A 115,343-nucleotide genomic window follows, 5' to 3' on the forward strand; every position below is an offset into this window, starting at 1 on the left:
AGGTCACCTACGGTCAGCGCACTGTCGATAATCGCCTGGTGTTCGGCGCGCGGGGCGGCTATCAGTTTGCTGGCAAATTACGCCATGACTTCGACCTGAGCTCCAGCGAAGTCGAGCTGCGGCGTTATCTGTTCGGCGAGCTGTTCCCACAACTCAAGAACGTGCGCATCACTCACGCCTGGGGCGGCAACCTGGGCATGTCCCGCCACTTCAAGCCGCACATGTTCTGCGATCGGGCCAATGGAATCGCCTTGTCCGGCGGTTACGGCGGAGAGGGTGTCGGGGCGAGCAATTTGGGCGGCCGAACCTTGGCGGATCTGATTCTGGAGCGCGATACCGACTTGGTGAGTCAGCCTTGGGTTATCCCCCAAGGCGGCCTCCATGCGCTAAGAGCCTGGGAGCCGGAACCGTGCCGCTGGCTCGGTTACAACGCGATCATCCGCAGCTTCGTCCACGAAGACCAGACCCTCGCCAACCCGGCCACTGCCCCCTGGCGCCGCAAGTTGGCCAGCGGCGTGGCGGGGTTTATGGAAGGTTTCATGCACTAAATATTGATGGGTATTCCAATGAGCATTACGCAGTTCAAAAACACCGCAACCCTGAAACTGGATGAATCCAACCCTGTCGCCGTACCCTTGGGAACCCCGGTGGCCGTGGCCTCGACCACCAGCGTCGAGCTTGACGACGGGGTCGAAACCGGCGTCTGGGAATGCACCCCCGGCCGCTGGCGGCGGCAGATCGTCGCCCAGGAGTTCTGTCACTTCATCAAGGGCCGCTGCACCTTCACCCCTGACGGCGGTGAAACCCTGCACATAGAAGCCGGCGATGCACTGATGTTGCCAGCCAACAGCCTCGGTATCTGGGATATCCAGGAAACCGTGCGCAAGACCTACGTTTTGATTTTTTGATTTTTTGATTTTTTGATTTTGATCTTTTGATTGCCTGCCAGCCCAACAAAAAAGAAAACAAACCCCTACAGGAATCGACTCATGATCCGAAAGACACTGACCCTGGCGCCCCTTGCACTGGTCGCGACCCTCAGCCACGCGGCCGAGACCGTCAAGATCTACAACTGGTCGGACTACATCGCCCCGGACACCACCAAGAACTTTCAGAAAGAAACCGGTATCGGTTTCAGCTACGACGTCTACGACAGCAACGAAACCCTCGACGGCAAGTTGATGACCGGTAAATCCGGTTACGACGTAGTGTTCCCGTCCAACCACTTCATGGCCCGACAGATTCAGGGTGGGGCCCTGAAGAAACTCGACAAGAGTCAGTTGCCGAACTGGAAAAACCTTAACCCGGTGCTGATGAAAGCTTTGCAGACCAACGATCCGGGCAACGAACACGGCTTCCCGTACCTGTGGGGCAGCACCGGCATCGGCTACAACATCGCCAAGGTCAAAGCCGTATTGGGTGACAACGCGCCGGTGGATTCCTGGGACCTGATCTTCAAACCGGAAAACATGCAGAAGTTGCAAAAGTGCGGCGTGGCCATCCTCGACAACGGCCCAGAACTGCTGCCGGCAGCCCTGAACTACCTGGGCCTGCCGCACCACAGTAAAAACCCGGAAGACTATAAAAAAGCCGAAGCGCTGCTGCTGAAAGTCCGGCCGTATGTGAGCTATTTCCACTCGTCCAAATACACCAGTGACCTGGCCAACGGTGATATCTGCGTGGCGGTCGGTTTCTCCGGCGACATCCTGCAAGCGGAAAACCGCGCGAAAGAAGCCAAGAATGGTGTCGACATCGGCTACTCGATTCCCAAGGAAGGCGCCGCCATCTGGTTCGACATGGTCGCCATGCCCGCCGATGCCCCGGACGACAAGGCCGGCTACGCCTTCATGAACTACCTGCTGCGCCCGGACGTCATGGCCGGCATCAGCAACTACGTGCATTACGCCAACGGCAACGAACAGGCCGATAGCCTGATCGACCCGGCGATCAAGAATGACACCAAGGTCTACCCGAGCCCGGAGATGATGGGGAAATTGTTCGCGCTGGAGGCGATGCCGCTGAACATCGACCGGATTCGCACGCGGGTGTGGAACAAGATTCGGACGGGGAGTTGAGGGTTCATATTTAGTAGCTATTGGTGTTTATCGAGTTTGGTGGCGACGTTGTAGATTCCAGGCTTCCTTTTCAGTAGGTAAGGAGGCAATGGAATGCCTTTCTGTACGAATGCTGGTCGTCTGCGCATTGGCCGCTTTTCCGAGCCGGGACGTATTTATCTGATAACGGCTGTCGTTGACCAACGACAGCCGTTTTTTGCTGATTGGCGTCTGGGTCGATTGGTCGTGAAGCAACTGCGCGAGGTGGAGGAAGAGGGTTGGGTGGATTTTTTGACCTGGGTTGTAATGCCGGATCATATGCACTGCCTGCTACAGCTAAGGGATAAAACATTGGCCGAGGTCATGTGCCGGATCAAGTCCCGTAGCAGTTTGGCTGTCAATCAGGCGTTGGGGAGAAGAGGGCGATTGTGGCAGAAGGGTTACCACGACCGAGCGGTGCGAAGGGAGGAAGATGTGAAGGAACTCGCTCGATACGTCGTTTGCAATCCGGTGCGTGCCGGGCTCGTTGCACGAGTTCATGACTACCCGCTGTGGGACGCGTGTTGGCTCTGATATTTCGCATCTGTTTGACGACTGCTTCGCAGCCGAACGCAGCCTTCGGCAGCGGCTACAGGTTTGCGCACGCCGCACTTTTTGTAGCAGCTGGCGAAGCCTGCGTTCGGGTGCGCAGCGGCCGCTAACCATTCACCTCGGTCCTAATTGACCGACGACTGCTTCGCAGCCGAACGCAGCCTTCGGCAGCGGCTACAGGTTTGCGTACACCGCGCTTTTTGTAGCAGCTGGCGAAGGCTGCGTTCGGGCGCGCAGCGGCCGCTAACCATTCACCTCGGTCCTAACTGACCGACGACTGCTTCGCAGCCGAACGCAGCCTTCGGCAGCTGCTACAGGTTTGCGTACACCGCACTTTTTGTAGCAGCTGGCGAAGCCTGCGTTCGGGCGCGCAGCGGCCGCTAACCATTCACCTCGGTCCTAACTGACCGACGACTGCTTCGCAGCCGAACGCAGCCTTCGGCAGCTGCTACAGGTTTGCGCACGCCGCGCTTTTTGTAGCAGCTGGCGAAGCCTGCGTTCGGGTGCGCAGCGGCCGCAAAACCATTCACCTCGGTTGTTCTCTGCGTGTTTAATTAGTTGATGGCAATGCACTGGCACTTATATTAATAAGTCCAACAAAGTGAGACGCCTTCGACAAAAAACAACTTACTTATATTTAATATTTAAATTTGAAATCGTCAGACAATCCGCTCAAACCTCCGCACTAAAAACTATATTTCGATCCCTCATCCATTGTTTCCGGGCATTTGCTGGAACGCACCAGTTTGGCCTAAAAAAAATAGTAGACGTTTGATTTCCAATTGTGTCAGGTTCCTTACGCCTTCATTGGGCGAGTGATAGGACGATCTCGCCAGAGATTGTCGCTATCGGACAAAAACTGTTCCATTGCTTAACAAGGAAGTGTGTTTATGTCGAAAGTAAAAGACAACGCTGTTGATTCACTGAACGCATTGGCGGCTACCAGCTCTGCGTGGAACCAGATCAACAGTTTCAGCCATCAGTATGATCGTGGCGGCAACCTCACGGTCAATGGCAAACCCTCCTTCTCCGTCGACCAGGCAGCCACCCAGCTGCTGCGTGACGGCGCTGCCTACCAAGACAAGGACGGCAGCGGCAAAATCGAACTGACCTACACGTTCCTGACCTCCGCATCCTCGAGCACGATGAACAAGCACGGGATTTCCGGATTCAGCCAGTTCAGCACCCTGCAAAAAGCCCAAGCCGTGCTCGCCATGCAATCCTGGGCGGATGTGGCCAATGTCACCTTCGCCGACAAGGCTACGGGCGGCGATGGTCACATGACCTTCGGCAACTACAGCAGTGGCCAGGACGGCGCGGCAGCCTTTGCCTACCTGCCGGGTACCGGCGCAGGTTATGACGGTACATCGTGGTATTTGACGGGCAGTGGCTATGACGTCAACAAGACGCCAGGCCTGAGCAACTACGGTCGTCAAACCCTGACCCACGAAATCGGCCACACCCTGGGCCTGGCCCATCCCGGCGACTACAACGCCGGCGAAGGCAACCCGACCTACAATGACGCGTCTTACGGCCAGGACACCCGCGGTTACAGCGTCATGAGCTACTGGAGTGAAAGCAACACCAGCCAGAACTTCAGCAAGGGTGGCGTCGAAGCGTATTCGTCCGGCCCGCTGATGGACGATATCGCGGCGATCCAGAAACTCTACGGCGCCAACACGGAGACCCGTACCGGTGACACCACCTACGGTTTCAACTCCAACGCCGGTCGTGACTTCCTGAGTGCTTCGTCGTCCGCCGACAAACTCGTATTCTCGGTCTGGGATGCGGGCGGCAAGGACACCCTGGATTTCTCCGGTTTTACTCAAAACCAGAAGATCAACCTCAATGACGCCTCGTTCTCCGACGTTGGCGGCCTGGTAGGTAACGTGTCCATTGCCAAGGGTGCGATCATCGAGAACGCCATCGGCGGTTCGGGCAACGATCTGTTGATCGGTAACAGCGTGGCCAACGAACTGAAGGGTGGCGGCGGCAACGACCTGATCTACGGCGCGGGTGGTGCGGACAAACTGTGGGGTGGTTCGGGTTCGGACACCTTCGTGTTTGCCGCCAGCACTGATTCCAAACCGGGTGCAGCCGATCAGATCCTCGATTTCGTCAGCGGCCTGGACAAGATCGATCTGACCGGCATCACCAAAGGCGCAGGCCTGCATTTCGTGAGTTCGTTCACCGGTGCGGCAGGCGATGCAGTGTTGACGTCTTCGGGCGCTAACAGCCTGTTATCGGTGGATTTCTCCGGGCACGGCGTGGCTGATTTCCTCGTCAGCACCGTTGGCCAGGCAGCAACCACGGACATCGTGGCCTGATTCAAGGCAAAAGGAGCCCGGCGCCTGGTGCGCCGAGCTCTGTCCTTGCATCGATGCCCGTAGTGGGTAAGGCTACATGCCGGAGTAAAACGTCCTATGACCCATAACGCCTTTACCTACAGAGCAACCGCGTGGCTATTGGCAACGCTGATGATTTTTTTTGGAGAAGTAGCCATGGCAAGCAGCCTCAAACTGGCGGACCCCTCGGAATTGGCAGGCTTTTGGCAAGCCACCTTGAGCGCCCCGCAAGACACCCCTCAATCCCAGGCATTGCAGGACAAACCCTCAAACGTTTGCCGCATCGACCTTGAACAAAAGCAGACCCTGGGCGAGGGTGCCGAATGCCTCGGTGAATGGTTGCAAGAACAGCCGATTGGCTGGTTCCCAGACCCCGACGGTATCTCGATGACCGGCAAGGAAGGTTCAAGAATTGCCTTCTTCAGTCGACAGAAAGAAGGCCTCTACAAAGCCACTTTGAAGTCCGGGATGAGTATTACGCTAGTGCGCGCGGCGCATTGAGTAATTAGGTAAGACCAACGCGGAATATAAAGCTTGGCCATGGCCGTTATAAGTCGTGGCTCAATAGCTCATCAGTCTCGCTCGATCAAAAAAAGTTGTTATTCATTTGTAAACGCTAACTGGCAAAGAATGTCTCGACCCGTGTGCGGACAGTTAATTGAAAACTCGCCAAAGAATGGCGAGGTCTATCATTTCAGGGAAAATCAATGAAGATGGCGAACGCCCCAGCCACCGCACCGTTATTCAAGGCACTGGGCGACTATAAGAGCATCTTGATCAGCGTCGGCTGTTTTACCGCACTGATCAACGTGCTGATGCTGGTCCCGTCGATCTACATGCTCCAGGTATATGACCGGGTGCTGTCTTCGCAGAACGAAACCACCCTGGCGATGCTGTCATTGATGGTGGTCGGGTTCTTTGCCTTTATCGGCTTGCTGGAAATCGTGCGCAGTTTCATCGTCATCCGCATCGGCAGCCAACTGGAGCGCCGTTTCAACCTGCGGGTCTATCAAGCCGCGTTCGAGCGCAACCTGTTTAAAGGCGAGGGCAACGCCGGGCAATCGCTCGGGGACCTGACCCATATTCGCCAGTTCGTCACCGGCCCGGCGTTGTTCGCCTTCTTCGATGCGCCGTGGTTCCCGGTGTACCTGTTTGTGATTTTCCTGTTCAACGTCTGGTTGGGCGTACTGGCCACGGCGGGTGCGCTGCTGCTGATCGGGCTGGCGTGCCTGAACGAGATGATGACCAAAAAACCGTTGGGCGAAGCTGCCGGTTTTTCCCAGAAGTCCAGCCAACTGGCTACCAGTCATTTGCACAACGCCGAAACGATCCAGGCCATGGGCATGCTCGGCGTCTTGCGCAAGCGCTGGTTCCAGGTGCATTCGCGGTTTCTCGGCTTGCAAAATCAGGCCAGCGATACCGGCGCAGTCATCAGTTCCCTGAGCAAAACTTTGCGCCTGTGCCTGCAATCACTGGTGCTGGGGCTGGGCGCGTTGCTGGTGATCAAGGGTGACATGACCGCCGGGATGATGATCGCCGGTTCGATCCTGATGGGCCGCGTGCTGAGCCCCATCGATCAACTGATCGCCGTGTGGAAACAGTGGAGCGGCGCGAAGCTCGCGTACCGTCGCCTCGATGCGTTGCTGCAAGCCTTTCCGCCCAGCGATGAAGCGATGGCGCTGCCCGCGCCCAAAGGCCAGATCAGTTTCGAGCAAGTCAGCGCCGGTCCCCCGGGCAAGCGCGCGGCGACCTTGCACATGGTCAATTTCAGCCTCGGTGCCGGCGAAGTGTTGGGGGTGCTCGGCGCTTCCGGTTCCGGCAAATCGACCCTGGCCCGAGTGCTGGTCGGCGTCTGGCCGACCCTCGGCGGCACCGTGCGGCTCGACGGTGCGGACATCCATCGCTGGAACCGCGATGACCTCGGCCCCTACATCGGTTATCTGCCGCAAGACATCGAACTGTTCAGCGGCACGATTGCGGAAAATATCGCGCGGTTCCGTGAAGCCGATCCGCAGAAAGTCGTCGAGGCCGCACAACACGCCGGCGTCCACGAACTGATCCTGCGCATGCCCCAAGGCTACGACACCGTGCTCGGTGAAGACGGCAGCGGTTTGTCCGGCGGTCAGAAGCAGCGTGTGGCCCTGGCCCGTGCCCTGTACGGCAACCCGAGCCTGGTGGTGCTGGACGAACCCAATTCCAACCTCGATACCGTCGGCGAAGCGGCCCTGGCCGGTGCCATCGCGCACATGAAAGCCAACGGCACCAGTGTGATTCTGGTGACCCATCGTTCATCCGCGCTGGCTCAGGCCGATAAGTTGCTGGTGCTCAACGAAGGTCGCTTGCAAGCGTTCGGTCCCAGTCAGGAAGTGCTCAAGGCGCTCTCTGGCAATCAGACCGGCAACCCGTCGGCGAATCAGGAACAAAAAGCGGCGCAGGCACCCGGCGGGCTCAGCATGAGCCGGCAGTATCAGCCCACGACAAGGAATTCGGGTGTATGAGCAGCGCACGCATGAACACTGAAAACGAAGCGATCATGGAACACGATTACATTGCCGAACGCCCTGAGCGCGATGCCAGGTTCTTTGCCCGCATGGGCTGGATCCTGGCGATCGTCGGCGCCGGCAGTTTCTTCACCTGGGCCAGCCTCGCGCCGCTGGATCAAGGGATTCCGGTGCAAGGCACCGTGGTCGTGTCTGGCAAGCGAAAAGCGGTGCAATCGATGAGTCCCGGTGTCGTCAGCCGGATTCTGGTGCGCGAAGGCCAGGTGGTAAAACTGGGCCAGCCGCTGTTCCAGCTCGACCAGACCCAGGTGGCGGCCGACGTCGATTCGCTGCAGGCGCAGTACCGCATGGCCTGGGCCAGCGTCGCGCGTTGGGAGAGTGAACGGGACAACCTCAAACAGGTGAATTTCCCCGCCGAACTAAGCAAGGATGCCGATCCACGACTGGCTCTGGTCCTCGAAGGCCAGCGCCAATTGTTCAGCAGCCGCCGCGAAGCCTACGCCCGTGAGCAGGGCGGATTGCGCGCCAATATCGAAGGCGCCAGCGCGCAATTGGCCGGTATGCGCCGTGCGCGCACCGACCTGACGGCCCAGGCTAGCTCGTTGCAACAGCAATTGAGCAACCTCCAGCCCTTGGCCGATAACGGCTACATTCCGCGTAACCGGCTGATGGAATACCAGCGCCAGCTGTCACAAGTGCAACAGCAACTGGCCGAGAACACCGGCGAAAGCGGGCGCGTGGAGCAGGGCATCCTCGAAGCGAAACTCAAGCTGCAACAGCACATCGAGGAATACCAGAAAGAAGTCCGCACCCAACTGGCCGACGTGCAACTCAAGAGCGTGACCCTGAAGGAGCAACTGACTTCCGCCGGGTTCGACTTGCAACATCGCGAGATCATCGCCACCGCTGACGGCATCGCGGTCAACCTCGGGGTTCACACCGAAGGCGCAGTGGTGCGCCAGGGCGAAACCCTGCTGGAAATCGTCCCCCAAGGCACGACCCTGGAAGTGGAAGGGCACCTGCCGGTCAACCTGATCGACAAGGTCGGCACCCACTTGCCGGTGGACATTCTGTTCACCGCGTTCAACCAGAGCCGTACCCCGCGTGTGCCAGGAGAAGTCAGCCTGATTTCCGCCGACCAGATGATCGACGAAAAAACCGGCGCGCCGTACTACGTGCTGCGCAGCAGCGTCAGTGACCAGGCCATGGAAAAACTTCACGGGCTGGTGATCAAGCCTGGCATGCCCGCAGAAATGTTCGTGCGCACCGGTGAACGTTCACTCCTCAACTATCTGTTCAAACCGCTGCTCGACCGGGCAGGCTCCGCGTTGACCGAGGAATAAGGATGTTCGGTTGTATGAATAAGCTTTCCATGCTCGGGGCAGCCCTGGCGTTGCTGACCTGCAACAGTGCAATGGCCCTGGGGCCGTTTGAAATCTACGAACAGGCGTTGCGTAATGACCCGGTGTTCCTCGGCGCTATCAAGGAACGGGATGCCGGCCTTGAAAACCGCATCATTGGCCGCGCCGGGCTGTTGCCCAAGATCGGTTACAACTACAACAAGGGCCGCAACACCTCCAAGGTCACCCAAATCAACGAGGGCAAGCCTGACTACACGGAGGACCGCAACTACAGCAGTTACGGCTCGACCCTGACCCTGCAACAACCGTTGCTCGACTACGAGGCTTACGCGTCGTACCGCAAAGGCGTGGCGCAATCGTTGTTCGCCGACGAAGCCTTCCGTGGCAAGAGCCAGGAATTGTTGGTGCGGGTGCTGGAGAACTACACCAAGGCGTTATTCGCCCAGGATCAGATCGACATTGCCCAGGCTAAGAAGAAGGCGTTTGAGCAACAGTTCCAGCAGAACGAACACATGTTCCGCCAGGGCGAGGGCACGCGCACCGACATCCTTGAGGCCGAGTCTCGCTATGAGCTGGCCACCGCCGAGGAGATCGAGGCCCGTGACGAGCAGGACGCGTCGTTGCGTGAACTGGGCGCGCTGATCGGCGTGCCGGCGGTCAACATCGGCGACCTGGCACCGCTGGACCAGAACTTCCAGACCTTCGCCTTGCAACCGGCCAATTACGACACCTGGCACGAGATGGCCGTGGCCAACAACCCGAACCTGGCCTCCCAGCGCCAGGCTGTGGAAGTGGCGCGCTACGAAGTGGAGCGCAACCGCGCCGGGCACCTGCCGAAAGTCAGCGCCTACGCCTCGGTACGCCAGAACGAATCGGAGAGTGGCAACACCTACAACCAGCGCTACGACACCAACACCATAGGCATCGAAGTCAACGTGCCGTTGTATGCCGGTGGCGGTGTGTCGGCGATGACCCGTCAGGCCAGCCGAACCATGGAGCAGGCCGAGTACGAACTGGACGGCAAGACTCGGGAAACCCTGATCGAACTGCGTCGCCAGTTCAGCGCCTGCCTGTCGGGGGTGAACAAGCTGCGCGCTTATCAAAAAGCCCTGATTTCCGCTGAAGCGCTGGTGGTGTCGACCAAGCAAAGCATTCTCGGTGGTGAGCGGGTCAACCTTGATGCACTGAATGCCGAACAACAACTCTTCACCACTCGCCGGGATTTGGCCCAGGCACGCTATGACTACCTGATGGCGTGGACCAAGTTGCATTACTACGCCGGGACGTTGAACGAGCAGGATCTGGCGAAGGTGGATGAGGCATTCGGCCAGGGCCCAAAAAACCGATAAACATTTCAAGAAAAGATCGCCTATCCCCGTAGGAGCTGCCGAAGGCTGCGATCTTTTGATTTTCCAGCGATCTCGCAAACGCCAAAAGATCGCAGCCTGCGGCAGCTCCTACAAAACAAAAAAAGCGAGAAAGACATGGACGTACAAATCAAGCCGATATCGGTCGGCACGCTATTGCTCCTGGTTTCTGCCATCCCCACCGCAGCCCGGGCCCAATACCTCGAAACCGGCAAGCCCGGCGATGCCGCCAGTTGGCGCTCGGCCGAGTTCCAGCGCGACTGGGGCCTGGCTCGCATGCAGGCCGATCAAGCGTACGCCGCCGGTATCACCGGCAAAGGCGTGAAGATCGGTGAACTGGATTCCGGCTTCGATTCGAACCATCCCGAGTTCGCCACTGACCGTTATCACGCGGTCATGACCCGCGGCAGTTATGTCGATGGCACGTCGTTCAACGTCGACGGCACGCTCAACCCCAACAACGATTCCCATGGCACTCACGTCACCGGCACCATGGGCGCGTCCCGTGACGGCACCGGCATGCACGGTGTGGCGTACAACGCGCAGATCTATGTGGCCAACACCAACAAGAACGACAGTTTCCTGTTCGGTCCCAATCCCGATCCACAGTATTTCAAAGCGGCGTATAACGCCCTGGCAGACGCCGGTGTGCGGGCGATCAACAACAGCTGGGGCAGCCAGCCGCCGGATGTCAGCTATCGAACCCTCGACGACCTGCACGCGGCCTACGCCCAGCACTTCAACAAAGGCACCTGGCTCGATGCCGCCGCCGATGTTTCTTCCCGTCGCGGCGTGATCAACGTGTTCAGCGCCGGCAACAGCGGCTACCCCAATGCCAGCGTGCGTTCGGCGCTGCCGTACTTCCAGCCGGGCCTCGAAGGCCACTGGCTGGCGGTTTCCGGGCTCGATCAAAGTAATCAGCAAAAGTACAACCAGTGCGGGATCGCCAAGTACTGGTGCATCACCACCCCCGGCGCGAAGATCGACAGCACCATTCCTGACGGTGGTTACGCGATCAAGTCCGGCACCTCCATGTCCGCCCCCCACGCCACGGCCGCCCTGGCGCTGGTGATGGAACGCTATCCGTACATGAACAACCAGCAGGCGCTGCAAGTGCTGCTGACCACCGCGACCCAGCTCGACGGTTCGATCACCGATGCGCCGACCACCCGGGTCGGCTGGGGCGTGGCCAACCTGGACCGGGCGATGCGCGGGCCGGGGCAATTGCTCGGCGCGTTCGATGCCAATCTGGGGGCAGGGCAGAGCGATGTATGGAGCAACGGCATCAGCGACAAGGCGTTGATCCAGCGCCAAACCGAAGACGCCGCCGAACACAGTGCCTGGCAGCAAACCCTGAAGGACAAAGGCTGGGAGAACGGCCTGGCAGTCGGCGCGAGCCAGCAGGACCAGACCGACTACGCGGTGGGCATGGCGCGGGATGCTGCGGCGGCCACGCGAGTCTATGAAGGCAGCCTGATCAAGTCCGGCGCCGGGCGGTTGATGCTCACCGGTGACAGCACCTATCGCGGACCCACCACAGTCAACGGCGGCCTGCTGGCGGTCAACGGTTCACTGGCTTCCGCGGTGACGGTGAATGACAGCGGCACCCTGGGCGGCTCCGGACGCATCGGCGCATTGACCGCCAATACCGGCGCCACGGTAGCCCCCGGCAATTCTATCGGCACCTTGCAAGTCAGCGGCGACGTGACCTTTGCACCCGGTTCGACCTATGCCGTGGAACTGTCGCCGACCAGCAGCGACCGAATTGTCGCCGGCGGCACGGCCACGGTCAGCGGCGCCACCGTCAGCCTGTCCCTGGAAAACAGCCCGACTTTGCTCAGTGCCACACAGGTGCAAAGCCTGCTCGGTCATCAGTACGACATTCTGCAAGCGGCCGGCGGCATCCAGGGGCAGTTCGGTGCGGTGTTGCCCAACTACCTGTTTATTGGCGGCACGCTCGATTATTCCGCCAACGGCATTGGGCTGAACGTGGAACGCAACGCCACGAGCTTCGCCAGTGTCGGCCAAACCCCGAACCAACGTGCCGTGGCCGGCGCCGTGGAAGGGCTCGGCGCAGGGAATGCGGTGTACGAAAGCCTGCTGCTGTCGCCGACTGCGAGTTCGGCGCAACAGGCATTCCAGCAATTGTCGGGGGAAATCTACCCGGCGCTGGGCTCGGTGTTGATCAACGACAGCCGCTATCTGCGCGATGCTGTGGGTGAACGCCTGAATGACGCCAAAGGTGCGCAAAACAACGGCTGGATCAAAGCCCTCGGTGCCTGGGGCAAGACCGATGACCGCCACGACACGGCCGGCTACACCACCTCGATTGGCGGTTTGCTGGCGGGTGTCGATGGTGCCGTGGATGAGCAAACCCGCATCGGCCTGGTCGCCGGTTACAGCGACAGCTCAGTCAACATGGGTTCAGGCACGCATTCCTCGGCGCAGGTCGATAGCTATCACCTCGGCGCTTATGCCGGCCATGAATTGGGCGCCTGGCGCCTGAGCGCGGGCGGTGCCTACAGCTGGCATCGCGCCGATGTGAAACGTGATCTGCAATACGGCGACGTCAGTGCCAAGCAGAAAGCCAAAGTCGATGCAGCCACCACTCAGGTGTTCGGCGAAGCGGCGTATCGCCTGAACCTGCAACCCCTGGCGCTGGAGCCATTCGCCAACCTGGCCTACGTGCACCTCGATACCGAGGGTTTCACCGAGAAAGGCGATGCCGCCGCGCTGAAAAGCCATGGCGACACTCGCGATGCGGTGCTCAGCACCCTCGGCCTGCGGGCGCTGAAAACCGTGAACCTGTCCGGCCAGCAGCAACTGGACCTGAGCGGCAGCCTGGGCTGGCAGCACAACTTGAGCAGTGTCGATGCCGAGCAACGCCTGGCGTTTGCCAGCGGCGGCACCGCGTTCGCGGTGGAAAGTTCGCCGCTGGTGCGCGATGCCGCATTGGTCGGTGCCCATGCCAGCCTGGCGCTGAGCCGGGACATTCGCTTGAACCTCGATTACACCGGCCAACTGGCCAGCCGCGAAAAGAGTCATGGCGTGGGGCTGAGCCTCAATTGGCAGTTTTAACGCGGTCTCTGTAGCAGCTGTTCGCCTGTAGCAGCTGCCGAGGCACGAGGCTGCGTTCGGCTGCGAAGCCGTCGTGAAATCAGGCGACGCGGCGTTTCAGGAAGACCGCGTGCTCAGGTTTGACGACTGCTTCGCAGCCGAACGCAGCCTCGTGCCTCGGCAGCTGCTACATGGCAGAACGCAGCCTCGTGCCTCGGCAGCTGCTACATGGCTGGACGCGGTTTTGGCAGCGGCTACACGTCGCGGGAATAAAAAGTGCGCCTTGAAGGTGCGCGGATTTTTGGCAACACAACTAAGGAAGGTAACTGGATGACGATTGAAAACAACAACAAATTCGCCCTCAAAACCCTCAACCTCGCGGTGCTTTGCGCACTGGCCACGCTGGGCACCGCCCACGCCGCGCCTTACGTGGAAAACGGCAAGGTCGGCGATCCCAACAGTTGGCGCAGTGCCGAGTTCAATGCCGATTGGGGCGTCGGGGCGATCAACGCCCAGGATGCCTACGCCGCCGGCTACACCGGCAAAGGCGTGAAACTGGGGATCTTCGATCAACCGGTCTACGCTCAACACCCGGAGTTTTCCGGGGCCAACAAGGTGATCAACCTGGTCACCAGCGGCATCCGCGAATACACCGACCCGTACATCCCGGTCAAAGCCGGGGACGCGTTTCGTTATGACGGCGCACCCTCGGTCGGCTCCGACGGCAAGCTCGGCGCCCATGGCACCCACGTCGGCGGGATTGCCGCCGGCAGCCGCGACGGTGGCCCGATGCACGGCGTGGCCTTCGGCGCGCAGATCATCAGCGCCGACAACGGCGACCCAGGCCCTGAAGACGGGATCATTCGCGGCAACGACGGCGCGGTGTACAAGGCCGGTTGGGATGCCCTGATCGCCAGCGGCGCGCGGATCATCAACAACAGCTGGGGCATCGGCATCACCGATCGCTTCGACCTCGGCGGGCGCAACCCGGCGTATCCGCACTTCACCGTGCAAGACGCGCAGTTGCAGTTCAACGAGATCCAACCCTTGCTCGGCACCAAGCCGGGCGGCGCCTATGACGGCGCCATCGCCGCAGCCCGCAGCGGCATCGTCACGATCTTCGCCGCCGGCAACGATTACAACCTGAACAACCCGGACGCCATCGCCGGCCTCGCGTATTTCGTGCCGGACATCGCCCCGAACTGGATCACCGTGGCGGCCCTGCAAAAGAACCCGGACCTGACCAGCGCCGATCTCTACAACATCAGCGTGTTTTCATCGCGCTGCGGCTACACCGCGAGTTACTGCGTGTCGGCGCCGGGCAGCAAAATCTTCAGCTCGATCATCACCGGCACCAACGCCGACAACCTCGGCACCGGTTACGCCAACTACAACGGCACCTCGATGGCGGCGCCGCATGTGGCCGGCTCCATGGCCGTGTTGATGGAACGCTTCCCGTACATGACCGGCGCGCAGGTCGCCAGTGTGTTGCGCACCACCGCCACCGACCTCGGCGCTCCTGGCGTCGACGCGCTGTACGGCTGGGGCATGATCAACCTGGGCAAGGGCATCAATGGCCCGGCGATGTTGGTGACTGAGCAAGACATTCCTGAGGAATTCCGCATCCAGGGTGCCTACGGCGACAGCCAGTTTGTTGCGGACCTGCCAGGCATCGGCGGGATCGTCGACGCCGGCAAACCCACCGAGCGCGTGTGCAACGACGTGCACTGCGGGCTGGACACCTGGCGCAACGACATTTCCGGGCACGGCGGCCTGACCAAGCAAGGTATCGGCACGTTGGTGCTGACCGGGGCCAACACCTACACCGGCCCGACATTGGTCAATCAGGGACGCCTGGCGATCAATGGTTCGCTGCAGTCGGCGGTCACCGTCAATGACAGTGGCATCCTCGGCGGTAACGGCAGTATCGGCGCGTTGACGGCGAAAAGCGGCGGCACCGTGGCGCCGGGCAACTCCATCGGCACCTTACAGGTGGCGGGCGACGTAGTCTTCGAACCGGGTTCGACCTACGCCGTGGAACTGTCGCCGATCAGCAGCGACCAGATCGTCGCGGGCGGCAAGGCTGTGATCGACGGCGCGACCGTCAGCCTGTCCCTGGAAAACAGCCCGACTTTGCTGACCACCGCCGAGACGCAAACCTTGCTCGGCCATCAGTACAACATCCTGCAAGCGGCGGGCGGTATCCAAGGGCAATTCGGCGCGGTACTGCCGAACTACCTGTTTATCGGCGGCGCCCTGGATTACACGGCCAACGGCATTCAACTGGCGGTGGAGCGTAACGCGACGTCCTTCAGCAGTGTCGGCCAGACCCCGAACCAACGCGCCGTGGCCGCTGCCGCCGAGCAATTGGGCGCGGGCAACGCGCTGTACGAAACCCTGCTGTTGGCGCCGACTGCGGCAGTCGCCCAACAAGCGTTCCAGCAACTGTCCGGCGAGATTCATCCGGCCATCGGCACCATGCTGATCAATGACAGCCGTTACCTGCGTGACGCGGTCAGTGATCGTTTGCGTGAACGGGATCTGTTCGACGCTGGCGCGCCGACGGATGACAAAAGCAACCTGTGGGTCAAAGTCCTGGGCGCTTGGGGCAAGAGCGATGGCGGCAACGACAACGCCAGTTCCAACAGCTCCATCGGTGGTTTGCTGGTGGGTGGCGATGGTTTGATCGCTAAAGATACCCGTCTCGGTTTCGTCACCGGTTATAGCAACAGTTCGTTGAGCATGGGCGATGGCACGCATTCGTCGGCCGACGTCGACAGCTACCACTTGGGTGCATACCTGGGGCATGAAATCGATGCCCTGCGCCTGAGCGTCGGCGGTGCCTACAGCTGGCATCGCATTGATGCGAAACGTGACCTGCAATTCGCGGATGTCAGCGGCAAGCAGAAAACCAAACACGATGCGAGCACCGTGCAAGTGTTCACCGAAGCCGCTTATCGTCTGGACCTGCAACCGCTGGCACTGGAACCGTTCGCCAAACTGGCCTACGTGCACTTGAACAGCGACAGCTTCACCGAGAAGGGTGATGCCGCTGCGCTCAAGGCTGGTGAAGACAATCGCGACGCGGTGCTGTCGACCCTCGGCCTGCGGGCGAGCAAAGCCATTGCGCTGTCCGACCAGAAAAGCCTCGAACTGTCCGGCAGCCTCGGCTGGCAGCACAACCTGAGCAGTGTCGATACCGACCAACACCTGGCTTTTGCCAACGGCAATACCGGATTCAACGTGCAGAGCGTTTCCATGGATCGCAATGCCGCCGTGGTCGGTCTGCGCGCCGGATTGGCCTTGAACAAAGCAACCCGCGTAAACCTGGATTACAACGGGCTGCTCGGCTCCAACGAGAAGGACCACGGCGTGGGCCTGACGTTGAACTGGCAGTTCTGATTTGACGCTAAGGAAGCAAAAACATGGGACTGTTTGATTACAAAAATGCCGGCAGTGCGGCCGGCAAGGCGTTGTACAGCGACGCCATCGCCCTGACGTTGTACGCCTACACACCGACCGGCCAGCCGTTGCCGGCGACCGGTTGGGCGCCGATTGGTGCTACGGCGCTGGGCTATCAAGGCAAAGTCGGTGCGCAAGGCTCGTTCTTTGGCGAGAAGGACGGCTTCACCAGCGCCGAAGCCGAAGTGCTCGGCAAGTACGACGCGGCCGGCAAATTGATCGGCATCGGCGTGGCCTTTCGCGGTACCGGCGGCCTGGGTTATAGCGATACCTTCGGCGACATCAAAAACAACCTGCTGGCCGCCGTCGGCCCGGTGGATTACGCGAAGAATTACGCCAAAAGCGCCTTCGACACCTTGCTCAAGGACGTCGCCGCGTTCGCCATCGCCCATGGCCTGAGCGCCAAGGACGTGCTGATCAGCGGCCACAGCCTCGGTGGCTTGGGCGTCAACAGCGTGGCCGAACTGAGCGCCGACAACTGGGGCGGTTTCTTCAAGGACGCGAATTACGTGGCCTTCGCTTCGCCGACCCAAAGCGCCAGCGTGCTCAACATCGGTTACGAAAACGATCCGGTGTTCCGTGCGTTGGATGGCACCACATTCAGCAGCGGTTCCGTCGGCAAGCACGATGGTTATCAGGTGTCGGCGACCAACAACATCGTCAACTTCAATGACCATTACGCCTCCACCGCGCAGAACCTGACGCCGTTCAGCATCCTCAACCCGTTGAGCTGGTCGGCCCATGGTTCGCTGGGTTATGCCGACGGCTTGAACCGGGTAATCGGCTCGAGTTTCTACGACCTCACCAGCAAGGACTCGACGCTGATCGTCTCCAACCTGGCGCTCGATTCCCGGGGTAAAACCTGGGTCGAGGACCTCGGCCGTAGCGGCGAGCCGCACACCGGCAGCACCTTCATCATCGGCACCGACAGCAATGACTTGCTCAAGGGCGGCGCCGGCAATGATTTCATCGAGGGCCGGGACGGCAACGACCGCTTCCGCGATGACGGTGGCTACAACATCTTGCTGGGCGGCAAGGGCAGCAACACGTTCGAGCTGCAAAAGCCGTTGCAGAACTTCAGCTTTGCCAACGACGGCGACGGCACGCTGTATGTGCGCGACGCCTACGGCGGCATCAGCCTGACCCGTGACATCGGCGCGCTGGTGAGCAAGGAGTCGAGCGGCTGGTGGGGCATGAGCAGCAAGGAGATCACCTACAGCGTCAGCGCCAACGGCTTGCTCAATGGCAGCGAACTGACCCACTACAACCATTCGCTCAACGGTGACGCCTACGGCAACACGCTGGCGGCGACGCTGGATGGCGACTGGTTGTTCGGCAATGCCGGTGACGACCTGCTGCGCAGCGACAAGAGCCACGTCACCTTTATCGGTGGCGCGGGCAATGACGTGATGCACGCCTCGGGCGCAGGCAGCAACACGTTCCTGTTCAGCGGTGCCTTTGGTTTCGACACGATCAATGGCTACCAGGGCAGCGACAAACTGGTGTTCATGGGCGTCCAGGGCGCGGGGCAGGGCTACGACTACAAGCAGCACGCTTCACAGTCCGGCCATGACACGGTGCTGAAGATTGGCGATTTTGCCGTGACCCTGGTCGGTGTCGGCCTGGATAACCTGTCGGCTTCCGGCTTCACGTTCGCGTAAACAAAGCGGCATGCACTGAAATGCTCCGGGGCGCCTCGTCAGTGAGGCGTCCTGGTTGTGAGCTATCTCTGACAATTCCAACAAAGAGAGGCAAAACCAAATGGGTGTGTACGACTACAAGAACTTCAGCACAGCAGATTCCAAGGCGTTGTTCAGCGACGCCATGGCCATCACGCTGTACTCCTATCACAACCTCGATAACGGCTTTGCCGCCGGTTATCAGCACAACGGTTTTGGCCTCGGGCTGCCGGCGACGCTGGTCACGGCGCTGATTGGCGGCACCGATTCCCAAGGCGTTATTCCGGGCGTTCCGTGGAACCCCGATTCCGAAAAACTGGCGCTGGAAGCTGTGCAGAAAGCCGGATGGACACCGATCACCGCCTCGCAATTGGGCTATGACGGCAAGACCGATGCACGGGGAACCTTCTACGGCGAGAAACCCGGGTTCACCAGTGCCCAGGTCGAGATCCTCGGCAAGTACGACGCCCAGGGCCATCTCACTGAAGTCGGCATCGCTTTTCGCGGCACCAGTGGCCCGCGGGAAATCCTGATCGGTGACTCCATTGGCGACGCGATCAACGATCTGCTGGCGGCGCTCGGTCCCAAGGATTACGCGAAGAATTACGTCGGTGAAGCCTTTGGCAAACTGCTCGGCAATGTCGCGGCGTTTGCCAGTGCCAATGGCTTGTCGGGCAAGGACGTGCTGTTCAGCGGCCACAGCCTGGGCGGGCTGGCGGTCAACAGCGCGGCGGACCTGAGCACGGACAAGTGGGGCGGTTTCTTCAAGGACTCGAACTACATTGCCTACGCTTCGCCGACCCAGAGCAGCAACGACAAAGTGCTCAACGTCGGTTATGAAAACGACCCGGTGTTCCGCGCGCTCGACGGCTCGACGTTCAACCTGGCGTCCGTGGGCGTGCACGACGCGGCCAAGGCCTCGGCGACTGACAATATCGTCAGCTTCAACGATCACTACGCCTCGACAGCATGGAACGTGCTGCCGTTTTCCATCCTCAACATTCCGACCTGGATTTCTCATTTGCCGACCGCTTACGGCGATGGCATGAACCGGGTGATTGAGTCGAAGTTCTACGACCTCACCAGCAAAGACTCGACCATCATCGTCGCCAACCTCTCGGACCCGGCGCGGGCCAATACCTGGGTCCAGGACCTGAACCGCAACGCCGAAACCCACAAGGGCAGCACCTTCATCATCGGCAGCGACGGCAATGACCTGATCCAGGGCGGGAAGGGCAACGACTACCTGGAAGGCCGGGATGGCAATGACACCTTCCGCGACGGTGGCGGCTACAACATCGTGCTGGGCGGCAAGGGCAGCAACGTGCTGGACTTGCAACAGTCGGTGAAGAACTTCGTGTTTGCCAATGACGGCGTCGGCAACCTGTACGTGAAGGACGCCAACGGCGGGATCAGCATCACCCGCGACATCGGCAGCATTGTCACCAAGGAGCCGGCGTTCCTGTGGGGAATATTCAAGGACGACGTGACCCACAGCGTCACATCCGACGGCCTGAAAGTCGGCAGCAACCTGACCCAGTACGCCTCGACAGTAAAGGGCGGCGCGGGCGCCGATACGTTGACCGCGCATGCCACTGGCGACTGGTTGTTTGGCCTGGACGGCAACGACCATTTGATCGGCGGCAAGGGCAATGACGTGTTCGTCGGCGGCGCGGGCAATGACCTGATCGAATCCGGCGGCGGAATCAATACGTTCCTGTTCACCGGGGCGTTTGGCCAGGACAAGGTGGTGGGTTATCAGGCCAGCGACAAACTGGTGTTCCTCGGGGTTCAGGGCGTGGCGCCGAACGATGACTTCCGGGCTCATGCCTCGGCGGTCGGGCATGACACGGTGCTGACGTTTGGCGCGGATTCGGTGACGTTGGTGGGGGTTGGGCTGGAGAGTTTGTCTGGCTCCGGGATTGTGATTGCCTGATAGGGCCTCTTCGCGGGTAAGCCTCGCGCCTACAAGGTTTACGCGATCCCTGTAGAAGTGAGGCTTGCCCGCGAAGAACGATAACGCGGTAAGCCTGCCTGTCACCGTGACTCGATGGTCACTCCTGGACTCCAATACCTGCACCAACAGGAACCGGCACTAAAGCATCCGCCCACTTCTGCGTTATTTCTACAACGCACAAGCGCCATGCCGCCATTGAGTACAGGAGATTCAGCAACGTGAGTAACAGCAAGAGGTTTGCTTTGGGGTTGGCTTTGGCCGTGTTATCGGCGAACGTCGCTGCAGAACTGCCTCACAGCTCGATTTTGAGCCGTTATGGCATGACGCCAGATGAGTTGCCGAAACCGGCCGCCATCGAAACCCAAACACCCGTCGAAGAGAAAAGCCACTTTCAGATTCAACCGGAGCAGCCCTGGGCGACGATCCGTATTGGGGATGGCCAGAAGCCGCAAGTGACCGGCAACATCAGCATCGATAATTCCGTGCAGCAGGAATATGACCGTTGCCAGAAGCTGCGGGCGGAGATGATCAAGCGTGGGGAGCGCTATATCGTTTGTGATACCAGCATTCCCGGAATGCCTTGATAGTTGTAGTGATTTGACTGACCTCTTCGCGGGCAAGCCTCGCTCCTACACATCGCACAACCTGTAGGAGCAAGGCTTGCCCGCGATAACGATCACGCGGTCTCAATCCTCTTTACGAACCGTCGCCACATCATTGGCATTGACCTTCACTTTCGCACCGGAAATGTCTTCGAATTCGTAGAAACCATCCTTGGTCTTGGTTTTCGGCATGTCCTTGGTCAAATACTGGGTGCCGTTCTGCAGGGTCACCACTGTTGGTGTCGAGCAACCGGCCAGGGTCAGAAAGGCTGCTACTGCCAGGGGCAGGCCCAGGGTCTTGATATTCATACATACCTCTCATGATGCTGAAAAAATCAGTGTGACTGCTGCAGTCCCACTGTTGCTCTATGGCGTTTGGTGCCATGGATCAGTGGAAAGTTCGATGGTCAGCGCAAAAAGACTCGATTAGCCGCGCCGCCAGATGCCAATCCGTTAAGCCTTACCGCAATCTTGTAGCAGCCTACGTTCGGCCTGTAGCAGCTGCCGAGGCACGAGGCTGCGTTCGGCTTGTAGCAGCTGCCGAGGCACGAGGCTGCGTTCGGCTTGTAGCAACTGCCGAGGCACGAGGCTGAGTTCGGCCTGTAGCAGCTGCCGAGGCACGAGGCTGAGTTCGGCTTGTAGCAGCTGCCGAGGTACGAGGCTGCGTTCGGCTGCGAAGCAGTCGTCAAACCTGAGCACACGGTCTTCCTGAAACACCGCGCCGCCTGATTTCACGACTGCTTCGCAGCCGAACGCAGCCTCGTGCCTCGGCAGCTGCTACAAGACAAACGCAGCGAGAACGTCTTTAGGCGCGCCGCCCATCCTTTTCCGTTTGCAACGGACAGGGCGTAGCTGGTATCTGTACGCATAACCAGTACTCGCTCGCCATGGCCCTTTTTCCTGTGACTGCAAACCCGCTCGACGATCCGTTCTATTACTTGAACAACTTCATGCAAGTGCTTGATTGGCTTGAGCATCGCTATGCCGATGTGTTGAGTGTAGAGGAGCAACGCTTCATTGCCGAATTCAATCGGCTGCCCCGTGAGTCCCGGGCGCTGCTGGTGCGGATGGTCATGCGCAAGGGCTTGCATTTCCGGGCTGGCAAGCTGCATTACGTCGAGATCGGTGATATCGCCATTGCGGCTGGCCCGTTGCTGGAATTGGGCTGGATCGATGAGCAGTCGCCGTTATTAATAGAAGAACTGTTCGACGTATTGCTCAAGGCCGAAATCCTGCAATGCCTGGGGCACGCCATCGACCAGCCCAAAGGCAAGAAGACCGATTGGTTGCCGCTGCTCAGTGAGCAGTTTCCCGAATCCCGCTGCTTCCGTGACTGGTGCCCGACCCTGGATGAGCGTTTGTTCAGCCTGACCATCATGGGCCTGTGTGACCGGTTGCGCCTGATGTTCTTCGGCAATCTTTACCAGGACTGGTCGGAGTTCGTGCTGGCGGATCTCGGCATTTTCACCTATGAAAAAGTCGAGTTCTGCGCCGAATCCCGTGGCCTGCGTTGCCGTGAAGACGTGGATGCCTGTGTGTTTCTGCACGAGTGTCAGCAACGCTTCGAGGCCGGCGAAGAAGTCGCGGTCATCGTCGAGCAGATTAACGCCTTGATACTGAGCAATCCCTGGCTGCAACGCCGTCGTGGCAAGCTGCTGTTCCAGATCGGCCAGCACTGCGAGCGCGTCGCAGATTTCTCCAATGCCCTGAGCATCTACCGTGAATGTGCCTATCCCGGCGCGCGCCTGCGGTTGATTCGGGTGCTGGAGCGTTGTGGTGAGTATTCGCTGGCAATGGATCTGGCAGCCTTCGCCGAGCAAGCGCCGCAAAGCGCTACCGAACAGCAGCAATTGCTCCGCGTGCTGCCAAGGTTGCGACGCAAACTGGGTGGGCCGCCGATAAAACGCGCAGGCCCTCGGGCCATGGAGCGCCTGGACCTGCAATTGCCCCGCACCGATCTGGCGTTGTCGGTGGAATATTACGTGCAGGCGCACCTGGCCGAAGCGTCGGCGCCGGTGCATTACGTCGAGAACAGCCTGATCAACTCGCTGTTCGGCTTGCTCTGCTGGCCGGCGATTTTCGCGCCGTTGCCGGGGGCGTTTTTCCACCCGTTCCAGCGCGGGCCGGTGGACCTGCTCAATGAAGACTTTCATCACCGCCGGGCCGAACTGTTCCAGACCTGCCTCGCGGAACTGGATGACGGGCGTTACCGCCAGACGATCCGCGAGCGTTACGTGACCAAGTGGGGCGTGCAGTCGCCGTTTGTGTTCTGGGGCGCGCTGACCGAGGACTTGCTCGATCAGGCGCTGGACTGCCTGCCGGCCGAGCACCTCAAGCACTGGTTCAATCGCCTGTTGCTGGACATCAAGGCCAATCGCGCCGGCATGCCGGACCTGATCCAGTTTTGGCCGCAGGACAAGACCTATCGCATGATCGAAGTCAAAGGCCCCGGCGATCGGCTGCAAGATAACCAGTTGCGCTGGCTGGAGTTTTGCCACGAACACCAGATGCCGATTGCCGTCTGTTACGTGCAATGGGCGGAGCAGAGCGCTTGAGCTACAGCATTGCGGTACGGGCGCTGTGTGAATTCACCGCCAAGGTCGGGGACCTCGACTTGCGCTTCACCCCATCACCGACTGCGCTGGAAGGCATCGTTGGCCATCGCACCGTCGCGTCACGCCGCAGCGACAGTTATCAAAGCGAAGTCGCGCTGGAAGGCCTGTACCAAACCTTGAGGGTAAAGGGCAGGGCGGACGGCTACGATCCGGGGCAAAACTGCCTGGAAGAAGTCAAAACCTATCGCGGCGACCTGAGCAAGCAACCGGCCAACCATCGTCAGTTGCACTGGGCCCAGGCGAAGATCTACGGCTGGCTGATGTGCCAGAAACTGGAACTGGCGCAGATCAACCTGGCGCTGGTGTACTTCGACATCGTCAGCGAAAAGGAAACCTGCCTGGTCGAAGGCTTCAGCGCCGCTGAGCTGGGGGCGTTCTTCGAGCAGCATTGCCGGTTGTTCCTGCATTGGGCCGAGCAGGAAATGACGCATCGCGAAGCGCGTAATCAGGCGGCTCTGGGGCTGGCGTTTCCCCATGCCGGGTTTCGTCCGGGGCAACGGCATCTGGCCGAGTCGGTGTTCAAAGCCGTCAGCACGGGCCGCTGCCTGATGGCGCAAGCGCCCACCGGGATCGGCAAGACCGTCGGCACGCTGTTCCCGATGCTCAAGGCCCTGGCGCCGCAGCAGTTGGACAAAGTGTTCTTTCTCACGGCGAAGACCCCGGGGCGAAAACTGGCGCTGGACGCGGCGCAGGTGATCCTCGATAGCGCCGATGCGCCACCGTTGCGTGTTTTGGAGATGATCGCCCGGGACAAGGCCTGCGAACACCCGGACAAGGCCTGCCACGGCGAATCCTGCCCGTTGGCCCAGGGTTTCTACGATCGCTTGCCTGCCGCGCGTCAGGCCGCCAGCCGGGTGAGCCTGTTGAACCAGAGCGCCTTGCGTGAAGTGGCGCTGGAACACAATGTGTGCCCGTATTACCTGAGCCAGGAGATGGCCCGTTGGGCGGACGTGGTGGTCGCCGACTACAACTATTACTTCGACTTCAGCGCCTTGTTGTTCGGCCTGGCCCAGGCCAACAACTGGCGGGTCGCGGTGCTGGTGGACGAGGCGCATAACCTGGTGGAGCGCGGCCGGCAGATGTACAGCGCCAGCCTTGATCAGGCGACCCTCAACGGCGTGCGCAAAACCGCGCCTGAACCGCTGAAGAAATCCCTGCAGCGGGTCAACCGCGAATGGAACGCCCTGCATGACCTGCAACTCAGTCCGTATCAGGCCTACGACAAGGCGCCGGAAAAACTCCTGCAAGCCTTGTCATCGTGCAGCGCGAGCATCGGCGATTACCTGAATGATCATCCCCAAGGCCTGGACAGCGCCTTGCAGAATTTCTACTTCGATATGTTGCAGTTCGGTCGAGTGGCAGAGCTGTTCGATGAGCAGTTCCTGTTCGACATCAGCAAGCGTGACCTCGAGCGCAAACGCAATCTGTCGCAGCTGTGCCTGCGCAACGTGGTGCCCGCCGGGTTCATTCGTCCGCGCCTGACCGCTGCGCGCAGCACCGTGCTGTTTTCCGCGACCCTGAGCCCACGGCATTACTACGCCGATCTGCTCGGGACACCGACGAATACCGTGTGCATCGACGTCGAGTCGCCGTTTCATGCTGATCAGTTGCAGGTCAGCATCGTCAGCCAGATTTCAACCCGTTTCGTCCACCGTCAGGCATCGCTTGAGCCGATTGTCGAACTGATCGCCCGGCAGTTCACCCTGCGGCCCGGCAACTACCTGGCGTTTTTCAGCAGCTTCGATTATTTACAACAAGTGGCACAGTTGCTGGCCGAACGGCATCCGCACATCACACTGTGGTCACAATCCCGAGGCATGGCCGAAGGTCAGCGCCAGGCGTTCCTCGACCAGTTCACCGCGCACAGCCAAGGCATCGGTTTCGCGGTGCTGGGCGGAGCATTCGGTGAGGGAATCGACCTGCCCGGCGCTCGTTTGATTGGCGCCTTCATTGCCACCCTGGGGCTGGCGCAATTGAATCCGGTCAACGAACAAATGAAACACCGAATGGCGGCGATTTTTGGCGCGGGCTACGACTACACCTACCTGTATCCCGGCGTGCAGAAAGTGGTGCAGGCCGCCGGGCGGGTGATCCGCACTCAGCAGGATCAGGGGGTGGTGATGCTGATCGATGACCGGTTTGGCGATAGCAAGGTCAAGCAGTTGTTGCCGCGCTGGTGGTCGGTTGGTGTAGGCCAAGGCATACCGGGGTAGGGGAATAAATATCGCCGGAGTGGCGGTTTTTCGGATTGTTGTGTAGGAATATTTCCTTTAAAAAACATCGACATATATTGATAAGAAGACCTTTTGAACAATCGGCAAACCCTGCTTTATTGAAGGTGCGGCAATCACTTTCAAGCGATTCTTTGATAAGGAAATCAAGGTATGTCAGAAACACTGAACTACACCTACACCGACGAGCAAGTCACCGCGGCATTCACCGAAATCGAGGCCACGTTATTCAAAGGCATCACCGCCGAGACCGTTCCCAAGATGTTGGTCGTCGCTGGGCTGCAAGGCTCGGGTAAAACCTGGCTGCTAGAGAAAAAGCTGCTGCCCTCCAACAACTACACCAACTATGTGCGCCTATACCTGCCCGACTACCGGAAAAAACACCCGCAATACGCGGACATGATCAGACTTGGCGTCCTGCATGCCTATGAGCACACGGAAAAGTTCGTCCGGGAGCTTTGCACCAAGATCTACACAGAGGCATTTACAAAGAAATACAACATCATCATGGAATGCGCATTCGACAGTATCGACTTCGCCAGCGCCCCTCCATTGGCAACAGCGGCTGGCTATCAGTTCGAAACCCACATCGTCGGCTGCAATCAAGAGTTCGCGCATCTGTCGAGTATCAAAAGGGCGCTCAGCAGCCTGGAAAAACAGGAGATGGAGCGATTCGTCGACCTCGAAGCATTACAAACCAGCATGAGCAACGCCCAGGCGATCATCCTTGCCTTCGAAGCGGCTTCGAAAGTGGTCAGCGGAGCACAAATCTATTTGTATGAGCGTGGGTTTGGCGCATTGAAGGAGCGGACCTTACGGTCCCATAGCACCTACACCAAAGGCGTCGACGGCTTAGTGACTGTCGCGGCAGTGATTGAACCTTATGCCTACAGTGGCTACAGCAAGATAATCAATGACCATGTTTTTTCGATGAGTAATCGCGACGAGATGGTCAAGGAGTGCCACCAAGCGCTGCTCAAGACCGGGACTTATGCTGAGCGCGTCCCTGATTTCGTCTACAACGATCTGTATGCGTACATCGTCAAGTACGTGTACCGATAATCTGCAGCCATTCGGCGGAGAAGCGATGACAGTCGCCGGGCCAGCGAGCCGTGAGCAATTGGCCGTCGCGGACCACAAATCCGCGTTCCGGCTTGTCCGCCGAATCACGCTTGGACAACCACGGGCCGCGCTGGAAATCCGCCGGTTGGCGAAGGGCGGCGCGCACTTCGGCTTCGACGGTCTGCCGATAGGTCCGGTAGTAGCGCCCCAGCCATAGTCCAGTGAGGAACCAGGCCGGCAGTTCCATGGTGCCGGCCACCAGCGCCGTGACCTTGTACCCATCGATCACCGGGCGCCCGGTGTCAGGGTCAAGGGTGCGGGCCAGCAACAACACACCATGACAAATCGCGGCCACCGGTTTGTCGGTGTGGAAAAAGTGCCGGGCGATACGCCGGGCCTGTCCGGACTCCAGCAGACTGCGCATGCCTTTGGCATGGCCGCCAGGAATCAGTAGACCGGCAAATAGCGCCGGGTCGACATCGGCGTAGGCCATTGGCTGAAGAAACGCGTCGTCCTCGATCATTCGGGCGTAGCTGGCAAGGTCGGCTTTACGCGTCATTAGCGCCGGGTTCAACAGGCCGAAACCTGTGTCTACCAAGCGTGCGTCGGCGTAGGCGGGCAACCCTTCGGGCGTTGCGAAACGCACCTCAATCCCGGCCTGGCGCATGGCTTGCCAGGGCACACTGCTTTCAGTCGGATCGTAATCATGAGTCGGCAACAGAATCAAAATCATCAAGGGTAGCTTCCTTGGCCAGCAGTGGCAGGTGGCATCGAGAATAGGTGTTCTGTAACCGTCGCTCCACTACAACATTCCACGGCTTGGTTATTGCGGCTGTCCTAACCTGTGGTTTGTCGCATACTCCACAAAACAATATGCCGGGGAGGGATCAATGAGCGTCGATCGGACCAAAACCAAAGCTATCGAGGACAGCCGTTTTCGGCAGTTGATCGATGCTGTGGTGGATTATGCGATCTACATGATTGACCCCGATGGCATCATTATTAGTTGGAATGCCGGTGCCAGGCGTTTCAAGGGCTATGAGGAAGCGGAGATTCTCGGCCAGCATTTTTCGCGCTTTTATACCGAAGCGGATCGTCTGGCCGGGTTGCCACAGCGGGCGCTGGATACAGCAAGAACGGAAGGTCGCTTCGAGGGCGAAGGCTGGCGGGTGCGCAAGGACGGTACGCTTTTTTGGTCCCATGTGGTCATCGACCCGATTATCGACCCGTCGGGCACGTTACTGGGTTTTGCCAAGATCACCCGGGACCTGACCGACCGCAAAATGGCCGAAGAAACCCTCAAGCAAAGCGAGCAGCAGTTTCGCCTGCTGGTTCAGAGTGTCACGGACTATGCCATCTACATGCTCGCCCCGGACGGCCACCTGACTAACTGGAACCTCGGCGCCCAGCGCATCAAGGGTTACCGGCCTGAAGAAGTCATCGGTCAGCATTTTTCGATGTTCTACACCCCCGAAGACCGTGAGGCCGGCGAACCGCAACGGGCGCTGGAGACAGCGACGCGGGAAGGTCGATTCGAAAACAAGGCCTGGCGCCTGCGCAAGGACGGTACGCGGTTCTTCGCTCATGTGGTGGTGGACCCCATCTGGGGCGAGACGGGGACGCTACTCGGTTTCGCCAAGATCACCCGTGACATTACCGAGGTGACGCAAGCCCAGCAGGCCCTTGAGCAAACCCGTGAAGCACTGTTCCAGGCGCAGAAGATGCAGGCCATCGGCCAACTCAGCGGCGGGATTGCCCACGACTTCAACAACCTGTTGACGGTGATCCTCGGCAATCTGGAAATCGTCCGCAAGCGGATGACGGATGATCCGAAGATCGTCCGTTTGCTGGACAACGCCACCCAGGGAGCGCTGCGGGGTGTCTCCCTGACCCAGCGCATGCTGGCATTCGCCAGGCGTCAGGAACTCAAGACCGTGTCTGTCGAGATCCCGGCACTGATTCAAGGGATTACCGGCCTGTTGCGCAGCTCCCTGGGGCCTTCAGTTAATCTCGAAACCCGCTTCGCGCCCGACCTTGAGCCTGCAGCGGCTGACATTAATCAGCTGGAACTGGCGGTGCTGAATCTGGCGACCAACGCTCGTGATGCGATGCCCAACGGCGGCAAGATTGTCATCAGCGCCAGGAATGAGGAGATCAGCGATCCCGCCAAGTCATCCTTACCGGCAGGCCGGTATGTTTCCCTCAGTGTCACTGATACCGGGGAAGGCATGGACCAGGCCACGCTGGCGTCGGCGATGGATCCATTTTTCACCACCAAAGGCGTCGGCAAAGGCACAGGCCTGGGGTTGTCGATGGTGCATGGTTTTATCGAACAGCTCGGTGGGCGGTTCACGCTAAAGAGCCTGAAGGACATCGGCACGACGGCCGAACTCTGGTTGCCCGTCGCCACTCCCGGTTCGCTGGCCAAACCGACGATCGAGATGCCGGCCATGTCACCGGTACCGGGTCTGTGCGTGCTGGTGGTGGATGACGACAGCCTGGTGCTGACCAGTACCAGCCTGCTGCTTGAGGACCTTGGCCATCGGGTAATCAGTGCGGCGTCCGGTGCGCAGGCGCTGGGTGCATTCTCTAGCGGTCAGGCCATTGATCTGGTCATCACCGACATGGCCATGCCGCAAATGAATGGCGCGCAACTGGCGCACGCGATCAGGACTTTGAAGCCAGACCTGCCGATCATCCTGGCCACCGGTTATGCCGAGCGCCTGGAAGGCTTCGTGACCGAGCTTCCGCGCTTGTCGAAACCGTTTACCCAACTCAATCTGGTGGAGATCATTTCCCAGGCGATGAAATTACCGCTACCGCGTTCACTGTGAATTTTTCCTCCGCGAGCCAGCTCAGAGTTTTAAAGGCCCTGGAGAATCCGGACATGAGCGCGTGCGCTGAAAACACTGCGCAGCAATTGTTTTTCAACGACGACGGGCAAACGCCCAACAGCCCGTTGGCAGTATTGCTTTATCGCCACGTGCCATTGCACCGCACTGACAAAGCGGCGGCGTTCGAGGCTCTTTTCAGCGGCAATCAGTGGCCGGCCCAATGGCGCGCACAGGTGTTCGATTACCACCATTACCATTCGACTGCCCATGAAGTTCTGGGTGTTGTCAGCGGTAGTGCGCGCCTGATGCTGGGCGGTCCTTCGGGGGCGGAACTGGAAGTCGAGGAGGGCGACGTGTTGATTCTGCCTGCGGGCACGGGGCATTGCAGCCTGGCACAGAGTGCGGACTTCCTGGTGGTCGGTGCCGCCCCTGGCGGATCCGGTACACGGTCAGCACGGTCCGTTGGTGAGCCTCTGGCAATCCAGATGAACTTTGCCCGCGCAGTCTTCTTCTAAACGCTTTCCACCCTGTGTGTGAGCGCCGTGCAAAGAATATTGACTGAACCACAGACCGAAGAAGCCCTGACCGAATACAACGCCAAGATGTTCGGTTCGCCCAAGGAACGCCTGGACTTCTATCGCCGGGAAATCCAGTACGAAACCAGCATTTTGGCCAACCGCACCGACGCCTACCTGGCGGCGCAATCGTTTCTGGTGATTGCCTTCGCGTCCTGCATGTCCAACCTCAACCCGGAATGGGGAAAGCTGTTCACGTTGGTGGTGCCAGCCTTTCTCGCGCTGTTGGGGATGCTCAGTTCGTTGAACGCTTGGCCGGGTATCCGCGCGGCCTACGACATCATCGATCACTGGCACTTCAAACAAAGCCAGTTGTTGAGCAGCGAACCGCTGATGGGGCTGGCTTACGATGATTCGCCGCTGTTCTGTGAAACGGAGTCGAGTCACAAGGGTTATCGCAAGTCGCTGTTGTTCTCGGTGCGCACACCGTGGATTTTTGCGACGTTCTGGATGCTGTTGGGGAGTTATGCGTTTTACATCCAGGTGACGAATCCTGGGGCTTAAGATGAAAGAGCTGTTGTGGCGAGGGAGCAAGCTCCCTCGCCACAGGTTCAATGTGAAGCTTGCATCACACTGCCCCTTCAAGCCGCCAAATTGGCCGCCGTCATTTCCTTTTTGTATTGAACCTTGAGCGCTTCCATCTGCTGCCCCAACTCTTCAAGCGTGGCTTTACCCAGCAGCTTTTTGGCCTGCGGGAACATCTCGGTTTCTTCTTCCTCGATGTGGTGTTCCAGCAACTCCTTGACCACCTTCACCCGGCCGGCGAACTCAGGCGTCGAAGGGTCGGTAACCTTCAAGTCCGGCAGCACCAGGGAGTCCACGGTCCGGTGTTCTTCCTTGGCTTCGTAGTACATGACTTCCTGTTCCTTGCCTCCGGCCTTTTTATAAGCGGGGTACAGCACTTCCTCTTCAAGACGCGTATGGATCGCGATCTCCATTTCCAGTTTGCCAATCAACTCCACGCGTTTTTTCAGCGCGCGCTCGGTGGACTCGCTCAACTGGCTCAGGATGCCTTTTACGCGTTCGTGGTCGGCTTTCAACAGGTCAATGGCGTTCATGGTCAAACCTCTTGTTTTAGTCACAGGACAGCGCAGACGATCGCGTTGCCGTCAGTCGCTTACTGTGCAAGAGCATTTCTTGTGCCTGATTTCGGTTGCGGTGAAAACATCTATAAAACAATACGTTGGCGCGGCTAATAGCCATTTGCACCGTGCAAGGTGCATGAATTGACGACCGTATTCAGTGCAGATCGCGGCATCGGATTGGGGAACAAGAAACGAAAAGATCGCAGCCTTCGGCATCACCCTGCAGGAGCTGCCGAAGGCTGCGATCTTTTGATCTTTTAATACAACTCAAACCCGCGAATCGAAGGTCCCACCCGCCGATTTCGAGTGCAGTAACGCCAACCTCTCCGCCGACGGAAATTCCTCTTCAATCAACCGCAGATGATCAATCGCTTCCTGGAATTTCAAATCAACCTTGTGGCGCAGTGCCTGGTAATGGGTGAATAACTCGGCGTCCAACTCGGCTTTTTCCAGCAATTCAAAAGCCTCTTGGCTCAACTGATGCGCGTCTTCGAACAATTGACGATTACATTCGAGTGCGAAGTCGCGGCAAGCCTGAGGGTGTATCGGGGGGGCCGAGTAGTACTTCATTGCGTTCACCTTTTCTGGGGGGAGCCATACAGGCTGGATAAGGTTGTGACTGACTGCCCCTATAGGAATTTCATTATTTTCACGCGAGAAAATGGATAGATATATAGGTGGCTATCGTAAAAATAAATCAGGAATCCTGATGATTGCGCCGTTCATACCGCGCCAGCATCGGCTGGGTGCTGATGCCATGAATCAAGATACTCAGCGCCACGATCGACAGTGTCAGGTCGGTGCACAGGGTCGCCATCGTCGGGGAGAGGTCATGGTTCAAGGCATAGAACAAATAGTAGAAACTGCCGATGCCGCGAATCCCGAACCAGCCGATCAATGAGCGTTGGCGCCCATCGAGCAGTTTCCCCCAAGGGATGAGCCAAACGCTCAAGGGGCGAATCACGCAGAACAGCACCGCCGCAATCACCAGTGCGCGCCAGTCCCAATGCGCCACCAGCACCACCCCGAGCAAGGTCACCAGGAACACTTCCATCGCGCGCTCCACCAGACTGCCGAAGGCCAGCATGTCGCCCATCATGATGCCGGCCGCGACCTGGGTGTCTTCCAGGTTGTCCATGTCGCCGTGAACCGCCGCCTCGGGCTCGACGTTCTGATGATTGACCACCGGCTGCACCAGATGCTCGGCCGGGGTCTGGGTGTCGCCGGTGGATTTGACCTCGGCCTGGCGCAAGCCCAGCCCCGCGGCGAATACCGACAGGAAGCCATAGCCGTGAATCGACTCGGCCGCCACATAGGCCAGTGCGATCAGCGCCAGGGTCAGGTAATCATTGGGGGAAAAGGTGCTGTCGGCATTACGGATGCGCATCGACAAGGTCACCCGACCAATGCCGTGGCCCATCCAGTAACCGGTCAGCAAACCGGCGGGCACCGCCCACAACAGACTTTTCAAGGCCCAGTCATTAAGCCAGGCGCTAGAACCGTCGCTCTGTTGCAGAAACAGCAAACCGAGAATCACAAAAGGAAACGCGACCCCATCGTTCAGGCCTGCCTCGCCCGAGAGTCCGAAACGCACCGAGTCGTAATCCTTGGCATCGTTGACCTGCACCAGCGACGCCAATACCGGGTCAGTCGGCGCCAGGATCGCGCCGATCAGCATCGACGGCCCCCATGCCAGGTCAAAGCCATAATGCAGCAATAGGCATACGCCGGTGATCGTCAGGACCATCACCGGTCCCGCCAGCCCAAACGCAACTCGCCACTTGCGATCCCTGAGCGGCAGGCGCAATTTCAACCCGCAGACAAACAGCGAAAAGAGCACCGCGACTTCCGTCAGGTGCTCCATCCAGTTCGCCGCGTCCTTGATGTCCAGCTTGAGCAAACCCATGCCCGCCGGGCCAATGGCCACCCCCAGCGCCAGGCACACCGCCGACGTGGTCACCGGCATCCAGCGCAGAAACGACGAGGTCAGCGCCAGCGTCAGCAGCACCGCACCCAACACCGCCACCCATATAATGAAGCTCATATCGGATGCTCACTGGGTGGGTGCACTCGCAGGCTCAACCGACGGTCGCGCGCAGGTACTCAGGGGCCAGCACGTTGGTCCACAGCACTATCATCTCGACCAGAATCGTCACCAGGACCAACAGGCCGACACCCCAGACGCTGGCGGCGTACAACAACCCCTGTTCCTTGCGCTCGTGCATGAAGGTCGGCAGGCCGACGAACAACAGGAATGTCGCATAGGCGCAAGCGGCCGCCAGCACGATGACCGCCAACCAAAGGTTCGGATACAGCCCGGCGAAACCGGCGATAAAAAACGGCGTCGCGGTGTAGGCGATAAAACCGATGCATTGATTGACCGTCGGCCGGGCGTCGAAGGTGCGCGACATCCAGCGGATAAACAGCCCCATCAGGGTGATACCGGCCAGGATGGTCAGGTACAACAAGCCACAGAGTTGCAGCGCACTAGTGGGACTGAGCTTAACCACCTCGTTTTCGGCCAGGCTCCAGCCGACATAGGTGGTCCCGATAAACAGGCACACCGCCGGAATCAGCGCGAGCAGCACCAGATGCGCAAGGTAATGACGTGGATGCTCTTCCTCCTCGTGACGAATATCCGTCCAGGCGAAGTTGGGTTGGGTGAACAGTTTGATAATAGGTGCGGACATGACGACCTCCAGATATCAAAGGCCCGCCATGGGCAGGCCTATGAAGTGTTGAGTTCTGGAATGGATGGCAGGTTCAATTTTAAAGAATCGGTTTACCGCCCGTGACCCCGTAGCGCTGGCCGGTGATGTAACTGGCTTCATCCGAGGCCAGCAGCACATAGATCGGCGCCACTTCCACCGGTTGGCCCGGCCGGCCAAGCGGCGTCTCGCCACCGAAGTTCTGCACCTCTTCATCGGTCATGGTCGATACGATCAGCGGCGTCCAGATCGGCCCGGGAGCGACGCTGTTCACCCGAATGTTCTTCGGCCCGAGCATCTGCGCCAGACCGCCGGTGAAATTGGCAATCGCGCCTTTGGTTGTGGCGTACGGGAGGAGGGTTGGTTTGGGCATGTCGGAGTTGACGGAGCTGGTGTTGATGATCGAGCTGCCAGGCTTCATGTGTTTCAGCGCGGCCTGGCAGATCCTGAAGATCGCGGTGATGTTGACGTCGAAGGTCATCACCCATTCGTCGTCCGGGATGTCTTCGAAGTTTTGGTGGGTCATCTGGAACGCGGCATTATTGACCAGCACGTCGATGTGGCCGAAGCGCTCGACGGTCTGGCTGACGATGGCCTGGCACTGCGCTTTCTGCGCCAGATCCCCCGGCAACAGCAGGCACTGACGCCCGGCCTGTTCAACCCAGCGCGCGGTTTCCTCGGCGTCTTCGTGTTCATTCAAATACGAGATGGCCACGTCGGCGCCTTCCCGGGCGAAGGCAATGGCCACGGCGCGCCCGATACCGCTGTCGCCGCCGGTGATCAGGGCAATCTTGCCTTCCAGCCGGCCGGAGCCTTTGTAACTCTGCTCGCCACAGTCGGGGTACGGGTCCATTTTCTTTTGCGAGCCGGGTACGGGCTGGGGCTGTTTCGGGAAGGGAGGTTTGGGATAGTCAGTCATCATCGATCTCCAGTCTCAAGGCAGGAAAAGGCGAGGGCGGATGCCGCTCATGGAGGATTGACCCCGGCCTTTTGCGATGAGTTCGGTTGGATTCAGATGATGCAAGATCAAAAGATCGCAGCCTCCGGCAGCTCCTACAGTTGGACTGCATTCCCTTGTAGGAGCTGCCGAAGGCTGCGATCTTTTGCTTTTTTAGCGATTGAGCAAACTACGCTCCATCCGCGCAATCCCTTCTTCCAGCAACGCCCGCGGGCAGCCGAAGTTCAAACGCACAAACTGTTTGCTGTGATCACCAAAATCCAGACCGGCGCTCAAGCCGACCTTGGCCTGTTCGAGGAAGAATTGCTGCGGATCTTCCAGCCCCAGCGCCGAGCAATCGAGCCACGCCAGGTAAGTGCCTTGGGGCACGTTGATGGTCACGCCCGGCAGCCGCGTGCGCACCGCGTCCACCAGATAGTCACGGTTGTCGTGCAGGTACGTCATCAGCTCGGCCAGCCACGGCCCGCCTTCGGAGTAGGCCACGCGGGTGGCTTCCAGGCCCAGTGGGTTGACGCTGTCGACCAGGCCGCAACGGGCGTGATTGACCCGCGACAGCAGCGCGGGATCCTGGATGATCATGAACGACGTCTTCAAACCGGCGATGTTGTAGGCCTTGCTCGCCGACATCAGGGTGATGGTGCGTTTGGCGATCGCCGGGCTCAACGAAGCGGTGGGAATGTGCACGCGCCCGTCGTAACACAACTCGGCGTGGATCTCGTCGGAGATGATCCAGGCGTGCTGTTCCAGGCAGATATCGGCCACGGCTTGCAGCTCTTCTCGCGGGAACACCTTGCCCAGCGGGTTGTGCGGGTTGCTCAGCAGCAGCGCGCCGCCACCGTTCAGGGATTGGCGCAAGGCGTCGAGCGGTGTGGCGTAGGAACCGTCGGCCTGGGCTACAAACTCCAGCTCAACCTTGTTCAGGCCCCAGTGACCCGGCGCATGGCGCAGCGGCGGGTAGTTGGGGGTTTGCACCACGACGTTCTGCTGCGGCTCGACCAGCGCATTGAGCGCCATGTTGAAACCCGACTCTACCCCCGGCAAAAACACCAGTTCCGAAGGGTGTACCCGCCAGGCGTATTTGTTCCAGAGGTCGGCGACGATGGCGTCACGCAGATCGTCCGGGGCCACGCTGTAGCCGAGCAACGGGTGTTCCAGGCGTTTTTGCAGGGCCTGGATAATCACCGGCGGCGCGGCGAAATCCATGTCTGCGACCCACATCGGCAACACGTCAGCCGGGTAACGGCTCCATTTGGTACTGCCGGTAGCGTGGCGGTCGAACACCTGATCGAAATCGAAGGTCATGCTCAGTCTCATAAAGGGCAGGGGATAATCACGGCGGCCATGATAAGCCCCCGACCCTTGTGGGAGCGAGCGTGCTCGCTACCACAGGGATCCGCATTGTGCCGATGGTCGGTTTTCATATTTGAACTCATCACCTTGGCCTAGAGTTTGAAGTACCGGCAGCCAAGCCGCCGCGACCGTGTCTGTCCAGAAAAACCCGGCAATGCACCGGGTCTTCACCTGATCAGGAGTGCACGATGGACCTCAACCGTCGTCAGTTCTTCAAGGTCGCCGGTATCGGCCTTGCGGGCTCGAGCCTCGGCGCGCTGGGCATGCTCCCGGCGCCAGCCTTTGCCGAGCAAGTGCGTCATTTCAAACTCGCCCACACCCATGAAACCCGCAACACCTGCCCGTACTGCTCGGTCGGCTGCGGCGTGATCATGTACAGCCAGGGCGACCAGGCCAAGAACGTCGCCCAAAGCATCATCCACATCGAAGGCGACGCCGACCACCCGGTCAACCGCGGCACCCTGTGCCCCAAAGGCGCGGGCCTGCTGGACTTCATTCACAGCCCCAGCCGCTTGCAGTACCCGCAGGTACGCAAGCCTGGCAGCACCGAATGGACGCGCATTTCCTGGGATGAAGCGCTGGACCGCGTGGTCGACCTGATGAAAACCGACCGCGACGCCAATTTCATCGAGAAGAATGCCCAGGGCCAAACGGTAAACCGCTGGCTGACCACCGGGTTCCTCGCGGCCTCGGCGGCGTCCAACGAAGCGGGCTACATCACCCATAAGGTGATTCGCAGCCTCGGCATGCTGGGGTTCGATAACCAGGCGCGTGTCTGACACGGTCCGACGGTGGCAAGTCTTGCCCCGACGTACGGCCGTGGTGCCATGACCAATACCTGGACCGATATCGCCAACGCGAACCTGATCCTGGTGATGGGCGGCAACGCAGCAGAAGCGCACCCTTGCGGCTTTAAATGGGTGACCGAAGCCAAGGCGCACAACAAGGCGCGACTGATCGTGGTCGATCCGCGATTCACCCGCACCGCGTCCGTGGCCGACTATTACGCGCCAATCCGCACCGGTACCGACATCGCCTTTATGGGCGGGCTGATCAATTACCTGCTGACCGAGGACAAGATCCAGCACGAATACGTGCGCAACTACACCGACGTCTCGTTCATCGTCAAAGCCGGGTTCGGCTTCGAGGACGGGATTTTCAGCGGCTATGACGCGGAAAAACGCCTGTACACCGACAAGTCCGGCTGGGGCTATGAACTCGGTGAGGACGGTTTTGCCAAGGTCGACCCGACCCTGCAAGACCCGCGCTGCGTCTATCAACTGATGAAAACCCACTACAGTCGCTACAACATCGACCTGGCCAGCCAGATCTGCGGCATGCCGGTGGACTCGATCAAGAAGATCTGGGAAGAAATCGCCACCTGCTCGACACCGGGCAAGACCATGACGATTCTCTACGCCCTCGGTTGGACCCAGCATTCCATCGGCTCGCAAATCATCCGCAGCGCGGCGATGGTGCAACTGCTGCTGGGCAACGTCGGCATGCCGGGCGGCGGGGTCAATGCCTTGCGCGGCCACTCCAACATCCAGGGCCTGACCGACCTCGGCTTGCTCTCCAATGCGCTGCCCGGTTACCTGACCTTGGGCGTGGACGCCGAGCAGGACTACGACGCCTACATCACCAAACGCACGCAAAAACCGTTGCGGCCGGGGCAACTGTCGTATTGGCAGAACTACAGCAAGTTCCACGTCAGCCTGATGAAGTCCTGGTACGGCAACAACGCCACCGCCGAGAACCACTGGGCCTACGACTATCTGCCGAAACTCGACATCCCCAACTACGACATCCTGAAAATGTTCGACCTGATGGGGCAGGGCAAGGTCAACGGCTACATGTGCCAGGGCTTCAACCCGATTGCCGCATTGCCGGACAAAAACCGGGTGATGGCGGCACTGGCCAAGCTCAAATGGCTGGTGGTGATGGATCCGCTGTCCACCGAAACCTCGGAGTTCTGGAAAAATGTCGGGCCGTACAACGACGTGACCAGCGCCGACATCCACACCGAAGTGATTCGCCTGCCGACCACCTGCTTTGCCGAAGAAGACGGCTCGTTGGTCAACAGCAGCCGCTGGCTGCAATGGCACTGGAAAGGCGCCGACGGCCCGGGCGAAGCGCTGACCGACATCAAGATCATGGGCGAATTGTTCCTGCGCCTGCGCAAGCGTTACCAGGCTGAGGGCGGGGCTTTTCCCGATCCGCTGCTGAAATTGTCGTGGCCGTACAAAATCCCCGACGAACCGTCGCCGGAAGAACTGGCCAAGGAAATCAACGGCAACGCCACCGTCGATTTCACCGATGCCACCGGCGCGGCGATCAAGGGCAACTCGCAACTGGCCGGTTTCGCTCAGCTCAAGGATGACGGCAGCACTGCGTCCGGCTGCTGGATTTTCTGCGGCAGCTGGACCGAAACCGGTAACCAGATGGCCCGCCGCGATAACAGCGACCCCTACGGAATGAAGCAACATTTGGGCTGGGCCTGGGCTTGGCCGGCCAACCGGCGGATTCTCTACAACCGCGCTTCGGCGGACGTACAAGGCAAGCCGTGGGACGAGAAAAAACGCCTGGTGTGGTGGAACGGCAAGGCCTGGGGTGGCACCGATGTGCCGGACTTCAAGGTCGACTCGGCACCGGAGGCCGGGATGAACCCGTTCATCATGAACCCCGAAGGCGTGGCGCGGTTTTTCGCCGTGGACAAGATGAACGAAGGGCCATTCCCCGAGCACTACGAACCGTTCGAAACCCCGATCGGCATCAACCCGCTGCACCCGAACAACAAGAAAGCCACCAGCAACCCGGCGGCGCGGATCTTCGATTCAGTCTGGGAGACTCTTGGCGTGGCCAAGGATTACCCGTACGCCGCCACCAGCTATCGGCTGACCGAGCATTTCCACTTCTGGAGCAAGCACTGCAAGCTCAATGCGATTGCCCAACCGGAGCAGTTCGTCGAGATCGGTGAAGTGCTGGCGAAAGAGAAGGGCATCGTTGCCGGCGACAAAGTCCGGGTCAGCAGTAAGCGCGGCTTTATCGAAGCGGTGGCGGTGGTGACCAAGCGCATTCGGCCATTGCAGGTCAACGGCCAAGTGGTGCACCACATCGGTATCCCGTTGCACTGGGGTTTTACCGGGCTGACGCGTCACGGCTATCTGACCAACACCCTGGTGCCGTTCCTCGGCGATGGCAATTCCCAAACCCCGGAATCCAAGTCATTCCTGGTCAACGTGGAGAAAGTCTAAATGGCCAGCCAAGACATCATTGCTCGCTCGGCCACCACGACGGTGCCGCCCTCGGTGCGCAATCAGGAGGAAGTGGCGAAGCTGATCGACACCACCAAGTGCATCGGCTGCAAGGCGTGCCAAGTAGCGTGTTCGGAATGGAACGAGTTGCGCGACGACGTCGGCCACAACCTCGGCACCTACGACAATCCGCAAGACTTGACCTCGGAAACCTGGACGCTGATGCGCTTCACCGAGCACGAAACCGATGCCGGCAACCTCGAATGGCTGATCCGCAAGGACGGCTGCATGCACTGCGCCGAGCCCGGTTGCCTGGCGGCGTGCCCCAGCCCTGGGGCGATCATCAAACACGCCAATGGCATCGTCGATTTCGACCAAGACCATTGCATCGGCTGCGGCTATTGCATCACCGGGTGCCCGTTCAACATCCCGCGCATCTCGCAAAAGGATCACAAGGCCTACAAGTGCACGTTGTGTTCGGACCGGGTGGCGGTAGGGCTGGAACCGGCCTGCGTGAAAACCTGCCCGACCGGGGCGATTGTCTTCGGCACCAAGGAAGACATGAAGGAACACGCTGCTGAACGCATCGTCGATCTCAAGAGTCGTGGCTTCGAAAATGCTGGTTTGTATGACCCGGCCGGTGTCGGTGGCACCCACGTGATGTATGTGCTGCACCATGCCGATACGCCGCAGATTTACGCCGGGCTGGCGAAGGACCCGACGATCAGCCCGTTGGTGGGATTGTGGAAAGGCGTGAGCAAACCCTTGGGCCTATTGGCCATGGGCCTGGCGGTGCTGGTCGGGTTCTTCCATTACGTGCGCATCGGGCCGCAGATTGTCGAAGAGGATGAGCTGCCACCGCTTAAAGACCCGGCGGTGCACGAAGTCGATCCGTCGGTGCACACCTTTGATCCGCGCGGGGAGAACAGACCATGATCCGCAAGCAGATCCTGCGCTACACCTCAAACCAGCGCACCAATCACTGGCTGGTGGCGATCCTGTTTTTCATGGCCGCGCTGTCCGGGCTGGCGCTGTTTCACCCGGCGCTGTTCTGGTTGAGCAACCTGTTTGGTGGCGGGCCGTGGACGCGGGTTTTGCATCCGTTCATGGGCGTGTTGATGTTTGTGCTGTTCCTCGGGCTGGTGATCCGTTTCTGGAGTGCCAACTTCTTTATTCGCAACGATGGGCTGTGGCTTAAGCGGATCGGGCGGGTAATCCAAAACGAGGAAGAGGGCGTGCCGCCGATTGGCAAGTACAACCCGGGGCAGAAACTGCTGTTCTGGACGTTGCTGTTGTGCATGTTAGGGTTGTTGTTCACGGGGTTGGTGATCTGGCGCGCGTATTTCAGCGAGTACTTTGGCATCACCACCATTCGCTGGGCGATGCTGCTGCATGCGCTGGCGGGGTTTGTGCTGGTGTTGAGCATCATCGTGCACATCTACGCCGGGATCTGGATCAAGGGCTCGATCAGCGCCATGGTCCACGGTTGGGTCAGCCGCGCGTGGGCGAAGAAGCACCATGAACTCTGGTACCGGGAAGTGACCCGCGACGAAGACCCCGACCCACCGATCAGAAAAGGATAAGCACTTGGCGACGATTCTTGAGCCTGGCGAAATCGAAGCGGCGGCCAGTTCTCCCCCGTTTCTGCACTTGCCACCGCGTAACCTGTTCACCCTGCGCGCGCTGGGGCTGGAGCGTCTGGCCGAGGGGCATCCGCTGGCCGATTACCTGCGGCTGGTGGCCAGTTTGTGTCATCTCCAACAGGACTTGATGGATGATCTGCCGGTTGATGAGATGCCGGACGCTGAACGGCTGAAGGTCTGCCAGCAGCACGGTTTGCCGCCGTTTGCCGCCGACAGTCTGGTGCGCGAGGGTGAATGGCTGCCGTTTCTGTACGCCGTGTTGCTGCGCTACAAACCACCGCCACACACAGCGGTCAAAAGCGCGATCAACACGCTGCTAGCGGCCAACCCCGGACAGCTCAAGGCCTGGGGCGTTGCTTTGGTCAGCGGTCAATACGCGTTGTTGCCCGCCGAAGTGGTGCCGTTTCTCGGCGCGGCGCTGCAAGTGACCTGGAGCCACTGGTTGCTCGACACACCAAACCTGGAGCTCAAACCTGGCGACAGCCTCAGCCAATGCCCGGCCTGTGGTTCGCCGGCCATGGCCGGGGTCATCCGTCATCGCGGAAAATTTAACGGTTTGCGCTATCTGGTGTGTTCGCTGTGTGCCTGTGAGTGGCACGTGGTGCGGGTCAAATGCGTGTATTGCGAGCAGAGCAAAGGCCTGGAATACGTCAGCCTCGATGATGATCGGCATGCGGCGAATCAGGCGCCGTTGCGGGCGGAAGTCTGTCCGGGTTGCAACAGCTACCTGAAATTGCTCTATCTGGAAAACGATGCCGAAGCGGAAGCGCTGTCGACCGACCTGACCAGTTTGCTGCTGGACATGCGCCTGGAGCAGGAAGGTTATCAGCGCCTGGCACCGAATCTGCTATTGGCCCCCGGAAGCGATTAAGCCCAGCGTCTACACTCAGGCGCGACGGTCCATTGCTTTCGGGTGCTGCTGATGACCAACCTGCGTCTCCCTTCCATCGACAGTTTATTGCGCCATCCGGCGTGTCAGCCGTTGGCCGAGCGTTACGGGCGTGACGCGCTGCTCGCCAGTCTGCGGCAGTTGCTGGATGACCTGCGCGAGCCGGTATTGTCTGGGCAATTGGAGGCGTTTGAGATCGCGCCTGAAGTGCTGGCGGGCAGAGCGGGTGAACGCCTGATTGCTCAGCATCGCAGCCATGTGCGCCGGGTGTTCAACCTCACCGGGACCGTGCTCCACACCAATCTCGGCCGGGCGCTATTACCTGAGGAAGCCATCGAAGCGGTGCAGATGGCGGCACGCTATCCGATCAATCTTGAATTCGATTTGCACAGCGGCAAGCGCGGTGACCGTGATGACCTGATCGAAGGCCTGATCCGCGAGTTGACCGGCGCCGAAGCAGTCACGGTAGTCAATAACAATGCCGCAGCCGTGCTGCTGACCCTCAACAGCCTGGGCGCGCGCAAGGAAGGCATCATTTCCCGGGGTGAATTGATCGAGATCGGTGGCGCTTTCCGCATCCCCGACATCATGGCCCGCGCCGGGGTGAAACTGGTTGAAGTCGGCACCACCAATCGCACCCACGCCAAGGATTATGACGCCGCGATTGGCCTGCGCAGTGGTTTGATCATGCGCGTACATGCGAGCAACTACGCCATCTCGGGTTTCACCACGAGCGTGCCGACGGCGGAATTGGCCGAGTTGGCGCACAAGCATGCCTTACCGTTATTGGAAGACCTGGGCAGCGGCAGCCTGCTGGATCTGACGCGCTGGGGCTTGCCCGCCGAGCCGACGGTGCGTCAGGCACTGCTCGATGGCGCGGACATCGTCACGTTCAGTGGTGACAAGTTGCTCGGTGGTCCGCAGGCCGGGTTGATAGTCGGGCGCAAGGAGCTGATCGCGAAGATCAAGAAGAACCCGCTGAAACGGGCGTTGCGGGTCGACAAACTGACGTTGGCGGCGCTTGAAGCGGTGTTGGGTTTGTACCGCGATCCTGATCGGCTGGCTGAACGTTTGCCGAGTTTGCGCCTGCTGACTCGGACTCAGGCTGACATCCTCGCGCAGGCTGAACGTTTACAACCCCCATTGGCGCAGGTGTTAGGGGAGGACTGGAATGTCAGCGCTGTACAAGCGCTGGGCATGATCGGCAGCGGCAGCCAACCGGTGGCGCGCTTGCCGAGTGCAGCGTTGTGCCTGCGGCCGGTAGTGTCCAAGCGTCTGCGTGGCCGGTTTTTGCATGGCTTGGAAGCCGCGTTTCGGGCGTTGCCGATTCCGGTGCTCGGGCGCATTGACGACGACGCGTTATGGCTGGATTTGCGGCAACTGGACGACGAAGCCGCATGGCTGGCGCAACTTGATCAGTTGGTCGGAGGGCAGGGGTGATCGTCGGCACCGCTGGGCATATCGACCACGGCAAGACGTTGTTGCTTGAGGCGCTGACGGGTCAGCAAGGGGATCGTCGCCGCGAAGAACGAGAGCGGGGCATGACCATCGACCTCGGTTATCTGTACGCGGCGCTGGAACCGGGCGCGGCGCTCACAGGGTTTATCGATGTGCCCGGTCATGAGCGCTTCACCCACAACATGCTCGCCGGCGCCCAAGGTATCGACCTGGTGCTGCTGGTGGTGGCGGCGGATGACGGCGTGATGCCCCAGACCCGCGAGCATCTGGCGATTGTCGAGTTGCTGGGGATTCCTCGGGCGTTGGTGGCGATTACCAAGTGTGATCGGGTTGAGCCTGCCAGAGTCGATGCAGTTCGGGCGCAGGTTGCAGCATTGCTCGCACCCGGGCCTTATGCCGATGTGCCGTTGATTGCGTTGTCGAGTGTGACGGGCGAGGGTGTTGATACCTTGCGTGAAGCCTTGCTCGAAGTGCAGAAAGACGTTCTTCAACGCAATACCAGCGGCGGCTTTCGCCTGGCGATTGATCGTGCTTTCAGCGTTGCTGGTGCGGGCATCGTGGTGACAGGCACGGCGTTGTCCGGTCGGGTCGCCGTGGGTGACACGTTGCTGCTTGGCTCCCAGGGCAAACCGGTGCGAGTGCGTGGTTTGCATGCGCAGAATCAGGCAGCCGACAACGCTTTCGCCGGACAACGGGTGGCGCTGAACCTGAGCGCTGAACGCCTGAATCTGGAACAGATTCACCGTGGCCAATGGTTGCTGGCCGAGTGGCTGCATGCGCCGACCCAGCGACTGGACATTGAGATGCGGCTGTTACCCAGCGAAGCCTCCGCATTCCCCCATTTCCATCCAGTGCACGTTCACCTCGGCACCCAGGACGTGACCGGGCGTTTGGCGTTGCTCGAAGGCTCGAGTCTGGCACCCGGCGAGCGGATGTTCGCGCAACTACTGTTGAATGCACCGGTACACGCGGTGAAGGGCGATCCATTGATCCTGCGTGACCAGAGCGCCCAACGCACCCTCGGCGGCGGCCGCGTGCTCGACCCGTTTGCACCCAGCCGCCATCGCCGCAGTCCAGAGCGACTGGCGCAGCTAAAGGCGCTCGCCAACAGCAACAGCCTCGAAGCCGTCATGCCCGCGCTGCTGGCCCACAGCGACACCGGCCTCGATCCGCAACGCCTGGAACGCCAGTTCAATCGTCCTCGCGATAGCTGGGTCTTACCCGACGACGTGCGCCTGATCAACACCCGCCAAGGCCCACTGTTATTTAGCGCCGAGCGCTGGGAATCCCTCAAATCGCCGTTACTGGAGCACCTCGCCCGTTTCCATGGACTGGAACCGGACCAAATGGGCCCGGACCGCGATCGCCTGCGTCGATTCACCGGCACCGCGCTGGATCGCCCGACCTTCATCAGCCTGCTCGACGAATTGCTCGTCAGCGGAGCGATCGTCAGCAGCGGACCGTGGCTGCATCTGCCCGATCATCAAGTACGCCTGAGCCCTGACGATGAGGCCTTGTGGCAACAATTGCAGCCAACCTTCGAACAGGCCGGTTTCAACCCACCGTGGGTGCGCGATCTCGGCCATGACGAAGCAGCGGTGCGCTCACTGCTGCGCAAAATGGCCCGGCTGGGGTTGCTGCATCAAGTGGTGCGCGACCTGTTCTATACCGACGCGGTGCTGCGGCGATTGGCGGCTATGCTGATGCAACTGGCGGGTGAAAACCCGGCGATCGAAGTCGCGGCGTTCCGTGATGCCGTGGGCCTGGGGCGCAAGCGCAGCGTGCAGATTCTTGAGTATTTCGACCGAATCGGCATGACCCGACGTATCGGTGATCGGCGCCAGATCCGCCTCGACAGTGCCCTGGCACAGGCCAACGAATAAGGAAGGCAATCGCGCCCGGTGGCGCGGCCGGGCTTCAAACCCGGTTGGGGACGGCATCCGTTCCCGGGCAGGTTCGACTCCGGCTGCCTTCCGCCAATTTCAACGCGGGGCCAGTTCCTTCACCAGAAAATCAATGAACGTGCGGGTCTTCTGCGGCACCCGTCGCGCTGACGGGTAGACCGCGTTGATGGTGATCGGCGGCGCCTGCCACTCGCACAGCACTGGCACCAAACGACCGGCCGCCAACGCCTCTTCGACAATGAAATCCGGGAGCAGGGCGATGCCCATCCCGGCCTCGGCCGCCTGGGCGAGCAAGTCGCCGTTGTTGGCGTGCAAGGGGCCGGTGACGTTGACCCGTTGCGTGTCCTTGCCGTTGCTCAGTTGCAGGCTGACGCCGCTTTGCAGATAGCCGTAGTTCAAACATTGGTGGCTGGTCAGGTCCTTTGGCACTTGTGGCGTACCGGCGCGTTTCAAATAGGTCGGCGAGGCGACCATGATTCGCGGAGCCGGGGCCAATAATCGGGCGACCATGGATGAGTCGGGCATGCTGGCAATCCGCAGCGTCACATCGAAACCGCCGCGCACCGGGTCCACTTGCTGATCACTCAGCACCAGTTGCAACTCGATGTTCGGATGCTGTTCATGGAACAGCGGAATCAACGGCCCCAGGCGTCGCAAGCCGAAGGACATCGGCGCGTTGATCCGCAGTACGCCACGCAATTCACCCACGCCATCACGAGCCCGTTGCTCGGCCTCGTCCAACGACGCAATGAGTTCCCGCGCCGCGTCGTAATACTCGGCGCCGGCCTCGGTCAGGTGCAGGCTGCGGGTGGTGCGTTGCAGCAATTGCACGCCGATGGCCTCTTCCAGCGCTTGAATCTGCTTGCTGACTTTTGAGCGCGGCACATCCATCGCCCGGGCTGCGGCGGCGAAGCCGTTCTCACCGACGGTGACGATAAAGGCGCGCATGCATTCGATACGATCCAAGGATTGTCCCCAATTTGGAATCAATGATTCTTGATTTTAGGGAATTGTTCCTTTAATGGCTAGGGCCTACATTAGCTCCAAGCCAAGCAAACAACGGCTAACCCATTAAACACAACTCATCGACATCAAAAGGAACTCGCCATGTCCATCCGTGAATTGCTCAACCCAACCAACTCCGCCCTGATCCTGATCGACCACCAGCCGCAGATGTCCTTCGGCGTGCAATCGATCGATCGCCAGACCCTGAAGAACAACACCGTGGCCCTGGCCAAAACGGCGAAAATCTTCAATGTGCCGACCATCCTGACCTCGGTGGAAACCGAAAGCTTCAGCGGTTTTATCTGGCCTGAGTTGCTCGGCGTGTTCCCGGATCAACAGCCGATCGAGCGCACCTCGATGAACTCCTGGGAAGACAAGGCGCTGGTCGCCGCGGTGAAAGCCACCGGGCGCAAGAAGCTGATCATGGCGGCGCTGTGGACTGAGGTCTGCCTGAACTTCCCGGCACTCGAAGCCCTGGCCGAAGGCTACGAGGTGTACATCGTCACCGACGCGTCCGGCGGCACCACCAAAGAAGCCCACGACATGTCGGTGCAACGCATGATCCAGGCCGGCGCGGTGCCGGTGACCTGGCAACAAGTGCTGCTCGAATACCAACGCGACTGGGCCCACAAAGAGACCTACGATGCGGTGATGGAACTGGTGCGCGAACACAGCGGCGCCTACGGCATGGGCGTGGATTACGCCTACACCATGGTGCACAAGGCACCGCAGCGGCAGGTCAAGTAAACCGAAAGCGGCTACAAAAAAGCTCACTCATGTTCAGCATGAGTGGGCTTTTTTTGCCTTATGACCGGGCCACTCAATCGCAACCCTTGTAGCAGCTGCCGAGCCTGCGAGGCTGCGTTCGGCGGCGAAGCCGTCGCAAACCCTATGCACACGGTCCACCTGATACACCGCGTGGTCTAATTTTACGACGGCTTCGCCGCCGAACGTGGCCTCGCTGGGGCTCGACCGCTGCTACGGGGGATCAATCGGTTAAAGGTGGCCAAAGCTCAGCGGGTACTGGACCACTACATACACCCGGTCGATGTCGTCGCCCGCCTGGGCGGTGTTGCCCCGATGCGAGACATGGGACAGTTGCAGCGATAAGCCTTTGGCTGATCCCGATTGCACGATGTAGCGCAAATCGATATCGCGCTCCCAGTGCCGTCCGCCATCGCCTTGTTGCGGCACATATTCGCCGCTTGCTTCGTCGAACGGGTTGTAGGCCCCGCCCTTGGGTGCATGGGTGCCGTCGATGTTGCGGCCGGTCACATAGCGGGTCATGAAGTTCAGCCCCGGAATGCCGAAGGTGCCGAGGTCGAGGTCGTAGCGGGCTTGCCAGGAGCGTTCATGGGCGCCGTTGAAGTCGGCGTACTTGATTGAGTTAGCCAGGTAGATGGAGTCACCACCGACGAAATCAAACGGGGTGTCGCCGTTGATTTGCTGATAGGCCAGGGTGAAGCCATGGGCACCCAGGCTGTACTTGCCCGACAGGCTGTAAGCGGTATTGTCGATGGCGCCCGCCAATGCCCGACCCGTGTCCTGCGTGTGGTACAGATTCGCATCGAGAAAAACATCAGACTGCTTGAAGTGCAGATTGCCGTAGTACTGGTGCCAGGTGTCGCTCAGTTCGGAGGCATACAACGCGCCGCCCACCGGGCTGTTGGTGAACAGGTCGGCCCCAACAAAGCTAATCCCGCCCGCTTCAGTGTTGGCTCCGTAGCCAAAAAAGTCGCCCTTGCTCGATGAACTGTCCTGGTTCTTGAACGCCGTGAAGTGCCCGGCCACCAGGTTTATGCCGTCGATCTCCCGGCTGTTCATCAGAAAACCCGTGGCGTACTCCGGTTGCAGACGTTTGTCCGACGTATCAAACACCGGAGTTTCCACGGTCATTTCACCAAAGGCTAGCGTAGTGCGCGACGCCTTGATCTTGATCGCGCCGCCACCACTGGAGTAGTTGCTGTCGCTGCGGCCGTCATCATCCACCGGCAGCAACCCGGTGCCGGAATGCCCCTTGCCGCCATCGAGCTTGAGCCCGAAAAACCCGTGGGCGTCGAGGCCAACGCCAATCGTGCCTGCGGTGAAACCGGATTCAAAGGTGCTGATAAACCCTTGAGCCCACTCGGCTTTGTAGCTTTTGCCGGAGGGTGAGGGCGTGCGGTAGTCGCTGTTGAGGTAGAAGTTGCGACTCAGCACCCCGAGCGTCGCGCCGCCCAGGAAACCTGTGGGCGCCGGTTCATCCGCCAGGGCCGTGCCGGCCAGCAGCATCGACAAGCACAGGCTGCGATTTAATAAAGAAGACGTCATGGATCGATCACCATCAAGGCAGCGACTGCGCCAGCAAGCCACGCAGTCGCTGGTGTTGCTTAATGGCCTTCGGACGCGCCGAACATGGTTTTGGCGTAGATCAGACCCAGACCATACGAGCCACCGTTGGCGATGGAGGTTTTTACCGTTTCTTCATACGTCTCGCTGCGAGCCCAGTCACGTTGCAGTTCCAGCAGGTATTGCAGCGAAGTCATCGGCCGGGCGCCGAGCTGGATCATGCGCTGTATGGCCATTTCATGAGCTTCGATGGACACATCACCGCAAGCATCAGCGATGAAGTACACCTCAAAACCCTGGTCGAGCGCCGACAGCGCCGGGCCGACAATGCACACGGACGTCCACAGGCCGGCGAGGACGATTTTCTGCTTGCCGAATTTGTTGACTTCAACGGCAATGCGCTCGTCTTCCCAGGTGTTCATGCTGGTGCGGTCGATCACGTTGTGCTCCGGGAACACCGACTTGATTTCGTCGAAGATCGGCCCGGAAAAACTCTTCTCGGCGACGGTGGTGAGGATGGTCGAGACCTTGAAGCCACGCGCAGCCTTGGCCACTAGCGCGGCGTTGTTGCGCAGGGTGACGGCATCGATGGACTTGGTCGCGAAGGACATCTGCGACTGGTGGTCGATCATGATCAGGGTGTGATCAGTGGGGGTCAGCAGGGTTTTGCCGGGAACTGCTTTTGCAATGGCCATCACGAGGTCCTTACTGGAGTGAGTGAAGGCTCATGGTTGCGCAGATTCGACTGGGGATCTTGAGTGGGTGTGCTGTGTTTGGGGGGGAGCCCTGCGCGATGCTCATTGACCGCGCAGGGCGGTGGGGTCATTGCATCACATACCGCCCCGGTGCCGACTCGATCGACGGGTATTGGGCATTGCCGGTCTGCAGCGCCGAAGGTTGACGCTCCCCGGCGTGTTCGGCCAGCCAGGCAAACCAGTCATTCCACCAGCTACCGGGATGTTGCTGGGCATTCATGAACCACGTATCCGGTTTTTTGCTGACGCGGTTGTTGGTCCAGTAATGACGCTTCTGATTGGCCGGCGGGTTGATCACCCCGGCGATATGCCCCGAGGCGCCGAGCACAAAGCGCTTGGTCCCGCCGAGTAATTCAGTGCTGGCGTAGGCGCTTCTCCACGGCACGATATGGTCGTCGTGGGTGGCGAGGATGTACGCCGGCGCCTCGATGGTCCGCAGGTCGAGTTTGACGCCGCAGCAATCCAGCTCACCGGACTTCAAGTCGTTCTGCAAATACGTGTGGCGCAAATACCAGCAATACATCGGGCCGGGCAGGTTGGTGCTGTCGTTGTTCCAGAACAACAGGTCCAGGGCAATCGGCTTCAGGCCCTTGAGGTATTTGTCGACGTTGTAGTTCCACCACAAGTCATTGGGCCGCAGCAGGGAGAAGGTGTTGCCCATGTCCTCGCCTTTGAACAGGCCGATGGGGCCGTCCTTTCCGCCAATGGTGCGTTCGCGGTAGGCCACCAGTTTTTCATCGACAAAAATGTCGATGGGGCCGGTGTCGAGGTAATCGAGGAAGGTGGTCAACAGGCTGACGCTGGCGATGTCTTTGTCGCCGCGCGCGGCCAACACTGCCAGCGCCGTGCTTAACAGCGTGCCGCCGATGCAGAAGCCGACGCAATTGGGCCGTTGCTCGCCGCTGATTTCACGGGTCACTTGCAGGCCTTTGATGATGCCGGTTTCGATCAGGTCATCCCACGTGGTGTTGGCGTGTGCCTGGTCGAAGTTGCGCCAGGACATCAGAAACACCGGATGCCCTTGCTGCAACAGATGACCGATCATCGAGTTATCGGGGCGCAAATCGAGGATGTAGTACTTGTTGATCGACGGCGGCACCACGAACACCGGGCGCCGGTATTGGGTTTCGGTTTGCGGGTAGTACTGGATCAGTTGGAACAGCTCGTTCTCGAACACCACTTCGCCGGGTGTTGTCGCCAGATCCACGCCGACCTTGAACGCATTGCTGTCGCACTGGCGCATCTTGCCTTCTTGCAGGTCACTGGCCAGGTGCAGCAACCCCGTGAGCAGGCTGGCCCCCTGGGTGTCGACCACCCGTTGCAAGGCATCCGGGTTACTGGCGAGGAAGTTGCTCGGAGCCCCGGCGGCGATGGCTTGCTCCACCAGATACAGCAGGCGTTGGCGCGGTTTCTTTTCCTTGATCGGCAACTTGTCCAGCAGCTTCAGCAGGAAACCGGCGTTGAGCAGGTAAAACGCCGCCAGTGAACCAAACAGCGGTTGGCTCCAGGCGCCGCTGGCAAAGCGTCGATCCTCAAACGTGAACGGCTGGCCAGTCATCAGGCGCTGGCCGAGGTCGCCCCATTGCAGTTGATAGTCAGACTGCAGGCTGTCTAGGGTGCCTCGGGGCAGGTCAAACCAGTCGTTGTATTCCTGCCCTGTAAACCATGGGTTGGTGCTGACCCACAGGCGTAATTGTTGCACCGCAAAGGAGGCAATGAACGGGACCTGGCCAGACCAGTAAGTGCTGAAGGTGTGCGCGTTGTTATCCATGGAACTCCTTGCCCACAAAGGTCAACCGGGCAGAAAAAAGCGCGACACCGCGTACGGTGCCGCGTCAGTAACTAAGGCAAGCAGTTCGGTGTGACTAGCGCTCGATGACCAGGCTGACGCCTTGCCCGCCGCCGATGCACAACGTAGCCAGGCCTTTGTGGCCATCGCGACGAATCAGCTCGAACAACAGCGACACCAGAATCCGTGCACCCGATGCGCCGATAGGATGACCGAGTGCAATCGCACCGCCGTTGACGTTGACTTTGCTGGTGTCCCAGCCCAGTTCCTTGCCGACCGCCAGTGACTGCGCGGCGAAGGCTTCATTGGCTTCGATCAGGTCCAGGTCGGTGAGATTCCAGCCAGCCTTTTCCAGCACCAAGCGGGTGGCCGGTACCGGGCCGATGCCCATGATCGACGGGTCGACGCCGGCACTGGCGTAAGCCTTGATCCGTGCCAACACCGGTAACCCCAGGGCCTGGGCCTTGGCGGCGCTGGCGAGTATCAGGACGGCGGCGCCATCGTTGAGGGTGGACGAATTGCCGGCGGTGACGCTGCCGTCTTTCTGGAACGCCGGTTTGAGTTTGCCCAAGGATTGGAGGGTGCTGTCCGCTCGCGGCTGCTCATCGGTGTCGAAGGCCAGCGGCTCACCCTTGCGCTGGGGAATCAGGATCGGGGTGATTTCCCGTTTGAAGTAACCGGCTTCGATGGCCGCCGCGGCTTTCTGCTGCGAGGCAGCGGCGAAGCTGTCTTGTTGCTCACGGGTGAGGCTGTACTTCTGCGCCAGGTTCTCGGCGGTGATGCCCATGTGGTAGTCGTTGAAGGCATCCCACAAACCGTCCTGAATCACGCTGTCTTGCAGTTGCGCATGACCCAGGCGCAAACCGGTGCGGGCCTTGGGTAGTACGTAAGGCGCGAGGCTCATGTTTTCCTGACCGCCGGCGATCACCAGTTCGGCGTCGCCACAGCGGATGGCTTGAACTGCCAGTTGCACAGCCTTGAGCCCGGAGCCACAGACCTTGTTCAGGGTCATGGCGGGTGTGGTGAAGGGCAGGCCGGCCTTGATTACGGTCTGGCGTGCCGGGTTTTGCCCGGCACCAGCGCTGAGCACTTGGCCGAGGATCACTTCGTCGATCTGTTCGCCTTGGATACCGGTCTGTTCCAGCAAGCTGCGAATCAGCGCTGCGCCCAGTTCGGTGGCTGGAATCGCGGACAAGGCACCCTGGAAGCTGCCAATGGCGGTACGAGTAGCGGCAACGATTACGACTTCGTTCATGCGTGACCTCATAAGATTTATGTCGAACGGCAGCAGGGCCTCCATGCCCTGCGCGGGTTACTGCATGTTCATGCCGCCGTTGACCGAGAAGTCGGCACCGGTGCTGTAGGCCGATTCATCGGACGCCAGCCAGGCGACGATAGAGGCGATTTCCTCGGGTTGGCCGAGGCGACCGACCGGCGTGGCGGCGATCATGCTGTCGAGGATGTCCGGACGAATGGCCGCGGTCATGCTGGTCTGGATGTAGCCCGGCGATACGGTATTGACGGTCACACCCTTGCCCGACACTTCCCGTGCCAGGGCCATGGTGAAGCCGTGGATGCCAGCCTTGGCCGCGCTGTAGTTGGTCTGGCCGAACTGGCCGCGCTGACCGTTGATCGAGGAGATGTTGATAATCCGGCCCCAGCCTTTGCTCAACATGCCTTCAATCACCTGTTTGGTGGTGTTGAACATGCCGCTGAGGTTGGTGCCGATCACCGCGTTCCAGTCTTCGGGGGTGAGTTTGCGGAACGAGGCATCGCGGGTGATGCCGGCGTTGTTGACCAGCACATCGATCGGACCGTACGTCTCCTTGACCCACTCAAACGCCGCGCGGGTCGATTCCCAATCGGTGATGTCACCGTAGACAAAATCGAACTCGAACCCGGCTGCCGACTGGCTGGCGGCCCATTCTTCCTTACGGCTGGAATTGGCGCTGCAACCCACCACGACCTTGAAACCTTCCTTGTAAAGACGCTGGCTGATTGCCGTACCAATCCCACCCATACCGCCTGTTACCAATGCAATACGACTAAGCGACTTCATACACATCTTTCCTTTTCTATTTTGCGCTGCAAGATAGGAGGATTGTTCGGTATGGGTGGGGGCTGCGGGAAGTGTTGTGAGGTGACTCTCTGGTGTCCAACGGTGACAGACATGGCTAAAAGCGAGTAATACCTATACTGGGATCAACACTCGAAACCGAGCGGCCCGTTATTCTTTGATTCAACGCAGATCCGTATGGCTCCGAACAGGATGTTCGGTTCCACAGGTCATTGAGGACGCCATGTATAGAATGAGTTCAGGCTATGCCAGCGTGCTGGTGAATACGCTCTCGGCTCAAGGGCTGGATGTCGCCAGTCTGTGCCGGGAGGCTGGACTGGACATCAATCTGGCGAAACTGCCTGGCGCGTTTTGCGAGCGCAGGGCGATCTATCGATTGTGGGCCCTGGCCGCGCAAGCCAGCGCTGACCCGGACATCGGCTTGAAAGCCTATGGCAACTTCCACCCCGGCAGTTTTCAGATTGTCGGCTACACCATGATGTCCAGCCTGAACCTGAAAAGGGCGATAGAACGGCTGGTCCGTTTCAGCCCGTTGATCGGCACCGGCTTCAGCCTGTTCTTCACCGCCGAGCAGCAGAACTATCGATTGGGCGCGCTCGATCATCAGCAGGCCGGCTCGATCAAACCCAGGCAATACGTCGACGCCGCACTGGCGTCCTTGATGGGATTTTGCCGTTGGCTGGCGGGGGGCAACTCGCCGCAACCGTTGCAGGTGGAATTCAGTTATCCCGAACCCAAAGACACGTCCGAGCATCGGCGTTTGTTTGGCTGCAACCTGCTGTTTGACGCACCCTACGACAGTATTCTGTTCGACGGTCAGGAAGTGTTGCGGCCGTTGAGCATGGCCAATGAAGCGCTGGCGGTGCTGCATGACAGTTTTGCCGAAGCGCAACTGGACCTGCTGTTTGGTTTTTCGATTATCGGCAGGATTCGCGCGTTGATCAGCGAGCGCTTGAGCCAGGGGCAAGGGCAGTACGACATGGAATCTATTGCTGCGGCGCTGAACATCAGCAAGCGCACATTGCAGCGGTCGCTGGAAAAGGAAGGGACGCAATTCAAGGATGTGCAGAATGCCGTGCGCCGGCAACTCGCTGACTATTACCTGCGCCATTCTCATTTCAACATGAAGCATGTGGCGTATCTCCTTGGTTTTCATGACCACAGCAGTTTCAACAAGGCGTGCAGTCGCTGGTTCGGGATGACGCCGGGGCAGTATCGGGCGGATGAATCCCTGGAGATCGAGGAGACCGCCCCGGTCTGACGTAGCAGCTGCCGAGCCCGCGAGGCTGCGTTCGGCGGCGAAGCCGTCGTGAATTCAGACGACGCGGTGTATCAGGAATATCTCGCCGTCAGGTTTTACGACGGCTTCGCCGCCGAACGCAGCCTCGCGGGCTCGGCAGCTGCTACGTCGATTGCATTTCAGGTCATTTGGCAGGTGGCTTTTTCGGACCTTTCTTGACCTTGGCCGTTTTGCGCACGGGCTCCGCAACCCCATCAGCTTCACCGGGCGGTTGAGTCAGGTCGAAACCCGGCAGCGGCACCTCAAGCAGCGTATGCAGCTCACACCAGAACCCGTGCCCGGTCGCGGTCTCGTTCAACAATTCCGGCAACAGATTGGCAACGGCTGCCAACACCTGTTGGCGCTCCTCGGTATCGGTCAACAACAGCGGCAGGCTTTGCAGGCTTTCTTGCGGATAGGTCAGCACCAGCATTTTCTGCGTTTGCAGGGTTTCGCGAAGGTCCAGTGGCTCGGCGCTGTGGTCTTGCAGCAATAGCTGCAATTGCTCTAGCAGTTTGTCGAGTTTGGCCTTGCCCGGCGCATCGCTGTCGCGATCCAGCAGGAACAGGATGCGGATCAGGGCTTCCATCAGGCCGCCCAGGGGCAGGGCAGTTTGCAGGCGTTCGAGCAGCACCTTGTCGTGGTTTTCGGCGTGCGCTTGAAGATCGCGCCCCGGCACGTTGTCGCCGAGGCTGTTGAGTGCGCCATACATGCCGTAGAAACACAGTTCCTGAGTGGCATCGCGCAGATCGCGGTAGCCGTTCAAGGCGTCCTGAACCTGGTTGGAGAACAACGCCTGCCAGGCCAGCAACGGGTTGCTAGCGGCGGCGGGGCGACGATCATTGCGCACCTGTGCGGCGCTGCCAGCCAGCCACCACAGCGTCGGGTTCAAACTGCTCCAGAGCACTTGCTGCTGATGGAACGGATGCGCCTTGCGCAGCATCTCGGCGGTCGGTTCGTTGATCAACGGGCGCAACCACGGACGAATGAGAGCGTCGTACAAGTTGTTGTTGATGTCCGAGGCGCGCTCGACCAGGGCGAATTCGCGATCATCATCCCGGGGCGGCTGCACCTCGCCATGGATGTCGGCAATGCGCCGGGGTTCGAAACGCACGGCGTATTGCGTGTCGGGTAGGTCGTCGATCAGCATTTCATAGAGGCCGGCGGGCAGGGCGTTGATGGTCTCAACCGCGCCCAGCAGTTCACGGTGTTCACGCCGGGCCACTTCGCCGGAGACGAAAATCCCCAAGTGACCGATGCTGGCGTGACGCAGGTAGACAATGGTGCGCCCGGCGTTTTGCAGGGCCAGATCACTGGGGTAAACGTCGGCGATCCAGTCCAGCGCCTGTTGCGGCGAGGTGATGTTGTCGCCATAGGAGCAAAACACCACCACCGGCACTTCGATGCGTTTGAGGTCGAGCCCGCTGCTTTTGCGCCCCAGTCCTCCGGACAGCTGATTGCCGATGAACAGGTCGTCGACAATCATCTCGATTTCCTCGCTGTTGAGCAGCGTCGGGCTGCCCCACCAGCGCTCGAAATCGAGGAAGCGTGCGGCTTCGGTGTCGACTTCGCTGAACAGGTGGTAGTACTTGCCCCAATAGGTATTCGCCGGGTCGAGGTTTTCGAAATTGCTCACCAGCCAGGTGCCGTCGAACCGCTCGTTGCCCAGGTCGCTACCCAAACGTGCCATCCAGCCGCCACCCAGCAATCCGCCGGTGTAGCGCATCGGGTTGCGCCCGTTGACCCCGGCCCAGTACGACAGCGGCGCGCCATTGACGATGATCAGCCCCGGCAGTTCGGGCCGAGTGGCCGCCAATCCCATCAGCGCCCAACCGGCCTGGCAGTTGCCGATGACCACGGGTTTGGCGCTGGCGGGGTGCCGGGTGCTGACCGTTTCGATGAACCGCGCCTGCGCCTCGACGATGTCCGCCAGGGTTTGCCCGGGGGCAGGCGAGTGACTGAAAGCGATGAAGTAGGTGGGATGGCCGGCGCGCAGGCTTTCACCGATCAGCGAATCCTGCTTGAAGCCGCCGATACCGGAACCGTGACCGCCGCGCGGGTCGATGATGATCACCGGTGGCTGGCTGTCGATCGATTGCCCGGCGCCAGGCAGGATGCGCAACAACGAATAGTTGACCGGGCGCGGCAGGTTGACGCCGTTGACCAGGGTTTCATGCTCGAACTTGAGCAACAGCGGAAAGCCTGCACGTTCGTGGGCCAGGGTGTTGTCGCCGCGCTGGCGCAAGGTGTCCCAGAACAACAGGCTGCGTTGGCTCAGGTCAGTGAAGTATTCCTGCCAGTCCGCCGCCGCAGGCTGTTTGAGCAGGCCCTGGCTTAACGGTGCGAATGTTTTGGCCTGGCGCTGCTGCATGGCGTCGAGCACGTTGCGGGTGTTGAGCTGTTGCAGATGATTCAAGTGCTCGAACAAACCGGCCGCTGGCGAAAGCTCTTCATCTTGCAGCGCAATATTTTCTTCCAGGCCCATGGTGAACTCCTGACACTGTGCGGGGGAGTCGTCAGCCAGACTAGCAATGGCTAGACCGATCATCGGATTTTCACAAGTCTATAGCGAATAACCCCAAGAGGAATACCGTTTATTTTGCAGTGCACAAAATATCCGTTGCCAAACTGTTTTGTGCACTGCAATATCAAGGCTAACGCGACGATCGCTCAAATCGCTGTCGCGTCCTCAGGCCTGAATGGGCCTTCCAGTACCAGGAGATTTCAGCATGTCTTTTTTCAACTCGGAAAAACTGCAAGCCACTCAGAAAGCCAACCTCGACCTTTTGCAGCAGATCAGCGGCAAAGTCTTCGCCAGCGTTGAGCAATTGAGCCAGTTGCAGTTCAAGGCACTGCGCGACTCCACCGAAGAGCACTTCGAAGGCGTGCGCAAGCTGCTGGCGGTACGTGATCCACAAGGTTTCGCCGATTTGCAGGCGTCGTTCACTCAACCGAGCGCGCAAACCGAACGCCTGGCTGAATTCAATCGTCAGGTACAAGCGCTGATTGTCGGCACGCAGTCGGACATCGCCAAACTGACCGAAGGTCAAGTCCAGGCGGGCACCCAGCAGGTGAATGAGTTCGTGGAGTCGATCAGCAAGAATGCCCCGGCTGGCTCCGAGCCAGTGGTTGCTGCGTTCAAGTCGGGCCTGGCGAATGCCGGCACCGTGTTCGAAAGCGCACAGAAAGCGGTAAAACAGGCGGCTGATGTAGCCCAGAGCGGCTTTGATGCAGCGACGGCTGCGGCCGGGAAAGCAGCACCAGAGGCGGCCACCAAGGCCACCGGCGCTAACAAGTAAGTCAAATCAGGCCGGCAGCACCGATGGCGATGGGATTATTCCCCATCGCCATTTTTTTTCGGCCCGTTATCGGTGCCCGGCTTGGCGCCGAACAGCCCGAACATGTTCTGGGTATTGAGGTACAGCGCCTTGGACTGATCGACGTATTGACGCATCAAGTCCTGCATCACCGGTGCCTGCTGGTGCATGAAAGTGCTCCAGGCCTCGGACGACTGGGCGCCGGTCTGGGACTGGATATCGATCACGGTCTGGATGCTTTTATCCAGGTAGCTGCCAAGTACGCCTTGGTACGGGCCGTAGAACTGGATGATGCCCATCAGCATTTCACTGCTGAAGATCGGCTCGCCGCCGCTTTCCGCTTCCAGGATGACTTGCAGCAGAATACTGCGGGTCAAGTCCTCGCCACTTTTGGCGTCGACCACCTGGAACGGGACTTTATCGACCACCAGTTGCCGAATGTCGGCCAGGGTCAAGTGGCTGCTGGTATGGGTGTCGTACAGGCGGCGATTGGGGTACTTCTTGATCAGGCGGGGAGTGTTGCGATTGTTATCTGTCATGCGGGGCGTCTCGTGGCGAGCCTGATTTGCAGGCATCTTAACCTACTATCGCCGGAGCCGCGGAGCGCTGATCGTTCCCACGCTCCGCGTGGGAATGCATCCATGGACGCTCTGCGTCCGCTCTTGGAACGCGGAGCGTCCCGGGCGGCATTCCCACGCGGAGCGTCACTAGTGTCCGGTAAAAACTGAAGGGGGAGCTTGCTCCCCCTTGCTGTTGGCGGACTTCAGTCATAATCGGATTTTTCAGACTCGATTTTGACTCATGTTCTCCAGCACCCGTTTAGCCCAACTGCTCAGTGCGATCCCTCGCCCGTCCTTCCAGCAATCCACCGAAAAGTACCAGGCGGATCGCTACGTCAAACGCTGCACATCCTGGCAATTGCTGGTAACACTGGTCAGCGGCCATGTAACCCAAGCCTTAAGCCTGCGGTCATTGGCGACTTTCTCCGAAACGCTGGCTGCGCATAGCTACCATCTCCAAGCCGGCCCCATTGCCCGCTCGACCCTGTCAGATGCGTTGAACAAGCGTGATTACCGGCCGTTCCAAGACCTCTGTGAGAACCTGTTGCGCGGTGTCGGCCGTCAACAGCGCAAGGAAGTCGGCGCCATGGTTAGTCTGATTGATTCCACTTCGATTACCTTGCGTGGACCTCACTTTGATGACTGGACTGCCGCAACTAAAACCCGCATCACACAAGGCCTCAAGGTACACGTAGGGTTGGATCTGGCTCAGTTGGCCCCGGTGTACGTGAACATTACCCCCGCCAACGTCAACGACATGAGCGATGCGCTGAATATGCCGATTCAGGCCGGCATGACTTATGTCTTTGACAAAGGTTACTGCGATTACAACTGGTGGTACCAGTTGCAGAGCAAAGGTGCTTATTTCGTCACTCGGTTTAAGAAAAATGCCAACTACGAGGTGCTGCACGAGCACTCAACCGTTGCCGAACAAAGCCCGGTCATGAGTGATGAGGTCGTTCAGTTCGGCAAAAAACGTCTGGGTGGCAAACGTGTGAATGACTATCGAGACGAACCAGTAAGACGTGTCGTGATTGAACGCGAAGGGCACGTGACACCGTTAATCCTGGTGACCAACGACTTTGCCAGAACAGCTGAAGAAATCGCGGGTTTGTACAAGAATCGCTGGAAGATCGAGTTGTTTTTCAAGTGGATCAAGCAACATCTGAAACTCAAGCGGTTCTATGCTTTCTCCGAAAATGCCGTTCGCCTGCAGATTTACAGTGCTTTGATCAGCTACTTGTTACTGCACCTTTTTCACCGTCGCTCAGGGTTTCCCGGCTCGTTGTTTGAGCTGACGGTGCGGATTGCACATGTCCTGCATGAACGGCCCGCTACCCAAGAATTCAAAGACCGACGAAGGCAGGAACAAGAAAAACTAAAGGCTGCCCAGGGCAACCTTCAGCTTTGAAACATGTTTACCGGACACTAGTGACGCGGAGCGTGGGAACGATCGTTACGGCTTACCAGATCGGCAGGGTGTAGCTGACAATCAACCGATTCTCATCCAGATCACTGCCAAAGTTTGTCGAACGCACGGTCGCATTGCGCCATTTCACTCCAACGTTCTTCAACGGGCCACTCTGCACGACATAACCGATATCGGTATCGCGCTCCCATTCCTTCCCCTCCGGGCGATTGCGGCCCAGATCAATATTGTCACCCGTGAGATAGCGGGTCATGAAGGTCAACCCCGGCACGCCAATGGCCGCGAAGTTGTAGTCATAGCGGGCCTGCCAGGACTTTTCATCCTTGCTGGCGAAGTCGCCGATCTGCACGAAGTTGACCAGGAACGCATCGGTGCCATTGATGTAGGCAAACCCGGTATCGCCGCTCATGCCCTGATAACCCAGGCCCAGCGCATGTCCGCCGAGGGTGTAGGTGAACATCGCCCCGAGTGCCTTGTTGTCGACATTGCTGCCGCCATCGTTAGTGGAACGGGCGAAGCGCAGATCACTCTTGAACGACTGGCCCGCCGTCACCGGCAACACGTAGGTCAGGTTGACCAGGTGCTGGCTGTAGAGGTTGTCGAGATGGCCATAGCTGTAGCCGGTAGCGAGGTTGCTGGTCCATTTGTAGTTGAGGCTGGCGAAGTCGAAGCTGTCGCTGGTGGCATGCGGCGTGGTGATGCCTTTGGCGCCGGTCTTGGTGATGCCCATGTCTTCATAGTCAGAGGAATCGCGCTGGTTGACCTGCTTCAGTCGTCCGCCGTCCACGGTCAGGCCTTCAACTTCCAGCGAGGTCAACTGACCGCCCTCGAACGTCTGCGGCAGCAGCCGCGAATCGTTGGCCAAAACTGTTGGCAACTTGGGCAGTAAAGTGCCGAGTTTCAGCGTGGTTTTCGAGGCGCGCACCTTGGCGGTCACCCCCAGCTCACCGTATTCATCCTGGGCACCTTTGCTGGTGGTGCGATGGCGTTGCAGCAAGCCGGAACCGGCGCGATCCGGGCTGGAATCGAGTTTGACCCCGAGCAGGCCAATGGCATCGACACCAAAACCAATCAGCCCGTCAGTGAAGCCAGATTCGTAGCGCAACAGAAAACCTTGCGCCCATTCCTCTTGCTTGGATTGTGCGGCGTTGCCCTGGCGAAAATCGCGGTTGAAGTAGAAGTTGCGCAGCTCGAGGCTGGCCTTGCTGTCCTTGATAAAGTCAGCCATCGCGGGCGCGGAGAGGCTGATGACGCCGCCGGCCAGTAACAGTCGGGTAGCGAGAGTGCGGGTGTGACGGTCCATGGTGAAGCCCCTTTGTTTTTATTTTTTTGGAAAAGCCATTCACACACCCTCGCCAGACGGGCGAGGGCTTGTTCAGTAAAAAACGCGAACGCCCAAAGAGAGGAGCGGGGGCGCCGCGTGCGGTTCAATCGTTAGAACTGTTCGGCGCTCAGGCCATACAACGAGCCACTGCCGGCGCGAATGGATTGCTCCAGGCTCAAGATGCGTGGCAGCAAGCGCTCGATGTAGAAGTCCGCGGTGGCGACCTTCGCCCCATAAAAGGCCGGGTCTTCACTGCGTTTTTTCTTCGCCACCTGGGCCATCCGCGCCCACAGCCAGGCGTAGGCGACGTAGCCGAACAGGTGCAGGTATTCCACCGACGCGGCGCCAACTTCATTGCGATTGGTGGCGGCCTGGTCTTGCAGCCAGTCGCTGAGGTTTTCCAGGCGCTGCACGGCATCGAACAGTTGCACGGAGTAGGGCGCATTGGGCTGATGGGCGAAGTGGCGGATCTCGCCGGTGAACTGGCGCAATGCCGCGCCGTTGTCGGCTAGCACTTTGCGCCCGAGCAGATCGAGAGCCTGGATGCCGTTGGTGCCTTCGTAGATCTGTGCGATGCGCACGTCACGGACCAATTGTTCCTGGCCCCATTCGCGGATGTAGCCATGGCCGCCGAACACTTGCTGGCCGTGGATGCAGCTTTCCAGGCCGGTGTCGGTGAAAAACGCCTTGGCCACCGGCGTCAGCAACGCGACCAGGGTTTGCGCGTTGTCGCGTTCCCGGACGTCATCAGAGAACTTCGCCAAATCCAGTTGCTGACCGACGTAACTGGCGAACGCCCGGCCGCCTTCGGTCATGGCTTTCATGCTGAGCAGCATGCGGCGCACATCCGGGTGGACGATGATCGGGTCGGCGATCTGGTTCGGGGCCATGGCACCGGTCGGAGAGCGGCTCTGCACCCGTTCCCGGGCATACTTCACCGCGCTCTGATAGGACGCCTCTGCGCACCCGATGCCCTGAATGCCGATGGACAGGCGTTCGTAATTCATCATGGTGAACATCGCCGCCAAGCCTTTGTTGGCTTCACCGACCAACCAACCGCTGGCACCGTCGAAATTCATCACACAAGTGGCCGAGGCCTTGATGCCCATCTTGTGTTCGATCGAGCCGCAACTCACGGCGTTGGCATGGCCGAGGGAACCGTCGGCGTTGACCAGCACTTTGGGCACCACAAACAGCGAGATACCTTTAGGCCCGGCCGGTGCATCCGGCAGTTTGGCCAGCACCAAGTGGATGATATTTTCGGTCAGGTCCTGATCGCCCCCCGTGATGAAGATTTTGCTGCCACTGATGGTGTAGCTGCCGTCGGCCTGGGGTTCGGCGCGGGTGCGAATCAGTCCCAGGTCCGTGCCAGCGTGAGCTTCGGTCAGGCACATGGAACCGGCCCAACGGCCTTCGTACATCGGCGGCAGGTAGGTGTTTTTCAGTTCTTCGCTGGCGTGGGCATCCAGCGCCAGGCAAGCGCCGGAACTCAACGCCGAATACAGCGCAAAGCTTGAGTTGGCGCCGTAGAGCATTTCTTCGAACTGCACCGCGAGCATCTTCGGCATGCCCATACCGCCGAAATCGGCGTTGCCGGACAAACCGACCCAGCCGCCTTCAATGTAAGTGGTGTAAGCCTGTTTGAAACCGATCGGCGTCGTGACCTGGCCATAGACCCAATGCGCGCCTTCCTCGTCACCGCTGCGATTGAGTGGCGCAATCAGGTGCGAGGTGACCTTGGCCGCTTCCTCAAGAATGGCGTCGGCAGTGTCGGCATCGACGTTGTCAGCCAGGGCCGGCAGGCGTGCCCACAGGGCCGGGGCGTCGAACACTTCATGCAGCACGAAGCGCATGTCGCGCAGTGGGGCGTTGAATTCGGGCATAACGTGAACCTCTTTGGGACAGTGGGCACGGCGCCGCAACGGCGGGCCGTGCTTTTTCAATCAGTGACTGGAAGCGCTGGCGGCACCGAGGCCGGTCTGGGCGCGCACGAATTGGTCGGCGTAGGCGTCGCGTTCCTTGTCGGCGCGCACGCTGCGGTCGAGTCGGGACACGACAACAATCACCAGGAACGCCAGCGGCATGGAGAACAGCGCCGGGTGGTCGTAAGGGAAAATCGCGTGGGCGTGGCCGAGCACGGTCACCCAAACGGCCGGTGACAGAATCACCAGCACCAGCGCGCAGATCAGTCCGGCGAAACCGCCGAGGATCGCGCCCTTGGTGGTCAGGCCTTTCCAGTACATGGTCATGATCAGCACCGGGAAATTGGTCGACGCGGCGATGCCGAAGGTCAGGCCGACCAGGAACGCGACGTTCATCTTCTCGAACAGAATGCCCAGCAGAATCGCGACGATGCCCAGGCCGATGGTGGCCATGCGCGTGACGCGCATTTCCTGTTTTTCGCTGGCCTTGCCTTTCTTGAACACCGTGGCGTACAGATCATGGGAAATCGCCGAAGCACCGGCCAGCGCCAACCCGGACACCACCGCAAGAATGGTGGCGAATGCGACCGCAGCGAGGAAACCAAAGAACAGGTTGCCGCCCACCGCTTTGGCCAAGTGCATGGCGACCATGTTGCCGCCGCCGATCAAGGCGCCGCCGACTTCACCGTTGACGTAGTACTGCGGATCGGTGCCGATGATCACCATCGCCGCGAAACCGAGGGTGCAGACCACGAGGAAGAAGAAGCCGATGAAACCGGTGGCGTAGAACACCGATTTACGCGCTTCCTTGGCGTTCGGCACGGTGAAGAAGCGCATCAGGATGTGCGGCAAACCGGCAATCCCGAACACCAACCCGAGGGACATGGACGCGGTGTTGATCGGGTCGGCGAGCATCGAGCCGGGCCCCATGATGTTCCAGCCGCTGGCGTGGGCCTCAACCGCTTTGGCGGCGAGGGTTTCGTAGCTGAAGCCGAATTGCGACATGGCCATGACCGCCAGGGTCGTACCACCGGCCAGCAGCAACACAGCCTTGATGATCTGCACCCACGTGGTGGCGATCATGCCGCCGAAGATCACGTACACCAGCATCAGCGCCCCGACGATCACCACGGCCACCGGGTAGTCGAGACCGAACAGCAATTTGATCAACTGCCCGGCACCGACCATTTGCACGATCAGGTAGCAGCACACCACCGTCAGTGAACCGAACGCGGCGAAGATCCGCACTTTGTTCTGGTCCAGCCGATAGGACACGATGTCGGCGAAGGTGTAGCGCCCCAGATTGCGCAAGCGCTCGGCCATCAGGAAGGTAATGATTGGCCAGCCGACGAAGAAGCCGATGGTGTAGATGAAACCGTCGTAGCCCTTGGCGAACACCAGGCTCGACAGGCCCAGCAACGTGGCGGCGGACATGTAATCACCGGCAATCGCCAGACCGTTCTGGAACCCGGTGATGCCGCCGCCAGCGGTGTAGAAATCCGAGGTGGATTTGGTTTGCCGCGCTGCCCACCAAGTGATGCAGAGCGTGCCGAGGACGAACACGAAGAACATGCTGATCGCATTCAGATTGAGCGGTTGTTTCTCCACTGTGCCCGTGAGCGGCGCAGCGAGCACGACGCCGGATGACAGCAAACCTGCACCCGCAAGTAACAGCTTCCTGAATAGAGTCATCACTTGCTCTCCTCAAGAATCGCCGCGCCGAGCGCATCGAACCGGGTGTTGGCGCTGTAGACGTACCAACCGGTCAGCAACCAGGAAAAAATGATGATCGCCGCGCCCACCGGCATGCCCAGGGTCAACATCCGGTTTTCGCCGAGCGGCGCATGCAGCCATTGCGGGGCAAACGCCACCACCAGCATGAACAGGTAATAGGTGCCCAAGACCGTGGCACTCAACGTCCAGGCCAGGCGCGAACGGCTGCTGACCAGTTGAAGGAATTTCGGATTCGCGCGAATCCGTTCGCAGCGCTGGGTGTCGGTTGAATGGATGTCGATCATCGGTAGCTCCACATTGTTTTTGTTGTCGGTGTGTGGGGGCAGGGCCGCGCAGCGCCGAATCCGGCGCGCACGAGCCCGAAACGGCAGGTTCGCGACCTGCCGCTTGAAGGGTTCAGCGTGGTTGAGGGTTAGAGCGCCTGGGCCCTGTCGCGCAGTACGTACTTCTGGATCTTGCCGGTGGAGGTCTTCGGCAACAGGGTGAAGATCACGGTGCGCGGCACTTTGAACCCGGCCAGGTGTTCGCGGCAGAAACTGATGATGTCCGCCTCGCGCACGTCCTGGTGATCAGCCTTTAAGGTGATGAAGGCGCAGGGCGTTTCGCCCCATTTTTCGTCGGGACGCGCAACGACAGCGGCTTCCATCACGCCCGGATGGCGGTAGAGCACACCTTCGAGTTCGATGGTGGAAATGTTCTCGCCGCCGGAGATGATGATGTCCTTGAGCCGGTCCTTGATCTCCACATAGCCGTCGGGATGACACACCGCCAGGTCGCCGGTGTGGAACCAACCTCCTTCAAACGCTTCGGCCGTAGCAGTCGGATTCTTCAGGTAGCCCTTCATCACGGTGTTGCCGCGCATGAAAATCTCGCCGATGGTCTTGCCGTCACGCGGGGTTGGTTTCAGCGTGGTCGAATCGCCGACCATCACGCCTTCGAGCGTCGGGTAGCGCACACCCTGACGGGATTTGATCTGCGCCCGCTCATCCAACGGCAATTCATCCCACTCGGCATGCCAGGCGCACAGCGTTACCGGACCATAGGTTTCGGTCAGGCCATAAACGTGAGTGACTTTGATGCCCATCGCTTCCACGGCGCCGATGACTTTGGCCGGCGGCGCGGCGCCCGCAACCATCGCGTTGACCGGGTGATCGATCGCGGCTTTGGCCGAGTCCGGCATGTTGACCAGCGCATTGAGCACAATGGGCGCGCCACACAGGTGAGTCACCTGATGTTCGCGGATCAGCGTGAGGATCTTTTGTGGATCAACCCGGCGCAGGAACACATGCACGCCGGCCAATGCGGTGATGGTCCACGGGTAGCACCAGCCGTTGCAATGGAACATTGGCAGGGTCCAGAGGTACACCGGGTGATTGCCCATGGCCCAGGTCATCTGGTTGCCCAGGGCGTTGAGGTAGGCACCGCGATGGTGATAGACCACGCCTTTCGGATTGCCGGTGGTGCCGGAGGTGTAGTTCAGCGAGATGGCTTGCCACTCGTTGACCGGCCATTTCCAGTCGAACGCCGGATCGCCTTCGGCCAGCAGGGCTTCATAATCCAGGTCGCTGACCGCTTGACCTTCGCCGTATTCCAGGTCGTTGACGTCGATCACCAGCGGTGGGTGATCGAGCATGCCGATGGCGGCATGAATCACGTTATGAAACTCGCGGTCGGTGATCAGCACCTTGGCTTCGCCGTGTTGCAGCATGAACGCAATGGCTTCAGCATCCAGGCGCACGTTGAGCGGGTTGAGCACGGCGCCGATCATCGGCACGCCGAAGTGCACTTCGAGCATTTCGGGGATGTTCGGCAGCATCACCGCAACGGTGTCGTCCTTGCCGATGCCACGGCCGGCCAGCGCCGAGGCCAGGCGTCGGCAGCGCGCATAAGTCTGCGCCCAGGTGCGGCGGATCGAGCCATGGATCACGGCAGGGTAGTCGGGGTAAACGTGGGCGGTGCGCTCGAGGAAGCTGAGCGGAGACAAGGCGATGTGATTGACAGCCGTAGGGCTAAGCCCTTGTTCGAAGATCGACATGACGGGTACTCGGTGGCTGATTGTTAGCTCTATGGCTGACCTTTCAGCGTAGCCGCTGAGGTCAACTTTTATGTCCGGTTTGCTTTATATAACAATCAACCCTTGATATGGAAGTACAACCTACGTTGTATAGTAGATATACCATATGTGATTCTTGAGGCGCTAAATGAATGCGGCGATTCCTCCACGGCCGGTATATTCTTGGCTTTCCCCACGTAGCGGACCTGTGATGACGCCTGACTCCCCCTTATTGAGCTATGACCCACAGCCGAGTGTGCTGCTCGATAGCCAGGGTCAGCCGCTGGAGTTGAATGCGGCGCTGCTGGCATTGCTCGCGCAGCATCCGCATAGCTACGTGCTCGGGTTCTTGCCGAAAAATCATCGAGACCTGGTGCGTGCCTGCCTGGCGCAGCAGCGCGCCATCGAAGGGGTCGAAGCTGAGTTCCAGACGCAGATTCTGATCTGGACCTTTATCCCCGACCCGCAGCACAACCGCGTGTTCGCCCGTTGCTACGTGGCCACGGCCCAAGTGCTGGCGGAGCGCGAGGCAGCCACGGCGCGGCGGCTGTACCGGCTGATCATCGAGAACACCACCGACCTGATTTCCCGGCATACCCCGGACGGGCGCTTTCTTGATGCATCGCCAGCGTCCTGGACCTTGCTCGGCTATTGGCCCGAAGAACTGCGCGGGCAAATGGCCCAGGGCCTGTTTCACGGCCAGGACCTGGCGAATCTGGTGCAAACCGCGCGGGATGCGTTGGAGCAGAATGGTTATCACACGATGGCATACCGTATCCGCCATCGCGACGGGCATTACCTGTGGTTCGAAACCGCCTGCCGGGCGATTCGTGAGACCTACACCGGGGCGGTGGTCGAAGTGGTCTGCGTCTCCCGGGACATTACGGCGCGGGTACAGGGCGAAGAAAAACGCCGACGCCTGGAAGACGAACTGGCCCACACGGCGCGCCTGGTGACGCTGGGGGAACTGGCCTCGGGCATCGCCCACGAAATCAACCAGCCACTGGCGGCAGTGGTCAATTATGCCAATGCCAGCCAACGCTATTTGCAGGCGCTGGGCACCAATCCGCAAGCCGCCGAACGGGTGGCCCAAGGCCTGGAGCGCATCACTTTGCACGCCACTCACGCCTCTGAAGTCATCCGACGTTTGCGCGGTTTTCTGCGCAAGGGCCAGCGGCGCATGCAGGCGCTGAACATCGCCGATGTCGCCCGTGGCGCCGTGCGCTTGTGTGCCTGGGAGGCGACCCAATGCCACGTGACAATTGAAGATCGGCTGCCGGATAATCTGCCGCCCGTTTATGCCGACCGAGTGCAGTTGGAGCAGGTGCTGCTCAACCTGTTGCGCAACGCTATCGATGCCAACCGCGAACAACATCCGGGCCGACCGTCGCTGATCGTGATGGCTGCGGGGCAGGGCGGCGCTGCCACCGTGGAAATCAGCGTGCACGACCAGGGGCCGGGCGTCAGCGAGCCGGAACTGGAGCAAATATTTACCCCGTTCTACACCAGTAAGCCGGATGGCTTGGGCCTCGGATTGTCCATGAGTCGCAGCATCATCGAAGGTTTCGGCGGCGAGTTGCAGGCGCGCCGGCAACCGGTCGGGCTGCTGGTGTATTGCCGCTTGCCACTGGCCGGCTCAACAAAACAACAACAGGAATAACGCAATGGCAGCAGTGATGGAGCACGTGGTGTATGTGGTCGACGATGATCAAGGCATGCTCGATTCGACGGTCTGGCTTCTGGAATCGGTGGGCCTCAAAGCTTTGCCTTTCACCAGCGGCGTCGAATTTCTCGACGCCTGCGATGCACGTCTCAATGCCTGCGTGCTGCTCGACGTGCGCATGCCCGGCATGGGCGGTTTGAACGTGCAGGAAGCCATGCGCGAACGCGAACTGGACCTGCCGATCATCTTCGTCAGCGGTCACGCCGATGTGCCCATCGTGGTCCGTGCCTTCAAGGCCGGCGCCCATGACTTCATCGAAAAACCCTACAACGAACAGTTGCTGCTCGACAGCGTGCAACAGGCGCTCAGCAACTGCGCGGCCAATCGCTCGGGCAACCTGGGCCACGAAGAATTAGAGGCACGCATGCTGACCCTGACCCCACGGGAGCGCGATGTATTGCTGCCGCTGGTGCAGGGTTACACCACCCGGGAAATCGCTGAGCAACTGGGCGTCAGTGCAAAAACTGTCGACCTGTACCGCTCGCGGGTGATGAAGCGCATGCAGGCCAATACCTTGCCGGATTTGGTGGGGATGGCGATTGCGGCGCAATTGGTTGATCCAATGAAACTGCGTTAGGCCAGACCGGACGTCCCGTCGACGTCCTGACTCCCCGGGCTTGAGCTAAATTGGAAGGTGTGCAAGCCACTCGCCACCCAATAGTCGAGCGCGTTCTCTGTCAATCACAGGGACCGGAGGAGGCGTCTTGAAACCCTTTCTGCCCAGGCCCAGCGCCTCAACGCTGAACATGTTGCGTCAAGGATGTCTGCAACGCCGTGATGCGGTGCCACAACTGTTAACGGAAAAAGCGATCATCCCCGGCATCCCCAATGCGCGTTACTGGCTGGACCAGGATCTGACGCCGTTTATCCGGGATGCGAGTGAAGCCAACCATCGAGAGTACGAGGCATTCGCCAGTATCGATGAACCGAATGACATGCTGCCGCTGGCCGATATGCTGGCCGTTTCCGGTGGTGGCGACGCCGGCACCTTCGCCGCAGGCATCATTGCCGGATGGACTTTGCATGGCACCCGACCGGTGTTCAAGGTTGTCACCGGCATCAGCGCCGGTGCCCTGGTCGCGCCGTTCGCTTACCTGGGGCCTGAATATGACGGGGTCATTCAGGGGATCTGCAAGGGCATCGGTCCCAAAGACGTGTTCCATTCGCGCAGTATGCTGACCCGTCTGGCGAGCGACGGGATGGCCGACAGCAAACCTTTGTCGCGACTGATTGCCCGCTACGTTACTGCCGAGGTGCTGGCAGCCATCGCCGCGCAATACGCCAAGGGACGCCTCCTGATGATCGGCACCACCGACCTGGATGCAGGTCGCCCGGTCACCTGGAACATGGGCGCCATTGCCGCAAGCGAAGCACCGGGAGCGCTCGAGCTGTTTCGCAACATCATGGTCGCGTCGATGAGCATTCCCGGCGCCGTCTCACCGGTGATGATTGATGTGGAAGTCGACGGCAAACTGTTTCAGGAAATGCACGTGGACGGTGGCGTCCTGACGCAGGTGTTCCTTTATCCGCCAGGCACCGTGATGGCACTGAACAGCGTGGCTGGAGCGCGCCTGCGCCGGGAACGGCATTTCTACGTGATTCGCAATGGCAAACTGGAACCGCAATGGTCCGGTACCAAGCGCCGCACCTTGAGCATCGGCGGTCGAGCCATCAGCACCTTGATCCAGACCCAGGGCATCAGCGACCTCGATCGAATCTACCGAATTGCCCAGCAGGACGGCGCGGACTTCAACCTGGCGTACATCGGCACCGATTTTGATAGTGCCCGCAATCGAAAATTCGATGGCGAGTACATGAAGCGCTTATTCGATTACGCCTTTGAACTCAGCGCGAAAGGCTATCCGTGGCATAAATCACCGAGTATGTAAGCGAGGCCCGGCGCTTATGTTTCGAAGCAGGACACCAGGAAACCCATCGCTGCCTGAACGGTCGGGGTGTGCCGGATGTCGTTGTGGACCACCAGCCACACGTCACGCGTAAGGTCCGCGCCAACCGATGGCATTGCTTGCAGGCCGTAGCGCTCGCCAAGGAAACAGGGCAGCGCGGCGACACCGGCGCCAGCCTGGGCAATGGTGGCCTGGATATTCAAGTCATTGCTGCGCAGCAGAATTGGTCGATCACCGGCTTGCTTCTTTAGCCAGGCCTGTTGGGGAGACTGCTCCATGGATTCGTCATAGGCGATGAAAGTCAGGTCTTGCGGGGCAGTGTTGGCTAAATAATCGGCCGCGCCATACAGGTAAAACGGCAGCGTCGCGACCTTGCGGGCCACCAGGTCCGGCTCCTTGGGTCGGCTCAGGCGCACGGCAATATCGGCTTCGCGCCGGGACAACGAAGCGCTGCCCAGACTGCCAATCAACTGCAACGACAGCTGCGGATATTGCGTGCGCAACGCATTGATTCGCGGCGCTATCAGCGCGCAAGCCAGCGCGGGCGGGGCACTGACCGTGACTTCGCCGACGTAGCTTTCCTGCCCGGCCAGCGCGGTACGCTGGACCGCGAAGGACTCGCTTTCCATCCGTCGCCCCAGCTCGGCGATCCGCTCACCGTCCTCCGTCATGACATACGCGCGAGGGCGCCGGTCCACCAACTTCAGGTTCAGCGAACTCTCCAGCGCACTGATGCGCCGCGCCACCGTGGCATGGTCGACCTTGAGCGTGCGTGCCGCCCCCGATAACGACTGTTCGTGGGCGAAGACAATGAAGTAACGCAGATCCTCCCAATCGAACATGGGCGTTTTCTCACATTAAGGGTGAATAAATGGGGAATTCTGCCCCATCGGCAAGCCTGCAAGAATCCATCAAAACCTGATGGTCAGGTTTGATTTGCCGAGGAAACAGCTATGTCAAAATCAACGCCTCTCGCGTATGCCGGCATTGTCGGTGCCACGTTTTTCTGGGGCACCAATTTCAATGCGGGCGCCTACATCATCAAGAGCATGGCACCGATCAGCGCTTCCATTGAGCGCTTTGCCATTTCGACACTGTTGCTGGTACTGATTTTCAGTCTGGCGGGAAAGCTGCGTCTCAGCACGTTGAAGAATAATCTGCTGGCCTTTGTCGGCCTGGGACTGCTTGGGTTTACCGCGTTCAGCCTCGCGACTTTCTTTGGCCTGCAAACCACCACACCGATTAATGGCGCGCTGATCCTGGCGACCACGCCGCTGTGGACCATGATCTTTGCCGTGTTGCTGGAAGGCGAACGGATTGATCGCGGTCGCGCTATTGGCCTGGTACTGGGCTTGTTGGGTGTGGGACTGGTGATCACCCGCGGGGATATCCAGGTGCTGCTAGGGCTGAAAGTGGCCAGCGGTGATGCGATGATTCTGGCCGGCAGCATGGCCTGGGCGGCGAACATGGTCGGCACTCGGCGCTTCGTCAAGGATTCAACGCCACTGGAAACCACGACGTATTCCATGTTGTTCGGGGTCATCGGTTTGATCGTACTGGGCTTCATTTATGAAGACCCGCTGGCCGACATTCGTGGCGCTTCACTGCCGATTCATGGTGCGGTCATTTACCTGGCGGTCTTCGGTTCATTGATTGCCTACTTGCTGTGGTTCAAAGGCATCCATGCCATTGGTGCCGCGCGGACCTCGATATTCTTCAACCTGGCACCGGTGTTCACCATGCTGGTGTCCTCGATCCTCGGTGTCTTGCCCAATCTCTGGCAACTGCTCGGTGCCGGCGGCGTCATCCTTGGGGTGGTGTTTGCTTCGGGCCTGGTATTCGGCCCGGCTCAACCGAGGCCGATCATGTCCCGGTGAACTTCCAGCGCATTTCGCTCGACCCAGTTATGCGCCAGCAGCCCATCCGGACGCACTTCCCAGACGGCGGTGCCGAGCATTTCAAAAGGGCTGTTGCAGGAACGGCCGCCAATAAACCCCTGGTTTTTCCCGGCCAACTTCCAGCGGGAGGCGACGCGAGTACCTTGCGCATTCTGGAACGTCTCGATGGCGCCAAACTCGAAATCTTCAATGGTCGACAGGAAGGCACCGATCCAGCGAATGAAGGCTTCGCGGCCAACAATATCAACGCCGCCGGACGTGATAACGAAGTCTTCGGCAACGAAACGCGCGGCGGCTTGCGGGTCCTTGGCCTGCCAAACCTCGCGCCAGAAGTTTTCTACGATGTCTACGGCTGTGTTGTCGGTCATTTCAAACGCCTCGCTTGTTCAGATCAAGGACGATGTTCGGCATTTGCTACCTAGAACTCCAGCGCATAAATTTAATGACATCCAGTTGAAAAGCGAATTCATCATGCAAGCCAGCGACCTTGAGATCGACCTGCTGCGGGCGTTTATCGCGGTGGCGGAGGCCGGCAGTTTCACCGCCGCCGCGGACGTGATCGCGCGATCGCAATCGGCGGTCAGCCAGAAGATTATTCGTCTGGAAGACATACTCGGTTTGCGTGTATTCGAGCGCACCAGTCGCACGCTGACCCTGACCCCCGACGGCGAACGACTGTTGGTGGGGGCGCGTAAATTGATGGTGCATTTCGATACGTTCATACGCGAGATCAAGGCGCCTGCAACGGTAAATCTTCTGCGCCTGGGGATCTCTGAAAACCTGGTGCCCACTCAACTGCCCACGTTGTTATCGCGCTTTTGCAAGGTGTATCCGGATATACAGCTGGAACTCACCACCGGCTTGAGCCACGACCTGCTTGCCGACTACGAAGCCGGGCAACTGGACGTGGTCATTGCCAAGCAAAAAGCCAGTGCCACCGCACAGCGAGGTCGAATCATCTGGCGCGAACCTTTGGTCTGGATCGCCGCGAAGGACTTCGAAATCGAAGCCTCCAAACCCGTACGCCTGGTGATGATGCGCCCGCCCTGCGCGTACCGGGCCATCATGATCGAGGCCCTGGCTTCCGTACGGCGGGAGTGGGTTTCAGCCTGCCTGGCCAGCAACTTGATGGGCGTTCAGGCCGCCGTCGCCGGCGGTCTGGGGATTACCGCGCTGGGAACATCGTTTCTGCAGGAAGGGATGCGGATTGTGGAGCCGTCCGAGAAGCTGCCGACATTACCCAGCACCGAAGTCGCCGTGATTGGCGACGACGCCCGCACTCAGCATCTTGTCCAGCCTTTGGTGTCGTTGCTGACCGAAGGGCTGATGTCGGGAACTCGGCTGACCTGAACTTTCACTGAGGCAGATCAGCCGTACACAACTCCCCCGTGGCGCGGATCAGCGCCAGTTCATGCAACTGATCCGTGGCCAGGCTGGCGCGTGCTTGCGTAATCCAGTTCGCGCAGCTTGGGTCATTTCGATAAGGCGTGAAGTCGGCGTATTGCTGCAAGAGACGGTTTTGCAGCTCATCCAGGCGTGGCCGGATTTGCTTGGCGAGGTCCGGGCGCGGAGTGTCCGGTGCCTTGCCGGCCGCTTGCCATTTGGCCAGCAACCCGTATTGCACCAACTTGTTGGCTTCCATCTGCGCCGCCAATAATTGGCCCACGTCTTCCGGGTCCATTTTTCGTTCGACGGCCAGCTTCCGGGCATTGGCAATCACTTGCGCTTCTCGGGGACTGTCCTGGATCGGTTTGCCACTGTCCCATTTGGTCAGGGCGACGAGGTCACCGATGTTCAGGCGCTCATTCAGGGTCACCAGCAGCGGTTGCAGAGTTTCGGGTGGCGCGCTGGCCTGGGCGTTGAGGATGAACAGGCTGAGTGCGGCGCAGCACAGCATTTGAAGTTTCGGTTTAACGCTCATTCATGAGTATCCAGGAAGGGATCGGTCAGATGTCGATCACTACTTTACCGATTGCCTGTCCCGCGGCAACGATTGCATAGGCGTCATTCACGTTTTCCAGGGCAAAGCGTCGATCGTCCAGCAAAACCCGCAGTTGTCCAGCTTCAGCCATGCGGGTGGCTTCAGCGAGGATCTCGCCGTGGTGTTTGCGGCCTTTGCCGGTAATCAACGGCAGCAGGGTGAAGACACCAGAATAGGTCGCGCCACGGAACGACAGCGGCGCGAGTTTGTGCTCGCCCCACCCCTGGCAACTGACGACGTGGCCGGTGTAGACCTTCAACACGGCAAATGAGGCGTCGAGTGTCGCACCGCCGACGGTGTCATAAACAATGTCAAAACCCTCGCCGTCGGTGTATTGCGCAAGATAATCGGCAGGCGCCTGACGGCGGTAATCGATGGCCGTGGCACCGAGGCTCTCGATGATTTCCAGGCCTTTGGCGCTGCCGGTCGCGAAAACTTCGGCCCCGAAGGCCTTGGCGATCTGAACGGCAATATGCCCGACGCCACCTGCGCCACCTTGCACCAATACCCGCTGCCCGGTCCGGACATTGGCCCGGTCCACCAGTCCTTCCCAAGCGGTGATGAAAATCAACGGCAGTGCTGCGGCTTCGCGCATGCTCAGGTTACGCGGCTTATGCGCCAGCAGATCGGCGTCGACGGCGATGTATTGCGCCAGCGAGCCTTGATGGCCGCCAATACCGCCGGCCATGCCGTAGACCTCGTCACCGATGTTGAATGCCGTGATGTCGGCACCGACCGATTCGATGATTCCGGCCAGGTCCATTCCCAAAACAGCGGGCAACGGTTGGCGGGCATGGCCGCCCTGGCCGCTGCTGATTTTCGTATCCAGTGGGTTGACGCCACTGGCGATGATCTTGATCAACACCTGTCCGGCCTTGATTTCTGGCAACGGCAGGCTTTGAACTTGCAGCGCGGCTCTTGGATTTAAAGCGATGGCAGCGCGCATGGTGGTCTGGCTCATGGATGACTCCTGTTGAACTGTTTTGGGGGTGATGGGCGCAGTTTCAGGCAGTCGACAGATTCCGATAAGAGCGTAAATGCCTATAGTATTCATTCCAAATGATCACTAAGTAGGCAGTGATGGATACGTTAGACGCGATGGCGGTTTTTATGCGGGTGGTGGAGCGGGGCAGCTTCTCGGCCGTTGCCCGAGAGATCGGACTCAGCCAGCCAACCATCAGCAAGCAGATTGGTGCCCTGGAAAAAAGGCTGGGTGGCCGACTGTTTGCCCGCAGTACGCGCAACCTTAGCCTGACGGACGAAGGTCAGCGCTATTACGAACAATGTCGGCAAATTCTGACTGCCGTGGACAATGCCGAACACAGTTTTCAGACCGGTCAGGAGCAGGTTGCCGGGCCATTGCGCATTGCCTCTTCAGGCAGTTTCGGGCGGATACAGATTGCGCCTCGGCTGCACGGCTTTCTTCAACAACACCCCGACGTGACGATCGACTTGCAATTGAGCGACGAGAACGTCGACCTGATCAGCGAGGGAATCGATGTCGCCGTGCGAATCGGTGAGTTAAAGGACAGTAGTCTGGTCGCCAGGCCAATAGGCCTGACGAGACGTCGGGTTTTCGCTGCGCCCGGTTATCTCGAACAGCACGGTATGCCTGCGACACTCGATGATCTGAGCAATCACAATTGCCTCGTCTTCAATCAATTGGAACATTTCGACAGCTGGCGCTTCGAGCACGGCGGGCAATGGCGCGGCGTGCAGGTCAAGGGCAATGTCCGCAGCAATAACAGCGAAGCGATTCGGCAAATGGTCCTGAGTGGTTTAGGCCTGTCACTTTCTCCCTCATGGTTGTTTCGCGAGGACCTACAGGCCGGGCGCGTGCTGGCGTTGCTTGAGGGGTACACACCGACGTCACTGCCCATCCATGCCGTGTTTCCCCCTGATCGCCGGCAATCGGCGCGGGTGAGGGCGTTTACCGACTATCTTCGCGATGCTTTTACGCTCGATGGCGACATTTGCCTGGGTTAAGTCAATCCACCGGCTCGGCAGTACAACTCATTTCAGCTGAGCCTGGCTTCTGGAAGCGGACCGCGTTGCCGTCTTGCCAGAAGCTGTAATTCCCCTGGCGATCCTTGCCCGCATATCGGGTTCCGGAATCACTCTGCACCTGGCTCAGGGTGATCGAGGTGTTCGCCCATTTCAGGTACACGACTGCAGGTTTCGAACTGAAAAAGGTGGCGGCGACTGGCGTGTTAAACCCGGTGCAGCGAATAGCCAGGGGACCGTCGGTGAGTCGGTCTGGATCCTTGGTTCGCACAATGGCCGAGCCTAGGCGTAGCTGATGCGCACGCTCGGCATAACTGCGGATCGTGCACACCTTGGGCTCCGGATCGGAGACGCACTGATTGCGGGCATCAGCCCAGAACTGCTGATCGATCATGATTTTGTCAGGAGGCGGTACTGAACGTTCATCCGTGAGCGCCAGGCGATAAAGACGCGTCAGCTCGACGTCCATCTGCATCAGTTGAGGATCGCGGCAGATCAGCTTTTCGACGGTTGCCTTTGCCTTGGTGCAGTCGAAGCTGGTTTTGAGGATGGCGGGAGGGTCTGCGGCATTGGCACAAGTGCTCGTCGCCGTGCACAGGCTGGCAGCGAGTAGACAGGTGAAACAGGCCGTAACCGTTTTCATATTGGCTTCACCCAGATCATTTACTGAAGGGGACTATAACCTCAAGCATAGGAAGTTCCACTCAGACACATCATTTGGGCGATGACCGATGTTCATAAGCGGCTGTAGCTCTGGATTTTGAGCTCCGTTAGCCAGAAACTAAGTTAGAGTGCTCATCAATGTCTGTTCATAAGGGCCCTCCACTCGATTCGCGTAGTCGCGCCAAGCGGTTCCAGCGAACGAACCGGGCAAAAAAAACCGTATATCAATCGTTATGTGAAGAATGAATCGTCCGCTGTTTGTTTCTCTAGATGGGCCCAAGGGAACCGGTAAAACCACACTGTTGGAGGCCGTTACGAAAGTACTGAGGGCCGACAACAAAAAGGTGATCCGACTTTGCGAGAAAAAAAGCGATCCCTATAGGGGTGAAACAATGGCCCTCGTTAACAAGCTCGTCAGAAATCCCACCCGGGATTTGGAGTTGGGGGTTTGTGAGCGCTTTGCTGATAGCCGTTCTTGGATTTCCCAGCACGTGCTGGCTAAACAGCCACCAGGCAGCATCATCCTGATTGACCGCTGGTACCCGTCTGATGCCGCGTTTCGCCAGATAGTCCCGTTTGCAGAGATTCTACAGTTGAACATTGATCGAAACGTGCAGGTGCCAGACCTGCATGTCGGGGTTGTCACCGACCCTGATATTTCATGGGCGAGAGCAGCGGCACGACGGCGTGGGCTGAGCAGTACTGTGATCCATAAGCTGGAAGAACATGTCGCTTGTACCCAGGCGTTCGAGCGAGCGATTGCCGATCACGGCTGGGTTTTATGCCGCAATGAAGGAACGGTCGAAGACGCAACGATGCAGGTGATTTCTGAGATCTATAAAGTCCTTCGATGCCCCGTAGGCGAAGTTCGCTGCGCCGACCTTGATGCGAGATAGCCGTAGATATAGATCGTTAGCAGGATCGAAGGAGTGATTTCTGACCAGTTTCTTGGATAGCCGAACACTGCGATATTTTTCGTAGAGCGATCTAGGTCTTGGGTGCCTTTTAATACATCGGAGAGATTTGTCATTGTCACGTTACTCAATGCGAAATAATGCTCATCGATTTTATAGTCCCCAAGGACGTCGTCTTCCGCGTTGAAGCCTATTTTCATCATCAGATGGTAGGCGTAGGTGAGATTCAATTTGGTTAGCGTCACTTAATAGTCAAAATAATCGTGACCTTGCCATTTCGATGCGGCGAGGGACTGCTGGCTGCGTTAATACCAGCTCTTCTATCTTCGAATCTTTCCTCTTACTGGATACTTACTGGCCCATCCGTATCAGGGCTGCGTCCAGATTGGCAAGGTTATTCGATCTTTTTGATCTGTCGATGAATTTCTCCAATTACGTCGATGCTAGCATCGATGAAATCATTCAGGTTCATTGCCGCTAGTCTGAAAAAAGGCGTCTCTGTCGCGGTTAGGCAGTTCACCCTGACGTTGTCGAGCACATCTGAGCAAACTACACGAAGGGGGGCTGGCTGAAACCTCAGAGCCTGCACTAGACAACGCGATCCAGGCTCTTTGTGTGTCACGTAGTCCAGAGTTCTTCAAAATGAGAGATGCCGTGTATTTTTTTGTTGTTCGACTTGAGTACGAGTTATCTAGCTCTTCAGAGACTGATGTTTCTCCGGAAAGAATAGATATGGATGGGCGCGCCATCGGGATCTGATCACTGTAGATTTTCTGGGCAAATGCCTGGGAGGCTTCGGCCACGCTGGTAGCGCTTTGGGTAGCCTGAAGGGAAAGAAAGGCCGCGTACGCCGGCATTGTTGTCGCTAGAACGGCGAGCACGCCCAGCACGCTCGTACTGGAAAAGCATCTCCCGGTTATGCAACCCATCTAGCGGCGACCAGTAACGATTTTCGAAAAGTTTCCACACGCAACCCTTATTCACTGAATTGCGTGCTGTATCGGCAAGATGAATGCTGACTTGATGGCTGGAAAAAAGATCAAATTGTGCGTGGCTTTGCTTTCAGGCTCCTTGGGCAGCCAGCAGCGTTCGAGCTGTCCACGCTCCTAGGCACTCATCAGATCAACAGGATCGGCTCCGGCACTCTGGCAGAATTCAAGTGTCCCGACTCTGCCATCAGGCGACCTGCAGTACTCGCAGTAGTCTAGGGTGTCACAGTCATTGAAGAGTGTGAGCTGCCAGCCATCAATCTCTACGGGTAGGCTGCATCCGGGGCATTGTGGAGAGGCGCCCAACCACGGCTGGGCGCAATTTGACTCAACCAGTGTGGTGACTCTCGGCAAGGCCATAGACGGATGTGTCGATGCCTTCGAGGCGCGCTTTTAACGGCAGCGCCAAATACAGCAAATGGAATGAAGCCACGTGAGGGGTAGGTGAAATAGTATTGGCCGATCCTCTAAGATCGATTGTTGGCCGGCAAATACCGCCGCCAAGATGTACGCGCCGTCGAAATCCACAAGTCCAAAGGCAGAATTGAGCAGGTGGGGATTTGCAGCGTTGTAATTGCCTGATTCAATAGGCTTTGCTGTGACAGCTCATGCCGATTTTCTACCATCGGACTATAGCTACGGTTTCGCCCGAGCAGAAAAACGCACCAAGCCATCGACGCTGCCCGCCTAACAACCCTGACGTGACAAGCTGGTGGCATATCGAAAGCCAGTGGGTGTGCTATCACCAAATTAACTAATTCTTATAGTGATGCCCTGACCACCAATGGACAATCAACTGGCTGGGTTCCCGATGCCTCAATCGTCTCGATCAGGTGCTGGGCAGCCTTACGACCGATCTCGTAGTACGGCAGTTGCACCGTCGTCAACGGCGGGATGAACAGCTCAGCGATACCGATCATATTGTCGTAGCCGAGCACGGCGACATCGTCGGGAATTTTCAGACCTCGGCCCAACAACAGCTGATAAGCACAAAACGCGATGCGGTCGTTGCCACAGATCAGAATGTCGAACTGGGGACGACCATCAATGATATGCCGGTCGAGGATGCCTGCGGTTTCACGATAGGCATCATGATCGGAAAGGTTGTATTGCAGGAGCGCGTCAGGCGCCAGTCCGAATGCCTGACACGCACGCTGCAGGCCTTTTTGCCGCAGGCCCCAGGCCAGACTCTGTTTTGGCAGATTGACGCAAAGAGGGCGCCGATAGCCCTGACTCAACGCATGATGTACCGCTCGATACTGCCCCGTTTCGTCGTCTGGCACATAACTCACCAGGCGACTGTCATCTGCCAGGCAATTGGCGAGCACCAGGGGTTTGCTCTTCAAGCGCTCGGGAATGTTCACGTGGCGAAACCCCATGGCGCTGAAGATCAACCCGTCGGGACGGTGCGATAGCATCAGGTCGATATTCTGATCGGTGGGCGGGTTGCTTAGCAGATTGAGAATAAATACATTCCAGCCTGCTTGCTGCGCGGTCTGTTCGATGGACAGTAGCAACTCGACCGCGAACGGTGTGGTCGCGGTGTCCAGCGCGAACACACCGATGGTTCGGCTCTGGAGGTTGTCGCCGCGCATCTTGCGCGCCGACAGGCTCGGTACGAATTGCAGTTCATCAATGGCGCGACGCACCCGCAGAAGGGTTTCGGGACTCAGTTTTTCCGGATTATTGAGCGCTCGAGAAACCGTCATCAGGGACACGCCGGCCAGCTGTGCAACGTCTTTCACTGAAGTCATGCGAGGCGAGGCCGGTCAGGTTGACGCAGAATCATGACACATGGCCCGGGCTTCTCGCGACTCGAATGACGCTGCTCATAGCCATCCCGAGGCGAGAGGCCACGCTCTGGGAATGGCGACACGCCCGCCACTCCCGCTCGCAATGAGCTTCACACCCAGACTGCCAGGCTGGGGGTAGAGGCGACTGCTGAGGCTGAATCGCCCGTTTTCGTCGAATACCTCGATGGACGAGCGATCGAGGAACACCCGCAGTTCCAGTCGCTCTTGTGTCGGGTCTATCGACACGCTGCGTTGACCGGTGACTTGCGCACCCGAGCGGCTGCGGTCAAGCACCAGGCGCTGCAGTGACGCATCGTAGTAGAGCAGCGTTTCTTCCTGGCCATCGACGCTGCAGCGCAAGGCGATTCCCAAGTGGCCGTCGGTACAGCCGAGCACATCCAGATGCACATGGATTTCGAGCATGTCGCCATTCACTTCCGACACACACCGGGTTCCCGATTCATCCCACCAAGGCGTGCTCGGCAATGGCGCCATGCGCAGAGCAGTGAGCTCCCGTGCCGGATATACGCAAAGGCGATCGGCGTGCAGTTCAAGCTCGCGCGGCAAACCGAGCATGCCACACCAGTGATGGGCCTGGCTCGGCATCGGGCTTTCCCACATGTCGAGCCACGCCCACACAAGGCGCCGACCATCGGCGGCCAGGAGCGTTTGCGCGGCATAGAAATCGTGGCCGTTATCCAGCTCGATAAAAGGCCCGCCGGTGAAGTGCCACTCGCTGTCGAGTCGGCCCACTCGATAACCGGTCTGGTACTTGTTGAGCCGTTCGTAACCCTCGGGGTGCATGCCCTGGGGGGAGTAGAGCAGCACATCGCGTCCGTTCAGTCGGAACAGATCCGGGCACTCCCACATATAGCCATCGCCCGCGCTGCCGCTGGACACATAGTCGAGGAACTCCCAGGCGTGCAAATCCGTGGAACGGTACAGCGGGAGCAGCGGCAGATCGCCCAGACGTGCGCCGGCAATGAGGTACCAATAGTCATCCTCCTTCCATACCTTGGGGTCACGAAAGTGCATGATCGTGTCTTGCGGCGCGGTCTCGATGACTGCGCCGTGCTTGACGAACCGGATGCCATCAATGCTGGTGGCCAGGCACTGGACTTGACGGATCAAGCGTTCATCACCCACTTCCCCCAGCCAGGTGTGTCCGGTGTAGATCAGTGCCAAGGTATCTCCGCGCACCACCGCGCTACCGGAAAAACAACCGTCACGGTCGAAGTCATCGCCGGGCGCCAGTGCAATGGGCAGATGCTGCCAATGGACCAGATCGGCACTCTTGGCATGCCCCCAATACATCGGCCCCCATTTCGCTTCGAAGGGGTAGTGTTGATAGAAAACGTGATATTCGCCACGAAAGTACACCACCCCGTTAGGGTCGTTCATCCAGCCCGCCGGAGGGGCAAGATGATAACCGGGCCGATAATCGTCGATAACGCGAGACAGACCATCACTCAGCGCATGCTGCGCAAGGTCAAGGGCGCAAGACATTGGGTCGTTCATAGGATTCAAATACACAGTCATAGGGCGCTTGCTCGTGCCGAGCGCAGAGAGACGCCATCCGGAAGGGTTTCAATGGCTTGTGGGTGGCGCCTCAAGGCCGCGCCGTCGGCGTCGAACAGGTGCAGGTTGTCGATGTCCAGCTGCAGCTCAACCCGATCGCCTGCTTGCCATCCGGCGCTGACTTCGCAACGACAGATCAGTGGCTCGTCTTGACCTGTCTCGAGGTGCACATAGGTTTCGCTGCCCAGGTATTCGACCGCGGTAACGACGACGCCAGCGGCTTTATCCGCCGCCTTGAGCGACACATGCTCCGGGCGAATCCCCAGGCTCAGCTGCGTGCCCGTCGCCAGGTTCGAGCTGTCGAAGGGCAGGGGCGTGATACCCCATACGAGGGTATCGACCAGACTGGTTTCGCCTGGCGTCTGCAGGCGCGCCGGCAGAAAATTCATTCTGGGCGAACCGAGAAAACCGGCGACAAAGCGACTGGCCGGGCGCTCATAGAGTTCACGCGGTGAGCCGACCTGTTCTACGCGCCCGCCGTTGAGCACGACAATTTTGTCGGCCAGGGTCATCGCTTCAACCTGATCGTGGGTGACGTAGATCATGGTCGAGCCCAGTCGATCATGCAGTCGGGCAATTTCGTTGCGCATCTGCACCCGCAAGGACGCATCCAGGTTGGAAAGCGGCTCATCGAACAACAAAATGTCCGGTTCCCGCGCCATGGCTCTGCCCATGGCCACACGCTGACGCTGCCCACCGGACAGTTCCTTTGGCTTGCGTTGCAGCAGTTTGTCCAATTGCAGGATCTGCGCCGTTTTCAGCACCCGCTCGCGCAGGCTGCTCTTTTCGGTCTTGGCCAGTTTGAGACCAAAGCCGATGTTGTCGTAGACGCTCATGTGCGGGTACAGCGCATAAGACTGAAACACCATGCCGACGCCACGCTCGCGTGGTTCCAGATCGTTGACCCGTCGCCCGTCGATCAGCAGGTCGCCGCCGCAGATCGAATCCAGTCCGGCGATCAGTCGCAGCAGGGTCGATTTTCCGCAGCCCGAAGGGCCAACGAACACCACGAATTCACCCGCCGCGATCTCCAGGTTGACGTCGCGTAGAATCCGAGCGCCGCCCAATTGTTTGTTCACGTTGTCCAGTTTCAATTTGATCACGATGCTGTTCCTTGTCTTTGTTGGGCATCAACCCTTTAACGCGCCGGCAGTGAGACCGGAAACGATGCGGCGCTGGAAAATCAGCACCAGAATCACCAGTGGGACGGTGACCACCACCGAGGCGGCCATCAACAACCCCCAAGGCAACTCATGAGGGCTGCCGCCGGAAATCAAGGCGATGGCGACCGGCACCGTGCGTTGTGTGTCGGTGAGGGTGAAGGTCAGGGCAAACAGGAACTCGTTCCACGCTGCGATAAAGGCCAATAAGCCAGTGGTGACCAGTGCAGGCCAGAGCAGCGGCAACAACACGCGGGTCAGCGTGACCCAGGGCGAAGCGCCATCCATAATTGCTGCTTCCTCCAGTTCATGGGGCAGTTGCCCCATGAACGTGGTCAGCACCCAGACGGTGAAGGGCAGGGTGAAAATCGTGTAGCTCAGGATCAACGCCAAGGACGTGTTGTACAGACCCAGGGCGCGGATCACTTCGAACAGCCCCGACAGTACAGCGACTTGGGGAAACATCGACACGCCGAGAACCATCATCAACACCGTGCCACGTCCACGGAATTTCACTCTTCCCAAGGCATAGGCGGCGGTCAGGCTGAGAAACAGCGCCAGCGTCACCACGCACAGTGCAACCACCAGCGAGTTACCGATAGCCCGCAGGAATGAGGCTTGGTGGAGTACCGCCGCGTAATTGGAGAAGTCGGGGTTTTCAATCCAGTAGCTCACCTCGAACAAGGCACTGGACGGCTTTAGCGAAGTCACGATGGCGTAATAGAAAGGGAAGACTGCATACAGCAGCAACACCCCGATCAGACACCAGAACCCGAGGCGCCACAGCGCTTTTTTCAGTAGGCGCTGGCTCATGACCGAACCTCCAGTTGACGGCGTCCGAGGTAGAGATAAAGCATGGCGATGACCGCAACGACCAGAAACAACAGAGTCGAGGCCGCGCTGCCATAGCCAACATCCTGGAACTCCACCAGGTGCTGGCGGGCATAGACCGACATGCTCATGGTGCTCGATGAGTTCGAGGTCAGCACATAGATCACGTCGAATACCCGCAGGGAGTCGAGGATGCGGAAGATCGCCGCCACCAGCAGTGCGGGCATCAGCAGGGGAAGCGTGACACGCCAGAACACTTTCAGCGGATGAATGCCATCGACCCTGGCCGCTTCATAGCAATCGCTAGGCAACATCTGCAAGGCCGCCAGCATCAGTAGCGTGACAAAAGGGACGGTCTTCCAGACGTCGACGATGATCACCGCCCACATCGACAGATCCGCATCTGCCGTCCAGGCCAGGGGGGCGTCAATCAGGCCGAGGCTCAGCATCATGTGATTGATGATGCCGAACTGGTCGTTGAGCATCCATGACCAGATCTTCGCCGAGACAATGGTCGGAATCGCCCACGGAATCAGTATCAACGCACGCACCAGAGAACGGCCGGTGAACTTGATGTTCAGCAGCAACGCCACCAGCAGTCCCAGTACGACTTCCAGTCCCACCGATACCACGGTGAAATGCAAGGTGTTGCGCACCGCGTTCCACCATTGAGGATCGACCAGTATGCCCGACCAGGTGGAACCGTTGTGGAACAGATAATTGCTCAAGCCGACGAAGGATCCGCCACCGGTGTCCGCCAGGTTGGCGTCGGTCAGGCTGAACCAGAATGTGCGCAGTAGCGGCCAGGCTGCCACCAGGGCCAGACACAGCAACATCGGCGTCAGAAACAGCCAGGCAGCGCGTACTCGGCGTCGTTGTACGGGCGTTTCCCTGGTGAGCAGGAGCTCGTCACAGGGGGCATAGGTAGAAGAGACAGACATGGTGATTTCCTTCCTTGTGGCTTACCAGTTCCGGCGTTTGATGCGCGTGAGTTCGCTTTCCAGTTCGGCCAGCGCCTGATCGACAGGCAACTCGCCCGCCAGCACGCCATGCACTCGATCGAAGAACGCATTGGAGACCCGTGGATAGCGATCGGCAGTGATAGAGGCGGGGCGCATGACCCCATCGTTGAGAATGCTGTGCAGCTGACTGTAATAAGGCATTGCCGCGAGCAGTTCGGGATCTTGATAGAGCGACTCGATAACCGGGTTATAGGCGCCAATCAGGGCACGATGTTTTTGCTCTTGGGCACTGGTCAGATAGTTCACCAGCTCTGCGGCAAGTTTTGGATGGGCGCTGTAGCGCGATACCGCCAGACCCCAGCCTCCGAGAGTGGATGCATGGCTGCCGGTCTTGCCGCCACGGGGCAGGGGAGCAACCCCTACCTTGTCTTTTACGGCACTGTCCTGGCTTTGCACCAAGGCCCAGACGTAAGGCCAGTTACGCATAAACAGTGCATTTCCCGATTGGAATACCCCTCGCCCTTCTTCCTCGGTGTAATTGAGTACACCACGCGGGGAGATGTCTCCTACCCAGCTTTTCGCCAGGGCCAAAGCAGTTCTTGAGGCCTGACTGTTGACCACGATATCTCCTCGTGGATTGACCAGTCCGCCTTCCGGTTGGCTGCTGATCCATTCCAGCGCATTGCACGTCAGCCCCTCGTAGGCGCGTCCCTGAAAGATGTAACCCCACGCATTGGGGTTCCCGGCAGTGCGCTCGGCCTGCTGAATACTCCTGGCGGTAGCGGTCATTTCCTCCCAAGTCTGGGGAACCTGCTGGTTGTACTTCTCGAGCAAATCCTTGCGGTAATACAGCAGGCCCGAGTCGGTGAACCACGGCATCGTCACCAGACGTCCGTTCACCGTGGCGTTATCCACCTGTGCCTGGAAATAGCCTTGGGTCGCGTTGGCGGGAAGCACCTCGCGCAGATCCAACAGATGTTTGGCCAGCATTCCCGGCCACACCATATCGATTTGAATGATGTCGATGTCGGCGGACTGCGCACTGAGGATCTGTTGGTAGAACGACAACCGCTCAGTCGCCGAGTTAGGCGTGGAAACCACCTCGACGTTGTTACCGGTCTGTTTCGACCACGCCTCGACAGCCTCCTTGCAGAGTTGTAACTCCGCACCCACCGCACCGCACGAGATCGTCAAATTGGCTGCGCTCGAGAGGGATGGAAGCCCGGCACAGAGGATGAACAGTGCTGCTGGAAGGAGAGATTTCAGCTGTTTCATAGAGCCCCCTTTATTTTTGTTTTTAGAGAAGTTAACGTTAACATCGCCAAATGTAGCAGCGTATTTGCGATGAGGCATCCTTTTTTTCGTCGATTGCGACAATTCACAACTGACGAAAATGGCCGGTCGCGGGAACAAAACAATAAAAACAAAACAGGGAAATCCACATGCAGAAAGCATCAGGCTGGCTCCTCGCAGGCGTGCTCGGCACCTCCGCGGCAATCTCTCAGGCCGCGACTCTGGAAGAACGCATGGCCGCGTTTGAAGCTCGCGCCAGCGCAGCGGAAAAGCGTGCGGCCGCAGCCGAACAGCAAACCCAGGCGCTCGCCAGGGAATTGCAGCAGATCAAACTCACCACTCCCGCCTTGCAGCCGACAGCAACCACGGCGACAACTGTTGCGGCGCCCACGCTGGACACCCGACTGGCAAAACTCGAAGCCCGTCAGCAAAGCATGGAAAAGCAGGGCAGCAGCGGCCACCTCACGGACGGCTTCAGCTTCAAGGGTTATGCCCGTTCCGGATTGCTGATCAACGATGGGCTGGGTGGTGGTCGTGGCGGCCCATATACAACCCCTGCTGGTTCAGTCGGTGGTGCCGTCGGGCGACTCGGCAACGAAGACGACACCTACATGCGCATAGACCTGTCGAAAGAAACCTATGCGCAGAATGGCACCCGTTCCAAATTCACGGTGTCCATCGCCGATGGTGTGGAAAGCTCCAATGACTGGACGGCCGACGAGAGCAACCTGAACGTGCGTCAGGTCTTTACCGAACTCGATCATCTCGCTGCATTCAAGGGTAATTCAGTGTTCGAGAACGCCACTTTGTGGGCGGGCAAGCGATTCGATAGAGACAATTTCGATATCCACTGGCTGGACTCCGACGTGGTCTATCTGGCCGGCACCGGAGGTGGTATCTACGATGTGCAGATGAACAAGAATTGGCGCTCGAATTACTCCTTGATCGGGCGTAATTACGGGGATTTCAGTGAAGGCGGTATCAACGCCGATGTGGAAAGCTACATCCTGACCTCCAACCAGTTCTTCGACGGTGGTCAGTGGCAGTGGATGTTCAACGCCATTGGTTCAAAGAAAAACGACTTCGGCACTCGCAGCAATGAAGCGGGCCTGACGCCTGCGGATTCCGGCTTGCACAGCATGTTGGCCAATCACCAGAAAAACTTCTTCGGCCGGGAAGGCTTCTTCAAAACGGCGCTGCTCTATGGGCAAGGTCTGGGGGCAGAGGTCAAGAACGTCGGCTCGGATGGTGAGCTGATTGACGATGCCCGCGCTCTGCGTCTGGCACTTTACGGCGAGACTCCCATTGCGCCTGGTTGGCGCATCGGCCCCAGCTTGTTGGCCGAACAAAGCAAGGATAGATACGTCAAGGGGGACAATTACCGCTGGATGACCCTGAACATGCGTTTGGCCAATGCAATCAACAGCAATTTCGAGATGGCCTACGAAATGAGCTGGCAAACCATGGATCTCGACCCCAAGGGCTACCTGCAGCGCAATGCGGTCGACGGTAACTTCTGGAAATTCACGATCGCTCCAACATTCAAACCTGACGTTGGAGACCTTCTCACACGTCCCGAATTGCGAGTGTTCGCCAGCCTCATGAACTGGTCTTCGGATCTGGACCGATACAGTTCCACAGACAACTTCGGCAAGTCGGACTTCAACGCCGGAGGTGTGTGGCAATACGGGATACAAATGGAAACCTGGTTTTAATACTTGAACGACATGAATGCGGTCGTGCGACCAGTCGGGCCAAGCCTTTAATGCTATCTGACGTCTCTAGGTGCTGCATTGTGATCAAGCGCTTTACTGCCGAGCGAGTGGGCTTGGAATACATTGATCTGGCAATGGCACGCAATGATCGTGACAGTGATTTCAGCCTGGTTCATTGGTTCTCAACAGCTACGTCGGCGGATGATCGCTTTCTGGGGCTTCATCGCGAGTAATGCTTTGAGGGTGATCTGTCGACTTCATGCGAACGCATAGGCATTGATTTTGCTCGAATGCGTACTTCGGGGCATGAACGCCTGTGGCTTCAAGAAGAATCTCAATGGCTACCGAGCTTCCAGATACATCGCGCCTGAGGTACGGATTAGTTCCCGAAAGCGCCTGATGTTTACGGGTAAACCTAGTGTACGTCGAGGTTCTTTTTGAACCCGCGAAGGTTCATCAGGAAAAGGCAAATCTGCAAGACGATGAGAGCATAGGCTTCTACGTACACCCCCCAAGTCACCCACAATATATTGCTCAGGCTAAAGCATACGAATCCTGTCATCCGCCTTGTTGGTCGTTGAGACCCGATAAGCCACGCTGCAAGCACCGTCACCAGCATCGCAGGCCATTGAACCCAATCCAGGTAGCTCAAAACGACTCCCCTCAATTTCTCCGAGAATGAAAGAGAGAGGGTAATATTGACGAATGATTCAAAATTTTTTGGTAAGACATACTCCATAACCGCTCGTCCGGGAGTGATTGGATTTGTTGAACGCGTGTTCCTTTATTGCAGACAGATAAGTCATGTGCTGACGAAACGCGCCCCTCGTTCGGCCTCCTTTTAAATATCACCATCTAGGAGAAAATCATGACAGTGCTCGTTACGGGAGCAGGTACAGGGTTTGGCTATGAAGTATCCCTCAGACTCGCTAAGAGAGGGCTGGATGTCATCGCCGGAGTCGAGGTAGTGGCGCAGGTGCATTCACTCGAACAAGAAGCGAAGCGTCGTGGGGTTAGTCTTCGTGTCGAGAAGCTCGATGTCACACACGAAGGTGACCGGCTAAAAGCTGCTGAGTGGGATGTGGACGTGCTGCTAAACAATGCAGGCATCTCAGAAGGCGGATCGACTGTTGATATTCCTGCCGAAAATTTGCGTCGTCAGTACGAGGTCAATGTGGTCGGCCCGCTGATGCTGACTCAATTGATTGCCAAGAAAATGGTCTTGAAGAAAAAGGGCAAGATTGTCTTTATGTCCTCAGTCGCAGGCCTAACAGCCGACCCCTTCGCTGGCGCCTATTCGTCTTCCAAGCACGCAGTGGAGGCTATTGCAGAAGCGATGAGCCTTGAGCTCAGAGAGTTTGGTATCGAGGTGGCAACAGTGAACCCTGGGCCATTCCTGACCGGGTTCAATGATCGTATGTTTGAGACTTGGAAAACCTGGCAGGACGATCCTTCCAAGCGTCTCTTCGACTACAGCAAACTGTCCTTTCCGCATGAGCAGTACGATCCGGAACCGGTATTCGAAACGACCATCGGTGTTGTTACCGGCGCCGTCGACACTTACCGGAATGTTGAGCCGAAGGAAATCATTGACCAGCAACGCAAGCAAATGGACTCCGCTTGGACTCGCAAGAGCGGTGAAGGAATAGGTAAGCGCGCTGAGCTCGTTCAGAAGGCGCATGACATTCAGCCTGGCACACCTGTCTAACATTTACGAAAGGATCAGCGTCCCCGGGTAGGCTTTGCGGAAATTGACAAAGAAGTCAGTCTCACAATCGGCGCCTATCGTGTGCTGATCGCTCAGATGGACGTAGGCCAGTTCGCGCTGACCCAGTTCAGCTACAAGTGCGAGCCAGGTCTGGGTCTCGTCATCGAACGGTTGCAGGTCGTACTGGCGGCCGAATGGCGAAATGGGCACGCCGATGTGACAGGCTCCGATAGCCTTACTCAGGCCATCAATAGTTTCCGGTAAAAGGCGCAGAGTATTGTCAATACTGCAACTGTAGCTTCGTCACGTACCTCACTCAGCGGTAGCACCTGATGTTGATTGTTGTAATCGCTCATTCGGGCAAGGCCCGGCTTGATGGTAGCGCTTTAGATTCATCACGGATCGGCGCTACAAGCGTAATCGCCCCTCATTGGGCGCCCCTCCAGCTGCGTCAAATCAGCCCGAACCGGTGACTCAAAACCATTTAGTGCAACTGAAACACTAACGAAACATTCCGGCCATATGATTCGCGACACCGAAACCTAGGAGGGTTGGAGATGAATCGGCCATCAAGAAGCATGCGCAAACTGCTCGACTCCGTAGCCACCAACAATGAGGCAGCGGCGCTTGATGTGATGCGTGCTGCCGAGCAGCTCCAAGATGAGGTGTTGCGGCAACGATTGCTCAACCTGATTCATCGGCTCAACCAAGATGCCAATGACTTGCGAACAGCGCGGGACGATATCCAAGGCGGAGCCATCAAGCTCGCCTGACCCGCGCCCACCACTTCTAAGCTCATCCGCCTAAACCACGCACTAGGTGGCACGATGAACAGCTTTATCTGAATTCTGGTAGTGCTGGACGGCGATGCTTCAAGCTAGCAAACGACACTTTTTGCTAATTGCGGCCGGTGGTGAGAATCAGCAATCTTAGGCTCTCTTTCCAGGTATTTGATCTGGTGAGTCGAGGTTTCTCCCTACAGCCCCTAAGTTAGCTCAGGATTCGACGCGGGATAAAGTTCGTCTAGCACCATCATCAGCGCCCGCTTGCGTGGGTTTTCCAGGCCGAGCCAAGCCACACCGATACCAGCTCCACTCATGGGCAGAGTCAGTGGTCGAGTCACGACACCGGCTGGCAGTGCCGATGCGGCGCCGCTTGGCAAGATGCCTATGCCTAGACCGGCGGCCACCAACGCCAACTGGGTCGTGAACTCGCCCATTTCCCGTGCAATGGTCAGGGTAACTTTGCGTCTGTGAAAACCTGCCAGCATTTGGTCATACAAGCCGGGAGCGAACTTACGCGCGAGCACCAGTACCGGACACCCGGCCAAGTCCTGAGGCTTTATACGACGTTGGGTGCACAACGGATGTTCTTGCGGCAGCGCGACCACCAATGATTCTTCGAAGAGCATGCGTGTGTGCACGCCAGACACATTCAACGGCAGGCGTACCAAGCCAAAATCCAAGGCATTGTCCAGCAAGGCCCGAGCCTGCGGTAGCGAAGGCATGTCCTTGAGCTCCAGTTCGATACGCGGGTAGCGCTGCTCCAGCGTACGCACGAGCAGCGGCAATAAGTGCGACAACGTCGAAGACACAAATGCCAGACGCAATATCCCAACCTCTCCGGCCGCCGCTTGCTGCAACACCTCAAGGGCGCGCCCAGCTTGGCGCAGGGTCGCCAGCGCCTCAGGAAGAAACAGCACTCCCTCCTCGGTTAACTCGACTCGGTGACGGTCACGCTCGAACAACTGCGCGCCGACATCTATTTTGCCAGGGAATGTCCACACTAAGGCCGCTAATGGCGCACTAGTGAGATTGGTTGGCTGTTACCTCTGAATGTCAGGGTTAAAACTCAGCCAATCCAGATCCTTCTATAACCGTGCGTCGATCGTAATATCGGGTGGCGTCGGACTGGTCTTTCAGGTGTTGAGTGAGAAACCAGCGCAAATGTTTGAATTGCCAGGTCCAGGGATTGTCTCGCTGCATTTAATGATCAGGACTAAAGCTCGCGCACTTTACCCACAAACGGCCGGAAGACAGCAGAACCGACTATCCTTTCGGACAGTGAACGCTGCACTCTTGGCAAAAAGGGACACCATGCCAGACTATGATCGCGCCATCGGCTCCAGACCCGACGTCATTTGGGGTAATCGAACCTGTCTGATCAAGCCCTGGCGACTCTGGATGGCCTCAATTACGGTTTTCTGTCTTTTCACGGCAACGCCCGGATACGGCCAGAACCTGCCAACCGCAGCGGGCGCCGAAAACGCCACGGTTACGGTGATTCAAGCGCAGGAGATTGTTGCCAGGGCCACCCTCGAAGCCGTTCGCTGGAGCGGCCCTGAATCCGGCCCGCAAGCCTTGCGGGGCAAGAGCATCGCCTTTGTCGCAGAAGATTTGCGTAACGGCGGAATTGTCGGTGTCGCGCAGGGCGCTCGCGAGGCAGCCAAGGCGCTGGGCTGGACGCTGAAGATATTCGATGGTGCTGGATCATCGGCCGGGCGCGCAAAGGCCTTTTCCGATGCCCTGGCAGCGAAACCCGACGGCCTCATTCTGTGCGGCTCCGATGCCCTTGAGAACAATGCGGCGCTGATCCTCTTCGCCAAGAGGGATGTGCCAGTGGTTGGCTGGCACGCTGGGGCACGCCCCGGGCCGATTGACGGCACGCCGGTGGCCATGAACGTCACGACCGACCCGCTCGAAGTGGCCCGCCTCACGGCCATGGCGGCAGTGGCACAGTCAAACGGACACGCCGGCGTGGTCATCCTGACCGACTCCAAGTACAGCATCGCCATGGCGAAAGCCAAGGCCATGGAAGACGTCATTCGGGCCTGTCGGGAATGTACGTTACTGGAAGTGCGCGATGTTGCGATCTCCGAAAGTGGCGAGAAGATGCCGGCGATCACCAAGGAGTTGCTTCAGCGCTATGGCAAGCGCTGGACCCACACGCTGGCCATCAACGATATCTATTTCGACTACTCGATTGCCTCATTGACCAACGCCGCAATACCCAGTGACGGCATCAGTCTGTTGTCTGCCGGTGATGGCAGCGCTTCGGCGTTCTTGCGCATACAGGCAAAAACCTACCAGACCGTCACCGTGGCTGAGCCGCTCAACCTGCATGGCTGGCAAGTGATGGACGAATTGAACCGGCTGTTTGCTGGTCAGCCAGTGAGCGGCTTCGTAGCGCCGATTCACCTGGTCAACGCCGACAATATCGCCTTCGACGGCGGGAAGAAATTCCAGTACGACCCTGACAATGGCTATCGAGACATCTATCGCCACCAATGGAATCCCTGACATTGGACGTTACTTCCCGACTCAGACGCTGGCTATTGCCGCAATCGCTACGCGCGCAGTTCACACTGGCGTTTCTGACGCTGGCGCTGCTGATCCTGGCGGGTGGTGCGACTGCGGTCTACGCGTTGCGCACGTCAAACAGCGCCACCCGCCAGCTGACGGATGAACGACTGGTTCGCATGCAAAATGGGCAAGACATGCTGCAGCGTACCTTGCTGATCGAACGCCAGACCGACCAGCTTCTGACAACCCGCTCCCCCGACGCCCTGCGTTCAAGCTATGCGGCGACCGTCGAACAGCTTGAAGCCCTTGATCGACTGGTGCAGCAACTGACCGCCGCGAACAGTGGCGTGGCGATACTTGACATGTACCAGTCGAGCCAGATGTTCCGCAATACCGCCAACATCGTTGCACAGCTGCGAGAAAGCCTGCTGCAAACCGAGGTCATCTTCGAGCAAACCCTGACGGATCGCACCGCCCGGTTAACCGCGGCCCAGACCCGGGCCAGCCTGGAACTGGCGGTGTTACTTTTCGATCTGCCCCAGGCTGTTGACAGTGATGCCGTGCAACGGCTGCAGATCCGGTATGAGCGCCTGTCACCCATTGCGGCCAAGTTACCCGACTCTGATGTGGAGACGCCCGATCTCTTCCCCCTGCGCCTGAGGCTCATCAATCAGCAAAACGTCATACAGCGCTTCAATGAGGAACTGAAGAATGAGGCTGGGGTTCTGGTCGCGGCGGCCCGTGCGCAATCCACTGCTTACACCGAAGACTATCGCGAAGCGGTGCAACGCCTGGTTGAAGCCTCAAATCGTAGCCAGCAATGGGTGCTGATCATGTTGGGCGCCAGCCTGGTGTTCGCCTGGTTCGTGACCCGAGTCTTCATGGGCCGTCATGTACTCGTGCGCCTGAATGAAATAAGCAAACAATTGCGTCAGGAACACACTGACAAAGCGCATTTGGTAATGGCGGACCATGGGAAGGACGAGATCGACAACATGGCTCGCGCGGTAAATCAGTTCCTTAAAGACCGACTTCAGTTGGAAAAAAGAACGGTCCAATTGAGTATCGCGACAGAGCGGCTCGCCGTGCAAAACAGTCGATTAGAGCAAGAAGCCATCATCCGTGCCGGACAAGGTCATGTCCTGGAGCTGATCGCCAGGAGCACCGAGCTTGCAGAAGTCCTCGACAGCCTGGCTCACCTGGTCGAGTCCCAATTGGAGGGGATGATGGTGTCCATCCTGGTGCTGGATGAGGATGGCACACACCTGCTGCACGGGGCTGCCCCCAGTTTGCCGAAAGCCTATAACCAGCTCATTGACGGGATTGCGATCGGTCCGAACGTGGGTTCATGCGGCACCGCGGTGTATCGACGAGAACCGGTCATCGTCACGGATATTGAGCTGGATCCGCTGTGGGAGGCGTACCGTTCAGTGGCTGCACCCTATGGATTTCGCGCCTGCTGGTCGACGCCGATTCTGTCCCATGAGCGAAAGGTATTGGGTACGTTTGCCTTGTATTCCAACACCGTACGCAGCCCTCGCGCGGCCGAGACGCGAATGATCGACATGGCGACGCCGCTTGCCGGCATTGCGATAGAACGCCAACTGACTGAAAAGCGTATTCGCTATATGGGCGACCATGATGCACTGACCGGACTGCCGAATCGCACGCTGCTCGAAGACCGCCTCAAGCAGGCAATACTTTACGCTCAGCGCTACAACCGACTGGTGACGGTGGTGTTTCTCGATTTGGATAAATTCAAACTGGTGAATGACAGCCTCGGGCATAGTGCTGGAGACGAACTGCTGAAAACCGTCGCCCGGCGTATGCTGGAATGTGTACGCCGCACCGACACCGTCGTGCGATTGGGTGGCGACGAGTTTGTGATCATCCTGTTCGACCAGCCTTCAAACTTGGACGGCGTGACTCCCGCCCTGCACAAAATCCAGGAAGCCATCCTGCGGCCGATTCAGCTCAGCGGACATACACTCCACGTCACCTGCAGCATGGGGTTGGCGACTTACCCTGCCGACGGCAGCGATACCGACACGTTGCTCAGTAACGCGGACGCCGCCATGTACCGGGCCAAGGAGATGGGTCGCAACAGTTACCAGTTCTATACGAGCGAGATGAATAACAAGGTTCAAGGCAAGCTCGCCATGCAAGACGGGCTTCGAAACGCACTCAACCATGACGAGTTCCTGCTGCTGTACCAGCCACAGGTAGATTTGCAGTCAGGTCAGATTGTCGGCGTAGAGGCACTGATCCGCTGGCAGCACCCCGAGCTCGGCATGGTGTCTCCAATCAAATTCATTGCGCAGGCCGAAGAGACCGGATTGATCGTGCCCATCGGCGACTGGGTGATTCATACCGCGTGCAGACAGAACAAGGACTGGCAGGATGCGGGCTGTCCGCCGATCACCATGTCGGTGAATATTTCAGCACGCCAGTTCATCGAAAGAGACCTGATCGACCGGGTGAGGCATGCCTTGCAAGAAACCGGACTGGACCCGATGTACCTTGAGCTGGAGCTGACCGAAAGCCTGATCATGCAAGACCTTCAACAAGCCATCAGCAAAATGAAAGAACTGCAAACAATGGGGATCAGTCTCTCGATCGACGACTTCGGCACCGGCTACTCCAGCCTCGCCGCATTGAAAAGCTTCCCGATCGCGAGACTCAAGATCGACCAGTCTTTCGTGCGCGATCTGCCCGCCAACGAGAACGACAAAGCCATCGCCACCGCGGTGATTTCGTTAGGGCACACACTGAATCTCAAGGTCATTGCCGAAGGTGTCGAAACCGAAGAGCAGCAAGCCTTCCTGCGTAAAAACGGCTGCGATGAAATTCAGGGTCACTTTTTCAGCAGAGCCGTCAGCGCCGAGGAGATCAGTCTGTTACTGCGTTCGCCCCGGTTGCCTCTGCCGAGCCGCACTGCGAGCCCTGACTTGGTAAGGCGAAAACGCGATGTAAAACGCCCGCGCAGTCCAATGCCCGGGCATTAATGACTCAGCGTACGGTAAAACGCTGCTGTGTCAGAAGCCGATTGCCGGGGCACTTCGCAAACCGGCAGTGACTGGCGCCATTGGCGGAGCCTGCCGCCCGGGCTGGCGTTAGGTGCAGGCAAGAAACCATTCGAAAAACTAGTCGCTGGTCGAAAAGCAATACTCCACCTCCAGCACCTGCCTGATCAGCGTGGCGCGGAATCGATATTCGGTCCCTGCACCACCTCCTTGCGTAGAAATCAACCTGCAACTCAAGGCAGCGCCTGTCGCCAAGTCGATGTACGGCCGCAATCAAATGTGGGGCTTGTTCGCGAAGGCGGTATGTCAGGACTTCGCTTCCTTGGTCCCCAGCACATCGCGGATGCTGTCCACCACATTGCTGTCTTTGATCACATCGTTCAGCCAACCCTCGAGCGGCATATTGCCCCATTTGATCGCGCGTTCGATCAGATAAGGGACGGGGCTTTGGGGCTCGGTCTGTTTGAAGAACTGGGCGATGCCCGCCAGCAGGGTGAACGCTTCATCGCGGGTCTGCGGGGTGGTTCGAAGCGGTGTGCTTGAAAGACTTTGTTCAGGCTGGGTCATTGCGGAACCTGCGGGTTGTTCGCCAGTGCTTTCAGGGATGGCCGGAGCCGGCGCGACAGGGGCCGGGGTCAGTTCGATGCCCCGGTCCTTGAGCAGTTTTTCCGCCAGTTGTCCTGCGCGGAACAGAATGTCATTGAGCCCGGCAAAGCTCGGCGCTTCAGGGCCAAAGTGCCTGTCCGCGGTGTTTTGAAGCTGCTGGCAGGCTTTCAGGCAGGCGGCTATCTCGCCGGCCTTGAGGCGCAGATGATCCGAGTCGGTCAGCACCACCGAACGCTGGAAGACTTCCGCGTTGATCTTGCCTTCGTCGAGGGCGGCCCGCATCGCCTGAGGGTTTTGCAGCGCCAGGTTTTCGATGTGCCTGGATTCGTCATAGCGAAGCAGACCGTAATATTGCCCCTGGGTGATCGGCAATGCGCCGACGATGTCCGCCAGCGAGGTTTTCATCCACGCCAGGCGTGCGGCGCGTTCATCGACGCCGTCCTCCAAGGAGGGAAACAGATCCGCCCAGAAGGTTTGCAGAATGCGCTCGGCCAGCGTCAGGCCGAAGGTAATACCAACAAAATGGTACTTGTGCGCCAGGCCTTCACTGAGCCAGGCGACCAGCATCAAGTCTTTGCTCTGTCGAGCCAGGCCTTGTGCAGCCAAGGTAATGGTCAGATCCCAATCGGAAGCCTTGAGATCGGTTTGCCAGTCACCCTGGGTAAGGTAATCGGGGTCTGCTCGACGAGCTTCCTTCACTTGATCGAACAAGGTGGAAAAGCTCAAGTCTTCACCGCTCCCCTCATTGATGGGCGCTGTCAGTTCGGCCAGCGAAAGGTCGTTGAGAAATTCAGACATAGGCAACTCTGATCAAAATAAAAGAACACCGCGCCTGTTTGGCAGGCACGGTGCTGAATGCGGATCGCGTGCGCGGTCCGCTATCGCTACGGGCTTAAGCGAAAACTTTGTTTGCCGTGCGATCCCAACCACCGGTGACGTTACCGCCGCCCTGGCCATCGGCACGGCTTTGTTGGGTGTAGGTAGTCTTGATGCGCGCGAAGTTGAAGCTGATTTCTTCAATCGGCAGATCGCTGACCGCTTTGTCTTCACCGCCCTGACTGCCGCCAGCGACAGCCTTGACGGAGGAGACCACGACTTCTTCCAGGTTGATGGTCAGGTAAGTGACCTTGTCACCGCCCGCGCGGTTGACGTTCAGCTGGATCTTGGCGATGTGAGTGCCTTTGCAGCAGGCTTCGAACAGCTTGGCAGAAGCCTTGTCAACGGCTTTGCGGATGCTGAAATCGCTCAACGACACACGCTCCGACGAAGCACCGCCCGAAGAGCTTGCAGTCGCGGAAGTCGCCTGAGTTGCGCCGTACTCGTAGCCCAGCACTTCGATCCAGTCCTTGTGCTTGTCGTCGAGCACTTCACCCGGAATGCCTTCGATCTGAATGTACGCGTCAAATGCCATTTCTAATTTCTCCTTACCTTCATTTAAAGGGCTGTAACAATCTGCGGACAGATCACAACCCTTCGTTTTTAACCTCTTTGAACGATCAAGAGAGGTGTCTTACCGGCCTGGGCCGAACTTCAAGCGGGCCCAGGCAGCGGTTTCCCTTCAGAAGCGCGGCCGTCTCAGTTGAGCGCCCGTACTTCGATTTCCACGCGCCGGTTAGGTTCCAGGCACTGAATAAGTTGGGTTCTTGGTTGCTGCATGTTGCATTTGACCAAGGGCTTGGTGCTGCCTTCGCCGACGGCTTCCACCAGTTCACCCGGCACGCCTTTGCCCACCAGGTAGGTCTTGATGGTTTGTGCGCGCTGCCGGGAAACCTGCAGGTTGCCCTGTGGATCGCCCAGTTGATCGGCGTGCCCGGCGATGATGATTTTGCCGATGTCAGGCGTGCTCAACAGCTTGCCGGCGATGGCGCTCAACTGGCCCTGACCTTCGGTTTTCAGGCTCTGGAAGTCGGCACGGCCGAAGGCGAACAAGGTGTCCGATTCCAGGGTGATGGTCTCGATCGAGCGCAACGATTGCGTGAGCAAACTGTTGATGTAGTTACGCGAACTGGAGGTCAGGAACGCGTTATCGAGGATCCGAGGCACGTCGTCCTCGTGGATCTGGTCGCTGTAGAAATTGATCTGCCGGCTGGCAAACTCGTAATCCTGATTCGAGGCCGAACCGTCATTCGAAGCACCGATGGTTTTACCGGTCTGGCGGGCAATCGCCGGGTACCAGTAATCTGGCATTTTCGCTTTCAGGAACGCCGGATCAGCCTTTTCGCGCTGGGCACGCGAGAGCATGACGTAGGTGTCCAGCGTGGTCTTGCCAAACGCCGCAATAGACTGCGCCCGGTTGTCGCTAGGCAGCGCCTTGGGTTCGACACTGTCCACGCCGGTCACGGGCAGCAGTTCCTTGCTGTTGCGCTGATATACCTTGAGGGTGGTCAACAGGTACAGCGAGCGGGTCAGGTTGTCGGCGGTCGGCTTGAGCATCACGCTTTCCAGCCGGCTGAAATACTGACTGCGCACCAGCGGCTCGACTTTGTAGCCCTGGTAAAGCCCCAGGCGCATGCGCATCGGCACACCTTCATCGTGGTGCTGCGCGTAGTAATGGGCGGTCCAGAAGCGCATGCGATCCAGCGTTTGCCAGTCGGTGTATTGCCCCGTCGCCGAAGCGTCGGCTTTGGCCGCCTGGGCCAGTTCCGTGGAAATAGTCTGCACGGTGTTTTTGTTGTTCACATAGGACCAGCCCAGTAAGCTGCACAGCAGCACCGCGACCAGCCCGGCACCACCAATCCACGCCGCCTTGCGCCGACGTTCGCGATGGTTGGTGGTGTACAGCGCCACCAGATGCTGGTCGGGAATGATGACTTTGCGGAACAGGCTGTTGATGAACAGCGGACGCGGTTGCGCATCGCCGCTGGCGATCTCTTGATCACTGTCCAGTGAGAAACGCTCGGTGACCTGGCGCGTGTGCCCACCCATTTCCGGTTGGTCGGCGTCCAGTGCACTGGTGAAATAGAAGCCGCGCAGCAGTTCGGCCTTTTGGTACGGGTTGGCGCGCAACAGCGCATCGACGAACAACTGCAGCCTCGGCTTCAGCGCCGCCAGTTCCAGCGGAAAGCGATACACCGCTGAATCCTGGCGGGTGATCTGAATGTCCTGCATGACCAGTTGTTGACTCGCCACCTGCTGCCAATAGCTGACCAACTCGTCCATCGCCACGCCGAATTGACGGCCCCAGTCGGCCTGTTCGTACCCTTTATGGGAAAACGTCTTGCCCATGACTTCGCCGCGGGCAACGTCATCCAGTTGGCGATAGAACGGGGCAAAACCCGGCACCAGGTCACACTTGGTGAACACCAGGTAGACCGGCAGGCGCACTTCCAGCAGCGCATGGGTTTCCTGGATGCGTTCGCGCAGGCGCTTGGCAATACGCTCCTGGTCTTCGAGCGACGTTTGCAGAATGTCGTGAATGCTGACGGTGACGATCAAGCCGTTGAGCGGCCGACGCTGGCGGTGCTGACGCAACAGTTGCAGGAAGGCCCGCCATTTGCCGGCCTCTTCCTGGTTGTTCATGTAGCGACCGGCGGTATCCAGCAGGACTGCTTCGGAACTGAAAAACCAGTCGCAGTTGCGGGTGCCGCCCAGGCCGGCGACACGCGCACCTTCACGCTCCGCATACGGGAAGTTGAGGCCCGATTGATAGAGCATCGTACTTTTGCCGGCAGCCGGCTGGCCGATCACCAGGTACCAGGGCAGGGCATACAGCGCATCCTTGGGATTGCTGCCCCGCGGCTTGTTGCTGTGCAGCCGCTCGATGCTCTGCAACAGGCGCTCGCGCAACAGGCTGACTTCTTCGCGGTCCGCCGGGCTGGCGTTGAGCACCGCTTGATCGGCGTCGTCGCGCAGCAGCCCTTCAAGGTTGTGATGTCGCGACACGCCCCGATAAAGCAGCAGCACGTAACCGGCCGAGAGCAGCAGGAACACGCCGATGCCGGTCAGCAGGCTGTTCAGCGAGCTGAAGTCAAACGCACGACCAATGCCCCACACCACGAAAATGGTGAGGAAAAAACCAACCCCCAGAATGTAGGGTTGGAAGCGCAAGAAGTAATACTTGATCTTGTTCATACGGACTTCAAATCCAGCGCGTCGACAAAACGGTCGATAACGTCATCAAGAGGGCGGTCGATTTCGGGAAAGGCGTGTTTCGGGTGGTGCTCATCAAATGCATCGAATGACGCCAGCACGTCATGGCTCTGCAAGCGGTTGCCGCTACCGGTCAGCACGCGATAGGCATCGCTGTTGTTTCGTGACGGGAAGCAGATCAGCCGGGGGCGCATAAAGTCGTCTGCCAACAGACTGACCTGCGGCACGCCGCTGCCGGCGGTCATTCGCGCCAACCAGGTGATCCACAAATCGGCGGTCGGATTTTTCAAACCTCTTTCCGCCGGCAAGGGCAGGGAAATACCCATCGGCGTTGGCTGGTGCAGATGGCTTTTGAACGCCAGCAGCCGGGTCAGCACGGCATTGGTGACAAATTCCGGGTAGGCGCCTTCCAGCGCGGTGGCGATGTCGCGCAGGTTGAAGTTCACCAGGAACTTTTCATGCACGCGCCGGAACAACTCGAAATCCTGACCTTGCAACGGGCGCAAGGCCTTGATGCGGTCGAACAGCACGGACGTACTTTCGCCCTGGGCGGCCATGTGCAGCAACGGCCTGATCTGCCCGCTGAACAGTTCGCTCAGGGTGAAAGGATTGACCAACGTCCCGGAGTCGCTGGCTTTGACCGTTTGAAAAATGAAAAACGGATAACGCCGCTGGCTGGAATCCCTCGAGCTGATCAAGCCGCCGACCAACCAGTTGCCACTGCGTGCGCGGTAGCTGAAAAAGCACACCGGTAACGCGTCGAACAACTCTCGCCAGTCCTCAAGAGGCTGCAGGGCGGCCAATGCGCCTTGTAGCCAGGCATCGAACTCGCAGACGTCGTCGGCTGCACCGTGCAGGCTGACGAAGTCCGGGCTCGCGGGCACTTTTCCGAAACAGCCAATCATTGGCCGTGTCCCTGATTCAAGGCGAGCGTGCTCACTGGACCCGTCCGCCGCTGGCGTTGAGTGCACTCAGTGCCTTGACGTTCGCCAGGTCGGTCAGCTTGACGCCGCCGTAGTTGCGCACGGCGAGGCTGACCTGGCCACTGGCGGTGTTCCAGCTGAAACGTTGCTGGATACCATCCAGATCGCTGACGCGGGCGCTGTCATTCATGCGCAACAGGCCCCAGCGACCGGGGTAGTCGAACACCGTGATGCGTTCGCCGCTCAGCGTGACCACGTCCATGCGCGCACCCGGTGCGGTGGTGGTGCCCGGCCAGGAGAAGCGGCTCCAGCTGGTCTTGCCGTTGCGATAGTGCTGCACCTGACCGTCCAGGGTGAAGATGATGTCGGTGAACCAGGCCGCTGGCTCCAGCATGATCTCAAAACCGTTTTCCCGGTCCGACAGGCTGGCAATGACCTGGCCCAGTGAGCTGGCCTTGTCAATGCTGTTGACCATGTTCGGATTGACCAGCGGCGTTGCTTTGCTGGCGCTGCTCATGCCGAGGCCTTCGCCCCCGGACAGATTGCCGATTTCGTTGCGCTTGAAGTTGGGCAGCAAGCCGGATTCCGGGTCGACGAAACGCTGCAGGTCCTTGACCGAAGCTTCATTGCGACTGCCTGCCGCGATCGGGTAACGGTGCGCCATGACTTGTTCCCAAGGCTTGGCGATCTGTTGTGCCCAGGCCTTGGCGATCTGCTCGCCGGCCGGATCGCGCAGGGTTTCCCAGGCGAACTGAATCGGCAAACTGAACAGGCCTTGCAGCGAAGTCGACAGGCCGCCCTGACTGGTGTCGACGGTGGTCTCCACGTAGTTGCGCACGCTGGTGACTTCGCTCGGCTGACCTTCCAGGGTTTCGCTGATCAGTTGCTTGCTGCTTTTGCCGACGTCTTGGGAGCGCTGGATGTTGTTCATCCGCACTTTGAGTTTGCGCAACGCCGCCAGGTAGCGATCCATGATCGTGCTGTCGGCGCCCTCGGCGTTTTGCACGGCGAAGACCCGCGACACCGGCTCGAAGCGCTTGGCCAGGCTGCCGTCGTCCACCGCAGGCAACGGCGAAATCAGCGCATTGGGCGAGGTGTCCTGCCCATCGAAAATCCCCGTGACCTTGCCCCAGAAACCGTCATCGCGCTTGATCCCCGGTTGCTGCGTTTCACGCGGTGCAGGCACATCCCATTGGGTGTTGTCGTTGACCGCTGCCAGCAGGTTTTTCACTGGGGAGTTCTGCACATCGCTGAGCAGCGACAGTTGTTGGGTCGCGTTGGCCATGTCAGTGAAATGGCGAACACCGACGCTGTTGATCAGGGTGTACCAGGCTTGGGTGTAGTCGCGTTTGTAACGCGTCATGAACTCACGGATGAAGTTGGCTTTCTGCACCAGGCTGTCGCCGCCTTCGCCATCGAGCACCCAGTCCGATTCGTTTTGCAGGTTGCCCGACAGCAGTTTGATCAGCTCAGGCTTCACAAACTGTTCCCAACCCTGACGGGTGAAAATCGCCGGCACCGCTTCGCTGCCGTACAACAGCTGACGCCCTGGCAGCGGCACCAGATCGCTCAGGCCCACGGCCGGGAACTGGCGGCTGGACTCCAATTGCAGGCGCAGATATTCACGGTCCACCAGCGAGCTGGAAATCATGAACGACTTCAAGCTGTTGCGGGTTTCGCTGATCAATTGCTCGTTACGTGGCAGGGACGGCGCCTGGCCATTTTTCAGCAGTTGCACGTAGACCGGCGAGTTGTCCTGAATAACCGCTGTGCTGACCGGGTTGTCGGTATTGGCGGTGTTGGCCCAGGCAACCGGCAACGCCGCGCCGACGAACTCTGGCTCAGGATGGGTTTCAGGTTGCGTCAGCATCAAGTAGAGCTTCAGCGCGTTATAGGACTCGATGATGGAAGCGACCTGGCGCTCATCCAGTCGACCGAGCATTTCCTCGGACAACGAGAGCCCACCGGTGGTCGCAGACAGTTCTGCGGCGTCGCTCGCCGTGGCCGGATTACGCAGTGCGGTCAACGCATTCCCGCGCACCTTGTTCGCGGAACCCTTGGCCGCAGCGCTCAAACGACTGGTGACATCACCGGCGCTGCGCGGAACGCTGCTCAAGCGGGTCGGCAGTTTCAGCCCTTGCGCGCGAGCTTTGGCTGACGGACTGCCGGCCTTGGCGGGCGCCGCCGCGAAGCTGTTCTGCGGGTCCATGGTTTTTGCGAACTCATTGAAGGCGCGCATCTGCAATTGAAGTTGCAGGGTGATCGGTTCAAGCGCCTGAGTACGCAACTGCTGCAAATAAGCAGTCTGTGCGACGCGGTAGATGTCGTCACCCCGATAGAGGCCAGCGCTGAGTTGCAGCGGTACGCCTTTGGCACGGTACTTCTCGATGGCGGCGAGTTGATCGCGGAGCAATTCCAGGCCTTGGCCCGAGGCCAGCAACTCGGCGCGCTCCGGTGATTGCTGCAGCTCGTTGAGTTGCTCGCGCAATGCGGCCAGCCACTGACGGTTGTTCTGGAACGACAGGGTTTGCCAGCCAATGAACACCAGTGCGGCGAGCACGGCCACGCCCAGCACGGCCGGGCTGAAGGATTTGTTGTGTCCGGAACGCGACTGGTAAAGGGTCAGGTCGCGGTCCGGGAAAATGACGCGGCGGAACGTATCGGTAATGAAATAGCTGCGGTCACTGATTTTCTTGCCGCTGTTTGGCGTGTGCTTTTCGTGCTCGACTTCCGGCAGCAGCGAAAACGACTCGGCGAGATCATCTTCATAGACCTGGCTCAGTTGCTGATCGGTCTGCAAAGCACTGGTGAAATACAGGCCGCGCAACAACAGTTGCGTACCCGAATGACCGGTCTGGGCGAAGTGCTGGAGAAACTGTTCGAGCACCACCGACAGTTCGGAAAAATAGTTCGGGAAGTTCAGCAGCGCGCTGTTGGCGTCGGCGCCCAACGCAATCATCTGCGCGTCGACGTGACGGCGAATATGACTGTGCAGGTTGGCCAGCTTGGCATCCAGTACCGGGCGCAAACCCTGGTTGCGGATTTCCGACAAACCGAAGGTCATGCCCAGCGGTTGCTGACGTTCGTTCAGGTCCAGGCCTTCAAAAGCCTGGCTGAACCCCGGCAGTTGATCGGTCTTGCTCAACATCAGGTAGATAGGCGGGTTGGCGTCCAGGCAGTCGGTGTATTCCTCGATGCGTGACACCAGTTGCGCGGCGAGCTCGTTGCGCTCGGTGGCGCTGGCGGCCAGCAGTTCAGGCAGGCTCACCACCAGCACCAGGCCGTTGACGGCGGCTTTGTTGCGTTGTTTTTTCAGCATCCGCAGGAACGCGGCGAATTCGCTGGCCGACTGGTCGTCCCGCAGGTAGCGACCGGCCGTGTCGATCATCACGGCCTCAGGGCTGAAGTACCAGTCGCAATGTTGCGTACCGCTTTGTGTGTCATTGGCGCTGTTGGCGATGCTCGCGGACAGGCCGGAACGCGTCAGCAATGAGGTTTTGCCAGCACCGGACATGCCGATGACCAGGTACCACGGCAAGTCATACAGCGCCGACGAGCCGCCGCCACCGGCCGAGCGGTCGGTGCGCAGCATCGCGATGGCGTGCTTGAGCCGTTCGCGCAGCACTTGCTGGTCGCGGAATTCACCGGTGGATTTAAGCGATCGATCGACCTCGATCTGCACCAGGTTCTCAAGGTTGTGTTCAGCGCGGATCCGCTTGTACTGACGCAGCACAATGATCAGCAAATAGAAGGCGCTGATGATCGCCATCGCCTCCAGCGTGTAACCACGCAACCAGCTCACGTGCGGTGCCGCGAACCAGCCAACCGCCAAACTCGCCAGCCACAGCACGGGGATGACAAACCAAAAGCTTTTCAACAAACGCAATAATGTCTTCATGTCTTCCTGACTCGATTACCTGAGGTGTGCTCAGGCACTGAACAGCTGGCTGATTTGTTCGGACAATGCGGCTACGTCCTTGGCCAACAGCCAGTCCAGCGTCAGGTAAACACCCACGCAGACCAGCGCAATGAGCGCCAGATAGAGCCAAACGGGAACTTCATGGCGCAGCATCTGCGAGACCTGGTCGGGCAATGCCCAATCCGGCGAGAGCGCCTTGGGCGTCTTGCGGTATCGCGCGATGTCCTGGCCCAGGGTGTTGGCCAGATAACGCAATTGGTCTTTTTGACCGAGGCTGAATTTGCCTTCGAAACCCAGCGCCAGACACAGGTGATAGACCTCAAGCACATCCAGGTTTTGCTTGACGTCACTGCGCAACGAATCGATTTTCTCGAAAAAGCCTTCGCCCGCCAGGTGCACGCCGAAATAGCGGAACTGCAACGGCTGCAGTTCGAAGTGACGACGCAGATCGTTTTCCCCGGAGCGCAACACGCTTTCGTCGAGGAACGCACACAGGGCGTATTGCGTGTCCTTCACCTGCTCAACGCTGTAGTTGGCGTTACGGGCTTCGCGTTCCAGTGTCGAGAAGAAGGCATCGATGCTCGCCTCAAAAGCGGTGACCGAGGTCACTTGACGGCCTTTGCGCACGATCAGCGCCATGCTGATGAAGTCTTGCACCAGGTCTTTCAACACCGGTTTTTCAGTTGCGGCCGCCACGGCGCCTTGCATTACGGCTTCGTTCATTTGAGTACCGCCATCAGTTCAAGCTTGAGATTGGTAAAGGCGCTGGGTGCGTAAAAAGAGATGGCCTGGGCACTCATCATGCGTTCATACACTCGGCCATGCGGCTCGATGGAGAAGTAGTGATTGTCCAGTCGCACCGGAATCGCGTTGGGTAAGCGGGTCGAGTGATTGAGCGTGACGCCGGGCATGGCGCTGTTGACCACGACTTCAATGTCTTCCGGCGAGCCGACCTTGAACGCGCGCGGCACCAGTTCCAGCAGGCTGGAACCGGGCATGTCGGCGTGCACAGAAATATAGAAATCCGCCTCGGCCAGGCGCGGATCGAGCAGCTGTCCCTGCCAGTACGAAGGCTTGGTCTGGGTCAGGTTGATCATCACGCACTGGTTAGGCACGACGTTGTCGAGCAGTACACGAATCATTTCATCGAGCTTGACCAGCGAGGCCGCCGGGTCGTGATGGTCATACTCGGGGATGTCGTTGAGTTGCGTGTCCAGCGAAAACGTCAGCAAGCCGCCCGCGAGTTCCGCCAGAAACAGATACAAGCGCTCGGGGTGCAGGCGCGGGTGGGCGAGCAGGTGCGCCAGGCCCGGGTGCGCACGGTTCACCGTGTTCAACAGCCAGAACAAGGTCACGTCGCTGGAGCCGAACTCGGCAATCTGGTCCGCGCGTTCGCGACGACGACCCGACAGCGCCTTGCTTTTGGATTGCAGCGCGCCGAGCAATCGTTTGCCCAGACCGGTCAGGGTTTCGTGAGTGCCGACATGCAAGGTCGGGTGCACGAAGTGTGCATCGAGGTTGAAGCCGCCGATGTTGTTGCGCGACAGCCGGGCGATCGGGCAGTGGCTGTAGCCATCCAGGTTATCGCCGTCGATCAGCATCACCACGTTCAGGCGCAGGCTGGTGATTTCGTTCTCGAGGTCGCCTTCGTTGAGGTCCGGCAAGGTGTCGAACTGCTTGCGAAACCGCCGTGCGCTTTTTTGTTCCTGGCCGTCTTCGACGTAATTCATGCCGAACGGCTCAGGCAGTTTCAGCGCGGCGTAGACCTTCAGGTCGTTGCCCTTGAGCAAGTCCTTCAAGTCACGCGCTGCCGGCAGCGGGTCATGCTGCGGCGCGTCGTACAGGCTGCCGTCGGGAAACACCAGTTTCAACCGTTTCAGCTGCAAAGAGCCGGTTGCGAGCGCCTCTTCATCGACCTGCAGCATTTGCACACCCCAATGGAAAGGCGTGTTGCGCAGTGTCGACTCTGCCAGCTGATGCTGGTGGAACTCATCCTGATATTGGAAATGTTGTGGCAAAAGGAACATGCCTTCCGACCACATCACCCGGCTTTGCTTACTCATGAACGCCTTCCAATAGAGAGTTTAATTTTGACTCGGTGGCTTTTTGCGCGGAGCTGGTCGCCGTGTCTTCAGCCTGTTGCACGGCCGCGTCCTGCACACGCTGGGTGAGGGTTGGCTTCGCTGACGGGTCGGGCAGGGCAGAGGCTTGGGCGAGCTGCTCCTGAGTCTTGGGTTTGTTCAAAACATCGACACCGTTCACGGCGGAAACGGTGTTGTTGTCCACCAACACCCGCAGGCCATCGGCGGAAAACCAGATGCCATCCTTGCGCAGCGAGTTGGCGTCAAACGCAACCTTCCAGCGGCTGTTTTCATCCGAGCGGAAAAACGCGGCAACGCCGACGTAGCCCGCGGCCTTGTTCAACGGCCACTTGTCGACCTGCCCCATGCCCGGCAGCAAGGTGATTTCACGGTTTTCGAGCAGCGTATTGCCGAGGGCTTTTTGCGGGTCGTCCCACAGCGTGTCGGCGTCGATCGACGAAAAGCGCTCCAGCGACGTCAGCTGATACACGCGAATCACTACGGACAGCGGTTTGCCAGACTCGTCGGGATTGAGCTGATTGCCGCCATCCGACGTCAGGATGACCTTCTCGTTATCGTCGAACAGCATGTCGCCGGCCCATGTATCGTCGACCCGCTTGCTGACACGGTCGGTGACGCCACAGGCCGTCAACGCCATCATCAATGCCACTGCGGTCAGGCATTTTGCCAATGCCGGCTGCGCAGGGCGCTTCCTTGAATGTCTGTTATCCATGATGGCTACCTTTAAATACTCATTCAGCACAGGCTGTAGGCGAAATCGCCGTCGCTGCCCAACGCGATGTTCAAACTCTGGATCGGCTTGTCCTGCGCCATCCGCTCCAGGACCCGTTGCGCCAGTTCCGGCATCAGGGTTTTCGACAGGATGTTGTCGATGTTGCGGGCGCCGCTGTCGACTTCGGTGCAGCGCGAGGCAATGGCTTTGACCAGTGCTTCGTCGTAGCTCAGGACGGCTTGATGGTTGCGCTCGAAACGCTTGCGGATGCGCTCGAGTTTGAGCGCGACGATGCGCTCCAGAATGGCGTCCTTGACCGGGTAGTACGGGACGATGGTCAGGCGGCCGAGGAACGCCGGTTTGAACACCTGGTTCAACTCGTCGCGCAGGCCTTCGACGATGTCTTCCGGCGTCGGTTGCTGCTCGGCATTCAGGCACCACTGCATGATGCGATCGGTGCCGGTGTTGGAGGTGAGGATGATCACGGTGTTGCGGAAGTTGATCTCCCGGCCTTCACCGTCATCCAGCACACCTTTATCGAACACCTGGAAAAACAGTTCGAGCACGTCCGGGTGGGCTTTTTCCACTTCATCCAGCAGCACCACGCTGTAAGGCTTGCGCCGCACGGCTTCGGTCAGCACGCCGCCTTCGCCATAACCGACGTAACCCGGTGGCGAACCCTTAAGGCTCGATACCGTGTGGGCTTCCTGGTACTCGGACATGTTGATGGTGATCAGGTTACGTTCGCCGCCGTACAGGGTGTCGGCCAGGGCCAGCGCGGTTTCGGTCTTGCCGACACCGCTCGGGCCGAGCAACAGGAACACCCCGATCGGCTTGTTCGGGTCTTCCATGCGTGCGCGGGATACCTTGATGCGCTTGCCGATTTCCTGCAGGGCGTGATCTTGTCCGAGTACCCGTTCGCCCAGCAGCGCGGGCAGGCGCTGGACGGTGTCGATTTCATCACGGAGCATTTTGCCCAACGGGATGCCGGTCCAACCGGAGATCACTTCGCCAATGGTCCCGCCGTCGACCAACGCATGCACCAGCGGTTGTTCACCCTGGACGCTGGTCAGCTCGGCGCGTACCGCTGCAATCTCGCGGGCATCAGGTGTCTGGTTGTCCGGATGGCTGAGCGCGCCGAGTTTTTCCACCAGTTCCAGTTCGCGTTGCCACTGTTGCTCCAATGCATCGCGGGTTTGCTGTTGCGCCAGTAACTCGGTGTCGAGGATCGCCAGGCGCCGGGCATGGTCGCTGCCTTTGGCGGCTTCTTGCTGCAGCACCGAGATTTCAGCTTGAAGGTTGTCGATGGTTCTTTTGCAGTCTTCCAGCGGCCCCGGCTGCGACGATTGGCCGAGGGCAACCCGCGCGCAGGCGGTGTCCAATACGCTGACGGCCTTGTCTGGCAACTGGCGCCCGGTGATGTAGCGATTGGACAAACGCACGGCTTGCACCAGCGCTTCGTCCATCACCGTGACTTTGTGGTGATCCTGCATCTTGGCCAGCAGACCGCGCAGCATGTGGATCGCCTTGTCTTCGTCCGGCTCTTCGACCTTCACCACCTGGAAGCGACGTGCCAGGGCGGCATCTTTCTCGAAGTACTTCTTGTACTCGGCCCACGTGGTCGCCGCGATGGTGCGCAATTCGCCTCGGGCCAAGGCTGGCTTGAGCAGGTTGGCTGCATCATTTTGCCCGGCCTGGCCACCGGAGCCGATCAGGGTGTGGGCTTCGTCGATGAACAGGATGATCGGGTGCAGGCTGCGCTTGGTTTCTTCGATGACCGACTTGAGGCGGCTTTCAAACTCGCCTTTCACCCCGGCACCGGCCTGGAGCAAGCCCAGGTCCAGGGTGTGGATGGCCACGTCTTTAAGCACCGACGGCACATCTCCCTGGATGATGCGCAGCGCCAGGCCTTCAACCACGGCGGTTTTACCGACGCCGGCTTCACCGGTCAGGATCGGGTTGTTCTGGCGCCGACGGGTGAGGATGTCGACCATCTGCCGAACCTCGAACTCACGTCCCAGCACTGGATCAATCCGGCCTTCGCGCGCACTTTGCGTCAGGTTGATGGTGTATTGATCGAGAGCCGGGGTCTTGCCGTTGCCTTTAACCGTACTGCGCACAGCGACGTCCGCACCCGCCAACGGCTTGGCTTGCTGCGATTCGGCGCTGCCTTCGACCAGCGCGCCGAGGTTGACCCGCAGGTCGTCGGCATTGATTTTTTCCAGCTCGGGGGCGGACGCGATCACTACCCGGCGCAGCTCGTTGTCATCCAGCAATGCTTGCAACAGATAACCGGTGCGAATCTGCCCTTGCCCGAACTCGATAGAGGCCAGCACCCAGGCTTGCTCGATCATTCGCGTAATGTGCGGCGACAGTGCAGGCGTGCGGGTGTTGCCTTTTTTGAAGGTCCCCAGTGCGGTCACCAACTGAGCCTGCAGGCGATCCGGCACCACATCGTAGTGACGCAGAATGGCCGGCAGGTCGTTGTCGTTGCTGTCGAGCAACTGCAATAACAGGTGCTCGATCTCGACGTCGTAATGCTGTTCCGACAGGCACAAGGCCGCAGCACTTTCGGTGGCGGTGCGGCTGGTGTCGTTCAGTTTGGCAAACAGGGACTTCAGGTTCACAGGGAGACCCCATCAAAAGGAATGTGGAAGAGGGCACAACGGGAAGGTTCCACGTCGACACCAGGACGTTTGAGCCAGCCTTGCCAGCCCAGTGCAACGTTGCCCTGGCGACCGAGGCGGGACACCGGGACTGCTTCGGGTTTGAGCCGGGGCGACAACTGGAAGTCCAGCTCGGCGCCGACGTAGAACCGCACCAGCTCCACCAGTTTCTGGTAGTCGACGGTGCCTGGCTGGAAGCGCTGATAGTCGACCAGGTCCAGCGGACCCAGCTCGATGCGCACGCACGATTGGTAATCCCAGACCCGGTTACCGGCGACTGCGCTTTGCCCGAGCACGGCGTTTTTGCGGCCCAATTGCGTGCATTGGCTGGCGTCGAGTTTCAGCCAGCGTCCGGCAAATGGCTTGACCTTGAATGGCAGCGAAAAATAGAAGGACAGCATCACTTCAAGGTTCAGCGAGTTACGCGGCTTCTGGGCAAACAGGCCGGAGAAATAGCTGAACAATTCGCGCCGCAGCGGTGAGCCTTGCTTGTCGAATTTCTGCTTCTGCGCCTCAGGCCCGAAACCCACCAGGTTGAGCAGGTAGCGATCGAAATCCGAGGTGCCGTTGCGTTCGTATTCGATGTAGAACTTGTATTTTTGCCAGGCCTCGTAGAACAGCGTGGTCATGCGATGCGAGAACATATCGAGGAAGGCGTGGGCTGCATCATCGCGGTGCTGGATATGCCGCTCGATCAACAACTCGGTGTAGGGACGCGGCAACACGCCGGACGGCCCGACCAGCCCCATGAACGTGACTTGCACTTCAGACAGGGGCAAACCTGCCGCGGACACCTTGCCTTCACGCTCAAACTGCAAGTCGCTGACTTCACTCGCAGGGAAGTTCAGCGACAGCTGCGAGCGAAAACGCAAAGGGTCTTCGTGCGGTCGAGTGTCCAGGTCCATGCGCCCGGTTCTGCTGTAATGCAGGCGGAGCAAACGCACCAATTGGAAAAACTCGAATCGGTGCGGCTCAGCCCGTGCCTGATCGATCAGACCAGGGGTTGATCGCCGGTTCGCGGTGGCCATTGGACGACTCTCTTTTCGCGCTGCAAGGTGCGAAGGGTTAATTGGGTAAAACTGTTCATGGTGCAGTACTGGCCAAAGAAGTGATCGAGCACCATGCCGAACAAAAACACACCGCTGCCGGTGTATTGGCTTTCATCGAAATTGAGGGTGATGCCGACGCCTCGGACAAAGTTCGGACGCGGATGGCCGATGCGTGCCACCACCGGCTCGCTGCTGACCGAGACAATGCCGTTGATCTGTTTGCGCAGCGCCGACACGTTGCGGTAGTTGTAGAGCGACAGCAACTCCAGCAGCACTTCGCGCCCCTGGGACACCAGCGACATGTGGTTGAGCGAGAGGTGCGAAATCAGCCGCCAGATCACCCCGTTACCCAACGGCACGCGCGCGGTTGCGGTGGGTTTGCGCAAGCAGCGGATGTCCTGGATCACCGAGTTGCCGGGGATGTTGAAGTCTCCGCGCTCACCGCCGAACGGCAGCATCAACGGCAGGTCACGATTGCTGCAGGTCAGGCGCAGGCTCAAGGTGTCGTTGCTGGAGTTGATCAACTCCAGTTCGCGATCCACCACCCGGATAAACACGTCCGAGCCATCACGCTGGCGCGACTGCACCGGCCGACGTCGTGCGATCCAGAAGCTCTGGCCGGGACCTTGATCGCCACGCGGTTCGAAGAATGGATGACAGGTGCCGACCTGATCGACACCGCCGACTTTGCGCACCCGACGCACACGATCGATCGATACCACTTCCGCCGAGCCTTGCAGGCGCACATCCGGCGTCACGGCATACTCGTGCTGGGCGTGGGTCAACTTGATCGGCTCTGCCTGTTGGCGGAACAGATTGATGATCGGCGTGCAGTTGAGCTTGAAGTTATTGCGCCCGATGTTCTGCGTCAGGCGCGCCAGGCGATCGCTCAGGTCGTAGTCGGAAAAGTAGAAGTTGATCTCGATTTTCTCGAGGTTCTGGCCCGCTAACAGCCGCGCAAAACCCGACAGGTCGAAGAACATGAACTTGTCCGGGAAGGTGAAGTACTCGTGCAGCAAGCGATAACCCAGGAACGAGCGCTCCGAATAATCCACCAAGCCTTCATCGCGACCATAACCGACGGCTTTCAGCGCGTTCGCTGGCAGCGTGATCTCGCGGGTTCGCCCCTCATCCTCGAACGACAACGTAGCCTTGGCCAGGTTGTTGAACAGCAGCTCATAGAGCTGCAGCATCAGGGTGCTTTCGCCGTCGAGGAAAAAACGCAGGCTGTCCAGTTCCATCTTGCCGAACAACACATCGGAGGTCGCCGTCAAGCCGATGCGCAGGCGCGCGACCAAGTCAGCGCTATGACCGTTGAACGCTGAGCGTTCCATTTCAATGAACGACGCTTGATGCACTGCCACCGGCCACAGTTCAACCGGGTAGCAAGTGCGGAATTTGCACACCACGCCATCAATCGGGTTGGCGCTGAGTTCGGTGTGGCGGGCGACGCGGAAGGCTTCGGTGACCTTTTCCTGCTTGCCCAGGTTGAACTCGACGATCGACATCGACGGGGTAGGGCGCAGGTAATGCGGGTACAACACTTCGAGAAACGACTCGACGATTTCCGGCAGCTCATCGTCGAGTTTTTTGTGCACGCGGGCCGACAGGAACGAGAACGCTTCGATCAAGCGCTCGGTATGCGGGTCTTCGCAGTTATCGCCCTCGATGAGCAACCGCGAAGCAATCTTCGGGTACTGGCTCGCGAACTCCTGCCCTAAAAAGCGCAGGTGCGACAGTTCCTTTTCGTAATAGGGCAGCAGATCGTCGAGCATCAGTTGAGGTTCTGCACTTTGTATTCCTGGGTGTTGACCTGCAGCACCGCGTCGAAGGAAACCTGACGGGTGATGTCCTGCAGGCGCAGTACTGCGTCCACGCGGAAGGTCAGCATGCGTTGGCCGGTTTGTTGGGCGAGCAGTTGGACTTTTACGCTGCGAAACCGTCGATCGCCGACGGTGATCGCTTTCTCCAGTTGTCGTTGAATCAACAGGCGGTCTTGTGGATCAAGCACGCTGCGACTGGTGAAATCCGGCATGCCGTAGTCGAGGATGGTTCCGCTCAAATTGACGAAACCCTCCAGCTCGTTGGCGACCAGGGACTGGCGCGTGTTGACCAGCACCTCCAGGTCACGAACGATGCTGGCCTTGTAATCGGCCAGCGAACACAAGCGTTGCGATGAGGCTTCCATGGATTGATGCGGATGATCGTCCAGCAATCGATCCAGCAACGATGGCAACAGCTTGTGTTGACTACTCATATAGCCTCCCTGGCAATGGTGTGGATCAACCGCGAGTCGATTGCGGCAATTCCGCGACCAGGCGCAACGAAGCGGTCAGCTCGTCCAGTTGGTAATGCGGACGCAGGTACGTCACGGCCTTGTACACACCTGGTTTGCCGGGAACCTCGAACACTTCGGCCCGCGCTTCGCGCAACGGGAACTTGGCCTTGGCTTCCTGGCTGGCGGTGTCATCCAGCAGCACATAGCTCGACAGCCACTTGTTGAGGAACATCTCGACGTCCTTGCGGGACGCGAAGCTGCCGATCTTGTCGCGCATGATCGCCTTCATGTAGTGCGCGATGCGCGACGTGGCGAAGATGTACTGCAGCTGCGCGGAAAGCCGGGCGTTGGCGTTGGCGATGTCGGTGTTGTAGTGCTTCTGTTTCTGCGCCGACTGAGTGCCGAAGAACGCGGCGTAGTCGGTGCCTTTGCAGTGCACCA

General features: G+C 59.2%; 92 protein-coding genes and 1 tRNA gene (2 of these 93 cut by a window edge). 44 read left to right on the forward strand and 49 right to left on the reverse strand.

Annotated features, from left to right (window positions below; translation table 11 throughout):
- The 14 genes from ACA071_RS15285 to ACA071_RS15350 all read left to right on the forward strand — a co-directional run.
- On the forward strand, window positions 1-548 hold the final stretch of the coding sequence (locus tag ACA071_RS15285) for an NAD(P)/FAD-dependent oxidoreductase (RefSeq protein WP_497645120.1). Its footprint begins 859 nt before the window's first position; only the last 548 of its 1,407 coding nucleotides appear in the window; its start codon lies beyond the left edge, outside the window; it ends in the stop codon at window positions 546-548.
- Between the two features lie 18 nt (window positions 549-566).
- Window positions 567-908, forward strand: coding sequence for a cupin domain-containing protein (locus tag ACA071_RS15290; protein WP_497645121.1), 342 nt, complete (start codon window positions 567-569; stop codon window positions 906-908).
- A gap of 81 nt (window positions 909-989) precedes the next feature.
- Window positions 990-2,075, forward strand: a complete 1,086-nt coding sequence (locus ACA071_RS15295) for a polyamine ABC transporter substrate-binding protein (protein ID WP_497645122.1) — start codon at window positions 990-992, stop codon at window positions 2,073-2,075.
- A 93-nt stretch (window positions 2,076-2,168) separates the two neighbouring features.
- Window positions 2,169-2,627 carry an REP-associated tyrosine transposase gene (locus tag ACA071_RS15300; RefSeq protein WP_497645123.1) on the forward strand — a complete coding sequence of 153 codons (459 nt, stop codon included), beginning with the start codon at window positions 2,169-2,171 and terminating at the stop codon, window positions 2,625-2,627.
- 908 nt (window positions 2,628-3,535) lie between these two features.
- Window positions 3,536-4,972, forward strand: coding sequence for a serralysin family metalloprotease (locus ACA071_RS15305; protein ID WP_497645124.1), 1,437 nt, complete (start codon window positions 3,536-3,538; stop codon window positions 4,970-4,972).
- Between the two features lie 96 nt (window positions 4,973-5,068).
- Complete coding sequence (locus ACA071_RS15310) at window positions 5,069-5,491, forward strand: AprI/Inh family metalloprotease inhibitor (RefSeq protein WP_497645125.1); 423 nt, start codon at window positions 5,069-5,071, stop codon at window positions 5,489-5,491.
- Window positions 5,492-5,697: 206 nt separating this feature from the next.
- Window positions 5,698-7,488 (forward strand): type I secretion system permease/ATPase, encoded by a 1,791-nt coding sequence (locus ACA071_RS15315; protein WP_497645126.1) that lies wholly within the window; start codon window positions 5,698-5,700, stop codon window positions 7,486-7,488.
- Window positions 7,485-8,834, forward strand: a complete 1,350-nt coding sequence (locus ACA071_RS15320) for an HlyD family type I secretion periplasmic adaptor subunit (protein ID WP_497645127.1) — start codon at window positions 7,485-7,487, stop codon at window positions 8,832-8,834. Before ACA071_RS15315 ends, ACA071_RS15320 begins: the two co-directional genes overlap by 4 nt.
- 2 nt (window positions 8,835-8,836) lie before the next feature.
- Window positions 8,837-10,201 (forward strand): TolC family outer membrane protein, encoded by a 1,365-nt coding sequence (locus ACA071_RS15325; protein ID WP_497645128.1) that lies wholly within the window; start codon window positions 8,837-8,839, stop codon window positions 10,199-10,201.
- Between the two features lie 135 nt (window positions 10,202-10,336).
- Entirely contained in the window at window positions 10,337-13,297 is a 2,961-nt protein-coding gene (eprS, locus tag ACA071_RS15330) for an autotransporter serine peptidase EprS (protein ID WP_497645129.1), read from the forward strand.
- Between the two features lie 309 nt (window positions 13,298-13,606).
- Window positions 13,607-16,678 (forward strand): autotransporter domain-containing protein, encoded by a 3,072-nt coding sequence (locus ACA071_RS15335; RefSeq protein WP_497645130.1) that lies wholly within the window; start codon window positions 13,607-13,609, stop codon window positions 16,676-16,678.
- Window positions 16,679-16,701: 23 nt separating this feature from the next.
- Window positions 16,702-18,399 (forward strand): polyurethane esterase, encoded by a 1,698-nt coding sequence (locus ACA071_RS15340; RefSeq protein WP_497645131.1) that lies wholly within the window; start codon window positions 16,702-16,704, stop codon window positions 18,397-18,399.
- Window positions 18,400-18,499: 100 nt separating this feature from the next.
- The gene (locus ACA071_RS15345) at window positions 18,500-20,353 is read left to right on the forward strand and encodes a polyurethane esterase (protein ID WP_497645132.1); all 1,854 of its coding nucleotides are present in this window, start codon (window positions 18,500-18,502) and stop codon (window positions 20,351-20,353) included.
- Window positions 20,354-20,592: 239 nt separating this feature from the next.
- Window positions 20,593-20,958, forward strand: a complete 366-nt coding sequence (locus ACA071_RS15350) for a hypothetical protein (RefSeq protein ID WP_497645133.1) — start codon at window positions 20,593-20,595, stop codon at window positions 20,956-20,958.
- A 102-nt stretch (window positions 20,959-21,060) separates the two neighbouring features.
- Here ACA071_RS15350 and ACA071_RS15355 read toward each other — a convergent pair whose 3' ends face one another.
- Window positions 21,061-21,285, reverse strand: a complete 225-nt coding sequence (locus tag ACA071_RS15355; RefSeq protein WP_497645134.1) for a YgdI/YgdR family lipoprotein — start codon at window positions 21,283-21,285, stop codon at window positions 21,061-21,063.
- A gap of 578 nt (window positions 21,286-21,863) precedes the next feature.
- Here ACA071_RS15355 and ACA071_RS15360 point away from each other — a divergent pair.
- The 3 genes from ACA071_RS15360 (at window position 21,864) to ACA071_RS15370 (ending at window position 26,884) form a co-directional block, all read left to right on the forward strand.
- The gene (locus ACA071_RS15360; protein WP_497645135.1) at window positions 21,864-23,531 is read left to right on the forward strand and encodes a VRR-NUC domain-containing protein; all 1,668 of its coding nucleotides are present in this window, start codon (window positions 21,864-21,866) and stop codon (window positions 23,529-23,531) included.
- The gene (locus ACA071_RS15365; protein ID WP_497645136.1) at window positions 23,528-25,804 is read left to right on the forward strand and encodes an ATP-dependent DNA helicase; all 2,277 of its coding nucleotides are present in this window, start codon (window positions 23,528-23,530) and stop codon (window positions 25,802-25,804) included. Before ACA071_RS15360 ends, ACA071_RS15365 begins: the two co-directional genes overlap by 4 nt.
- Before the next feature lie 171 nt (window positions 25,805-25,975).
- Window positions 25,976-26,884, forward strand: a complete 909-nt coding sequence (locus ACA071_RS15370; protein WP_497645137.1) for a zeta toxin family protein — start codon at window positions 25,976-25,978, stop codon at window positions 26,882-26,884.
- Here ACA071_RS15370 and ACA071_RS15375 read toward each other — a convergent pair.
- Entirely contained in the window at window positions 26,865-27,617 is a 753-nt protein-coding gene (locus tag ACA071_RS15375; protein ID WP_497645312.1) for a DJ-1/PfpI family protein, read from the reverse strand. The two genes, ACA071_RS15370 and ACA071_RS15375, sit on opposite strands and share 20 nt — an antisense overlap.
- Before the next feature lie 157 nt (window positions 27,618-27,774).
- On the opposite strand from ACA071_RS15375, the gene ACA071_RS15380 reads away from it, so the two are divergent.
- Genes ACA071_RS15380 through ACA071_RS15390 form a run of 3 tightly spaced genes read left to right on the forward strand, consistent with a single transcriptional unit; the run spans window position 27,775 to window position 30,797 of the window.
- A complete protein-coding gene (locus ACA071_RS15380) occupies window positions 27,775-29,718 on the forward strand; it encodes a hybrid sensor histidine kinase/response regulator (protein WP_497645138.1) in 1,944 nt (647 codons plus the stop codon).
- Between the two features lie 53 nt (window positions 29,719-29,771).
- Complete coding sequence (locus ACA071_RS15385) at window positions 29,772-30,233, forward strand: cupin domain-containing protein (protein ID WP_497645139.1); 462 nt, start codon at window positions 29,772-29,774, stop codon at window positions 30,231-30,233.
- Window positions 30,234-30,260: 27 nt separating this feature from the next.
- Window positions 30,261-30,797 (forward strand): hypothetical protein, encoded by a 537-nt coding sequence (locus ACA071_RS15390; protein WP_497645140.1) that lies wholly within the window; start codon window positions 30,261-30,263, stop codon window positions 30,795-30,797.
- Window positions 30,798-30,874: 77 nt separating this feature from the next.
- Here the strand turns inward: ACA071_RS15390 and ACA071_RS15395 are convergent, their stop codons facing one another.
- The 6 genes from ACA071_RS15395 to ACA071_RS15420 form a co-directional block, all read right to left on the reverse strand.
- Entirely contained in the window at window positions 30,875-31,351 is a 477-nt protein-coding gene (locus ACA071_RS15395) for a PA2171 family ribosome-binding persister protein (protein ID WP_497645141.1), read from the reverse strand.
- Between the two features lie 294 nt (window positions 31,352-31,645).
- Window positions 31,646-31,948 (reverse strand): hypothetical protein, encoded by a 303-nt coding sequence (locus ACA071_RS15400; protein ID WP_497645142.1) that lies wholly within the window; start codon window positions 31,946-31,948, stop codon window positions 31,646-31,648.
- Window positions 31,949-32,075: 127 nt separating this feature from the next.
- Complete coding sequence (locus ACA071_RS15405) at window positions 32,076-33,422, reverse strand: cation:proton antiporter (RefSeq protein WP_497645143.1); 1,347 nt, start codon at window positions 33,420-33,422, stop codon at window positions 32,076-32,078.
- A 34-nt stretch (window positions 33,423-33,456) separates the two neighbouring features.
- Complete coding sequence (locus tag ACA071_RS15410) at window positions 33,457-34,068, reverse strand: Yip1 family protein (protein ID WP_497645144.1); 612 nt, start codon at window positions 34,066-34,068, stop codon at window positions 33,457-33,459.
- Window positions 34,069-34,147: 79 nt separating this feature from the next.
- Window positions 34,148-35,005 carry an SDR family oxidoreductase gene (locus tag ACA071_RS15415; RefSeq protein ID WP_497645145.1) on the reverse strand — a complete coding sequence of 286 codons (858 nt, stop codon included), beginning with the start codon at window positions 35,003-35,005 and terminating at the stop codon, window positions 34,148-34,150.
- 192 nt (window positions 35,006-35,197) lie between these two features.
- Window positions 35,198-36,346: a MalY/PatB family protein gene (locus ACA071_RS15420; RefSeq protein ID WP_497645146.1), complete on the reverse strand. Its 1,149-nt coding sequence runs from the start codon at window positions 36,344-36,346 to the stop codon at window positions 35,198-35,200.
- A gap of 236 nt (window positions 36,347-36,582) precedes the next feature.
- On the opposite strand from ACA071_RS15420, the gene fdnG reads away from it, so the two are divergent.
- The 7 genes from fdnG to ACA071_RS15455 all read left to right on the forward strand — a co-directional run bounded on the left by fdnG (window position 36,583) and on the right by ACA071_RS15455 (window position 45,617).
- Window positions 36,583-39,648, forward strand: coding sequence for a formate dehydrogenase-N subunit alpha (gene fdnG / locus ACA071_RS15425; protein WP_497645147.1), 3,066 nt, complete (start codon window positions 36,583-36,585; stop codon window positions 39,646-39,648).
- Window positions 39,649-40,584 (forward strand): formate dehydrogenase subunit beta, encoded by a 936-nt coding sequence (gene fdxH, locus ACA071_RS15430; RefSeq protein WP_497645148.1) that lies wholly within the window; start codon window positions 39,649-39,651, stop codon window positions 40,582-40,584.
- Entirely contained in the window at window positions 40,581-41,231 is a 651-nt protein-coding gene (locus tag ACA071_RS15435; RefSeq protein ID WP_497645149.1) for a formate dehydrogenase subunit gamma, read from the forward strand. The genes fdxH and ACA071_RS15435 overlap by 4 nt, the downstream gene beginning before the upstream one ends.
- Window positions 41,232-41,235: 4 nt before the next feature.
- Window positions 41,236-42,162, forward strand: a complete 927-nt coding sequence (gene fdhE, locus ACA071_RS15440; protein WP_497645150.1) for a formate dehydrogenase accessory protein FdhE — start codon at window positions 41,236-41,238, stop codon at window positions 42,160-42,162.
- Between the two features lie 51 nt (window positions 42,163-42,213).
- Window positions 42,214-43,620: an L-seryl-tRNA(Sec) selenium transferase gene (gene selA, locus ACA071_RS15445; RefSeq protein ID WP_497645151.1), complete on the forward strand. Its 1,407-nt coding sequence runs from the start codon at window positions 42,214-42,216 to the stop codon at window positions 43,618-43,620.
- A complete protein-coding gene (selB, locus tag ACA071_RS15450) occupies window positions 43,617-45,521 on the forward strand; it encodes a selenocysteine-specific translation elongation factor (RefSeq protein WP_497645152.1) in 1,905 nt (634 codons plus the stop codon). The genes selA and selB overlap by 4 nt, the downstream gene beginning before the upstream one ends.
- A tRNA-Sec gene (locus tag ACA071_RS15455) sits at window positions 45,522-45,617 on the forward strand. It abuts the gene before it with no gap.
- Between the two features lie 3 nt (window positions 45,618-45,620).
- Here the strand turns inward: ACA071_RS15455 and ACA071_RS15460 are convergent.
- A complete protein-coding gene (locus ACA071_RS15460; protein ID WP_497645153.1) occupies window positions 45,621-46,508 on the reverse strand; it encodes a LysR family transcriptional regulator in 888 nt (295 codons plus the stop codon).
- Window positions 46,509-46,649: 141 nt separating this feature from the next.
- Between ACA071_RS15460 and ACA071_RS15465 the strand changes: the two genes are divergently transcribed.
- Window positions 46,650-47,294 carry a hydrolase gene (locus ACA071_RS15465; protein ID WP_213939540.1) on the forward strand — a complete coding sequence of 215 codons (645 nt, stop codon included), beginning with the start codon at window positions 46,650-46,652 and terminating at the stop codon, window positions 47,292-47,294.
- 249 nt (window positions 47,295-47,543) lie between these two features.
- On the opposite strand, the gene ACA071_RS15470 is transcribed toward ACA071_RS15465, so the two are convergent.
- The 5 genes from ACA071_RS15470 to phbB all read right to left on the reverse strand — a co-directional run bounded on the left by ACA071_RS15470 (window position 47,544) and on the right by phbB (window position 53,478).
- Window positions 47,544-48,857: an OprD family porin gene (locus ACA071_RS15470; protein ID WP_497645154.1), complete on the reverse strand. Its 1,314-nt coding sequence runs from the start codon at window positions 48,855-48,857 to the stop codon at window positions 47,544-47,546.
- 59 nt (window positions 48,858-48,916) lie between these two features.
- Window positions 48,917-49,570, reverse strand: a complete 654-nt coding sequence (locus tag ACA071_RS15475) for a hydrolase (RefSeq protein WP_497645155.1) — start codon at window positions 49,568-49,570, stop codon at window positions 48,917-48,919.
- Window positions 49,571-49,697: 127 nt separating this feature from the next.
- On the reverse strand, window positions 49,698-51,401 hold the full coding sequence (gene phaC, locus ACA071_RS15480) for a class I poly(R)-hydroxyalkanoic acid synthase (protein WP_497645156.1): 1,704 nt from the start codon (window positions 51,399-51,401) through the stop codon (window positions 49,698-49,700).
- A gap of 94 nt (window positions 51,402-51,495) precedes the next feature.
- The gene (locus ACA071_RS15485; RefSeq protein WP_497645157.1) at window positions 51,496-52,674 is read right to left on the reverse strand and encodes an acetyl-CoA C-acetyltransferase; all 1,179 of its coding nucleotides are present in this window, start codon (window positions 52,672-52,674) and stop codon (window positions 51,496-51,498) included.
- Between the two features lie 57 nt (window positions 52,675-52,731).
- Window positions 52,732-53,478 (reverse strand): acetoacetyl-CoA reductase, encoded by a 747-nt coding sequence (gene phbB, locus ACA071_RS15490; RefSeq protein ID WP_497645158.1) that lies wholly within the window; start codon window positions 53,476-53,478, stop codon window positions 52,732-52,734.
- Window positions 53,479-53,719: 241 nt separating this feature from the next.
- On the opposite strand from phbB, the gene ACA071_RS15495 reads away from it, so the two are divergent.
- Window positions 53,720-54,757, forward strand: coding sequence for an AraC family transcriptional regulator (locus ACA071_RS15495; RefSeq protein WP_497645159.1), 1,038 nt, complete (start codon window positions 53,720-53,722; stop codon window positions 54,755-54,757).
- Between the two features lie 163 nt (window positions 54,758-54,920).
- On the opposite strand, the gene ACA071_RS15500 is transcribed toward ACA071_RS15495, so the two are convergent.
- The gene (locus ACA071_RS15500; RefSeq protein ID WP_497645160.1) at window positions 54,921-57,260 is read right to left on the reverse strand and encodes a DUF3141 domain-containing protein; all 2,340 of its coding nucleotides are present in this window, start codon (window positions 57,258-57,260) and stop codon (window positions 54,921-54,923) included.
- A 244-nt stretch (window positions 57,261-57,504) separates the two neighbouring features.
- Between ACA071_RS15500 and phaP the strand changes: the two genes are divergently transcribed.
- Window positions 57,505-58,074 (forward strand): TIGR01841 family phasin, encoded by a 570-nt coding sequence (gene phaP, locus ACA071_RS15505; protein WP_497645161.1) that lies wholly within the window; start codon window positions 57,505-57,507, stop codon window positions 58,072-58,074.
- 35 nt (window positions 58,075-58,109) lie between these two features.
- Here phaP and phaR read toward each other — a convergent pair whose 3' ends face one another.
- Entirely contained in the window at window positions 58,110-58,631 is a 522-nt protein-coding gene (gene phaR / locus ACA071_RS15510) for a polyhydroxyalkanoate synthesis repressor PhaR (RefSeq protein ID WP_497645162.1), read from the reverse strand.
- A 262-nt stretch (window positions 58,632-58,893) separates the two neighbouring features.
- Here phaR and ACA071_RS15515 point away from each other — a divergent pair, with 262 nt between their 5' ends.
- Window positions 58,894-60,063: an IS4 family transposase gene (locus tag ACA071_RS15515; RefSeq protein WP_497641581.1), complete on the forward strand. Its 1,170-nt coding sequence runs from the start codon at window positions 58,894-58,896 to the stop codon at window positions 60,061-60,063.
- A gap of 52 nt (window positions 60,064-60,115) precedes the next feature.
- On the opposite strand, the gene ACA071_RS15520 is transcribed toward ACA071_RS15515, so the two are convergent.
- The 5 genes from ACA071_RS15520 to ACA071_RS15540 all read right to left on the reverse strand — a co-directional run bounded on the left by ACA071_RS15520 (window position 60,116) and on the right by ACA071_RS15540 (window position 67,096).
- Entirely contained in the window at window positions 60,116-61,384 is a 1,269-nt protein-coding gene (locus tag ACA071_RS15520; protein ID WP_497645163.1) for an OprD family porin, read from the reverse strand.
- 131 nt (window positions 61,385-61,515) lie between these two features.
- Window positions 61,516-63,288, reverse strand: coding sequence for an acyl-CoA dehydrogenase C-terminal domain-containing protein (locus ACA071_RS15525; RefSeq protein WP_497645164.1), 1,773 nt, complete (start codon window positions 63,286-63,288; stop codon window positions 61,516-61,518).
- A 60-nt stretch (window positions 63,289-63,348) separates the two neighbouring features.
- Complete coding sequence (locus tag ACA071_RS15530) at window positions 63,349-65,019, reverse strand: cation acetate symporter (RefSeq protein ID WP_497645165.1); 1,671 nt, start codon at window positions 65,017-65,019, stop codon at window positions 63,349-63,351.
- Window positions 65,019-65,345, reverse strand: coding sequence for a DUF485 domain-containing protein (locus ACA071_RS15535; RefSeq protein WP_497645166.1), 327 nt, complete (start codon window positions 65,343-65,345; stop codon window positions 65,019-65,021). Before ACA071_RS15535 ends, ACA071_RS15530 begins: the two co-directional genes overlap by 1 nt.
- A 128-nt stretch (window positions 65,346-65,473) precedes the next feature.
- A complete protein-coding gene (locus ACA071_RS15540) occupies window positions 65,474-67,096 on the reverse strand; it encodes an acyl-CoA synthetase (protein ID WP_497645167.1) in 1,623 nt (540 codons plus the stop codon).
- Between the two features lie 229 nt (window positions 67,097-67,325).
- Between ACA071_RS15540 and ACA071_RS15545 the strand changes: the two genes are divergently transcribed.
- The 3 genes from ACA071_RS15545 (at window position 67,326) to ACA071_RS15555 (ending at window position 70,726) form a co-directional block, all read left to right on the forward strand.
- Window positions 67,326-68,774 (forward strand): sensor histidine kinase, encoded by a 1,449-nt coding sequence (locus ACA071_RS15545; RefSeq protein WP_497645168.1) that lies wholly within the window; start codon window positions 67,326-67,328, stop codon window positions 68,772-68,774.
- A gap of 4 nt (window positions 68,775-68,778) precedes the next feature.
- The gene (locus ACA071_RS15550) at window positions 68,779-69,414 is read left to right on the forward strand and encodes a response regulator transcription factor (protein WP_497645169.1); all 636 of its coding nucleotides are present in this window, start codon (window positions 68,779-68,781) and stop codon (window positions 69,412-69,414) included.
- Between the two features lie 169 nt (window positions 69,415-69,583).
- Entirely contained in the window at window positions 69,584-70,726 is a 1,143-nt protein-coding gene (locus ACA071_RS15555; protein WP_497645313.1) for a patatin-like phospholipase family protein, read from the forward strand.
- 14 nt (window positions 70,727-70,740) lie between these two features.
- On the opposite strand, the gene ACA071_RS15560 is transcribed toward ACA071_RS15555, so the two are convergent.
- Window positions 70,741-71,586 carry a LysR family transcriptional regulator gene (locus tag ACA071_RS15560; protein ID WP_497645170.1) on the reverse strand — a complete coding sequence of 282 codons (846 nt, stop codon included), beginning with the start codon at window positions 71,584-71,586 and terminating at the stop codon, window positions 70,741-70,743.
- A gap of 111 nt (window positions 71,587-71,697) precedes the next feature.
- Between ACA071_RS15560 and ACA071_RS15565 the strand changes: the two genes are divergently transcribed.
- On the forward strand, window positions 71,698-72,621 hold the full coding sequence (locus ACA071_RS15565) for a DMT family transporter (RefSeq protein ID WP_497645171.1): 924 nt from the start codon (window positions 71,698-71,700) through the stop codon (window positions 72,619-72,621).
- Here the strand turns inward: ACA071_RS15565 and ACA071_RS15570 are convergent.
- Window positions 72,594-73,010: an ester cyclase gene (locus tag ACA071_RS15570; protein WP_497645172.1), complete on the reverse strand. Its 417-nt coding sequence runs from the start codon at window positions 73,008-73,010 to the stop codon at window positions 72,594-72,596. The genes ACA071_RS15565 and ACA071_RS15570 overlap by 28 nt on opposite strands.
- Window positions 73,011-73,113: 103 nt before the next feature.
- Between ACA071_RS15570 and ACA071_RS15575 the strand changes: the two genes are divergently transcribed.
- Complete coding sequence (locus tag ACA071_RS15575; protein ID WP_497645173.1) at window positions 73,114-73,992, forward strand: LysR substrate-binding domain-containing protein; 879 nt, start codon at window positions 73,114-73,116, stop codon at window positions 73,990-73,992.
- Between the two features lie 4 nt (window positions 73,993-73,996).
- Here the strand turns inward: ACA071_RS15575 and ACA071_RS15580 are convergent, their stop codons facing one another.
- Both ACA071_RS15580 and ACA071_RS15585 read right to left on the reverse strand, forming a co-directional pair.
- Window positions 73,997-74,539, reverse strand: a complete 543-nt coding sequence (locus ACA071_RS15580) for a chorismate mutase (RefSeq protein WP_497645314.1) — start codon at window positions 74,537-74,539, stop codon at window positions 73,997-73,999.
- 49 nt (window positions 74,540-74,588) lie between these two features.
- On the reverse strand, window positions 74,589-75,584 hold the full coding sequence (locus ACA071_RS15585; protein ID WP_497645174.1) for a zinc-dependent alcohol dehydrogenase family protein: 996 nt from the start codon (window positions 75,582-75,584) through the stop codon (window positions 74,589-74,591).
- Window positions 75,585-75,703: 119 nt separating this feature from the next.
- Between ACA071_RS15585 and ACA071_RS15590 the strand changes: the two genes are divergently transcribed.
- On the forward strand, window positions 75,704-76,609 hold the full coding sequence (locus ACA071_RS15590) for a LysR family transcriptional regulator (protein WP_497645175.1): 906 nt from the start codon (window positions 75,704-75,706) through the stop codon (window positions 76,607-76,609).
- A 1-nt stretch (window position 76,610) separates the two neighbouring features.
- Here the strand turns inward: ACA071_RS15590 and ACA071_RS15595 are convergent, their stop codons facing one another.
- Window positions 76,611-77,270, reverse strand: coding sequence for an MliC family protein (locus ACA071_RS15595; protein ID WP_497645176.1), 660 nt, complete (start codon window positions 77,268-77,270; stop codon window positions 76,611-76,613).
- Between the two features lie 262 nt (window positions 77,271-77,532).
- Between ACA071_RS15595 and ACA071_RS15600 the strand changes: the two genes are divergently transcribed.
- A complete protein-coding gene (locus tag ACA071_RS15600; protein ID WP_497645177.1) occupies window positions 77,533-78,186 on the forward strand; it encodes a dTMP kinase in 654 nt (217 codons plus the stop codon).
- 1,124 nt (window positions 78,187-79,310) lie between these two features.
- Here ACA071_RS15600 and ACA071_RS15605 read toward each other — a convergent pair.
- The 7 genes from ACA071_RS15605 to ACA071_RS15635 all read right to left on the reverse strand — a co-directional run bounded on the left by ACA071_RS15605 (window position 79,311) and on the right by ACA071_RS15635 (window position 86,792).
- A complete protein-coding gene (locus ACA071_RS15605; RefSeq protein ID WP_497645178.1) occupies window positions 79,311-79,553 on the reverse strand; it encodes a DUF7693 family protein in 243 nt (80 codons plus the stop codon).
- A 401-nt stretch (window positions 79,554-79,954) separates the two neighbouring features.
- Window positions 79,955-80,947, reverse strand: a complete 993-nt coding sequence (locus tag ACA071_RS15610; protein WP_497645179.1) for a LacI family DNA-binding transcriptional regulator — start codon at window positions 80,945-80,947, stop codon at window positions 79,955-79,957.
- 75 nt (window positions 80,948-81,022) lie between these two features.
- Window positions 81,023-82,525: a glycoside hydrolase family 32 protein gene (locus ACA071_RS15615; RefSeq protein WP_497645180.1), complete on the reverse strand. Its 1,503-nt coding sequence runs from the start codon at window positions 82,523-82,525 to the stop codon at window positions 81,023-81,025.
- Window positions 82,522-83,667, reverse strand: coding sequence for an ABC transporter ATP-binding protein (locus tag ACA071_RS15620; protein WP_497645181.1), 1,146 nt, complete (start codon window positions 83,665-83,667; stop codon window positions 82,522-82,524). Before ACA071_RS15620 ends, ACA071_RS15615 begins: the two co-directional genes overlap by 4 nt.
- Before the next feature lie 27 nt (window positions 83,668-83,694).
- On the reverse strand, window positions 83,695-84,537 hold the full coding sequence (locus tag ACA071_RS15625) for a carbohydrate ABC transporter permease (protein ID WP_497645182.1): 843 nt from the start codon (window positions 84,535-84,537) through the stop codon (window positions 83,695-83,697).
- Window positions 84,534-85,496 (reverse strand): carbohydrate ABC transporter permease, encoded by a 963-nt coding sequence (locus ACA071_RS15630; protein ID WP_497645183.1) that lies wholly within the window; start codon window positions 85,494-85,496, stop codon window positions 84,534-84,536. Before ACA071_RS15630 ends, ACA071_RS15625 begins: the two co-directional genes overlap by 4 nt.
- Before the next feature lie 21 nt (window positions 85,497-85,517).
- Window positions 85,518-86,792, reverse strand: coding sequence for an ABC transporter substrate-binding protein (locus ACA071_RS15635; RefSeq protein WP_497645315.1), 1,275 nt, complete (start codon window positions 86,790-86,792; stop codon window positions 85,518-85,520).
- Window positions 86,793-86,959: 167 nt separating this feature from the next.
- Between ACA071_RS15635 and ACA071_RS15640 the strand changes: the two genes are divergently transcribed.
- Together ACA071_RS15640 and ACA071_RS15645 are read left to right on the forward strand one after the other, a co-directional pair.
- Window positions 86,960-88,525, forward strand: a complete 1,566-nt coding sequence (locus ACA071_RS15640) for a carbohydrate porin (RefSeq protein WP_497645184.1) — start codon at window positions 86,960-86,962, stop codon at window positions 88,523-88,525.
- 80 nt (window positions 88,526-88,605) lie between these two features.
- Complete coding sequence (locus ACA071_RS15645) at window positions 88,606-88,758, forward strand: hypothetical protein (protein ID WP_497645185.1); 153 nt, start codon at window positions 88,606-88,608, stop codon at window positions 88,756-88,758.
- A gap of 182 nt (window positions 88,759-88,940) precedes the next feature.
- Here ACA071_RS15645 and ACA071_RS15650 read toward each other — a convergent pair whose 3' ends face one another.
- A complete protein-coding gene (locus ACA071_RS15650) occupies window positions 88,941-89,177 on the reverse strand; it encodes a hypothetical protein (protein ID WP_497645316.1) in 237 nt (78 codons plus the stop codon).
- A gap of 216 nt (window positions 89,178-89,393) precedes the next feature.
- On the opposite strand from ACA071_RS15650, the gene ACA071_RS15655 reads away from it, so the two are divergent.
- Entirely contained in the window at window positions 89,394-90,233 is an 840-nt protein-coding gene (locus ACA071_RS15655; protein WP_497645186.1) for an SDR family oxidoreductase, read from the forward strand.
- Between the two features lie 3 nt (window positions 90,234-90,236).
- Here the strand turns inward: ACA071_RS15655 and ACA071_RS15660 are convergent, their stop codons facing one another.
- Window positions 90,237-90,443: a hypothetical protein gene (locus tag ACA071_RS15660; RefSeq protein ID WP_497645187.1), complete on the reverse strand. Its 207-nt coding sequence runs from the start codon at window positions 90,441-90,443 to the stop codon at window positions 90,237-90,239.
- A gap of 347 nt (window positions 90,444-90,790) precedes the next feature.
- Between ACA071_RS15660 and ACA071_RS15665 the strand changes: the two genes are divergently transcribed.
- Entirely contained in the window at window positions 90,791-91,006 is a 216-nt protein-coding gene (locus ACA071_RS15665; RefSeq protein ID WP_497645188.1) for a hypothetical protein, read from the forward strand.
- Window positions 91,007-91,218: 212 nt separating this feature from the next.
- Here ACA071_RS15665 and ACA071_RS15670 read toward each other — a convergent pair whose 3' ends face one another.
- Complete coding sequence (locus ACA071_RS15670; RefSeq protein ID WP_497645189.1) at window positions 91,219-91,980, reverse strand: LysR family substrate-binding domain-containing protein; 762 nt, start codon at window positions 91,978-91,980, stop codon at window positions 91,219-91,221.
- Between the two features lie 532 nt (window positions 91,981-92,512).
- On the opposite strand from ACA071_RS15670, the gene ACA071_RS15675 reads away from it, so the two are divergent.
- Both ACA071_RS15675 and ACA071_RS15680 read left to right on the forward strand, forming a co-directional pair.
- On the forward strand, window positions 92,513-93,532 hold the full coding sequence (locus ACA071_RS15675) for a substrate-binding domain-containing protein (RefSeq protein ID WP_497645317.1): 1,020 nt from the start codon (window positions 92,513-92,515) through the stop codon (window positions 93,530-93,532).
- Window positions 93,520-96,540, forward strand: coding sequence for an EAL domain-containing protein (locus ACA071_RS15680; protein WP_497645190.1), 3,021 nt, complete (start codon window positions 93,520-93,522; stop codon window positions 96,538-96,540). Before ACA071_RS15675 ends, ACA071_RS15680 begins: the two co-directional genes overlap by 13 nt.
- A gap of 324 nt (window positions 96,541-96,864) precedes the next feature.
- Here ACA071_RS15680 and tssA read toward each other — a convergent pair whose 3' ends face one another.
- From tssA to tssC, 13 genes are all read right to left on the reverse strand, one after another.
- Window positions 96,865-97,962 (reverse strand): type VI secretion system protein TssA, encoded by a 1,098-nt coding sequence (tssA, locus tag ACA071_RS15685; protein WP_497645191.1) that lies wholly within the window; start codon window positions 97,960-97,962, stop codon window positions 96,865-96,867.
- A gap of 94 nt (window positions 97,963-98,056) precedes the next feature.
- On the reverse strand, window positions 98,057-98,575 hold the full coding sequence (locus ACA071_RS15690; protein WP_059404755.1) for an Hcp family type VI secretion system effector: 519 nt from the start codon (window positions 98,573-98,575) through the stop codon (window positions 98,057-98,059).
- Window positions 98,576-98,739: 164 nt separating this feature from the next.
- Complete coding sequence (tssM, locus tag ACA071_RS15695; protein WP_497645192.1) at window positions 98,740-101,235, reverse strand: type VI secretion system membrane subunit TssM; 2,496 nt, start codon at window positions 101,233-101,235, stop codon at window positions 98,740-98,742.
- Complete coding sequence (gene tagF / locus ACA071_RS15700; RefSeq protein ID WP_497645193.1) at window positions 101,232-102,158, reverse strand: type VI secretion system-associated protein TagF; 927 nt, start codon at window positions 102,156-102,158, stop codon at window positions 101,232-101,234. The genes tssM and tagF overlap by 4 nt, the downstream gene beginning before the upstream one ends.
- 31 nt (window positions 102,159-102,189) lie before the next feature.
- A complete protein-coding gene (locus tag ACA071_RS15705) occupies window positions 102,190-106,074 on the reverse strand; it encodes a type VI secretion protein IcmF/TssM N-terminal domain-containing protein (RefSeq protein ID WP_497645194.1) in 3,885 nt (1,294 codons plus the stop codon).
- Window positions 106,075-106,104: 30 nt separating this feature from the next.
- Window positions 106,105-106,818, reverse strand: coding sequence for a type IVB secretion system protein IcmH/DotU (icmH, locus tag ACA071_RS15710; protein ID WP_169374122.1), 714 nt, complete (start codon window positions 106,816-106,818; stop codon window positions 106,105-106,107).
- The gene (gene tssK, locus ACA071_RS15715; protein ID WP_149658798.1) at window positions 106,815-108,158 is read right to left on the reverse strand and encodes a type VI secretion system baseplate subunit TssK; all 1,344 of its coding nucleotides are present in this window, start codon (window positions 108,156-108,158) and stop codon (window positions 106,815-106,817) included. Before tssK ends, icmH begins: the two co-directional genes overlap by 4 nt.
- Entirely contained in the window at window positions 108,151-108,909 is a 759-nt protein-coding gene (gene tssJ / locus ACA071_RS15720) for a type VI secretion system lipoprotein TssJ (protein ID WP_497645195.1), read from the reverse strand. The genes tssK and tssJ overlap by 8 nt, the downstream gene beginning before the upstream one ends.
- A 23-nt stretch (window positions 108,910-108,932) precedes the next feature.
- Window positions 108,933-111,536: a type VI secretion system ATPase TssH gene (gene tssH, locus ACA071_RS15725; RefSeq protein WP_497645196.1), complete on the reverse strand. Its 2,604-nt coding sequence runs from the start codon at window positions 111,534-111,536 to the stop codon at window positions 108,933-108,935.
- The gene (gene tssG / locus ACA071_RS15730) at window positions 111,533-112,603 is read right to left on the reverse strand and encodes a type VI secretion system baseplate subunit TssG (protein ID WP_497645197.1); all 1,071 of its coding nucleotides are present in this window, start codon (window positions 112,601-112,603) and stop codon (window positions 111,533-111,535) included. Before tssG ends, tssH begins: the two co-directional genes overlap by 4 nt.
- On the reverse strand, window positions 112,567-114,399 hold the full coding sequence (gene tssF, locus ACA071_RS15735; RefSeq protein ID WP_497645198.1) for a type VI secretion system baseplate subunit TssF: 1,833 nt from the start codon (window positions 114,397-114,399) through the stop codon (window positions 112,567-112,569). Before tssF ends, tssG begins: the two co-directional genes overlap by 37 nt.
- Complete coding sequence (gene tssE / locus ACA071_RS15740) at window positions 114,399-114,881, reverse strand: type VI secretion system baseplate subunit TssE (RefSeq protein WP_059404745.1); 483 nt, start codon at window positions 114,879-114,881, stop codon at window positions 114,399-114,401. The genes tssF and tssE overlap by 1 nt, the downstream gene beginning before the upstream one ends.
- Before the next feature lie 25 nt (window positions 114,882-114,906).
- A protein-coding gene (gene tssC, locus ACA071_RS15745; protein WP_059404744.1) for a type VI secretion system contractile sheath large subunit crosses the window boundary here: on the reverse strand, window positions 114,907-115,343 show its end. It continues 1,066 nt past the right edge of the window; the window shows 437 of its 1,503 coding nt (coding positions 1,067-1,503); its start codon lies off the right edge, out of view; the stop codon is at window positions 114,907-114,909.

Source organism: Pseudomonas sp. LBUM1646 (assembly GCF_059716165.1).

What these genes read in the sequence shown, in the direction of transcription:
- ACA071_RS15290 (WP_497645121.1), top strand. Translation starts at nt 567, where the DNA reads ATGAGCATTACGCAGTTCAAAAACACCGCAACCCTGAAACTGGATGAA.
- ACA071_RS15295 (WP_497645122.1), top strand. Translation starts at nt 990, where the DNA reads ATGATCCGAAAGACACTGACCCTGGCGCCCCTTGCACTGGTCGCGACC.
- ACA071_RS15300 (WP_497645123.1), top strand. Translation starts at nt 2,169, where the DNA reads ATGCCTTTCTGTACGAATGCTGGTCGTCTGCGCATTGGCCGCTTTTCC.
- ACA071_RS15305 (WP_497645124.1), top strand. Translation starts at nt 3,536, where the DNA reads ATGTCGAAAGTAAAAGACAACGCTGTTGATTCACTGAACGCATTGGCG.
- ACA071_RS15310 (WP_497645125.1), top strand. Translation starts at nt 5,069, where the DNA reads ATGACCCATAACGCCTTTACCTACAGAGCAACCGCGTGGCTATTGGCA.
- ACA071_RS15315 (WP_497645126.1), top strand. Translation starts at nt 5,698, where the DNA reads ATGAAGATGGCGAACGCCCCAGCCACCGCACCGTTATTCAAGGCACTG.
- ACA071_RS15320 (WP_497645127.1), top strand. Translation starts at nt 7,485, where the DNA reads ATGAGCAGCGCACGCATGAACACTGAAAACGAAGCGATCATGGAACAC.
- ACA071_RS15325 (WP_497645128.1), top strand. Translation starts at nt 8,837, where the DNA reads ATGTTCGGTTGTATGAATAAGCTTTCCATGCTCGGGGCAGCCCTGGCG.
- eprS (WP_497645129.1), top strand. Translation starts at nt 10,337, where the DNA reads ATGGACGTACAAATCAAGCCGATATCGGTCGGCACGCTATTGCTCCTG.
- ACA071_RS15335 (WP_497645130.1), top strand. Translation starts at nt 13,607, where the DNA reads ATGACGATTGAAAACAACAACAAATTCGCCCTCAAAACCCTCAACCTC.
- ACA071_RS15340 (WP_497645131.1), top strand. Translation starts at nt 16,702, where the DNA reads ATGGGACTGTTTGATTACAAAAATGCCGGCAGTGCGGCCGGCAAGGCG.
- ACA071_RS15345 (WP_497645132.1), top strand. Translation starts at nt 18,500, where the DNA reads ATGGGTGTGTACGACTACAAGAACTTCAGCACAGCAGATTCCAAGGCG.
- ACA071_RS15355 (WP_497645134.1), bottom strand. Translation starts at nt 21,285, where the DNA reads ATGAATATCAAGACCCTGGGCCTGCCCCTGGCAGTAGCAGCCTTTCTG.
- ACA071_RS15360 (WP_497645135.1), top strand. Translation starts at nt 21,864, where the DNA reads ATGGCCCTTTTTCCTGTGACTGCAAACCCGCTCGACGATCCGTTCTAT.
- ACA071_RS15370 (WP_497645137.1), top strand. Translation starts at nt 25,976, where the DNA reads ATGTCAGAAACACTGAACTACACCTACACCGACGAGCAAGTCACCGCG.
- ACA071_RS15375 (WP_497645312.1), bottom strand. Translation starts at nt 27,617, where the DNA reads ATGATTTTGATTCTGTTGCCGACTCATGATTACGATCCGACTGAAAGC.
- ACA071_RS15380 (WP_497645138.1), top strand. Translation starts at nt 27,775, where the DNA reads ATGAGCGTCGATCGGACCAAAACCAAAGCTATCGAGGACAGCCGTTTT.
- ACA071_RS15385 (WP_497645139.1), top strand. Translation starts at nt 29,772, where the DNA reads ATGAGCGCGTGCGCTGAAAACACTGCGCAGCAATTGTTTTTCAACGAC.
- ACA071_RS15395 (WP_497645141.1), bottom strand. Translation starts at nt 31,351, where the DNA reads ATGAACGCCATTGACCTGTTGAAAGCCGACCACGAACGCGTAAAAGGC.
- ACA071_RS15400 (WP_497645142.1), bottom strand. Translation starts at nt 31,948, where the DNA reads ATGAAGTACTACTCGGCCCCCCCGATACACCCTCAGGCTTGCCGCGAC.
- ACA071_RS15405 (WP_497645143.1), bottom strand. Translation starts at nt 33,422, where the DNA reads ATGAGCTTCATTATATGGGTGGCGGTGTTGGGTGCGGTGCTGCTGACG.
- ACA071_RS15410 (WP_497645144.1), bottom strand. Translation starts at nt 34,068, where the DNA reads ATGTCCGCACCTATTATCAAACTGTTCACCCAACCCAACTTCGCCTGG.
- ACA071_RS15415 (WP_497645145.1), bottom strand. Translation starts at nt 35,005, where the DNA reads ATGACTGACTATCCCAAACCTCCCTTCCCGAAACAGCCCCAGCCCGTA.
- ACA071_RS15420 (WP_497645146.1), bottom strand. Translation starts at nt 36,346, where the DNA reads ATGACCTTCGATTTCGATCAGGTGTTCGACCGCCACGCTACCGGCAGT.
- fdxH (WP_497645148.1), top strand. Translation starts at nt 39,649, where the DNA reads ATGGCCAGCCAAGACATCATTGCTCGCTCGGCCACCACGACGGTGCCG.
- ACA071_RS15435 (WP_497645149.1), top strand. Translation starts at nt 40,581, where the DNA reads ATGATCCGCAAGCAGATCCTGCGCTACACCTCAAACCAGCGCACCAAT.
- selA (WP_497645151.1), top strand. Translation starts at nt 42,214, where the DNA reads ATGACCAACCTGCGTCTCCCTTCCATCGACAGTTTATTGCGCCATCCG.
- ACA071_RS15465 (WP_213939540.1), top strand. Translation starts at nt 46,650, where the DNA reads ATGTCCATCCGTGAATTGCTCAACCCAACCAACTCCGCCCTGATCCTG.
- ACA071_RS15470 (WP_497645154.1), bottom strand. Translation starts at nt 48,857, where the DNA reads ATGACGTCTTCTTTATTAAATCGCAGCCTGTGCTTGTCGATGCTGCTG.
- ACA071_RS15475 (WP_497645155.1), bottom strand. Translation starts at nt 49,570, where the DNA reads ATGGCCATTGCAAAAGCAGTTCCCGGCAAAACCCTGCTGACCCCCACT.
- phaC (WP_497645156.1), bottom strand. Translation starts at nt 51,401, where the DNA reads ATGGATAACAACGCGCACACCTTCAGCACTTACTGGTCTGGCCAGGTC.
- ACA071_RS15485 (WP_497645157.1), bottom strand. Translation starts at nt 52,674, where the DNA reads ATGAACGAAGTCGTAATCGTTGCCGCTACTCGTACCGCCATTGGCAGC.
- phbB (WP_497645158.1), bottom strand. Translation starts at nt 53,478, where the DNA reads ATGAAGTCGCTTAGTCGTATTGCATTGGTAACAGGCGGTATGGGTGGG.
- ACA071_RS15495 (WP_497645159.1), top strand. Translation starts at nt 53,720, where the DNA reads ATGTATAGAATGAGTTCAGGCTATGCCAGCGTGCTGGTGAATACGCTC.
- ACA071_RS15500 (WP_497645160.1), bottom strand. Translation starts at nt 57,260, where the DNA reads ATGGGCCTGGAAGAAAATATTGCGCTGCAAGATGAAGAGCTTTCGCCA.
- phaP (WP_497645161.1), top strand. Translation starts at nt 57,505, where the DNA reads ATGTCTTTTTTCAACTCGGAAAAACTGCAAGCCACTCAGAAAGCCAAC.
- phaR (WP_497645162.1), bottom strand. Translation starts at nt 58,631, where the DNA reads ATGACAGATAACAATCGCAACACTCCCCGCCTGATCAAGAAGTACCCC.
- ACA071_RS15515 (WP_497641581.1), top strand. Translation starts at nt 58,894, where the DNA reads ATGTTCTCCAGCACCCGTTTAGCCCAACTGCTCAGTGCGATCCCTCGC.
- ACA071_RS15520 (WP_497645163.1), bottom strand. Translation starts at nt 61,384, where the DNA reads ATGGACCGTCACACCCGCACTCTCGCTACCCGACTGTTACTGGCCGGC.
- ACA071_RS15525 (WP_497645164.1), bottom strand. Translation starts at nt 63,288, where the DNA reads ATGCCCGAATTCAACGCCCCACTGCGCGACATGCGCTTCGTGCTGCAT.
- ACA071_RS15530 (WP_497645165.1), bottom strand. Translation starts at nt 65,019, where the DNA reads ATGACTCTATTCAGGAAGCTGTTACTTGCGGGTGCAGGTTTGCTGTCA.
- ACA071_RS15535 (WP_497645166.1), bottom strand. Translation starts at nt 65,345, where the DNA reads ATGATCGACATCCATTCAACCGACACCCAGCGCTGCGAACGGATTCGC.
- ACA071_RS15540 (WP_497645167.1), bottom strand. Translation starts at nt 67,096, where the DNA reads ATGTCGATCTTCGAACAAGGGCTTAGCCCTACGGCTGTCAATCACATC.
- ACA071_RS15545 (WP_497645168.1), top strand. Translation starts at nt 67,326, where the DNA reads ATGACGCCTGACTCCCCCTTATTGAGCTATGACCCACAGCCGAGTGTG.
- ACA071_RS15550 (WP_497645169.1), top strand. Translation starts at nt 68,779, where the DNA reads ATGGCAGCAGTGATGGAGCACGTGGTGTATGTGGTCGACGATGATCAA.
- ACA071_RS15555 (WP_497645313.1), top strand. Translation starts at nt 69,584, where the DNA reads ATGTTGCGTCAAGGATGTCTGCAACGCCGTGATGCGGTGCCACAACTG.
- ACA071_RS15560 (WP_497645170.1), bottom strand. Translation starts at nt 71,586, where the DNA reads ATGTTCGATTGGGAGGATCTGCGTTACTTCATTGTCTTCGCCCACGAA.
- ACA071_RS15565 (WP_497645171.1), top strand. Translation starts at nt 71,698, where the DNA reads ATGTCAAAATCAACGCCTCTCGCGTATGCCGGCATTGTCGGTGCCACG.
- ACA071_RS15570 (WP_497645172.1), bottom strand. Translation starts at nt 73,010, where the DNA reads ATGACCGACAACACAGCCGTAGACATCGTAGAAAACTTCTGGCGCGAG.
- ACA071_RS15575 (WP_497645173.1), top strand. Translation starts at nt 73,114, where the DNA reads ATGCAAGCCAGCGACCTTGAGATCGACCTGCTGCGGGCGTTTATCGCG.
- ACA071_RS15580 (WP_497645314.1), bottom strand. Translation starts at nt 74,539, where the DNA reads ATGCTGTGCTGCGCCGCACTCAGCCTGTTCATCCTCAACGCCCAGGCC.
- ACA071_RS15585 (WP_497645174.1), bottom strand. Translation starts at nt 75,584, where the DNA reads ATGAGCCAGACCACCATGCGCGCTGCCATCGCTTTAAATCCAAGAGCC.
- ACA071_RS15590 (WP_497645175.1), top strand. Translation starts at nt 75,704, where the DNA reads ATGGATACGTTAGACGCGATGGCGGTTTTTATGCGGGTGGTGGAGCGG.
- ACA071_RS15595 (WP_497645176.1), bottom strand. Translation starts at nt 77,270, where the DNA reads ATGAAAACGGTTACGGCCTGTTTCACCTGTCTACTCGCTGCCAGCCTG.
- ACA071_RS15600 (WP_497645177.1), top strand. Translation starts at nt 77,533, where the DNA reads ATGAATCGTCCGCTGTTTGTTTCTCTAGATGGGCCCAAGGGAACCGGT.
- ACA071_RS15605 (WP_497645178.1), bottom strand. Translation starts at nt 79,553, where the DNA reads ATGGCCTTGCCGAGAGTCACCACACTGGTTGAGTCAAATTGCGCCCAG.
- ACA071_RS15610 (WP_497645179.1), bottom strand. Translation starts at nt 80,947, where the DNA reads ATGACTTCAGTGAAAGACGTTGCACAGCTGGCCGGCGTGTCCCTGATG.
- ACA071_RS15615 (WP_497645180.1), bottom strand. Translation starts at nt 82,525, where the DNA reads ATGACTGTGTATTTGAATCCTATGAACGACCCAATGTCTTGCGCCCTT.
- ACA071_RS15625 (WP_497645182.1), bottom strand. Translation starts at nt 84,537, where the DNA reads ATGAGCCAGCGCCTACTGAAAAAAGCGCTGTGGCGCCTCGGGTTCTGG.
- ACA071_RS15630 (WP_497645183.1), bottom strand. Translation starts at nt 85,496, where the DNA reads ATGTCTGTCTCTTCTACCTATGCCCCCTGTGACGAGCTCCTGCTCACC.
- ACA071_RS15635 (WP_497645315.1), bottom strand. Translation starts at nt 86,792, where the DNA reads ATGAAACAGCTGAAATCTCTCCTTCCAGCAGCACTGTTCATCCTCTGT.
- ACA071_RS15640 (WP_497645184.1), top strand. Translation starts at nt 86,960, where the DNA reads ATGCAGAAAGCATCAGGCTGGCTCCTCGCAGGCGTGCTCGGCACCTCC.
- ACA071_RS15655 (WP_497645186.1), top strand. Translation starts at nt 89,394, where the DNA reads ATGACAGTGCTCGTTACGGGAGCAGGTACAGGGTTTGGCTATGAAGTA.
- ACA071_RS15665 (WP_497645188.1), top strand. Translation starts at nt 90,791, where the DNA reads ATGAATCGGCCATCAAGAAGCATGCGCAAACTGCTCGACTCCGTAGCC.
- ACA071_RS15680 (WP_497645190.1), top strand. Translation starts at nt 93,520, where the DNA reads ATGGAATCCCTGACATTGGACGTTACTTCCCGACTCAGACGCTGGCTA.
- tssA (WP_497645191.1), bottom strand. Translation starts at nt 97,962, where the DNA reads ATGTCTGAATTTCTCAACGACCTTTCGCTGGCCGAACTGACAGCGCCC.
- ACA071_RS15690 (WP_059404755.1), bottom strand. Translation starts at nt 98,575, where the DNA reads ATGGCATTTGACGCGTACATTCAGATCGAAGGCATTCCGGGTGAAGTG.
- tssM (WP_497645192.1), bottom strand. Translation starts at nt 101,235, where the DNA reads ATGAACAAGATCAAGTATTACTTCTTGCGCTTCCAACCCTACATTCTG.
- tagF (WP_497645193.1), bottom strand. Translation starts at nt 102,158, where the DNA reads ATGATTGGCTGTTTCGGAAAAGTGCCCGCGAGCCCGGACTTCGTCAGC.
- ACA071_RS15705 (WP_497645194.1), bottom strand. Translation starts at nt 106,074, where the DNA reads ATGAAGACATTATTGCGTTTGTTGAAAAGCTTTTGGTTTGTCATCCCC.
- icmH (WP_169374122.1), bottom strand. Translation starts at nt 106,818, where the DNA reads ATGAACGAAGCCGTAATGCAAGGCGCCGTGGCGGCCGCAACTGAAAAA.
- tssK (WP_149658798.1), bottom strand. Translation starts at nt 108,158, where the DNA reads ATGAGTAAGCAAAGCCGGGTGATGTGGTCGGAAGGCATGTTCCTTTTG.
- tssJ (WP_497645195.1), bottom strand. Translation starts at nt 108,909, where the DNA reads ATGGATAACAGACATTCAAGGAAGCGCCCTGCGCAGCCGGCATTGGCA.
- tssG (WP_497645197.1), bottom strand. Translation starts at nt 112,603, where the DNA reads ATGGCCACCGCGAACCGGCGATCAACCCCTGGTCTGATCGATCAGGCA.
- tssF (WP_497645198.1), bottom strand. Translation starts at nt 114,399, where the DNA reads ATGCTCGACGATCTGCTGCCCTATTACGAAAAGGAACTGTCGCACCTG.
- tssE (WP_059404745.1), bottom strand. Translation starts at nt 114,881, where the DNA reads ATGAGTAGTCAACACAAGCTGTTGCCATCGTTGCTGGATCGATTGCTG.